This window comes from Rhizobium sp. BR 249, from assembly GCF_047445895.1.
GTDB lineage: Bacteria > Pseudomonadota > Alphaproteobacteria > Rhizobiales > Rhizobiaceae > Rhizobium.
Window position 1 is genome coordinate 1 of the sequence record NZ_JARWKX010000018.1, and the last position, 115,343, is coordinate 115,343.

General features: G+C 61.2%; 102 protein-coding genes, 2 tRNA genes and 1 pseudogene (1 of these 105 running past the window's edge). 35 read left to right on the forward strand and 70 right to left on the reverse strand.

Annotation, left to right across the window (positions count from 1 at the left end; genetic code table 11):
* Positions 1–302: 302 nt before the first annotated feature.
* The 3 genes from hisG to hisS form a co-directional block, all read right to left on the reverse strand.
* Complete coding sequence (gene hisG, locus QD408_RS17440; RefSeq protein WP_414140159.1) at positions 303–998, reverse strand: ATP phosphoribosyltransferase; 696 nt, start codon at positions 996–998, stop codon at positions 303–305.
* Positions 995–2,116, reverse strand: coding sequence for an ATP phosphoribosyltransferase regulatory subunit (locus QD408_RS17445; protein WP_088680584.1), 1,122 nt, complete (start codon positions 2,114–2,116; stop codon positions 995–997). The genes hisG and QD408_RS17445 overlap by 4 nt, the downstream gene beginning before the upstream one ends.
* A gap of 174 nt (positions 2,117–2,290) precedes the next feature.
* Complete coding sequence (gene hisS, locus QD408_RS17450) at positions 2,291–3,814, reverse strand: histidine--tRNA ligase (protein ID WP_414140160.1); 1,524 nt, start codon at positions 3,812–3,814, stop codon at positions 2,291–2,293.
* A 138-nt stretch (positions 3,815–3,952) separates the two neighbouring features.
* Between hisS and QD408_RS17455 the strand changes: the two genes are divergently transcribed.
* From QD408_RS17455 to QD408_RS17465, 3 genes are all read left to right on the forward strand, one after another.
* Entirely contained in the window at positions 3,953–4,708 is a 756-nt protein-coding gene (locus tag QD408_RS17455) for a hypothetical protein (RefSeq protein WP_414140161.1), read from the forward strand.
* Between the two features lie 80 nt (positions 4,709–4,788).
* Positions 4,789–5,172, forward strand: a complete 384-nt coding sequence (locus QD408_RS17460; protein ID WP_414140162.1) for a hypothetical protein — start codon at positions 4,789–4,791, stop codon at positions 5,170–5,172.
* Positions 5,173–5,247: 75 nt separating this feature from the next.
* Positions 5,248–5,607, forward strand: a complete 360-nt coding sequence (locus QD408_RS17465) for a DUF305 domain-containing protein (RefSeq protein WP_414140163.1) — start codon at positions 5,248–5,250, stop codon at positions 5,605–5,607.
* A gap of 257 nt (positions 5,608–5,864) precedes the next feature.
* On the opposite strand, the gene QD408_RS17470 is transcribed toward QD408_RS17465, so the two are convergent.
* Entirely contained in the window at positions 5,865–6,914 is a 1,050-nt protein-coding gene (locus tag QD408_RS17470; protein ID WP_414140164.1) for an aldo/keto reductase, read from the reverse strand.
* A 238-nt stretch (positions 6,915–7,152) separates the two neighbouring features.
* Between QD408_RS17470 and QD408_RS17475 the strand changes: the two genes are divergently transcribed.
* Positions 7,153–7,857, forward strand: a complete 705-nt coding sequence (locus tag QD408_RS17475; RefSeq protein ID WP_088680578.1) for an HAD family hydrolase — start codon at positions 7,153–7,155, stop codon at positions 7,855–7,857.
* Between the two features lie 121 nt (positions 7,858–7,978).
* On the opposite strand, the gene QD408_RS17480 is transcribed toward QD408_RS17475, so the two are convergent.
* A complete protein-coding gene (locus QD408_RS17480) occupies positions 7,979–8,482 on the reverse strand; it encodes a hypothetical protein (RefSeq protein ID WP_414140165.1) in 504 nt (167 codons plus the stop codon).
* Complete coding sequence (locus QD408_RS17485; RefSeq protein ID WP_414140166.1) at positions 8,479–9,108, reverse strand: DNA-3-methyladenine glycosylase I; 630 nt, start codon at positions 9,106–9,108, stop codon at positions 8,479–8,481. Before QD408_RS17485 ends, QD408_RS17480 begins: the two co-directional genes overlap by 4 nt.
* Before the next feature lie 228 nt (positions 9,109–9,336).
* Here QD408_RS17485 and QD408_RS17490 point away from each other — a divergent pair, with 228 nt between their 5' ends.
* The 3 genes from QD408_RS17490 to QD408_RS17500 all read left to right on the forward strand — a co-directional run bounded on the left by QD408_RS17490 (position 9,337) and on the right by QD408_RS17500 (position 11,708).
* Positions 9,337–10,083, forward strand: coding sequence for a L,D-transpeptidase (locus QD408_RS17490; protein WP_414140167.1), 747 nt, complete (start codon positions 9,337–9,339; stop codon positions 10,081–10,083).
* A 135-nt stretch (positions 10,084–10,218) separates the two neighbouring features.
* Entirely contained in the window at positions 10,219–10,911 is a 693-nt protein-coding gene (locus tag QD408_RS17495) for a L,D-transpeptidase (protein ID WP_414140168.1), read from the forward strand.
* Between the two features lie 122 nt (positions 10,912–11,033).
* The gene (locus tag QD408_RS17500; RefSeq protein WP_088680829.1) at positions 11,034–11,708 is read left to right on the forward strand and encodes an outer membrane protein; all 675 of its coding nucleotides are present in this window, start codon (positions 11,034–11,036) and stop codon (positions 11,706–11,708) included.
* A gap of 23 nt (positions 11,709–11,731) precedes the next feature.
* Here QD408_RS17500 and QD408_RS17505 read toward each other — a convergent pair whose 3' ends face one another.
* The 4 genes from QD408_RS17505 to QD408_RS17520 form a co-directional block, all read right to left on the reverse strand.
* Positions 11,732–12,172 carry a hypothetical protein gene (locus QD408_RS17505; protein WP_088680574.1) on the reverse strand — a complete coding sequence of 147 codons (441 nt, stop codon included), beginning with the start codon at positions 12,170–12,172 and terminating at the stop codon, positions 11,732–11,734.
* A 42-nt stretch (positions 12,173–12,214) separates the two neighbouring features.
* Complete coding sequence (gene glcF, locus QD408_RS17510; protein WP_414140169.1) at positions 12,215–13,525, reverse strand: glycolate oxidase subunit GlcF; 1,311 nt, start codon at positions 13,523–13,525, stop codon at positions 12,215–12,217.
* Positions 13,526–13,807: 282 nt separating this feature from the next.
* On the reverse strand, positions 13,808–15,010 hold the full coding sequence (gene glcE / locus QD408_RS17515; protein WP_414140170.1) for a glycolate oxidase subunit GlcE: 1,203 nt from the start codon (positions 15,008–15,010) through the stop codon (positions 13,808–13,810).
* A complete protein-coding gene (locus tag QD408_RS17520; protein WP_088680571.1) occupies positions 15,007–16,446 on the reverse strand; it encodes an FAD-linked oxidase C-terminal domain-containing protein in 1,440 nt (479 codons plus the stop codon). Before QD408_RS17520 ends, glcE begins: the two co-directional genes overlap by 4 nt.
* A 146-nt stretch (positions 16,447–16,592) precedes the next feature.
* On the opposite strand from QD408_RS17520, the gene QD408_RS17525 reads away from it, so the two are divergent.
* The 6 genes from QD408_RS17525 (at position 16,593) to QD408_RS17550 (ending at position 23,079) form a co-directional block, all read left to right on the forward strand.
* Positions 16,593–17,489, forward strand: a complete 897-nt coding sequence (locus QD408_RS17525) for a LysR family transcriptional regulator (RefSeq protein ID WP_088680570.1) — start codon at positions 16,593–16,595, stop codon at positions 17,487–17,489.
* Positions 17,490–17,757: 268 nt separating this feature from the next.
* Positions 17,758–18,285, forward strand: coding sequence for an NUDIX hydrolase (locus tag QD408_RS17530; protein WP_088680569.1), 528 nt, complete (start codon positions 17,758–17,760; stop codon positions 18,283–18,285).
* 62 nt (positions 18,286–18,347) lie between these two features.
* Positions 18,348–19,847, forward strand: coding sequence for an inorganic phosphate transporter (locus QD408_RS17535; protein ID WP_414140171.1), 1,500 nt, complete (start codon positions 18,348–18,350; stop codon positions 19,845–19,847).
* Between the two features lie 17 nt (positions 19,848–19,864).
* The gene (locus tag QD408_RS17540; protein ID WP_414140172.1) at positions 19,865–20,602 is read left to right on the forward strand and encodes a 16S rRNA (uracil(1498)-N(3))-methyltransferase; all 738 of its coding nucleotides are present in this window, start codon (positions 19,865–19,867) and stop codon (positions 20,600–20,602) included.
* Positions 20,603–20,747: 145 nt separating this feature from the next.
* Positions 20,748–22,121 (forward strand): glutamate--cysteine ligase, encoded by a 1,374-nt coding sequence (locus tag QD408_RS17545; protein ID WP_414140173.1) that lies wholly within the window; start codon positions 20,748–20,750, stop codon positions 22,119–22,121.
* 97 nt (positions 22,122–22,218) lie between these two features.
* The gene (locus QD408_RS17550; protein WP_414140174.1) at positions 22,219–23,079 is read left to right on the forward strand and encodes a DUF937 domain-containing protein; all 861 of its coding nucleotides are present in this window, start codon (positions 22,219–22,221) and stop codon (positions 23,077–23,079) included.
* 121 nt (positions 23,080–23,200) lie between these two features.
* On the opposite strand, the gene QD408_RS17555 is transcribed toward QD408_RS17550, so the two are convergent.
* Positions 23,201–23,503 carry a DUF1127 domain-containing protein gene (locus QD408_RS17555; protein WP_414140175.1) on the reverse strand — a complete coding sequence of 101 codons (303 nt, stop codon included), beginning with the start codon at positions 23,501–23,503 and terminating at the stop codon, positions 23,201–23,203.
* 256 nt (positions 23,504–23,759) lie between these two features.
* On the opposite strand from QD408_RS17555, the gene QD408_RS17560 reads away from it, so the two are divergent.
* The gene (locus QD408_RS17560; protein WP_088680563.1) at positions 23,760–24,713 is read left to right on the forward strand and encodes a LysR substrate-binding domain-containing protein; all 954 of its coding nucleotides are present in this window, start codon (positions 23,760–23,762) and stop codon (positions 24,711–24,713) included.
* A 7-nt stretch (positions 24,714–24,720) separates the two neighbouring features.
* Here QD408_RS17560 and QD408_RS17565 read toward each other — a convergent pair whose 3' ends face one another.
* From QD408_RS17565 to QD408_RS17590, 6 genes are all read right to left on the reverse strand, one after another.
* On the reverse strand, positions 24,721–25,362 hold the full coding sequence (locus tag QD408_RS17565) for a TetR family transcriptional regulator (protein WP_414140176.1): 642 nt from the start codon (positions 25,360–25,362) through the stop codon (positions 24,721–24,723).
* A gap of 323 nt (positions 25,363–25,685) precedes the next feature.
* Positions 25,686–28,748 (reverse strand): autotransporter domain-containing protein, encoded by a 3,063-nt coding sequence (locus QD408_RS17570; RefSeq protein ID WP_414140177.1) that lies wholly within the window; start codon positions 28,746–28,748, stop codon positions 25,686–25,688.
* A 523-nt stretch (positions 28,749–29,271) separates the two neighbouring features.
* A complete protein-coding gene (locus QD408_RS17575; RefSeq protein ID WP_414140178.1) occupies positions 29,272–29,688 on the reverse strand; it encodes an MAPEG family protein in 417 nt (138 codons plus the stop codon).
* 107 nt (positions 29,689–29,795) lie between these two features.
* The gene (locus QD408_RS17580; RefSeq protein ID WP_088680560.1) at positions 29,796–30,350 is read right to left on the reverse strand and encodes a hypothetical protein; all 555 of its coding nucleotides are present in this window, start codon (positions 30,348–30,350) and stop codon (positions 29,796–29,798) included.
* Between the two features lie 2 nt (positions 30,351–30,352).
* Positions 30,353–31,837 (reverse strand): IMP dehydrogenase, encoded by a 1,485-nt coding sequence (guaB, locus tag QD408_RS17585; protein WP_414140179.1) that lies wholly within the window; start codon positions 31,835–31,837, stop codon positions 30,353–30,355.
* A gap of 276 nt (positions 31,838–32,113) precedes the next feature.
* Entirely contained in the window at positions 32,114–33,106 is a 993-nt protein-coding gene (locus tag QD408_RS17590) for an MBL fold metallo-hydrolase (RefSeq protein WP_414140180.1), read from the reverse strand.
* A 234-nt stretch (positions 33,107–33,340) separates the two neighbouring features.
* On the opposite strand from QD408_RS17590, the gene QD408_RS17595 reads away from it, so the two are divergent.
* Entirely contained in the window at positions 33,341–34,765 is a 1,425-nt protein-coding gene (locus QD408_RS17595) for an MFS transporter (protein WP_414140181.1), read from the forward strand.
* Between the two features lie 3 nt (positions 34,766–34,768).
* Here QD408_RS17595 and QD408_RS17600 read toward each other — a convergent pair whose 3' ends face one another.
* From QD408_RS17600 to QD408_RS17610, 3 genes are read right to left on the reverse strand one after another with little or no spacing between them, the layout of a single operon-like run.
* On the reverse strand, positions 34,769–35,152 hold the full coding sequence (locus tag QD408_RS17600) for a VOC family protein (RefSeq protein ID WP_414140182.1): 384 nt from the start codon (positions 35,150–35,152) through the stop codon (positions 34,769–34,771).
* 48 nt (positions 35,153–35,200) lie between these two features.
* Positions 35,201–35,920 carry an RlmE family RNA methyltransferase gene (locus tag QD408_RS17605; RefSeq protein ID WP_414140183.1) on the reverse strand — a complete coding sequence of 240 codons (720 nt, stop codon included), beginning with the start codon at positions 35,918–35,920 and terminating at the stop codon, positions 35,201–35,203.
* A gap of 8 nt (positions 35,921–35,928) precedes the next feature.
* Positions 35,929–37,485, reverse strand: a complete 1,557-nt coding sequence (locus tag QD408_RS17610; protein ID WP_088680553.1) for a Ppx/GppA phosphatase family protein — start codon at positions 37,483–37,485, stop codon at positions 35,929–35,931.
* A gap of 244 nt (positions 37,486–37,729) precedes the next feature.
* On the opposite strand from QD408_RS17610, the gene QD408_RS17615 reads away from it, so the two are divergent.
* The 5 genes from QD408_RS17615 (at position 37,730) to QD408_RS17635 (ending at position 42,057) form a co-directional block, all read left to right on the forward strand.
* Positions 37,730–37,803 (forward strand) — tRNA-Gln (locus QD408_RS17615).
* Between the two features lie 464 nt (positions 37,804–38,267).
* Positions 38,268–39,422 carry an acyltransferase family protein gene (locus QD408_RS17620; RefSeq protein WP_414140184.1) on the forward strand — a complete coding sequence of 385 codons (1,155 nt, stop codon included), beginning with the start codon at positions 38,268–38,270 and terminating at the stop codon, positions 39,420–39,422.
* Entirely contained in the window at positions 39,419–40,519 is a 1,101-nt protein-coding gene (locus tag QD408_RS17625) for a hypothetical protein (RefSeq protein WP_414140185.1), read from the forward strand. Before QD408_RS17620 ends, QD408_RS17625 begins: the two co-directional genes overlap by 4 nt.
* Before the next feature lie 5 nt (positions 40,520–40,524).
* Positions 40,525–40,899, forward strand: a complete 375-nt coding sequence (locus QD408_RS17630) for a hypothetical protein (protein WP_414140186.1) — start codon at positions 40,525–40,527, stop codon at positions 40,897–40,899.
* A 51-nt stretch (positions 40,900–40,950) separates the two neighbouring features.
* The gene (locus tag QD408_RS17635; protein ID WP_414140187.1) at positions 40,951–42,057 is read left to right on the forward strand and encodes a glycosyltransferase family 4 protein; all 1,107 of its coding nucleotides are present in this window, start codon (positions 40,951–40,953) and stop codon (positions 42,055–42,057) included.
* A 41-nt stretch (positions 42,058–42,098) separates the two neighbouring features.
* Here the strand turns inward: QD408_RS17635 and QD408_RS17640 are convergent, their stop codons facing one another.
* The 21 genes from QD408_RS17640 to QD408_RS17740 form a co-directional block, all read right to left on the reverse strand.
* A complete protein-coding gene (locus tag QD408_RS17640) occupies positions 42,099–42,830 on the reverse strand; it encodes a glycosyltransferase (protein WP_414140235.1) in 732 nt (243 codons plus the stop codon).
* A gap of 18 nt (positions 42,831–42,848) precedes the next feature.
* Positions 42,849–43,781, reverse strand: a complete 933-nt coding sequence (locus QD408_RS17645) for a GDP-L-fucose synthase family protein (RefSeq protein ID WP_414140188.1) — start codon at positions 43,779–43,781, stop codon at positions 42,849–42,851.
* Positions 43,782–43,785: 4 nt separating this feature from the next.
* A complete protein-coding gene (gene gmd / locus QD408_RS17650; protein ID WP_414140189.1) occupies positions 43,786–44,868 on the reverse strand; it encodes a GDP-mannose 4,6-dehydratase in 1,083 nt (360 codons plus the stop codon).
* 3 nt (positions 44,869–44,871) lie between these two features.
* On the reverse strand, positions 44,872–45,747 hold the full coding sequence (locus QD408_RS17655; protein WP_414140190.1) for a glycosyltransferase family 2 protein: 876 nt from the start codon (positions 45,745–45,747) through the stop codon (positions 44,872–44,874).
* Between the two features lie 44 nt (positions 45,748–45,791).
* A complete protein-coding gene (locus QD408_RS17660; RefSeq protein WP_414140191.1) occupies positions 45,792–46,715 on the reverse strand; it encodes an NAD-dependent epimerase/dehydratase family protein in 924 nt (307 codons plus the stop codon).
* A gap of 100 nt (positions 46,716–46,815) precedes the next feature.
* Positions 46,816–48,654, reverse strand: a complete 1,839-nt coding sequence (asnB, locus tag QD408_RS17665) for an asparagine synthase (glutamine-hydrolyzing) (RefSeq protein WP_414140192.1) — start codon at positions 48,652–48,654, stop codon at positions 46,816–46,818.
* An 18-nt stretch (positions 48,655–48,672) separates the two neighbouring features.
* The gene (locus QD408_RS17670) at positions 48,673–49,863 is read right to left on the reverse strand and encodes a glycosyltransferase (protein ID WP_414140193.1); all 1,191 of its coding nucleotides are present in this window, start codon (positions 49,861–49,863) and stop codon (positions 48,673–48,675) included.
* A gap of 7 nt (positions 49,864–49,870) precedes the next feature.
* Positions 49,871–51,043, reverse strand: a complete 1,173-nt coding sequence (locus QD408_RS17675; protein ID WP_414140194.1) for a glycosyltransferase — start codon at positions 51,041–51,043, stop codon at positions 49,871–49,873.
* Positions 51,001–52,335, reverse strand: coding sequence for a glycosyltransferase family 2 protein (locus QD408_RS17680; protein WP_414140195.1), 1,335 nt, complete (start codon positions 52,333–52,335; stop codon positions 51,001–51,003). Before QD408_RS17680 ends, QD408_RS17675 begins: the two co-directional genes overlap by 43 nt.
* 2 nt (positions 52,336–52,337) lie before the next feature.
* Positions 52,338–53,222 carry a class I SAM-dependent methyltransferase gene (locus QD408_RS17685; RefSeq protein WP_414140196.1) on the reverse strand — a complete coding sequence of 295 codons (885 nt, stop codon included), beginning with the start codon at positions 53,220–53,222 and terminating at the stop codon, positions 52,338–52,340.
* Positions 53,222–54,088: a class I SAM-dependent methyltransferase gene (locus tag QD408_RS17690; protein WP_414140197.1), complete on the reverse strand. Its 867-nt coding sequence runs from the start codon at positions 54,086–54,088 to the stop codon at positions 53,222–53,224. The genes QD408_RS17685 and QD408_RS17690 overlap by 1 nt, the downstream gene beginning before the upstream one ends.
* Positions 54,089–54,096: 8 nt before the next feature.
* Entirely contained in the window at positions 54,097–55,164 is a 1,068-nt protein-coding gene (locus QD408_RS17695; protein ID WP_414140198.1) for a radical SAM protein, read from the reverse strand.
* Entirely contained in the window at positions 55,161–56,477 is a 1,317-nt protein-coding gene (locus QD408_RS17700) for an ABC transporter ATP-binding protein (RefSeq protein ID WP_414140199.1), read from the reverse strand. The genes QD408_RS17695 and QD408_RS17700 overlap by 4 nt, the downstream gene beginning before the upstream one ends.
* Positions 56,474–57,343, reverse strand: coding sequence for an ABC transporter permease (locus tag QD408_RS17705; protein ID WP_414140200.1), 870 nt, complete (start codon positions 57,341–57,343; stop codon positions 56,474–56,476). Before QD408_RS17705 ends, QD408_RS17700 begins: the two co-directional genes overlap by 4 nt.
* Positions 57,340–58,212 (reverse strand): class I SAM-dependent methyltransferase, encoded by an 873-nt coding sequence (locus tag QD408_RS17710; protein ID WP_414140201.1) that lies wholly within the window; start codon positions 58,210–58,212, stop codon positions 57,340–57,342. The genes QD408_RS17705 and QD408_RS17710 overlap by 4 nt, the downstream gene beginning before the upstream one ends.
* A gap of 24 nt (positions 58,213–58,236) precedes the next feature.
* Entirely contained in the window at positions 58,237–59,208 is a 972-nt protein-coding gene (locus tag QD408_RS17715) for a hypothetical protein (protein ID WP_414140202.1), read from the reverse strand.
* Between the two features lies 1 nt (position 59,209).
* Entirely contained in the window at positions 59,210–59,881 is a 672-nt protein-coding gene (locus QD408_RS17720; RefSeq protein WP_414140203.1) for an acyltransferase, read from the reverse strand.
* The gene (locus QD408_RS17725) at positions 59,868–60,842 is read right to left on the reverse strand and encodes a hemolysin activation protein (protein WP_414140204.1); all 975 of its coding nucleotides are present in this window, start codon (positions 60,840–60,842) and stop codon (positions 59,868–59,870) included. Before QD408_RS17725 ends, QD408_RS17720 begins: the two co-directional genes overlap by 14 nt.
* Before the next feature lie 694 nt (positions 60,843–61,536).
* Positions 61,537–62,346, reverse strand: a complete 810-nt coding sequence (locus QD408_RS17730) for an anti-sigma factor family protein (protein WP_414140205.1) — start codon at positions 62,344–62,346, stop codon at positions 61,537–61,539.
* Positions 62,343–62,948, reverse strand: coding sequence for an RNA polymerase sigma factor (locus QD408_RS17735; RefSeq protein ID WP_414140206.1), 606 nt, complete (start codon positions 62,946–62,948; stop codon positions 62,343–62,345). The genes QD408_RS17730 and QD408_RS17735 overlap by 4 nt, the downstream gene beginning before the upstream one ends.
* 32 nt (positions 62,949–62,980) lie before the next feature.
* Positions 62,981–63,517 carry a tetratricopeptide repeat protein gene (locus QD408_RS17740; protein ID WP_414140207.1) on the reverse strand — a complete coding sequence of 179 codons (537 nt, stop codon included), beginning with the start codon at positions 63,515–63,517 and terminating at the stop codon, positions 62,981–62,983.
* A gap of 173 nt (positions 63,518–63,690) precedes the next feature.
* On the opposite strand from QD408_RS17740, the gene QD408_RS17745 reads away from it, so the two are divergent.
* From QD408_RS17745 to QD408_RS17755, 3 genes are all read left to right on the forward strand, one after another.
* A complete protein-coding gene (locus QD408_RS17745) occupies positions 63,691–64,743 on the forward strand; it encodes a type III polyketide synthase (RefSeq protein WP_414140208.1) in 1,053 nt (350 codons plus the stop codon).
* The gene (locus tag QD408_RS17750; protein ID WP_414140209.1) at positions 64,740–65,243 is read left to right on the forward strand and encodes an isoprenylcysteine carboxyl methyltransferase family protein; all 504 of its coding nucleotides are present in this window, start codon (positions 64,740–64,742) and stop codon (positions 65,241–65,243) included. The genes QD408_RS17745 and QD408_RS17750 overlap by 4 nt, the downstream gene beginning before the upstream one ends.
* A gap of 73 nt (positions 65,244–65,316) precedes the next feature.
* Positions 65,317–66,564, forward strand: coding sequence for an NAD(P)/FAD-dependent oxidoreductase (locus tag QD408_RS17755; RefSeq protein ID WP_414140210.1), 1,248 nt, complete (start codon positions 65,317–65,319; stop codon positions 66,562–66,564).
* On the opposite strand, the gene QD408_RS17760 is transcribed toward QD408_RS17755, so the two are convergent.
* The 8 genes from QD408_RS17760 to QD408_RS17795 all read right to left on the reverse strand — a co-directional run bounded on the left by QD408_RS17760 (position 66,554) and on the right by QD408_RS17795 (position 75,216).
* A complete protein-coding gene (locus tag QD408_RS17760) occupies positions 66,554–67,093 on the reverse strand; it encodes a gluconokinase (RefSeq protein ID WP_088680502.1) in 540 nt (179 codons plus the stop codon). The genes QD408_RS17755 and QD408_RS17760 overlap by 11 nt on opposite strands.
* Before the next feature lie 42 nt (positions 67,094–67,135).
* Positions 67,136–68,089 carry a peptide ABC transporter ATP-binding protein gene (locus tag QD408_RS17765; RefSeq protein ID WP_414140211.1) on the reverse strand — a complete coding sequence of 318 codons (954 nt, stop codon included), beginning with the start codon at positions 68,087–68,089 and terminating at the stop codon, positions 67,136–67,138.
* Positions 68,086–69,102, reverse strand: coding sequence for an ABC transporter ATP-binding protein (locus tag QD408_RS17770; RefSeq protein ID WP_088680500.1), 1,017 nt, complete (start codon positions 69,100–69,102; stop codon positions 68,086–68,088). Before QD408_RS17770 ends, QD408_RS17765 begins: the two co-directional genes overlap by 4 nt.
* Entirely contained in the window at positions 69,102–69,992 is an 891-nt protein-coding gene (locus tag QD408_RS17775; protein ID WP_414140212.1) for an ABC transporter permease subunit, read from the reverse strand. Before QD408_RS17775 ends, QD408_RS17770 begins: the two co-directional genes overlap by 1 nt.
* A gap of 9 nt (positions 69,993–70,001) precedes the next feature.
* A complete protein-coding gene (locus tag QD408_RS17780; protein ID WP_414140213.1) occupies positions 70,002–71,006 on the reverse strand; it encodes an ABC transporter permease subunit in 1,005 nt (334 codons plus the stop codon).
* Positions 71,007–71,093: 87 nt separating this feature from the next.
* The gene (locus tag QD408_RS17785) at positions 71,094–72,689 is read right to left on the reverse strand and encodes an ABC transporter substrate-binding protein (RefSeq protein ID WP_088680498.1); all 1,596 of its coding nucleotides are present in this window, start codon (positions 72,687–72,689) and stop codon (positions 71,094–71,096) included.
* A gap of 330 nt (positions 72,690–73,019) precedes the next feature.
* Positions 73,020–73,502: an iron-responsive transcriptional regulator RirA gene (gene rirA, locus QD408_RS17790; RefSeq protein ID WP_088680497.1), complete on the reverse strand. Its 483-nt coding sequence runs from the start codon at positions 73,500–73,502 to the stop codon at positions 73,020–73,022.
* A gap of 217 nt (positions 73,503–73,719) precedes the next feature.
* Complete coding sequence (locus tag QD408_RS17795; RefSeq protein ID WP_414140214.1) at positions 73,720–75,216, reverse strand: CoA-acylating methylmalonate-semialdehyde dehydrogenase; 1,497 nt, start codon at positions 75,214–75,216, stop codon at positions 73,720–73,722.
* A 178-nt stretch (positions 75,217–75,394) separates the two neighbouring features.
* Between QD408_RS17795 and QD408_RS17800 the strand changes: the two genes are divergently transcribed.
* Both QD408_RS17800 and QD408_RS17805 read left to right on the forward strand, forming a co-directional pair.
* Positions 75,395–75,709 carry a putative quinol monooxygenase gene (locus QD408_RS17800; protein ID WP_088680495.1) on the forward strand — a complete coding sequence of 105 codons (315 nt, stop codon included), beginning with the start codon at positions 75,395–75,397 and terminating at the stop codon, positions 75,707–75,709.
* Positions 75,706–76,587 carry a LysR family transcriptional regulator gene (locus QD408_RS17805; protein WP_414140215.1) on the forward strand — a complete coding sequence of 294 codons (882 nt, stop codon included), beginning with the start codon at positions 75,706–75,708 and terminating at the stop codon, positions 76,585–76,587. Before QD408_RS17800 ends, QD408_RS17805 begins: the two co-directional genes overlap by 4 nt.
* Here the strand turns inward: QD408_RS17805 and QD408_RS17810 are convergent.
* The 4 genes from QD408_RS17810 to QD408_RS17825 all read right to left on the reverse strand — a co-directional run bounded on the left by QD408_RS17810 (position 76,559) and on the right by QD408_RS17825 (position 77,986).
* Positions 76,559–76,750 carry a hypothetical protein gene (locus tag QD408_RS17810; RefSeq protein WP_414140216.1) on the reverse strand — a complete coding sequence of 64 codons (192 nt, stop codon included), beginning with the start codon at positions 76,748–76,750 and terminating at the stop codon, positions 76,559–76,561. The genes QD408_RS17805 and QD408_RS17810 overlap by 29 nt on opposite strands.
* Positions 76,751–76,799: 49 nt before the next feature.
* Positions 76,800–77,237 carry a DUF4174 domain-containing protein gene (locus tag QD408_RS17815; RefSeq protein ID WP_414140217.1) on the reverse strand — a complete coding sequence of 146 codons (438 nt, stop codon included), beginning with the start codon at positions 77,235–77,237 and terminating at the stop codon, positions 76,800–76,802.
* 93 nt (positions 77,238–77,330) lie between these two features.
* Positions 77,331–77,407, reverse strand: a tRNA-His gene (locus tag QD408_RS17820).
* Positions 77,408–77,536: 129 nt separating this feature from the next.
* Positions 77,537–77,986 carry a phasin gene (locus QD408_RS17825; RefSeq protein WP_088680491.1) on the reverse strand — a complete coding sequence of 150 codons (450 nt, stop codon included), beginning with the start codon at positions 77,984–77,986 and terminating at the stop codon, positions 77,537–77,539.
* Positions 77,987–78,198: 212 nt separating this feature from the next.
* On the opposite strand from QD408_RS17825, the gene QD408_RS17830 reads away from it, so the two are divergent.
* Positions 78,199–81,945: an ATP-binding protein gene (locus QD408_RS17830; protein WP_414140218.1), complete on the forward strand. Its 3,747-nt coding sequence runs from the start codon at positions 78,199–78,201 to the stop codon at positions 81,943–81,945.
* Positions 81,946–82,204: 259 nt separating this feature from the next.
* On the opposite strand, the gene QD408_RS17835 is transcribed toward QD408_RS17830, so the two are convergent.
* Positions 82,205–84,157 carry an acetoacetate--CoA ligase gene (locus tag QD408_RS17835; protein WP_414140219.1) on the reverse strand — a complete coding sequence of 651 codons (1,953 nt, stop codon included), beginning with the start codon at positions 84,155–84,157 and terminating at the stop codon, positions 82,205–82,207.
* Between the two features lie 172 nt (positions 84,158–84,329).
* Here QD408_RS17835 and QD408_RS17840 point away from each other — a divergent pair, with 172 nt between their 5' ends.
* Positions 84,330–86,222, forward strand: a complete 1,893-nt coding sequence (locus tag QD408_RS17840; RefSeq protein WP_414140220.1) for an AsmA-like C-terminal region-containing protein — start codon at positions 84,330–84,332, stop codon at positions 86,220–86,222.
* A gap of 29 nt (positions 86,223–86,251) precedes the next feature.
* Here QD408_RS17840 and QD408_RS17845 read toward each other — a convergent pair whose 3' ends face one another.
* The 5 genes from QD408_RS17845 to QD408_RS17865 form a co-directional block, all read right to left on the reverse strand.
* Positions 86,252–87,070, reverse strand: coding sequence for an ABC transporter permease (locus QD408_RS17845; RefSeq protein ID WP_414140221.1), 819 nt, complete (start codon positions 87,068–87,070; stop codon positions 86,252–86,254).
* Between the two features lie 3 nt (positions 87,071–87,073).
* A complete protein-coding gene (locus QD408_RS17850) occupies positions 87,074–87,985 on the reverse strand; it encodes an ABC transporter permease subunit (RefSeq protein ID WP_414140222.1) in 912 nt (303 codons plus the stop codon).
* Between the two features lie 4 nt (positions 87,986–87,989).
* Complete coding sequence (locus QD408_RS17855) at positions 87,990–89,132, reverse strand: ABC transporter ATP-binding protein (RefSeq protein ID WP_088680485.1); 1,143 nt, start codon at positions 89,130–89,132, stop codon at positions 87,990–87,992.
* 90 nt (positions 89,133–89,222) lie between these two features.
* The gene (locus QD408_RS17860; protein WP_088680484.1) at positions 89,223–90,320 is read right to left on the reverse strand and encodes a polyamine ABC transporter substrate-binding protein; all 1,098 of its coding nucleotides are present in this window, start codon (positions 90,318–90,320) and stop codon (positions 89,223–89,225) included.
* Positions 90,321–90,446: 126 nt separating this feature from the next.
* Positions 90,447–91,856 (reverse strand): helix-turn-helix domain-containing protein, encoded by a 1,410-nt coding sequence (locus tag QD408_RS17865; RefSeq protein WP_414140223.1) that lies wholly within the window; start codon positions 91,854–91,856, stop codon positions 90,447–90,449.
* A 191-nt stretch (positions 91,857–92,047) separates the two neighbouring features.
* Here QD408_RS17865 and aceA point away from each other — a divergent pair, with 191 nt between their 5' ends.
* Both aceA and QD408_RS17875 read left to right on the forward strand, forming a co-directional pair.
* Entirely contained in the window at positions 92,048–93,337 is a 1,290-nt protein-coding gene (gene aceA, locus QD408_RS17870; protein ID WP_414140224.1) for an isocitrate lyase, read from the forward strand.
* A 21-nt stretch (positions 93,338–93,358) separates the two neighbouring features.
* Complete coding sequence (locus QD408_RS17875) at positions 93,359–93,595, forward strand: hypothetical protein (protein ID WP_088680481.1); 237 nt, start codon at positions 93,359–93,361, stop codon at positions 93,593–93,595.
* Positions 93,596–93,703: 108 nt separating this feature from the next.
* On the opposite strand, the gene QD408_RS17880 is transcribed toward QD408_RS17875, so the two are convergent.
* Positions 93,704–94,573 (reverse strand): LysR family transcriptional regulator, encoded by an 870-nt coding sequence (locus QD408_RS17880; protein ID WP_088680480.1) that lies wholly within the window; start codon positions 94,571–94,573, stop codon positions 93,704–93,706.
* Between the two features lie 90 nt (positions 94,574–94,663).
* Here QD408_RS17880 and QD408_RS17885 point away from each other — a divergent pair, with 90 nt between their 5' ends.
* Positions 94,664–94,891, forward strand: a complete 228-nt coding sequence (locus QD408_RS17885; protein ID WP_088680479.1) for a hypothetical protein — start codon at positions 94,664–94,666, stop codon at positions 94,889–94,891.
* On the opposite strand, the gene QD408_RS17890 is transcribed toward QD408_RS17885, so the two are convergent.
* The 4 genes and pseudogenes from QD408_RS17890 to QD408_RS17905 all read right to left on the reverse strand — a co-directional run bounded on the left by QD408_RS17890 (position 94,864) and on the right by QD408_RS17905 (position 101,354).
* Complete coding sequence (locus QD408_RS17890; RefSeq protein WP_414140225.1) at positions 94,864–96,711, reverse strand: methyl-accepting chemotaxis protein; 1,848 nt, start codon at positions 96,709–96,711, stop codon at positions 94,864–94,866. The two genes, QD408_RS17885 and QD408_RS17890, sit on opposite strands and share 28 nt — an antisense overlap.
* Before the next feature lie 256 nt (positions 96,712–96,967).
* Positions 96,968–99,499 (reverse strand): methyl-accepting chemotaxis protein, encoded by a 2,532-nt coding sequence (locus tag QD408_RS17895; RefSeq protein ID WP_088680477.1) that lies wholly within the window; start codon positions 99,497–99,499, stop codon positions 96,968–96,970.
* Between the two features lie 312 nt (positions 99,500–99,811).
* The gene (locus QD408_RS17900; protein WP_190237361.1) at positions 99,812–99,955 is read right to left on the reverse strand and encodes a hypothetical protein; all 144 of its coding nucleotides are present in this window, start codon (positions 99,953–99,955) and stop codon (positions 99,812–99,814) included.
* A gap of 177 nt (positions 99,956–100,132) precedes the next feature.
* Positions 100,133–101,354, reverse strand: a pseudogene (locus QD408_RS17905) (NAD(P)/FAD-dependent oxidoreductase).
* 87 nt (positions 101,355–101,441) lie between these two features.
* Here QD408_RS17905 and QD408_RS17910 point away from each other — a divergent pair.
* The 5 genes from QD408_RS17910 (at position 101,442) to edd (ending at position 108,396) form a co-directional block, all read left to right on the forward strand.
* Complete coding sequence (locus tag QD408_RS17910; protein ID WP_088680475.1) at positions 101,442–102,878, forward strand: glutamine synthetase family protein; 1,437 nt, start codon at positions 101,442–101,444, stop codon at positions 102,876–102,878.
* Positions 102,879–102,888: 10 nt separating this feature from the next.
* Entirely contained in the window at positions 102,889–104,187 is a 1,299-nt protein-coding gene (locus tag QD408_RS17915) for an NAD(P)/FAD-dependent oxidoreductase (protein ID WP_414140226.1), read from the forward strand.
* Between the two features lie 135 nt (positions 104,188–104,322).
* Entirely contained in the window at positions 104,323–105,798 is a 1,476-nt protein-coding gene (zwf, locus tag QD408_RS17920) for a glucose-6-phosphate dehydrogenase (RefSeq protein ID WP_088680473.1), read from the forward strand.
* 10 nt (positions 105,799–105,808) lie between these two features.
* Complete coding sequence (pgl, locus tag QD408_RS17925) at positions 105,809–106,507, forward strand: 6-phosphogluconolactonase (protein ID WP_414140227.1); 699 nt, start codon at positions 105,809–105,811, stop codon at positions 106,505–106,507.
* 68 nt (positions 106,508–106,575) lie between these two features.
* Positions 106,576–108,396 (forward strand): phosphogluconate dehydratase, encoded by a 1,821-nt coding sequence (edd, locus tag QD408_RS17930; protein WP_088680471.1) that lies wholly within the window; start codon positions 106,576–106,578, stop codon positions 108,394–108,396.
* A gap of 84 nt (positions 108,397–108,480) precedes the next feature.
* Here edd and QD408_RS17935 read toward each other — a convergent pair whose 3' ends face one another.
* The 6 genes from QD408_RS17935 to QD408_RS17960 all read right to left on the reverse strand — a co-directional run.
* Positions 108,481–108,834: a hypothetical protein gene (locus tag QD408_RS17935; RefSeq protein ID WP_020920408.1), complete on the reverse strand. Its 354-nt coding sequence runs from the start codon at positions 108,832–108,834 to the stop codon at positions 108,481–108,483.
* A gap of 176 nt (positions 108,835–109,010) precedes the next feature.
* Positions 109,011–110,099 carry an ABC transporter ATP-binding protein gene (locus QD408_RS17940; protein WP_088680470.1) on the reverse strand — a complete coding sequence of 363 codons (1,089 nt, stop codon included), beginning with the start codon at positions 110,097–110,099 and terminating at the stop codon, positions 109,011–109,013.
* Between the two features lie 21 nt (positions 110,100–110,120).
* Complete coding sequence (locus QD408_RS17945; protein WP_414140228.1) at positions 110,121–111,773, reverse strand: alpha-glucosidase; 1,653 nt, start codon at positions 111,771–111,773, stop codon at positions 110,121–110,123.
* A 34-nt stretch (positions 111,774–111,807) separates the two neighbouring features.
* Positions 111,808–112,971: a carbohydrate ABC transporter permease gene (locus QD408_RS17950; protein ID WP_414140229.1), complete on the reverse strand. Its 1,164-nt coding sequence runs from the start codon at positions 112,969–112,971 to the stop codon at positions 111,808–111,810.
* Position 112,972: 1 nt separating this feature from the next.
* On the reverse strand, positions 112,973–113,986 hold the full coding sequence (locus QD408_RS17955) for a carbohydrate ABC transporter permease (RefSeq protein WP_088680467.1): 1,014 nt from the start codon (positions 113,984–113,986) through the stop codon (positions 112,973–112,975).
* Between the two features lie 187 nt (positions 113,987–114,173).
* Positions 114,174–115,343: the 3' portion of an ABC transporter substrate-binding protein gene (locus QD408_RS17960; protein WP_088680466.1), read on the reverse strand. 192 nt of this gene lie beyond the right edge of the window; the window shows 1,170 of its 1,362 coding nt (coding positions 193–1,362); the start codon falls outside the window, past its right edge — the gene reads right to left on this strand; the stop codon is at positions 114,174–114,176.

Below are 115,343 nucleotides of genomic sequence, written 5' to 3' on the forward strand. Positions count from 1 at the left end.
ACATAGGAAGGTCCTGCCTGCGAAGACCCATCATGCGGCGGCCGTGTGCCGACCGCGCAGACAACCCTGCTCCCGGCGCTGGACAGCTTTGAAGACAACATCGCCCAACCAATCGAATCCACCGCGCTACGCCGTCCCCAAAAGCGGCGCCGATGCCTAATGACAAAACAGCCTTGACTAAGGCAATGCGATTAGACAACCGCTGCACACTTTTGCTGGAATTGCTCTAGCAGACATCCTCCCGCAAATACGAAACCCGCCGTCATCCGACGGCGGGTTTTTCTATGCCTCGATGATTGAGATCAGAGGACGGCGCGCACCGCGTCGATGATCGCCTGCACCGCCGGCTCATCCGCATGGCTTTCCCGGCGGGCGCGCACGAGGCAGGCCTGTGAATGCAGGATGACGCCGTCCTGGAGCACCTTCAGGTGGTTGGCGCGCAGCGTCGAGCCGGTGGAGGTGATATCGACGATGATATCCGCCGAACCGGACGCGGGCGCCCCTTCGGTCGCGCCGAGGCTTTCGACGATGCGGTAAAGCTGGATGCCGTGCTGGCTCGAAAAGAACTGCTGGGTCAGCCGCCAGTATTTGGTGGCGATGGCAAGGCGCCTGGAGTGGCGGGCGCGGAAATCGGCAGCAACATCGCCGAGATCGGCCATGGTCTCGACGTCGAGCCAGATCTCAGGCACGGCAACGACGACATCGGCATGGCCGAAGCCAAGGCGGGCGCAGAATTCGACGCGCTTGTCGACCTCTGCAAAACCTTCCCGCATCAGATCCTCACCGGTGACGCCGAAATCGACGGTGCCGTTGCCGAGCTCACGGGAAATTTCGGAAGCCGAGAGGAAGGCGACCTCGACATCGTCCCGGCCTTCGACGCGGCCGCGATAGGAGCGGTCGTTGCCGACGGCCGTGATCCGCAAGCCGGCACGTTCGAAGATCGCCGAAGCGTCGTCCTTCATCCGGCCCTTGGAGGGAAGCGCGATGGTGATGGTCATGCGGCTGCCCTTTCGGTTTCGATGCGGTCGAGCCAGAAGGAGAAGCCGACGGCCGGAATGCGGTCCGTCGCACCGAGGAACGTCAGGAGCTTGTCGAAGCGGCCGCCGCCGGCCAGAACCGCGGCCGAACCCTCCGCCTTCACCTCGAAGACGAGGCCGGTGTAATAGTCGAGCGGCCGCCCGAAGGCGGCGCGGTAGCCAAGACTGGAGAGATCGACGCCGGCATTGGCAAGGGCCGCGACCCGTCCGTTGAAACGGGAGAGCGCGTTGCCGAGTTTCAGGCCGGCCGCGTCGGCGAAACCGGCAAGGGCCGCGGACGCGTTGACGAGCGGCACGTCGAGCGACAGGAATTCTTCCAGCACGTGGAAGGCCGCGTCGTCGAGACGTGTTTCGGAGAGGATCAACTTTTCCCTCAGCCTGCGGGCGATTTCCAGCGGCGAGCGGCTGGCATTGGTCGAGTAACCCGTCGCCTGCATTTCGTGCTCGATATGGGCGATCAGCGCCTGTTCGTCGCCTGCTGCGACAAGCCTGGCGATATCGTCGTCAAGTCCGGTGACGAATTGCGGGCTGACGAGGCTGGCGAGCAGCGCCTCCAGCTGCGTCATGTTGCCGAAGGCATGGATCAGGCGCTTCTGCCAGCCGAGCGGCAGGCCAAGCGCCTGCACGACCGCCTCGAACACCGCCTGATCGCCAAGTGTCACCGACAGGCGCCGGCCCGGCAGCAGACGGGCGAGAATGCCGGTGGCGTCGCCGATGGCGCGGGCATCGGCGCTGGCAAGATTGATATCGCCCAGATCCTCGATGCCGGCCTGATAGAATTCGTTGGCGCCGTCGCGGCGCTGGCGGAAAACCTCGCCGAGATAGGCATAACGTTTCGGCGTGCCGGTCGCGGTTTCGATATGGCGCAGACAGACGGGAATGGTGAATTCGGGCCGCAGGCAGAGGCTGGCGCCGGTTTCGCTCTCGGTCATGAAGATGCGGCGGCGAAGGTCTTCGCCGGCGATGTCGAGGAAGGGTTCGGCCGGCTGGATGACAGGCGTGTCGATGCGCTCGGCGTTACGCGTGGTAAATTCGGCCAGCAGGTCGGCGGCGAATTCGGGGAGGTTGATCAGGGGCATTGGATCGCTCCCGGGAGAAGACCCCTCCCCAACCCCTCCCCACAAGGGGGAGGGACTAACTCGCGGCAACCGTCGAAACGAATCGAGAGCGCCGTGGGCGAAGCGAACGTCGAGTTGGGCACAACGGCGCCGCGTGAAGCCCCTCCCCCTTGTGGGGAGGGGTTGGGGAGGGGTCTACTGCGCATTCGTCGCCCTCTTCCGATCCTCCGCCTGCGCGGCAAGGATCTCCTTCACCTTGGCGACGAGATCGGCTTCAGCAACCGTCTCCTGCGCCACGCGGGCTTCGCGCCAGCTGGCATTGTCCTCGATCTCGCCGGAGAGCCGCTTGCCCTCGATCAGATCCTTGATCTGCACGACGCCCTCGGCGCGTTCGTCGCCGCCCTGGATGATGGCGACGGGGCAGCCGCGGCGGTCGGCATATTTCAGCTGGTTGCCGAATTTCTTCCAGTTGCCCTGGAACATCTCGGCCCGGATGCCGGCGGCGCGCAGTTGCTGCGTCATCTTCTGGTAGCGGCCCATCGCCTCGACGTCGCCGTCCATGACAGTCACCAGCACCGGCTCGATGACCGCGCTCGCACCGAGCTTGCCGAGGTTCTTCAGCGCCGTCATCAGGCGCGAGACGCCGATCGAAAAGCCTGTCGCCGGAACCGGCTGGCCCATGAAGCGGGAGACGAGGCCGTCATACCGGCCACCGCCGCCGACGGAGCCGAAGACGACCTTCTCGCCCTTCTCGTTGGTGACGTCGAACAGAAGCTCGGCTTCGTAGACCGGGCCGGTATAATATTCGAGGCCGCGAACGACCGAAGGGTCGATCTTGATGCGGTCGGAGCCGTAACCGGCGCTCGTGACGAGCGCGCCGATGAAATTCAGCTCCTCGACGCCTTCGACACCCTTGGAGGTTCCGGCGACGAGTTCGGCAAGGCTTGCTGCGCTTTCGGCATAATCCTTGATGCCGACGAAGAACAGCACCTTGTCGATCTGCTCCTGATTGAGGCCGGCGCCCTTGGTGAAGTCGCCGGATTCATCCTTGCGGCCGGGACCGAGCAGCAGCGCCACACCTTCCGGCCCGAACTTGTCGAGCTTGTCGATGGCGCGCAGCACGTTGAGCCGCTGGCCGGCCTTGTCGTCGCCGCCGAGACCGATCGCCTCCAGCACGCCGTCCAGAACCTTGCGGTTGTTGACGCGGATGACGTAGTCGCCGCGCTTGATGCCGAGAGCTTCCAGCGTATCGGCCATCATCATGCACATTTCGGCATCGGCCTGAACACCAGGCGCGCCGACCGTATCGGCGTCGAACTGCATGAACTGGCGGAAGCGGCCCGGGCCTGGCTTCTCGTTGCGGAAGACATAACCGGCGCGATAAGTGCGGTAGGGAAGCTGGATCTCGTTGAAATTTTCCGCGACATGACGGGCGAGCGGCGCCGTCAGGTCGTAACGCAGCGACATCCATTGCTCGTCGTCGTCCTGCAGCGAGAAGACGCCCTCGTTCGGCCGGTCGCTGTCGGGCAGGAACTTGCCCAGCGCATCGGTATATTCGAACAGCGGCGTTTCCACAGGATCGAAACCATAATGCTCATAGACTTCCCGGATCTTTGCCGTCATCTCGTTGACGGCGCGGATATCGTCGGCCGCACGGTCGACGAAGCCGCGCGGCAGGCGGGCCTTGAGCTTTTGCGGTTTCTTCTGCTTGTCGTTCATTTCCGGGAGTTCCGCTGACTGTGACAGTGGCGGTTTCCTAACCGATCGGGCGGGGAGCGGCAAGGGCGAAGGGTCTTGATGTGGCTGCGAGAATCGATTGAACGAAGGGGCATCCATCAGCAATGCGGGATATGCATCATGATCGCTGAAGCGCTTCTCTATGCCGCGACCTTGCCGCTTACCGGCAAGCCGCACCGAAAGTTCATCCGCTATTCCGTCAATCTCTGGTCCCGCGCCGGCCGCTGCGCCAAGGATTGGGCTGGGCATGAAGAGATGAGCCGCGATGCGATCCGGGCGGCGGCGGCCGGTCTCAGGCAGAAGCGCACCGCCGTGGTGCTCGGTTCCGGCCTGTTGCGGGACGTGCCGATCGAGGAACTGGCAAGGAGCTTCGACACCGTCGTCCTCATCGATCTCGTTCATCTCGCCTCGGTGCGCCTGTGGCTTACGGCCAAAGGCTATCGCAATATCAGGCTGATCGAGCGCGATCTTTCCGGCTATGACGAGCTTGCGGCCGGAGGCGAGCCGGAACCGCTCGGCTTCCTGCGCTCCGTGCCCTATCTCGATTTCGTGGTTTCCGCCAATCTGCTGTCGCAGATCGGCCGCGGCGTGAAACGGCGGCACGAGGCCGACGCCGGTCGAATGCCTGAAGATACCGTGGAAAGGCTGATCGGCGCGCATCTTGACGGGCTCTCGGGGCTTGCCTGCCGCCATTGCCTGGTGACCGATATTTCCTATGCCGTCATCGACCGCAACGGCAAAACGCATGAGGAGGCCGACCTGCTGCACGGCGTCTCGCCGCCACCGGCAAAAGCAGCCTGGACATGGCCGGTCGCGCCGCTCGGCGAGGAAAGCAGGGATTACCGCATCGAGCACAGGGTCGTCGCCGCCTGGTAAAAAGCGGGGCGGCGACCGCGATCGATCGAGATTCACGCTCCGGACTTGGTTTAAGCCGGCATGTGCCTACATAGAAGACCATGCGCACGCTCGCTCTGATAACGATGATACTCGGCTGGCTGGTCTACAGTGCCATGTCCGCATGGGCGGGGTGTCCGACATGCGCATCAATGAACGGGCCGGCGACGGCGAAGTCCGCCTCCGTGGACCAGGGCACCATGGACCACGCGATGGCGGGGATGGATATGCCCGAAGCGGCGGGCCAGGCAAAAGCTTTGCAAGATCCCTGCGCTACCGGCAGGGCGGCGCATATGCCGCTTTGCGCAGCCTGTCTGCTGCTGCCGCCGGCGGCTATGGCGACCGCTGGCGCAAAGCCGGTTTTCGCCTATCCCGCTCCGGCGCTTGCCCGCGTTCTCTATGACAACCGCCCTGCTCCGCTGGCGCCCCCTCCCCGACTGGCCTGACCTCGCATTCATTCATGCAGAATGGCAGCGATGGCTGCCCGGGAAATCTATCGTCAGACAGAGGAAGGAACTCTCATGTCTTTGAAAATCATCGCCCTCACCGCAATGTTCGCCACCCTTGCCGTCCCCGCCCTTGCCGAAGACATGCCGATGGACATGAGCAAGCCGATGGCCGGCCACGATGCCTCCAGCCAGGCGTTCAAGATGGCGAACGACAAGATGCATAAGGATATGATGATGAAATATAGCGGCGACGCCGATACGGATTTCGTCCGCGGAATGATCCCCCATCATCAAGGCGCGATCGATATGGCCAAGATCGAGCTGCAATACGGCAAGGATCCTGAGATCCGCAAGCTCGCCGAAGCCGTGATCAAGGCGCAGGAAGCCGAGATCGCCGAGATGAATGCCTGGCTCAAGGCCCACGGCAAGTAACATGATTAAGGGAAGGGAGCGCCTGTTTCAGGCGTTCCCAGAGGCTGCTGACAAACCGCGGCAACACCCACGACGTCATCCTCGGCCTTGTGCCTGGATCTACGCAGCTCCAATTAAGCATCTGAACATAAATGTTTCCTGTCAAACAATTGCGGGGGTTAGATGCTCGGCACAAGGCCGAGCATGACGGAGGAGACTTTGTCAACAAACTGGGGAACGCCTGATATCAGGCGTTTCCCAGCAGTTCAGCCGCGCTGTCAGCCCTTCGGTTCGAAATCGGCCGGGCGGCGGCCAGCGCCCTGTCGCGCCAGCATCCAGGCGGGATATTCGGGCGCAAGGGCGCTCACCTCGTCGAGCCTCTTCATATCCCCCTCATCAAGCTTCAGCTTGACCGCCGCCAGGTTCTGGTCGAGCTGGTCGACACGCTTGGCGCCGATGATGACAGAGGTGACGAAAGGCTTGGCGAGGATATAGGCGAGCGCCACGGTGGCGACGCTGACGCCGTGCTTTTCGGCGATTTCGCGCATGACAGCGACGCAGGCCCAGGCCTTGTCCTTGTCGACCGGCGGGAAATCGAAATTGGCGCGGCGGCCCTCGCCGTTGCCGGGCGCGCCGGGACCGTATTTGCCCGAGAGCAGGCCGCCGGCAAGCGGCGACCAGACCATCAGGCCGAGCTTCTCCTCCTGCATCATCGGCACGATATCGCGTTCGAGATCACGGCCGGCGATGGAATAATAGGCCTGCACGCTCTCAAAACGGGCAAAGCCGCGGCGTTCGGAGAGGCCGAGCGCCTTGGAAATGCGCCAAGCCTGCCAGTTGGAGACGCCGATATAACGCACGAGGCCGCGGGAGACGAGATCGTCGAAGGCCCGCAGCGTCTCCTCGATCGGCGTGACCGTATCGGTCGCGTGGATCTGGTAGAGGTCGATATGATCGGTCTGCAGGCGCTTCAGGCTCGCCTCGACGGAATCCATGATGTGGCCGCGCGAGGCGCCGCGGTCGTTCGGCTTGTCGCCCATGACGCCATAGACCTTGGTGGCGATGACGACGTCCTTGCGGGGCACGTCGAGGTTCTTCAGCGCCTGGCCGAGCAGCCTTTCGGACTCGCCGAAAGAATAGACGTCGGCCGTATCGATGAAATTGACACCCGATGCCAGCGAGCGCTCGACGATCCGGTCGGCGGCATTCTGGTCGACGTCGGCGATGGCGCCCCAGGCGCTGCCTTGCTTGGCTTCGCCGAAAGTCATGGTGCCCAAACAAATTTCCGAGACGAAAAGTCCCGTATTTCCGAGCTGATTGTAACGCATGGTCGAAAATTCCCTTGTGTCTGCCGCAAGAGGGGCTTGCGAACTGGCGAACTTCATTTTTTGATTATTGGCCTGCGCGTGACAGGCACAGCCGTAGCTGGCTGCAGGGTGAGGCAACCTCGATGTAGTGCGGCGGCGGCGCTTTTCAACGCCGCGACTTGCCGCAGCTTGAGGTAATCGCCCTTGTCTCGACACAGGCGGCCGATAGATTGCCGGCCCTATTTCAAGAGGTGCGCATATGGCGACGCGTCCACTGACCACGATCGGCTTCGATGCCGACGACACGCTCTGGCAGAACGAACAATATTACCGGCTGACGGAAGAGCATTTCACGAAATTGCTTGCGGATTTCGCCGAAGGACCGAAGATTTCCGAACGGCTGCTGGAGGCGGAAAAACGCAACCTTCGCCATTACGGCTTCGGCATCAAGGGCTTCACGCTGTCGATGGTCGAGACGGCGATCGAAATCACCGAGGGCAAGGTCCCCGCAAGCGTCATCGCCAAGATCCTCGATACCGGCCGCGATCTGCTCAACCATCCGGTCGAGACCATGCCGCATGTGCGCGACACGCTGGAGGCGCTTGCCGGCAAATATCTGCTCGTCATGATCACCAAGGGCGATCTCTTCGACCAGGAGCGCAAGCTTGCCCAATCCGGGCTCGGCGACTTCTTCGACGCCATCGAAATCGTCTCCGACAAGACGGCCGTCACCTACCGCCGCATCTTCGCCAAGGTGGGCGACGGGCCGGAGCGGGCGATGATGGTCGGCAATTCGCTGAAATCGGACATCGTGCCGGCCATCGCCGCCGGCAGCTACGGCGTCTTCGTGCCGCATGAGCTGACCTGGGTGCTGGAACATGTCGACGAGCCGACGGAGGCGCCACGCTTTCGCAAGATCGGCCATCTCGGTGAATTGCGCGACCTGATCGACCGGCTGGCCTAAAGCGCCTCGCGATCTTTCAGATTCGCTCCCCGCGCTTTAGGTCTTTGTTTTTACGCATGTCGTTATCCGCAAAACCGCTGCACACTTTTGCGCGACATGCTCTAAGCCCGGATCGAAGCGCTTATTGCCTGGGGGGCGCCTTCGGAAAGAGCGATGGGCGCTCCGGCTCGGCCGCCGGCTGCGGCTGCTGCGGGGCGGCCGCCAAAGGCTCGATCAGGACGCTGAAGGGAGCGCCGAGGCCGCGGCGCGGCGAGACCTTGGAATAATAAGGCCGCAGCAGCCAGGTCGCGTTTTCCTTGACCGTCGTCTCGAAGTTCATGCCGTCTTCGTCGGTGCCGAAGAAAGCCTCGTCATCGGGTTTCGACAGGTCGAAAATCGCCAGAAAGGCATATTTGCTCTTCGTGGCAAAGCTGACCTTCACATGCTGGCCTGCGCGCACCGGCAGCGTATAGACGTGGCTGTTGCCGAACTTCGTCCAGCCCTTCAGCTGCATGGCGACCGCAGGGAATTGCAGCTTCTCCAGCTTCTCGCCCGGTTCGAGCTGCGGCGCCTGCGCCATGGCTGGGGCCGTCAGCAGAAACAGCGTAGCGGCGGCGATCATGGTTCTCATCAATGCATCTCTCATGGGCGCACCAGAGCGCTGCGCATCGCCTCCACCTCGGGCCGGCAATAACAGCCCTCCAGATGATCGTTGACGAGACCCATCGCCTGCATGAAGGCATAAACTGTGGTCGGGCCGACAAAGGTCCAGCCGCGTTTCTTCAGATCTTTCGAAATGACCGCCGACGTCGGCGTCGTCGGATTGGCGACGATGTGGTCCCGGTCGACCACAGCCGGCCGCTCGTTATGGCCGGGCTCGTAACGCCAGAAATAATGGGCGAGCGAGCCGAATTCGTCGCGGAGCTCGATGGCGCGCCTGGCATTGTTGATCGTGGAGACGATCTTGCCGCGATGACGGATGATGCCGGCATCGGCAAGGCAGCGCGCCACATCCCCCTCGCCGAAGAGGGCGACCTTCTCGAAATCGAAACCGGCGAAGGCGGCGCGAAAATTCTCCCGCTTGCGCAGGATGGTCAGCCAGGAAAGGCCGGATTGGAAGCCTTCGAGGCAGATCTTCTCGAAGAGGCGGATGTCGTCGGTGACGGGGCGGCCCCATTCCTCATCGTGATACCTGAGATAGTCCGGCAGGTTGGCGTGCCAGTGGCAGCGGCTCCTGCCGTCCTCGCCGATGATGATGCCAGTCGTGCTCATGTCCGCTTCGTTCTCCGGGGTCGGCCCCGTTCTCCGGTTCTGATTCCGGCTTTACCATTTGCAAACCGTCTTTCCAAACCGATCGATAACCCTGACGAAAAGTTTATCCGGTCGGTCGGCTTTTCATGATTCGATCTTTACCATTCGCTGGCGGATAGGGTGGCAGCGTCTCAGCGGGCGGCGATGTCCCGCCAGCGCATTTTCGGTCATTTGTAGAGAGTTCGTCCGATGATGAAACACCTTGTTCTCGCCGCAGCCCTTGCCGGCATCTTCTCCACGGCCGCCCTTGCAGACGACCGCTACGCCACCCGCCCGCCCGTCGTGCTCAGCCCCGACCTGACCGCACCATGGATCAATCAGCTCGGCGGCACGGTTCGCCCCGTCGTCTATCAGCGACCGGTCGTCCAGCGGCAGCAGCGCGGCCTCTTCCAGCGCCGCGCCCTGCGTCAGGCGCCGCAGGCGGCACCTCAGACCGTTTCGGCGATCAAGCCCGGCATACCGTCGATCCGCAATCCGATCGAGCCGCAATTCCTGCCGCAGATGGTCGACTACGACACCAAAGAAAACCCCGGCACGATCGTCATCGATACCAACAACCGCTTTCTCTACCTGGTGATGGAAGGCGGCAAGGCGCGGCGCTACGGCGTCGGCGTCGGCAAGCCGGGCTTCGAATGGGCGGGTGTCCACAAGATCACCCGCAAGACGGAATGGCCGGACTGGACGCCGCCTTCCGAGATGATCAGCCGCGAAGCCGCCAAGGGCCACTATTTGCCGGCACGCATGGACGGCGGCCCGGAAAACCCGCTCGGCGCACGCGCCATGTATCTCGGCTCGACGCTCTACCGCATCCACGGCACCAATGCGCCCTGGTCGATCGGCAGCGCCGTTTCTTCCGGCTGTATCCGCCTGCGCAACGAGGACGTCGTCGATCTCTACGACCGCGTCAACGTCGGAACCCGCGTCATCGTCATGTAACGGCGCCTGCAATAGCTTGGGGGCGGCAAGAACAAGCGGCCCCACTCGCCAAAATTGCTTTATCCGGCCATACCGATCTTGAATCGGGCAAAAGATCATGTAGCTTCGAGCGGATTTGCTTGAGGGGAACCAAATATGATCAAATTGATGCCGGGACTGGCCGCGGCCGGACTTGTCCTGTCCTTGATGTCTACGTCAGCCTTGGCCGCGCCTGCCGGCCCGGCTTCCGACGGCGCACAGCGGCCGGCGCAGATCGTGCGCGTGGCGCAGATGCCGAAATATGTGAAGCCGCAGTTCAAGCGCAAGAAAGTGCGCCTGGTGACGACGGAAGCGGTCGGCACCGTCATCGTCGATACCAACAACAAGTATCTCTACCTCATCGAGGGCAACAACCGCGCCACCCGCTACGGCATCGGCGTCGGCCGCGACGGCTTCGGCTGGTCGGGCATCGTCAAGATCGGCCGCAAGGCCGAATGGCCGAGCTGGACGCCGCCGGCCGAGATGCGCCGCCGCGAGGCCGCCAAGGGCCACATCATTCCCGCTTTCCAGGAAGGCGGCGAGGACAATCCGCTCGGCGCCCGCGCCATGTATCTCTACCAGGGCGGCCGCGACACCATCTTCCGCATCCACGGCACCAACCAGCCCTGGACGATCGGCCTCAACATGTCTTCCGGCTGCATCCGCATGATGAACACCGACGTAATGCATCTCTACGATCGCGCCCCCGTCGGCACCAAGGTGATCGTCGTCGGCCCCGGCAACCGCCAGGGCAAGGTGGCGTTCGAGGACAGGGGTATCGACGTGCTGCGCACGATGTTCGGCGGCTGAGCAACACTTTCGAAAAAACGAAAGGCGCGGTTTGACGCGCCTTTTCTTTTCCTTAGACTTTACGGCGGAAAGCTGGCACACGTGCCTAAGAGTCGACATATTTGCAATATCGGGGCTATTCAATGACATATGCGCTGCGTTCCTCCGCTTCCCTGCTTGCGGGCATCGCGCTTTTCACCATCTGTTCAGCAGCCTCCGCCTCGGCGGAAGATCTGGAATTCTCCATTTACGGCGGCTATCAGACAGCGCCGCACAGCGGCGTCGACGTCTCGGACGGCACGCATTTCACCGCCGGCTGGGAAGGCAAGTCCTTCGGCAGCCCGCCTTACTACGGCGGCCGCGTTACCTGGTGGCTCGAGAACTTCAACAAGCCGAACTGGGGTATTTCGCTCGATTACACCCATGACAAGGTCTATGCCGACGACGACACACTCGCCAAAGCGGGCTGGTCGCATTTCGAATTCACCGACGGCCTGAACCTGCTCACGGTGAACGGTCTCTATCGCTTCCAGGATCCGACCCGCCGCTGGACGCCCTATCTCGGCGCCGGTGTCGGCGTGAACATTCCGCATGTCGAAGTGATTCGCCCCGAGGGCAAGACCTGGGCTTACGAATTCGGCGGCGTGACGCTGCAGGCTCAGGCCGGCGTCGACTTCAAGGTGACCGAGCGCTGGTCGACCTTCGTCGAATACAAGGGCACCTATTCGCGCGTCGACGTTCCGATCGACAGCGGCGACCGGCTGAAGACCAACATCTTCACCAATGCCGTCAACGTCGGCGTATCGTTCCACTGGTAATGAATTGAAGTTCGGCTGCGGCGCTATTTCGTGCCGCAGCTGACCTTGCCCACGACGGCATAGGGCGCGCTGCCGCCTGCAATCGTCAGGGAATAGGTGCCGCCGAAATTTGCCGCGGCCTTGCCGCGCTCGCCGGCCACCACCACCAGATCCAGCGTTGCCCCGCCGGTATCGTCATCACCCCCGTCGAAGACTTCCAGGAGCAGATCGCCGTCATGGGACCAATGATTGGTCAGATGCTGCGATTCAAAAACACGCTTTCCGAATGCGGTCGCCTGGGCCGGATCCTTGACGACGATCGCGCCGCGGAAATGGTTGAGCCGATGGCCGGCATCGCTTTCGAAGCCGCTTTCGAGCGTGAAACGGGCCTGCTTGTCATCGGCCGAGCAGAAAAAGCGGCTGTCGGCGTGGGCCATGCCCGCCTGCCCGAGCAAACCCGCAAAAACAATCATTCCGCGCCACATCGCCTAACCTCCCGAGAACGGCCAGGCGGGCCGTCAGAGGTTTCAGCCTAAGGGCAAACCCGTTAATTTTTCAGGCACAGCGCCGCCATAGGCCCAATCGAGAAGCTCAACCGTATGCAGGATCGGAATGTTGGTTCCGGTGGCGATCTGGGTGATGCAGCCGATATTGCCGGTGGCGATGATATCGGCCTTGGTGGCCTCGATGTTCTTCACTTTGCGCGCTTTCAGCGCCGCCGAAATGTCAGGCTGCATGATATTGTAGGTGCCGGCGGAACCGCAGCAGAGATGGCCTTCGGCGGGATCACGCACCGTAAAGCCCGCCGCTTTCAGCAATTGCTTCGGCACAAGGGTGATGCGCTGGCCGTGCTGCATGGAGCAGGCGGAATGATAGGCGACCGTGAGGCCCCTCGGCATATGCGCAGGCAGGTCGAGGGTCGCGAGATATTCGGTGACGTCCTTGGCGAGCGCCGAAACCCTCGCCGCCTTTGCGGCATAGGCGGGGTCGAGGCGCAGCATGTGGCCGTAATCCTTGATCGTCGTGCCGCAGCCCGAGGCGGTGATGATGATCGCGTCGAGCCCCTGCCCTTCGATCTCGCGCGTCCAGATATCGACATTGGCCCGTGCGCTGGCGAGCGCCTGCTCGGCGCGGCCCATGTGATGGACGAGCGAGCCGCAGCAGACTTCGCCTTCCGGCACCACGACCTCGATGCCGAGCCGCGTGAGCAGCCGGATCGCCGCCTCGTTGATCCCGGGGTCGAGCACCGGCTGGGCGCAACCGGTCAGGATGGCTACCCGGCCGCGCCGCTGCGCCTCAGGCTCATGCGTGCCGGGCTTTGCGAAGGCCGAAGCGGCGGGCACGCGGCGCGGCGCAAGCGCCAGCATGGCGGCGAAGGGCTTCAGCGTATTACCGCGCATCAGACCGGCAAAGGGTCGCCCCAGGCGAGCGAGGTTGAGCGCTAGGCGAAACCGGTCGGGATATGGCAGTACGGCAGCCAGGATGGCGCGTGTCAGCCGGTTCATGAACGGGCGCTTGTAGGTCTTTTCAATATGGGCGCGGGCGTGATCGACCAGATGCATGTAGTCGACGCCCGAGGGACAGGTGGTGACACACGCCAAGCAAGAGAGGCAGCGGTCGATATGAGTAACGACCTCGGCATCGGCGGCACGGCCGTTTTCCAGCATGTCCTTGATCAGATAGATGCGGCCACGCGGGCTGTCGAGCTCGTTGCCGAGCGTCACATAGGTGGGACAGGTGGCTGTGCAGAAACCGCAATGGACGCATTTGCGCAGGATCTGCTCGGATTCGGCGACATCGGGGTCGAGGAGCTGGGCGGGGGTGAAGTTGGTTTGCATCACGCAGTCTCCAGGCGAGTTTCATTGCACTGGAGCGGCGCGGTAGTCACTTGCTCCCTCTTCTCCCCTGCGGGGAGAAGTGCCGAGCAAAGCGAGGCGATGAGGGGGCGAGCGACGAAAGGAGCGAGCATCTGAGCGGCAAGCGAAGATGACATCTGCCGTACCGCCCCCCTCATCCGACCCTTCGGGCCACCTTCTCCGCGCTGGGGAGAAGAGGGAGCAAGTCCAGCCTTAGTACCATCTCTCAACGCCGATATTCCCAGATAGCTCGAAAACAACATCTCAGCCACCCATCTTCCCCGGATTGAAAATCCCCGCCGGATCGAACTTCTCCTTGACCCGCCGCGACAGCATCGACACTGCCTCGGGCTCCGGATGAAAGGCCGCCGTTGCCGCCCTCGCCGCAGCCGACGCGCGGATGAGCGTCGCATGGCCGCCGCCGAGCGCCTTGATGTAACGGCGCACCAGTTCCGCTTCGGGGCCTGCTTCCATCCTCATCCAGACGAGGCCGCCCTGCCAGTCGTAGAAGGCGTCGACGCCAGCCTCCAAACGAAGGGCGGCGACGAGCTGATGACCGGTGCCGGGGGCGACCGAGACTCGCCAGACCGGTCGCGTGGTGCCGTCAGCATAGGGCAGCACGTCGCGGATTTCCTGCCAGAGCCTGCGGCTCTCCGGCTGCTCCAGTCTGGTAACGGTTGCAAACGCAGACATGGCCGCCGCAAGCTTTTCGACGCGCACGTCGACCGAGCCCGGCAGTCCCTCGATACGCAGCACCGTCGCCTCGCCTTCCGGCAGCTTGCCGGCGAGGAATTTCCACGTCACCGTCAGGGGCAGATGGGCCGCGCCCGAAACCTCGACCGGCAGCGCCATCGCCGCCGCCATGGCATTGGCCGCTTCGGCATCGTTGAGGCCGGACAAGACCACCGTCCGCTCGGTCTTCGGAGACGGCGGCACGCGGAAGGTGACTTCGGTGATAAAACCCAGCGTGCCATGCGAGCCGGCGATCAGCTTGACGAGATCGAGGCCGGTGACATTCTTCATCACCCGGCCGCCGGCCTTGATGATCTCGCCCCTGCCATTGACGAAGCGCACGCCGAGCAGGCTGTCGCGAGCAGCGCCAGCAATGAGGCGGCGCGGGCCGGAAACATTGGCGGCGAAGACGCCGCCGATCGTCGGCTCGCCCGACCTCGCCATGACCGGGCGATGATCCATCGGCTCGAAGGCGAGCATCTGGCCGCTTTCGGCAAGCGCCGCCTCGACCTCGGCAAGCGGCGTGCCCGAGCGGACGGTCATGACCATCTCGCCGGGATTGTAGGCGACGATGCCGGAAAGCCTGATCGAGCGCAGCCGGTCTTCCGATGCAACGGCATTGCCGAAACCCGAGCGCGTATCGCCGCCGCAGATGGCGAGCGGCCGGTTCGTTTCCGCATGGGCGGCGACGATCGCCGCCGCCTGTTCCTCGCTGGTCGGCATCAGATCGATCATGCGGCAGGGCGCCCTTCGAGCGGGAAGACTTTCGACGGGTTGAGGATCCAGCCGGGATCGAAGGCGGCGCGCACCGCCATCTGCTGGGCGAGATCGGCCTCGGAATATTGATGCCGCATCAGGTCGCGCTTCTCGATGCCGACGCCGTGCTCGCCGGTCAAGCAGCCGCCGGCATCGACGCAGAGCTTCAGAATGTCGTTGCCGGCCGCTTCCGCCCGGGCGGCATCCTCCGGGTCATTGGCGTTGAAGAGGATCAGCGGGTGCATGTTGCCGTCGCCGGCATGGAAGACGTTGGCGACGCGCAGTCCGTAGTGGTCGACGATCTCGGCGGTCCTCTTCAGCACATGGGAAAGCTGGCTGAGCGGCACGGTGCCGTCCATGCAGATATAGTCGGCGATACGGCCGGTGGCGCCGAAGGCGGATTTGCGGCCTTTCCAAATCAAGGCCGCTTCCGTCGCCGACTGGCATTCACGCACGGTCTTCACGCCATGCCGGCGGGCGATCTCCACGATCTCCTTCAGCGTGGCGTCCATCTCGGCTTCCGAACCCTCGACCTCGACGATCAGCAGCGCCCCGACATCGAGGGGATAGCCGGCATGGGCGAAGGCCTCGCAGATCTCGATCGCCGGCTTGTCCATGAATTCGATCGCAACCGGGATGATGCCGGCGGCGATGACATCGGCAACACAGGCGCCGGCCTCTTCCGAGGTTTCGAAGCCGAAGAGCACGGGGCGCGCGCCTTCCGGCTTGGCGATCAGCCGCACCGTCGCCTCGGTGACGATGCCGAGCTGGCCTTCATGACCGCAGACCAAGCCGAGCAGATCGTAACCCGCCGCATCCAGCGCCTTACCGCCGAGTTCGATCACCGTACCGTCGACCAGCACCATTCTGACGCCGAGCAGATTGTTGGTGGTGACGCCGTATTTCAGACAGTGGGCGCCGCCGGAATTCATGCCGATATTGCCGCCGATCGTGCAGGCAAGCTGTGAACTCGGATCGGGCGCATAGAAAAAGCCGTCGGCGGAGACAGCTTCGGAGATATTGAGGTTGGTAACACCAGCCTGCACCACGGCGACGCGATTCGGCAGATCGATTTCGAGAATGCTGTTCATCTTCGACAGGCCGAGCACGACGGCATCCTCCTGCGGGATGGCGCCGCCGGAGAGCGAGGTGCCGGCGCCGCGCGGCACCACGGGAATCCCATAGCGATGGCAATAGCGCATGACGGCCGCCACCTCGGCCGTGGTGCGCGGCAACGCGACGGCGAGCGGCAGGCGACGGTAGGAAACGAAGGCATCGGTTTCGAACGGCACCAGCTCGCGCGCCTCGTGGACCAGGCATTCCGGCGGCAGCAGGTCGCTCAGATCGGCGACGATCTGAGCGCGCCGCGCCAGAACATCAGCGCGCGGGGCGAGAAACGGAATGGCGTCGGACATGGCGTTCTCCCTGGCCCTGACGACGGAAAATGACGGCGGAAAGAGGCCCGCAAATCTGCCTGCCGCCGATCATCGGCTTAGCACTTTCCCGAAAGCGGCGCAAATGCTAAGCACTTATGTCAAAAGGGGAAAAAGTCGTAAACCTCATGACCAATCTGGGTGATCTCGAAATCTTTGCCAAGGTCGTCGCAACGGGAAGCATGTCGCTCGCCGGGCGCGCGCTCGGCTTTTCCCCGGCCGTCGTCTCCAAGCGGATCAAAAGGCTGGAGGATCGGCTCGGCACCCGGCTTCTGCAGCGCACGACGCGGCAGATCTCGCTGACCGAAGCCGGCCAGGGTTTCTATGATCGCGTCCTCGGCATTCTCGCCGGGCTGGAGGAGGCCGAGTTCTACATTTCCGGCCGCTCGGCGCAGATGCACGGCACGCTGAAGATTTCGGCGCCGACCTCCTTCGGGCGCATGCATATCGCGCCGCATCTGAAGCAGTTCATGGAGGCGCATCCGGAGCTTGCGATCAACCTGGTGCTGACCGACGAATTCTCCGACATCGTCGGCGGCGGCTTCGATCTGGCGATCCGTATCGCCGAGCTCACCGATTCCAGCCTCGTCGCCCGCCGGCTGGCGCCGGTGCGCCGGCTGCTCTGTGCTTCGCCGGATTACCTTGCCGCGCATGGCGAGCCCGGAACCATCGACGATCTGAAACACCACCGCTGCCTGCCGGCGCACAACAACGACACCTGGCGGCTGAACGGGCCGGAGGGCCCGCTGAGCTTACGCCCGGAGGGCATGCTCATCACCAATTCCAGCGAAGTGATCCGCGAGGCGGTGATCGCCGGCCTCGGGATCGCGCTACGCTCCACCTGGGATATCGGCAATGAACTCCGGAGCGGCCGTTTGGTGCAGGTGCTGCCGGCCTATGAGAGCTCGCAGAATGTCGCGCTGTCGGCCGTCTATCCCAGCCGGCAGTTCCTGCCGGCCAAGGTGCGGCTGTTCATCGACTATCTCGCCGAGCTTTACGGACCCGTTCCCTATTGGGAGCGATAGACGCATAGTTACCACACTCGCAAAATTATCGTGGAACAATTGCTCCCGCCATTGATTAGGAGTCCGGACGAAGCCATATTGTACACCTGTGCAATTGGCGCATTCGAGACATGTCGTGACGGATTTCTGAGCCTGCCCCAGCTCGATTTCCCCTATGAACGGCGATAAAATCATGTTTCGGATCGCCTGCGGCTTTGGATTGTGTCAGCGTTCCGTGATACACGTATATGAGTGATTCCTAACAACCACTGTGAAGGTGACCCGACAATTGACTCTTCTCGCCCGATTGGCATCCGATGTGCAGCTTATGTTCCGGCGCCCGCCGCGACAGCAATATGGTGCGCTCTGCTACCGGGTAAAGAAGAAGGGCGGTGAGGTCGAGGCGCTCCTGATGACGAGCCGCGACACCGGCCGCTGGGTCATTCCCAAGGGCTGGCCGATGAACGGCAAGTGCGCGCATGAGGTTGCCATGCAGGAAGCCTTGGAGGAAGCCGGCGTCCGCGGCTCCGTCGAGGCGGAAACGCTCGGTTCCTACACCTATCCGAAAGTGCTGCGCGACGGGGTGCAGGTGGTCTGCAGGGTGCAGGTCTATGCACTCGAAGTCACCGACATGGCGAAGAACTTCAAGGAAAAGGGCGAGCGCACCATCGAATGGGTTTCGCTCGATGAAGCCGCCGGGCGCGTGCGCGAACCGGAGCTTCGCCACCTTTTCCTCGCCTTCAAGCAAAAGATGGCCGACAGACTTGCGGCCCGCCAAGCGAAACGGGTTCAGGCGAAGCAGATTCCGGCGGAATGAATCCTGCCATCTTGCGCTGCTAGAAAAGCGGTGTCAAAGCAGGTTCATCCTCAGGAAGTAGAATGCCGCCACGTCCCGCAGTTCTCACGAAACGCACGCTCGACAAAGATCTTGACAAGATCAGCCATGCCGAGGACGTGACGAAACATGTTGTGCGACTGCTGGTGGCGCCCGGTCTTGGGCTGATTTTCGTCGGCCTCGTCATGCTCTTTGCAGGCGTTTACGTCTTCGACCGGCCGGGAGCCGTGCTCGTCGTGGCGGCGGCGGCCCTTGCCGGCTACATGGCGATGAATATCGGCGCCAACGACGTGACCAACAATGTCGGCGCGGCCGTCGGTGCACGCGCCATGACGATGGGCCAGGCGCTCGTCATCGCCGCGATCTTCGAGGTCCTGGGCGCCACGATCGCCGGCGGCGAAGTGGTCAGGACGATTTCCTCCGACATCGTCGATGCCGGCCAGGTGCCGCCGGCGGTGCTCGGCTGGATCATGATGGCGGCGCTGACCGCGGCGGCCCTCTGGATCAACCTCGCCACCTGGATGAATGCGCCGGTTTCCACCACCCATGCGATCGTCGGCGCGGTGATCGGCGCCGGCATCGCCGCCGTCGGGCCGGAGCCGGTGAACTGGCGGGTGATGCTGGAGATCACCTCGAGCTGGATCACCTCACCGCTGATCGGCGGGCTGATCGCGGCCGGCCTGCTCTATCTCGTCAAGACCCTCATCATCTATCGCGAAGACAAGATCGCGGCGGCCCGGCGCTGGGTGCCGGTCCTGGTCGCGGTGATGGCCGGCGGCTTCATGGCCTATATGGTGCTGCAGCTGTCGCCTGCCGGCCGGTTTCCTTCTTTGACGATCATCCTCATCGGGATCGGCATCGGGCTGGTGAGCTGGCTTGGCGCCCGGCCGCCCGTCCTCGCCCAAGCGCAGAATCTCGAAAACCGCAACAGCTCGCTGCGGGTGCTGTTCCGGCTGCCGCTGATCGGCTCCGCGGCGCTGCTTTCCTTCGCGCATGGCGCAAACGACGTTTCGAACGCGGTCGGGCCGCTTTCGGCGATCGTCCATTCGGCCGGTGTCGGCGGTGATGGCGGCGCCGGGCATCCGCCGCTCTGGGTGATGCTGATCGGCGCCGTCGGCATCTCCGTCGGCCTGCTGCTCTTCGGGCCGCGCCTCATCCGTCTCGTCGGCGAAGAGATCACCAAGCTCAATCCGATGCGCGCCTATTGCGTGGCGCTGTCGACCGCTTTCACCGTCATCGTCGCCTCCTGGCTCGGCCTGCCGGTCAGCACCACCCATATCGCCGTCGGCGCCGTCTTCGGCGTCGGTTTCTTCCGCGAATGGTACACCCGCCATTCCAAGCGGCGCATCGCCTATATCAGGCGCAAGACCGAGAGCTTTGATATCGACGAGCCGGAAGAGCCCAATATCCACGAGTCGCGGCGGCGCTATCTGGTGCGCCGCTCGCATTTCATGACGATCATCGCTGCCTGGATCATCACCGTGCCGGTGTCGGCAGTGCTTGCGGCGATGATTTATTGGGTTATGTTCGCGCTCTTTGTCTGAGACCCCAGGTTTTTCGAATGCGCGCCAATTTCCGCATGCAACGGCTTTTCGTCGATGCGCCGCTTTCCAGCGGCGGCGTCGTGGAGGCGAATGCCGATCAGTTCAACTATCTCGCCAATGTGCTGAGGATGGAGGACGCTGCGGAGATCCTGCTCTTCAACGGCCGTGACGGCGAGTGGAAGGCCTCCCTCTCCTTCCCCACGCGCAAGCGCATCCAGCTGACGGCCACCGAGCAGACGCGGCCGCAGCCGGCCCCTTGCGACCTGCATTATCTCTTCGCGCCGCTCAAGGTCGGGCGCATGGATTATCTCGTGCAGAAGGCGGTCGAAATGGGCGCGGGCCTGCTGCAGCCCGTCATGACCCAGCACGTGCAGGGCAAGATCACCAATCTCGACAAGCTGCGCGCCAATGTCGTGGAAGCCGCCGAGCAATGCGGCGTTCTCGGCATCCCTGAGGTGGCCGAGCCGGTGAGGCTTTCCGACCTGCTCGACCGCTGGCCGAGCGAGCGGCGCATCATCTATTGCGACGAGGGCGATGCCGGGCAAAACCCGCTGCCGGTGCTGGCAGGCATCCGGGAAAGACATCTCGCTCTGCTCGTCGGGCCGGAAGGCGGCTTTTCGGAAGAAGAGCGGGCGCGGCTTCGAAGCCTCGATTTCGTTACTGCCATTCCACTCGGGCCGCGCATCCTCAGGGCAGATACGGCGGCCGTTGCAGCGCTGGCGGTGGTCCAGGCGGCGATCGGCGACTGGACGTGACTGCGAAAACGGGTTGACGCGGAAATCACTGCTGTTTTTTTGATGCCTCGTTGAAAGAATTTCACTTGCAACATACGTGGCTTGGGTCCTAATCACCTTCCAATTGCCCGGCCCCCTGGGCGCTTTTCGAATACAGGTACCCCGCATGGCCCGCGACACTACCGACCAGACGCCGCTCTCTTCGGTCCAGGAATTGACCGACTATCTCGCCGCGGGCAACAAGCCGCGGGAGCGCTTCCGGATCGGCACCGAACACGAGAAGTTCGCCTTCTTCCGCGCCGATAACAGCCCGGTTCCCTATTTCGGCGATGCCAGCATCTCCGCCCTGCTCACCGGCCTGCAGAAAAAGAGCGGCTGGGAGCCGATCTTGGACGGCAGCAACATCATCGGCCTTGCCGAAGAGAACGGCATGGGCGCGATCTCGATCGAGCCCGGCGGCCAGTTCGAATTGTCGGGTGCGCCGCTGGAGACGATCCATCAGACCTGCAAGGAATCGAACCAGCATCTGGCGACGCTGCGCGAGATTGCCGAGCCGATGGGCATCCGTTTCCTCGGCATCGGCGGCAGTCCGAAATGGACCTATGCGCAAACCCCGCAAATGCCGAAATCTCGCTACGAGATCATGACCCGCTATATGCCGAAGGTCGGCACCAAGGGTCTCGACATGATGTATCGCACCTGCACGATCCAGGTGAACCTCGATTTTTCCTCGGAAGCCGACATGCGCAAGAAGATGCGCGTCTCGATGAAGCTGCAATCGCTGGCGACGGCGCTGTTTGCCTCCTCGCCGTTTACCGAGGGCGAGCCGAACGGGCTGCTTTCCTGGCGCGGCGATATCTGGCGCGATGTCGACAACCGGCGCTCCGGCCTGCTCGATTTCACCTTCCGCGACGATTTCGGCTTCCACGACTATGCCGAGTGGGCGCTCGACGTGCCGATGTATTTCATCGTCCGGGACGGGCGTTATCACGACTGTACGCACGTCACCTTCCGCCAGTTCATGAACGGCGCCTTGAAGGGCGAGGTCGCCGATCCCTCGCCGACGATGGGCGACTGGACCAACCATCTTTCGACACTCTTCCCCGACGTGCGGCTGAAACGCTTCCTCGAAATGCGGGGCGCGGACGGCGGCCCCTGGCGGCGCATCTGCGCCTTGCCGGCCTTCTGGGTCGGCCTGCTCTATGACGACGCGGCACTCGACGCGGCCGACGAACTGACCAAGGATTGGAGCTTTGCCGAGGTGAGCGCCCTGCGCAACGCCGTTCCCGCCGAAGGATTGAAAGCAGAGTTTCGCGGGCATGCGCTCTTCGACATGGCGCGCGAAGTGGTCGGCATTTCAAGGGCCGGCCTCAAGGCGCGCGGCAAGCTCAATGGGGAAGGCCAGGACGAGAGCATCTTCCTGGCGCCGCTCGACGAAGTGCTCGCCAAGAAGGCGACGCTCGCCGAGGATCTGCTGTCGCTCTACAACGGCCGCTGGCAAGGTTCCGTCGAGCCGGTCTTCGAGGACTATCAGTACTGAGACCGTCCTAAGCGCCTCTGGCAAAAAGCCGTTTGCGCATTACCATTTCCGGATATAGTGACGTTACACGCGTCACGACTCGGGGAAAGGGACCTCCATGCTGCCACTCTTCGACATGATGATGCAGGCGCAGAACGGCGCGGCGATGGAGGCGGTCGCCCGGCAGTTCAATCTGGCGCAGGAACAGGCGACGAAGGCGATGGCCGCCCTGATGCCGGCTTTTTCCGCCGGGCTGAAGCGCAGCACCAGCAACCCTTATGATTTCGTCGGGCTGATGCAGGCGGTCGCCTCCGGCAACTACGCCCGCTATTTCGAGGATATGAGCCGGGCCTTCACGCCGGAGGGCATTTCCGACGGCAACAACATCCTTGCCCAGCTTTTCGGCTCGAAGGAAGTTTCGCGCGCGGTCGCCGCCCAGGCCGCGCAGATGACCGGCATCGGCCAGGACATTTACAAGCAGATGCTGCCGGTGCTGGCCGACACGCTGATGGGCGGGCTGTTCAAGCAGACGACCGGCCAGATGGCGTCGCCCGTCAATCCCTTCGTCAACACGGCGATGGGCGAGAGCATCCAGAAATGGCTCGAGAGCACCGGCTTCGCACCGAAGCCGAAGGCTGCTCCGGAACCCAACATCTTCGACAATCCGTTCACGCAGGCGATGCAGCTGATGTTTTCGGTGCCGAAGCCGGAGCCGGCGCCGCAACCGAACCCTTTCCTCGACAATCCCTTCACCAAAGCCTTCCAGGAAATGATGGGACTTGGCCAGCAGCCGGCCGCTCAGCAGCCTGCTCCCAAGGCTCCTGAGGCACCGAAGGAAGAGGCGAAGGCCAATGCCGAAAGCTATGCGGCGATGCTGAACGCGATGTTCGACAGCGGCCTCGAAGTGCAGAAGAGCTATCAGAAGAACCTGGAAGCGATCTTCGAAACCTATCGGCCCAAGCCTTCCTCGGAAACCTGAGACGGGTCAAACCGGTTCATGCGGCGCGCATAAAAAAACCCGGAGATGGCTTGGGAAAAGCCGATCACCGGGTCAAGCGGCAGGGCTATTGGCTATCACCCTGCGGGGAAACTCGACGCTCCTACTCTTCGCAGGAGCGCAGAAATGACGACAGGCGCCAGCGATTGCGGGCCGAGCGCGTCAGATGTTCCGACGGGTCCTCGAAGAAGGTCGACGCCAGGAACGCGGAGGTGAGGTCGGCCCGTGTGAGGCCGATATCCCTCAGCTGAGTATCGCTCAGATCATGCAGCCTGTTGATCTCCATACGATTGCGGAACCCGCGAAAGAGAGAGCCCAACGGTGCGAGACCCGCCGCCAGACGCTGGGAAAACGTCGGGGTCGGCTTGCCGCAGTCGAGTTCGAGTGTCTGGTCTGTCATGCGCATTGAACTCTCCTTTCTGTACAGCGCCGCGCGTCTTTTCAGACGTACGAAGGGCGCTGTAACGTTTTAGATCGGCGCGCAACGCAACTCACCCCTCCCGCGAGGTCGTGCGGGAAGGAGCAAGCTGAATTCCGCTTGGACAGGCAGGGTGTCTGTCCTTCACTTTGCTTGATTTGCATCCCGAAGATGCCAAAGACCTATTGATCAGTCCAACGAATGTTTCTAATGATTATCATCAGCTATCTTTATGGGTGAAGCCATGTCCGCGCCTCTTGATCTCGACCAGTTGCAGACTTTCATCGCCATCGTCGATTCCGGCAGTTTCACCAAGGCCGCCGATAAGGTGTACAAGACCCAGTCGGCCGTCTCCATGCAGATGCGCCGTCTCGAAGAACGCATCGGCAAGCAGCTCTTCATCAAGGACGGCCGCGGCAACCGGCTGACGCTCGAGGGCGAGAAGCTGCTCAACTACGCCCGGCGCATCATCCGCCTCAACAACGAGGCGATCGCCGCCTTCGACGACAACAGGCTGGAAGGAACGCTGCGCATCGGCACGCCGGACGATTATGCCGACCGCTATATGCCGGAGATCATCGGCCGTTTTGCCAAGACGCATCCGAACGTCGAGCTTTATATCGTCTGCGAGCCCTCGGTGGATCTTGCCGAGCGCATGCATAAGGGCGAGCTCGATATCGCGCTCGTCACCCATAACCCGCGCGAGCGTATGTCGGATGTGGTCAGAACCGAGCCGCTCTGCTGGGTCGGATCGGCCAACCATCCGATCCGCGACGACGCGCCGGTGCCGCTTGCGGTCGGGCGGCGCGACTGCCAGTGGCGCCAGCTTGCCTGTTCGGCGCTCGATGCGGTCGGCCGCGAACACCAGATCCTGTTCACCAGTTGGTCCTGCACCGTCGTTGCCGCGGCCGTGCTTGCCGGCATGGCGGTTTCGGTGATGCCGGAATCGGCGTTGCGAACGGGTATGAAGGTGCTGAGCCAGGCGGACGGCTTCCCCGCGCTGCCACCGGTGCAGATCGGCATCATGAAGCGGCCGGGTGTTTCGATCTCGCTGATGAACGCGATCACCGCCCACATCACCGCCTGCCTCGACAACATCACGCCTGCCGTCATCGACGACAATCTCGAGGCGGACGTCAAATCCGCCCAGGGGCGTTATCCCAGGCTGAAGGCCGCCAATATGGTGCCGAGCTGGTAGCAGCCGCTCAGGCGGCGGTCTGGACGTTCGCAGTGAAAAGGGAGGCGCGGATGACGCGTTTCCACTCGTCGAGCATGCGCCGCGCCAAGGCCTCCTCGCTGACGGCGGCGAGCCGGATGACGGCTCCGATCAGGTGGCTGAACAGATAAGTGCGCGCGTACATCTCCTCGTCGCACAGGTCGGGCGCCAGCCGTCCTACCGCGGCGTGGAAGATGCCGGCGACGCGGCCGCTATGCTCGATGTTCAGCTGCAACAGATCCTGATCGGTCTCCGTGCCCATCCAGACGCCGAGATAGACGGGATCGTCGCGATAGGATTCGTAATACCAATCGATGGTGGCGCAGACGAGGTCGAGCGCTTGGTCTAGCGACTGCACATCGGTGAACATCGCCGCCGTCTTTGCCTGGATCGCCGAAGCGTGCTGATCGAACAGCGCTTTGACGATCGCCGCTTTTTCCGGAAAGTATTGATAGACCGAGCCGATCGGCACCTTGGCGGCGACGGCAAGCTCCGTCATCCGCATGGCGCTGACGCCTTTTTTCGCGATGATCTTGGCGGCGGCGGCAAGAATGAGGTCCAGCCTCTGAATGCTGCGCTCCTGCTTCGGCTTTCTGCGCAGGCCGATGCGATCCATGCTTTCCGCGCCCATGTCGTTCCCATTCTTATCGTTTTTCGCGGCGGAAGCGATCTGCCACCGGCGCATCGAGCCGATATGACATGCAGGTGTTCATCGGCCGTAAACGGAAACGCTCGTATTTTAACGACCGGTAAAAGCCTATTAAAATCGGGACTCTAGCTCTGCTCGACTGAGTTGCGCCGCCATGGAAAAGCTTGAAATGGTTGCGGATTCCACGATGGAAGCAGGGTTGGAGGGCGCGATAGTGCAGCGTTCGGTCGGCAGCCCTCTCCTTCGCCGCCAAGGCGACGATTCAGTGATTTGAACGCCCTCGGTCGCATGAACCGCGGTGCGCCTCAAAACTCGACCGACAGCGTCGCTTTGACCCCGTGCTGCTGTGCATTGCCCGCAATCTGGCCGGAGTAGGCAATGCCGAAAGTAGAGTTTGCATTGAGGTCGAAATCGAGCCCGGCATCGAGAACGAAGGCGTTGCGCGCCACCGGCACACCGGCGACGGTGAAGTCGTCGCCGCCGGCAAAAGCGTGCGTCGACAGCGGAACGATGTCGCCGGCGGCGTGCCGCCAACCCGACATGCCGCGCAGGGTCGCATTCGTCTCACCCAGGCGGATATCCATTTCGGCATGCAGGCCCAGCGTGGCGATCGTGGTGTTTGTCGTGCGGCTGGCGCTGTCGAGTGCCGCCGCCCCGCCCTCTTCGGTAAAGCCCGCCGTCCGAATGCCCACGTGAGCAAGATTGACGAAGGGCTCGAAAGAAGCCGCCGCCGTATCGAACCGGTAGCCCAGCTCTGCAAAGGCCTGCAGCGTTCCGGCGCCGTAGCTCGCTTCCAGCCTGTCATCGAAACTTCCGATGACGACCCGGCGGCTGGTGTCGATCTCGTGCCAGCTATGGGCAAGGCCGGAGCGAAAAGCGAGATAGCCCCATTGCGTGCCGGCATAGAGGCCGAGGTGATAGTCGTTGCTCGATCCCGACGAGGCGCGGTGCCGCGGGTCGAACCGAGAGTTGCTGTAGCCTGCCATCACGCCGAACCTGAAGTCGTCGAAGGTGGTGTCGACGCCGGCGAGAAAGCCGCCGGTCTGGTGGCGGAGCGTGGCGGCATTGCCGTCCGCGGATGTTTCGCTGAGGCCACCAAAGGCCGTGCTCCAGAAAACCGGGCTGTCTGAGGTGTCGGCGGCAATCAGCTCCGGTCCGCCCGGCCAGAAGGCCTGTATCGGAACCATCGTCGCGCCCGGATCGCCGAAAGCGAACCGCAGCCGTTCGTTGGCGGCCTGACGGACAAACAGGCTTTGCGAGATCAGCGCCGTTTTGATCGAGGCATGGATTTCGCCGGAAAGCGCGTCGTAGCTCGCCTGGACCTCTGTTTCGTCATTGGGCAATGTGACGATGGCATCGTAGATGTCGTTGCCGGTTCCGAGATTTTCTGCGGCTTGCGCGGCGGCCATCTGGTTGCGCGTCGCTGCCATGTCGGCGAAGCTGACGTCATTGCGCGCGATCTCCATATAGACGTTGTTCAGGTCATAGGAGAGGTCGGCTGCCAGGAAGGCGTAATTGGACGTGACCGTCCCGAACGTTCCGTTGATCCCCCCGGTAGCGGTCAGGATCGTATAGGTGGAGAAAGGCTTGTAGTCGCCGTTCATCCCGACATGGGTAACGCTGGCGCCATTGAGGAACGCGATCCCCGTGACCGAGATGAGATCGCTGGCGGTGCCGACGGGATCGACCTCGACTTCGTAGGTGGAGTTGGGATCGAAAGTGAGGTTGCCGCCGATGGTCAGTGTTCCGATGGAGTTGCCGGGCGCGATAGTAACGCCCGCGCCGGCAGTCACCGCACCGATATGACCCGATCCGGCCAGCCTGCCGCCCGTCATCATCAGGATGCCGCCAAGGCTGCCATTGACGATCAGCCGGCCGTTCGAAACCGTGGTGGTGCCGGCAAAGCCCGAGCTGTTGCCGGTCAGGCGCAAGGTGCCGCTGCCGAGCATCGTGAAATCGCCGGTGCCGGAGAGTATGCCGGCATAGGTGCTGTCGCTCGCCTGATCGAGCGTGAGGTCGGCGCTGCCGATCGCGATCTCGCCGCCGCTACCGGAAAGCTGCGTCATGGTCAGGTCGAAGCCGCCGAGATCAAGGATGCCGCCGTTGACCGCATAGGCGCCGTTCTGCACGAAAGCGCCGGCGCTGCCCGCCAGCAGCGTGCCGGCCTCAACCGTCGTCACGCCGGTGTAGCTGTTGGTGCCGGAAAGCGTCAGCGTGCCCGTGCCCTGCTTGGTAAGACCGCCGGCGCCTTGCAGATCCGTGGCGATGCCGACGGCAAAGCCGTTCGTATCGATAAAGGCGCCGCCGGTGTCGAACGTTACCTCTCCGGCGTTGAAACCGCCCAGGAAATTCGCCTCATTGCCGGTTGCGCGCAAAATGCCACCGTCAAAAACGAGGTTCGCGTCGCCGGCGCCTCCATCGATATAACCAGTCTCCAGAACGCCGCGTCCGCTGCCAGCGCTGCCGACGAGTTCTATAGTTCCGGCAGCGCCCGAATCGTCGGCGATGAGGACCCCGGAGGCGGAAACCAAGCCGCCATTTTCGACAGTCACACTGCCTGTCCCGAATTCGCCCACATAGAGCGCGCCGGAATTGACCCAGCTCGACCCCGCGCCGGTCACGCTGACCACGCCATTGCCATCTGTGCTGAAGCCGACATAGCCTTCGCTAGCGGTGACCGAGCCGCCATCCGAAATGGTCAGCGTTCCCAATCCCGCCTCGCCGACCGAGAGATCGGCGGAATTGCTCCAGAGCGAGCCTGCGCCTGTTACCATGACCTCGCCGTAGCCGCTGGAATCATTGCTGATATAGCCGAATGCGCTGCTGACCGTTCCAGCATTGGAGATGATCAGAGTGCCGGCGCCGCTATAGCCGATGGTGAGATCCTGTGAATTCGTCCAGCTCGAGCCGCTACCTGTGACCGTCACCATGCCGCTGGCGGCGCCGGAGAAATAGCCGACATAGCCGTCAATATTATCGACGGCGCCTCCATCATCGATGCTGAGCATTCCGGTGCCATCAAAACCGACGTACAGGTCGTCGGAATTGCTCCAGGTCGAGCCTGTTCCCGTGACCGTCACCGTGCCACTGGCGCCGAGGTCGATACCGAGCCCGCCGGTATCATTGCTCACAACGCCGCCGTTGCGAATGATCAGGGCTGCATCGTCGCCGTTCTGGCTGCCGATGAGGAGGTCGGCATTGTTCGTCCATGGGCTCGGTTGTGTGCCCGGGCCGGTGCCGCTAGCATCACTGCCATCGACAATCTCCGTGTCGTTGCCGCCGATGACCTGCTGCGCCCATACCGGCTCCACGGCCAGAATCAGCGGCAGCGCTGTACTCGCCCATCTCGTCAGTCGTAGCACTGCCATCCCATGGATTGCCGCCACATCTCGCCGTTTGCCCATGCCCCGCTCGCAAATCGTACCGCTCGAAGCAGAAATAAGAGCAATCGATTTAAGATTTAGTAACGATGCCACCAAAAATATTTAGGGCTAGAATAACCCCTGCGGAGGTTGCATTTTCAACGACATCCCTGTCGTTTTTCAGGGTAAGCGGCCGACTGCAACGAGACATTCTCCTGTCGAAATCATGTTGTGCTTCATCGACCGACCTCTCAGCGGATTTGAAATAGCTGCCACAGAAAAACGATTACAGACGTCATCGATCTTGCGATGACATCTGTAACTTCGAAGGGTCCGATTCTGGAGTAACAACTTGAATTTAAAGGAGACAATCTTAGCCGAGAGGATAGATCGACAGGACAGTAGCGGCACCCGCCCTTTGTCAAAACAGATGTTGCCGCGAACAACGACGTCGCCCAACTAGAAGCCGCATTCGTTTCGATCAGCTGTCGAATGTGAGTGACGCGCAGAACACGCGGCGCGGGCAGCCTCACGCCATCGCCATCCAAGCGGCGAGCCAGATCCACATGGCGGCGAGCACCAGATAACCGGCGGCAAAGATCGGGCTGCGGTAGCGGAGATCGTTGCTGGTGACGTGAATGGCCGCATGAGCATAACGCAGGGCGACGAAGACCCAGGCGAGGCAGACGGAGACGAGATTATCGGCCTCGGTGACATAGAGAAGCACGCAGCAGGCATAGAAGAGCACAGGCAGTTCGAACTGGTTGGCAAGGCAATTCTTGACGACCAGGCTTTCGGCGGGCTCGTCGCGATTTTCGCGATAATCCGATTTTCCGATCTTGCCGGCACGGACCATTCTCCCGCGACGCATACCCAGAAGCGCATAAAGACCATAGACCAGGGCCACATGGGCAAGGAGTGGCCAGAAGATTTGATAGCCGGTCATATCAGCCTGAAGTCCTTTCCGCTTTTGCAGTCTTTCGAGCAATAGCCGAAAGCGGAACAGGATACCACGCGGCCTTAAATCGCAGAGACAGGCGGAGCAAGCGCCCTTCAGTCTTCGCCCGGAGAGAGCCAGCGGGCAATGACAAGCCGGGCGGCGACGATGAAGCAGACGGCGAGGCTTGCGAATTTCAGCCGCGTCATCCACGGCAACAGGTATGTCGCAAGACCTGTAGATGCGCCGTTACCGAAGGCAATGAGGCTCGAAATATTCTCGCCGTAGTCGGCAATGCCGTAGATGAACGGCAGCAGATAGATCGCCTTGGCGACGAGCGGATGAAGCGACCGGCCGAACCATGAGCCGACAGGGCCAAGCTTGACGAAGACGAGGAACAGCAGCGCCGTCAGCAAGGCCGGAAAGATCAGTTCCGGCCCGAAATACATGGCGCGCAACAGCCTCGTCGCCGTCTCGTTCTCATCGAGCAGCTTCTGCATGTGGAAGACGGCAGATTCGTCGTAACCGGCGAAATAGGTGTCCAGCACCGCCTGCCCGGTTTCGTGCTTGAACGGGACGACGAAGCCGAAGGTCGTCCAGGCGAGCACGGCAAGGCAGAGGGCTGCGAGCAGCGCGACGACCCAGAGGGGAATTGCGCTGCCCGCTTTCATGATCAGAGGCCGGCGCCCGGATAGTTCGGGCTCTCGCGGGTGATCGTCACGTCATGGGCGTGGCTCTCGCGAAGGCCGGCGCCGGAGATGCGCACGAAGGTGGCCCGCTCCTGGAAATCCTTCAGGTCCTTGCCGCCGACATAGCCCATGGCCGCCTTGAGGCCGCCGGCGAGCTGGTGGACGACGGCCGAGACCGGTCCCTTGTACGGCACCTGGCCCTCGATGCCTTCCGGCACGAGCTTCAGCGTGTCGCGCACTTCAGCCTGGAAATAACGGTCTGCCGAGCCGCGGGCCATGGCGCCGACGGAGCCCATGCCGCGATAGGCCTTGAAGGAGCGGCCCTGGTAGAGATAGACCTCGCCCGGGCTCTCATCGGTGCCGGCAAGCAGCGAGCCGATCATGACGGCGGAAGCGCCGGCGGCGATCGCCTTGGCAAGGTCGCCGGAGAATTTGATGCCGCCGTCAGCGATGACGGGCACGCCCTGATCCTGCGCAGCCTGAACGGCCGACATGATGGCGGCGAGCTGAGGAACGCCGACGCCGGCGACGATGCGCGTCGTGCAGATCGAACCAGGACCGATGCCGACCTTGACCGCATCCGCACCGGCATCGATCAGCGCTCTCGTGCCGTCATAGGTGGCGACGTTGCCGGCCATGATGCGCACCGAGTTGGAGAGCTTCTTGACGCGGGTGACGGCATCGAGGACGCGCTGCGAATGGCCATGGGCCGTGTCGACGACCAGAAGGTCGACGCCGGCCTCGATCAGGCGCTCGGCACGCTCGAAGCCGTCATCGCCGACGCTGATGGCGGCGGCGGCACGAAGCCTGCCCTGCGCATCCTTGGACGCGTTCGGGTTCAGCTGTGACTTCTCGATATCCTTGACGGTGATGAGACCGACGCAACGGCCTTCGGTGTCGACCACCAGGAGCTTTTCGATCCGGTGCGAATGCAAGAGGCGCTTGGCTTCCTGCTGCTCGACGTTCTCCTTGACCGTGACCAGATTGTCCTTGGTCATCAGCTCGTGGATCTTCTGCTCCGGGTCGGAAGCGAAGCGGACGTCACGATTGGTCAGGATGCCGACGAGGCGGCCCGACTTCTCGACGACGGGAATGCCCGAAATGCCGTGCGACTTCATCAGGGAGAGCGCTTCGGCGAGTTTCGCCTCCGGGCCGATGGTGACGGGATTGACGACCATGCCGCTTTCGAACTTCTTCACCTGGCGAACCTCTTCGGCCTGCTCGACCGGCGTCAGGTTGCGGTGGATGACGCCGAGGCCGCCGGCCTGCGCCATGGCGATCGCCAGCCGGCTTTCGGTGACGGTATCCATGGCCGAAGAGAGGATCGGGATGTTGAGGTCGAAGTCGCGCGCGATGCGGGTCGCGATGTTCGTCTGGCCGGGCATGACCTCGGAGTGCCCCGGCTGCAGCAACACGTCGTCGAAGGTAAGCGCGTCCGCGCCGGTTGCCGTTTCAATGATGCGTGCCATGGCCAAATTCCTTCATTTTAGAAAAATGCAATCCCTGCCCGGAAACGAATCGTCCGCCCCGGCGGTGTGCATGAGTTGCTTGGAAGTTGGCGAGGGCTGGTAACACGTCTATGACAGGAAGGAAATAGCAAAAAGCCCGGCATATCAGCCGGGCTCGTCATGGGTGCCATGCACGGAGAGCAATTCCCAGGTAAAGCCAGAAGCAATTTTACCAGAAATTGCACCGAACAGAAGGTCGAGCGGTTCCGGCTTCGGCGAAAAGCTGAACCGTTCGGATCAAATATCGAACTGATAGGTCTTCGGCACGAAGCGATAACCTCCATCCTGCCTCTCGGCGAAGCCGACCGCCGGGAACGGCATGTGGTAGCCGAGGAAGGCGATCTTGTCGGTTGCGATCATGTCGAAAACCTTGCGGCGGCTGGCCGCCGCCTGCGCCTTGTCCATATCGAAGCGCACTTCCCAATCCGGGCGCAGCAGCGACAGGATATAGTGGTTGGCTGTATCGCCGATCACGACGAGGCGTTTGCCCTCGGATTCCAGATGGAACACCATATGCCCCGGGCTGTGACCGGCGGCCAGCATTGCCGTCATGCCGGGCGCGACGCTGTCGCCGTCCTTGATGAAGGTGGCTTTTTCGACGAGCGGCGCGACATTGGCGAGCACGGTCTTATGGCCGCCTTCGGCGGGCGTGCCTTCACGCGCCTTGTTCGACCAGAAATCATATTCGGCCTGGCCGATGACATAGCGGGCATTTTTGAAGGCAGGAGCGCCATTTTCCATCAGGCCGCCGATATGATCGCCGTGCAGATGGGTGAGAGCCACCACAGTGATATCGTCGGCCGAATATCCCGCGGCTTTCAGGCCTTCGGCAAGCTGGCCGGCCCCGCGCGCCCGCCCGGCCGCACCGAAGCCGGTATCGACGAGAATGACATCCGAACCGGTATCGATGAGAGCGGGCGAATATCCGTTGAGAAATTTATCTTCCGGCAAGAAATTTGCGGTCAGCAATGCCTTGACGGTTTCCGGGTCCTGATTGGTGCCGAAGGTTTCATAGGGCTTTTCGGAGATGTTGATGCCGTCGCGCACGACGGTGAATTTATAGGAACCAAGCTTGAATTGATTGATTTCGGGCAAAGGCGCTGCATTCATATTGCTGCTTTCTCCAGTCGCGGCCGCTTCGGCCTTCTCTCTTAAAATCATCGGCGCCGCCAGCAGTCCGAGGCCTGCGGCAAAAAGCGTGCGCCGCTTTATTCTCGTTGAAATTGCCATATCCCATCCCCTTCGATGCGCGGTGTGCTCCACGCCGTCCGGACGATATGTCCACCGGATTTGCCCCGGCGAAGCAAACATATGTCAATCTTGACACAAGAGGTTGTCGGGCAAGCCATCTCACGCAGACGTGAACCAAACGTGTCGTCGACGCCGATTGAAGGATTGGCAGGCCGGGGAAGTGGGACTACACAGCAAAGGCCTCCGATCCGCAGCCTATCAAGGCTCCCGCCTATGAACCGCATCGTCCCGCTGATCCTCGCCGTCGCTCTCTTCATGGAGCAGATGGACTCCACCGTGATTTCGACGGCGCTGCCGGCAATCGCCAGGGATCTCAATGTTGGACCGATCACGCTGAAGCTCGCTTTGACCTCCTACATGGTGGCGCTGGCGGTGTTCATTCCGGTCAGCGGCTGGATGGCCGACAGGTTCGGCGCCAAGAAGATCTTCCGCCTCGCCATCTCAGTCTTCGTCATCGGCTCGATCTTCTGCGCCGCCTCCTCCAATCTCGTCGAATTCGTATTTGCCCGCTTTCTGCAGGGCATGGGCGGCGCGATGATGACGCCGGTCGGCCGTCTCGTGCTGGTGCGCACCACGCAGCGCAGCGACCTCGTCTCGGCAATGGCCCTGCTCACTATCCCTGCGCTCGTCGGCCCGTTGACCGGCCCGCCGCTCGGCGGCTTCATCACCACCTATTTCAGCTGGCATTGGATCTTCCTGATCAACGTGCCGGTTGGCATCGTCGGCATCTGGCTTGCGACGATTTTCCTGCCGGAGGTGGAAGCGACGGCGCCGCCGAAGCTCGATGTCATCGGCTTCATACTCACCTCGCTGTCGGCTGCGGGCGTCGTTTTCGGCCTGTCGGTGGTCAGCCTCCCGGCCCTGCCCCCGATCATCGGCATCACCGCCACCTTGATCGGCCTTGCCTGCGGCTTCCTCTATGTCAGCCATGCCAAGCGCCATCCGGCGCCGATCCTCAACCTCAACCTGTTCAAGAATCCGACGTTCCGGGCCTCGACCACCGGGGGCAACCTCTTTCGTATCTGCGTCGGCGCCATGCCGTTCCTCACGCCGCTGATGCTGCAGCTCGGCTTCGGGCTGACGCCGTTCCAATCCGGCCTCATCACCTTTGCCGGAGCGATCGGGGCAATCACCACGAAATTCATGGCCAAGCGCGTTTTCGCCGCCACCGGCTTCCGCACGACGCTTCTCGGCGCCGCCATGGTGACGACGCTCGTGACCGTCATCACCGGCTTCTTCACGCCGGCAACGCCGCACCTCGTCATCATCGGCGTGCTGCTTCTCGGCGGCTTCTCCCGCTCCTTCATGTTCACCGGCGTCAATGCGCTTGCCTTTGCCGAGATCGATGATGCGGAAGCGAGCCAGGCGACATCGATGAGTTCGGTGATGCAGCAGATCAGCCTGGCGCTCGGCGTCGCGGTCGCCGCCGCGATACTGGAAACCTCGATCTATTTCCGTGGCGAGGCCCTGCAGGTCGCCGATTTCCACCTCGCCTTCTACGTCATCGCCGGACTGACCGTCATTGCGACCATTCCCTTCATCAGGATGGACCGTAATGCCGGGGCCGTCGTTTCCGGCCACCGTGCGAGACACATGAAGCCGTCGACTATGGAAGCGGAACAGCCGGCGGTGAAATAGGTCCTATATGGGACTCTCGCAGACCGCGCTGAGCTTGTTGCCGTCGAGATCGCGCACATAGGCGGCATAGAAATGGGCGTGGTAGGAACGCAGGCCCGGCCCGCCTTCATCCATTCCGCCAGCCGCTATCGCCGCCGCATGGAAGGCATCGACAGCCGCCCGCGTTTCGGCCGCGAACGCGACCATGGCGCCGTTGCCTGACGTCGCCCGGCGGCGATTGAAAGGCGTCACCACCCAGAAACGGCAGCGCGTATCGCCGTCGGCGGAATAGCCGATTTCCTCCTGCGAATAATGCTGGCGCCGATAGCCGAGCGGAAGCAACGCAGCATCGTAAAAATGGCCTGCGCGATGAAGGTCGTTGGTTCCGAGCGTGACGTAAAGAAGCATGGGATCAGATCCTGGTATAGCCATCATCGGCCAGGACAGGCCCGAAGATCAAGCTTCCTCTGCTTCGCCTTCCGCCTTACGCCCCTTGAAGCCCTTGGCGAGCAGGAACATCTCGACCGATTCGGCGCGCGAGGAGTTCGGCTTGACGTGGACGACCTGCCGGAAATTCTGCTTCAGCATGGCGAGCAGGTCGCGCTCGGTGCCGCCCTGGAAGGTCTTGGTCAGGAAATGCCCGCCTTCCCCCAGGACTTCGATCGCGAAATGGGCCGCCACCTCGCAGAGATGCATGGTGCGCAGATGGTCGGTGCGGTGGTGGCCGGTGGTCGGGGCCGCCATGTCCGATATGACGAGATCGGGCGTGCCGCCGACGGCTTCCATCAGCTTTTCCGGCGCGCTGGGATCGAGGAAATCGAGCTGCAGGATCTTGACGCCCGGCAATTGGGCCATTTCGAGGAAGTCGATCGCGGCAACGCGGATATCCTCATCCGTCGAGCCGGTAACTTTGGCGGCGATCTGCGACCAGCTGCCGGGAGCAGCGCCGAGATCGATGATGCGCTTGGCGCCGCGTAGGATATGGTATTTCTCGTCGATCTCCAGGAGCTTGAAGGCGGCACGGGCGCGATAGCCCTCAAGCTGGGCGCGCTGCACATAGGGATCGTTGATATGGCGCTGCAGCCACTGGCGCGAGGACGCCTTCATCTTCTTGTTCTTGACGCGCTGGCCGAGCTTGCGGCCGGTGCGGTTTCCCGCGATCGGTGCCTTGGTCATGCCTTCTCCTATTTCGCGCGCTGGCCGCGGCGGTTGCGGTGACGCCGCCATACGCCGTCATCGGCCATCATGTCGGTCAGCAGCCCTTCCCTCAAGCCGCGATCGGCAACGCGCATGCGCGGGCTCGGCCAGCGGCGGCGGATCGCCTCGAGGATGGCGCAGCCGGCGAGCACCAGATCGGCGCGATCCGGCCCGATGCAGGGATTGGCGGCGCGGCTTTCAAAATCCCAGGAGAGCAGCTTCGCCTGCATGGCGGAGACCTCGCCGTCGGACAGCCAGATGCCGTCGACCTTGCGCCGGTCGTAACGCGGCAGGTCGAGATGGACGCCGGCAAGCGTCGTCACCGTGCCCGACGTGCCGATCAGGTGGAAGTCGCCGGTCTGGGCGATCTCGATCTCGGGGCAATCGAAACGCCCGAGCATGCCTTCGACCTCACGCACCATGCCTTCGAAGCTCTCGGGCGTGACATCGCGCCCGCCGTGACGCTCCGACAGCGTCACGACGCCGACAGGCAACGAGGTCCAGTGGGTGATGTGATTGGCCAGCCGGCTGAAGCGATTGTCGCCGATGCGGATGACCGCGATCTCCGACGAGCCGCCGCCGATATCGAAGAGCACGACGGAGCGCGTCTCGCGCCCGACCAGCGACGAGCAGCCGGAGACCGCAAGCCGCGCTTCTGTCTCGCGATCGATGATTTCGAGCGCGAGGCCGGTTTCGGCAACGACCCGGCTCAAGAATTCCTCACCATTGACTGCCTGGCGGCAGGCCTCGGTGGCGATCAGCCGCATGCGGCGGATTTCACGATTCCTGAGCTTGGAAGCGCAGATCCTCAGCGCCTCGATCGCCCGGTCCATCGCCTCGTCCGACAGACGGCCGCTTGCCGCGAGCCCTTCGCCGAGGCGCACGATGCGGGAAAAGGCATCGACGACGCGGAACTGACCCGGACGGGTCGGCTGGGCGATCAGGAGACGGCAATTGTTCGTGCCGAGATCGAGGGCGGCATAGAGCTCTTCCGGCCATGCATGCTCGCCGGCCTGGCGATCCCCGTCGCGACCGGGATGGGCGTCGCCATCCCTGCCCTTGCGGCTCGACGCTGCGCCATTCTGCGCTTCACGCGGCTCGACACTGCGCGGCGTCTGTTCCACGCGGCTCTCATGCTGCAGAGAAGGCTTTGCCGACGTCAGCGGCCGGCCCTGCAGACCGCGCTTGCCGCGATGTTTGCGGCGGTTGCGCCGGCTCGGAGCCGAATCGCCATCGGCCCGGCCGGCTTGGCCTGCCGCTGCCGCCTGTTCCATGGCATGGGGGTGAGGTGAACCGTCCTGCGCAGCACCCTGGCCGCCACGACGGCGACGCTTTCGCTTGCGGGCCGGATTCCCGGCTGCATCCTCTATCGGGCGCGCAGGCTGTCCAGCACCGCCGGAAAGCTCATGCGAAGCGGAATGAGCGGCGTTGCGGGATTGCCCGCCACGCTTGCCCTTGCGGCGCCTGGACTTCTTGCCGTCCCTGCGCCCTGCCGCCGACGCCCCGTCAAATTGCGGCTTCGCGCCGCCTTCGGGGTCTTCCACGTTCTTTTTCCATCGCGCCGCGCAACTCCTTAAGGCATGCAGCAGGCGCTCATTCGATTTTTGCGTTGCCGCAAAGATATCAGCGCCCACCGAAATCGCCAAATTCTTTTTTGGACAGGCGATTTGCCGGTGCTTTCACCTGTTCCCAACATGACCGGATTTTTTTCAAAACAGGTATTTGCATTCCCCCGGCTTTTGTTTATAAGCGCCGCACACCAGCCGAACCGCCCACCGGTTCGCCTGCTGGGGAATAGTTCAATGGTAGAACAGCGGACTCTGACTCCGTCGATCTTGGTTCGAATCCAGGTTCCCCAGCCAACATCTATTTCACCTGAAAGATCAGCGGTTAGGCCCTCAACCGAGAAGTCAACCGGAACAGTTTTCCGGCGCATGTTTCCGGATCGTCCTTGATCTATTGTGCACTTGAGGTCGGCGCCCTGGAAAACTAGCTTTTGCCTCAAATCGACCGGAGCCCTCCCATGCGATCAACCTCAGACGGAGGGATGCCCGCCCCTCTCTACCATTGGCCCCACAAGACCGGCAAGCTGGCAGAGGAAATCGTTCTGAGGTCATGCTTTTTGAGATCGGCGCGATACCCCCGCGCGATAGGAAAGGAAGAGCTAGGCGTGAAGGTTTTCGAGAAAGTTGGGAGCGATCCTCAAGGCGCTGTCCCGTGTTATGACGGCATAATGCTCCAGCGTTAAGGTCGGTAGCCTTCAGAAACAGCTTGATCGCGTTCTATAGCGACATATACAGTTTTCCGCGAATGCGGGAGACTTTGAATGCAAGTGAAAAAACTCGAAAATCATCAGGTTAGCACAAATATTCCACACATTGGCGCTTTAGACGATCTTCGCGGGATTGCAGCACTCATGGTCTTTTTTGCTCATGTCGTGCATAATTTGACGAGAGGCATTGACGCCAGCATGGGCGCGTGGCTGAGGCCAAGTAATCCGTTGTTTGCCATCTTAGCCGAGGGGCATGCAGGCGTTTCGCTTTTTATGGTTCTGAGCGGTTTTTTGTTCGCCTACGGCGCACACGGTAGTGAGGTCCGCTATTGGCGCTTTGTTTGCAATCGCATACTTCGGATCTACCCGATGTATCTTTTGCTTTTGTTCTTTGCAGCCTATTCCAGCCCTTCTCAGTTCAGCTTTGAAGGCTTTATTGCTAGTGCCGTTCTTTTCTCCAATACAGGTGACGCGCTTAAAGATATTGGCTTCACCGCACTCCTCTGGACTATTTCCGTTGAATTTCTTTTCTATCTTATATTTCCGTTCCTCAATCGCTTTAAAAACGCATTTGGAGTCGAATACCTCTTCCGCCTCCTCGTGTTGCTGATAGTACTTCGCTATCTCGCGATCGGCCTAGGCGCTAGCGCGCGTGACATATCTTATTTCACCATCGTTGGCCGGATCGATCAGTTTCTGATTGGTATGATTGTAGCGTCCCTCTATCGGGAAGGCCATTTCAAGCTGAAGCATCCGCGACTTTATCTTGCCGGCAGTATTGTTTTGGTATTGCTATCACAGTTTGCATTGAACCGAATGGGAGGCTGGATCCAGGATACGGAATGGAAAGGGATATGGCATACATATGAAGCAATGATTTTTTCGGCCTTAATTGTCACTTATCTTTTCAGCTATTCTGCACTCAACGCTCTCTATAAGTCGCTCATGGCAAGAATAGGATTGGTGAGCTACTCGATGTACCTCCTACATATGCCCGTGTTGCTGCTGCTGCAGAGAAAACATTGGTACGCAAAGGTGACTGGTAACCTCTATTGGGATGCGCTGATCACCGCCTGCTACCTCTTCCCTGTCGTATTCTTTCTTTCAAACGCAACGTACGAACTGATTGAGAAACCATTCATGGATTTCCGAACACGATATTTGTCCCCACTAAGCACCAAGGAAGTTGGTATTAGGAGTCCAGCATGACCGTGCTGGCTAACTATTCGTTCCGCTGCCTTGGAGCCCTTGCTGTAGGTGCGATCATTTCGATCTGTGCCGCAACTCCCGGTTACGCTTTCGATTGGGACTATTCTCACGTCAAATATGACCTGACGACAGACGCCGTGCTGGGCTCTGCGCAGGACTTTCAAGCCTGGACGTCGGAGCCCCGCAAATATCTGAAGGAGAAGTTCGAGGCAGCAATCACGATTGAGCCGCAAGTGGTAGCTGTCGGAAAGCCGAGGGCCATGGTCGGCTATACGCTGACCGATGTCGACCTGCTTTTCCCGGCTGTGGAAAAGAACGGCAGCGATCTCCACATGGTCTTGCTACTTGCTCGGCCCAATCGTCCAAAAGACGGTCCAGCTATCGTCGCCATGAATGGCCATGGAGAGGTCGGCGGAGAAGGACACGGCCAGGCTCCGGAAGGATTGTTCAAACCCGGTGCTCAAGGCGACAAGCTGGCGCGTGACGGATTTACGGTCATCGGCATTCCGGACGCCATTCACGAGCCGTTCTCGGAGCTGGCGAAAACCGTTGACTATCCAGTAATCTGGGCCCGGTTGGCTGACAGATCGCTGGACAAGATCAAGCCGATGTTACCGGAAGGTCAGAAGTTCATTGCGCTTGGGAATGCAGTTGGCGGCTTGTCGTCACTGGTGCTTACGGCCATGCGCGACGATGTGATCGCGTTGGCGAACAACGGCGCCTTCTTCTCGCTCGAGCAGACGAGGCGGGAATACCGAATCTACACCCATCCGTTCTGCCATGACTTCAGGGCGTTCTTCACCTATACCGCAGTATATGCGCTCATTGCACCGAAGCCTCTGCTGATTGAGGAAGGGAAGACTGACGCTCTATGGCTCGGCGCACCACAACAGCTGAAGCCGAATGACTGGTTCAGCGGGACGAAACGCGGCCCCATAAGCGATGAGATCATCGGCGCCTATTTGCAGCTCAAGCAGATATGGTCGAAGTTCGATGCGCCGATAGCCCTCGATATCCATGATGGAGGACACGAGGATTTCGACATCCCCGCTTTCAAGTCTTTCGTGGGGCAACTACAAGCAACGCACATCCAGTGAAGTATATGTTGAATAATAAACAGAAGTCGATTGCCTGGGCTTTGGTGGGGATGATTGTGGGAGCTGCCGCGACCGTTGGGACGGGGTTCACCAAAGGCGGATGGGTGACGCATCGCGGTCTCCGGAAAGCGCTGGATGTGCAGGACGCACGATTAAGCGATAAGATATTGGTGGCAACCGCCGCAGCCCTATTGCCCTATTGCATCGAGAAGTCGCTTAGTGATCCCAACCGCTATCAAGTCATCCTCGATCTGCGCGCAGCGAAAGTCGAAGACCGTGAAAGCGTCATAGAAAGGTCGGGATGGGCGACCCCCCTGGGCAGCGACAAACCGGATCGCGAGCTAGGTAAAGTGTGCTTGGTAAAACTCAATCTGTTTTAGCTACCGATTTGAAGCTATCCAACCAGCGCGACGATAAGCAGGGCTTCCCATATGCGTGTCCTTCACTTCTTCAAGACTTACTGGCCAGACACCTTCGGGGGCATCGAGCGCACGATTCACGCTCTAGCCAAGGGCGGCAATGCTCATGGCATTCAGACCGATGTGTTGTCCCTTAGCCTCGATCCGCTAATCAATACTGTCGAGTTCGATGGCCACATGGCTTACAAGGCGAAACAGAATCTCGAGCTAGCCTCAACCGGTTTCTCGCTGGACGTTTTTAGAAAGTTTCGCGAACTGAGCGCGCAGGCCGATATTGTACATTACCATTTTCCATGGCCTTTTATGGACTTGGTTCACTTCGCGACCCCACCTCGCAAGCCATCGATTGTGACCTATCATTCGGATATCGTGAAGCAGAAGACGCTCGGCCGGATATATAGGCCGCTGATGTTGCACTTCCTATCGTCCGCGGATCAGATCGTTGCGACGTCGCCAAATTATCTAGGATCCAGCGAGGTACTTCAGCGGTTTAAGAACAAGACCGTAGTCATCCCGTTAGGCCTCGACGACGCAGATTCCGCCATTGCGGATGAAGCCGAAAAAAAGCAGTGGAAAGCCAGATTTCCAAAACCGTTCTTTCTCTTCGTCGGCGTTCTTCGCTACTACAAGGGCATTCACATCCTTCTTGAGGCTGCGAAGGAAGCGACTGCGGACGTTGTGATCGTCGGCGGCGGTCCGATGGAAGTCGAGCTCAAGGCGCGCGCGGCCGACCTCGGTCTGCAAAATCTGCATTTCGTAGGTGTGGTTTCCGACAACGCAAAGGCGGCGCTACTCGAACTGTGCATCGCGTTGGTTTTTCCCTCGCACCTCCGATCGGAGGCTTTCGGTCTGTCTCTGGTAGAGGCGGAAAGGTTCGGAAAGCCAATGATCAGCTGCGAGATCGGAACTGGAACGAGTTACGTTAATCTAGATGGTGTCACTGGAATCGTCGTTGCGCCGAATGACGCCTGGCAGCTGGCGAAGGCGATGAACGATTTGGCCGACGATATCGAACTCACGCAGCGCTATGGCGCTGCAGCGTTCCGCCGCTATGTGGAAAACTTCACGGCGGCGCGCATGGTTGCAAAATACGTCGATCTTTACAAGTCCCTGGGCTGACGCTGACCCAGGATGACGGTTAACAGCGCCGAGGATCGGCTCTAACCCATGAGGGCCTTGTACCAAACGGCGTAGGGCTGCATCAGCCACCACTTGATTGGCACGCTGCCGTGATGTTTCCGGACTGTGCGGATCGCCTCGCTGTAATGCTGGCGGCGCAGGGTGTTGGTCTTAGTCGTTTCGTGCTCGCGGTTAACGGCGACATCCTCGTGCACGAAGTGAAGCGGGCCGCTTGCTTTGAAAAGGCGCCACCAGAGATCGTAATCCATGACCATGTGCAGGTCCGGATCGGCGCCGCCAACGGCTTCCCAGGCCGAGCGACGGATGAGCGTAGCAGGCTGAGAGATGATGCAGCGCAGTGCCAGCCTGCGCTCGCTGAATGGCTCCACCCACACCGGATAACGTCGTCCGGTCCTCTCGACGACATTTAACGCCAGGCCATACGCCGCCGGTGCATCCGGCGCCTCGTCGGCAAGCGCGCGGCAAAGATGCTCCAGTCCGCCTTTCAGATACCAATCGTCACTGTTCAGCCAGGCCACGTACGGTGCGCTACCGCACGCAATACCCTCATTGATGGCAGCGGCCTGTCCATTATCGCTATGGCTTCTCCATCCAGCCAGCCGGTGCTCCCACTGACGGATGACTTCGATCGAACAATCCGTCGAGCCTGCATCCATGACGAACACCTCGACCGGCACATCCTGCTGGAAGATGGACTCCAGCGCCTGGTTGAGATACCGCCCCTGATTGAACGACGGGACAGCGATCGTCACCAAGGGTGCACTCATAGATTAATCCGCCGGCCGGTTTTGAAAGTCAGCATAGGCCTTGGCGATACCTTCGACGAGAGGTGTGCTTGCCTGCCAGCCAAGTTTCTTCATTCTATCGACATTTAGGAGTTTACGAGGCGTACCATCCGGCTTTGTCTGGTCGAACACAATATCGCCTTCAAAACCCACAACCTTCATTACCGTCTCCGCCAGTTCGCGGATGGTTACATCCGTCCCGGTGCCAATATTGTAGAGCCCCTCGGCGACGCCGCTCTCCATCAGGAACACGCTGGCGTCGGCCATATCATCGACATAGAGAAACTCGCGCATCGGCCTACCAGATCCCCAAACAACCATTTCGCGATCGCCCCGAACCTTCGCCTCATGCGCCTTTCGGATCAACGCAGGTAGCACATGGCTGTTGTTCAAATCGTAGTTGTCATTCGGGCCATAAAGATTGGTCGGCATGGCGGAGACATACCTTGTGCCATGCTGGCGATTATAGTTCTCGCATAACTTGATGCCGGCAATTTTGGCAATCGCGTAGGGTTCGTTGGTCTGCTCCAGTGGCCCCGTCAGCAAGTAGTCCTCACGGATCGGCTGGGGGCAATCCCGAGGATAGATGCAACTAGAACCCAGGAACAGCATGCGGTGCACGCCCGCCTGCCAGGCGGCGTTAGTTATATTGGCTTCGATAAGTAGGTTGGTGTATAAAAAGTCAGCACGGAATGTATTGTTAGCATGGATGCCTCCGACCTTGGCGGCAGCCATGAAGATGAAGTCAGGACTTTCTTTACCGAGGAACGCGGTGACGGCCTGCTGGTTCGCCAGGTCAAGCTCCTCGTGTGTGCGAGTTACGATATTGTCGTATCCACCGTCCAGCAAGCGCCTCACGATCGCCGATCCGACCATGCCGCGGTGCCCTGCAACATAGATTTTCGCTTGCCTATCCATTGGCTCACTCGTGATAGTCATAGGCGGAAAAGCCATGGCGCTTGACCAGTTCGTCACGCTCGGCGGCCTTCAGGTCCTCTCGCATCATTTCCCGCACAAGTTGCTCGAAAGTAATCTTAGGCGTCCATCCGAGTTTTTCCTTCGCTTTCGTAGCGTCACCGAGAAGGGTTTCGACTTCGGTGGGGCGGAAATAGCGCGGGTCGACAGCGACGATGCATTTGCCTGACGGATCATAGCCTTTCTCGTCGATGCCTTCGCCCTTCCAAGAAATTTCTATGCCCACTTCACTTGCAGCTGCATCGACAAACTCCCGGACGCTGAATTGCACTCCGGTCGCAATAACAAAATCTTCGGGCGTCTCCTGCTGCATCATCAACCACTGCATTTCGACATAGTCCTTGGCGTGACCCCAATCGCGCTTGGCATCCATGTTTCCAAGGAACAGGCAATCCTGCAAGCCGAGCTTGATGCGGGCGATCGCGCGCGTGATCTTGCGCGTTACGAAGGTCTCGCCGCGCACCGGGCTTTCGTGGTTGAACAGGATGCCATTGCACGCATACATGCCGTAGGCTTCGCGGTAATTGACGGTAATCCAATAGGCGTAAAGCTTGGCCACGGCATAGGGCGAGCGCGGATAAAACGGTGTGGTTTCCCGCTGCGGAATCTCCTGCACCAGTCCGTAGAGCTCGGACGTCGAGGCCTGATAGAAGCGGCAGGTCTTTTCGAGACCTAGAATACGCATCGCCTCGAGAATGCGCAGGGCTCCTAGAGCGTCGGAATTGGCGGTATACTCCGGCTCCTCGAAGGAGACCGCTACATGTGACTGGGCGGCGAGATTGTATATTTCATCCGGCTGAACCTGCTGGATGATGCGGATCAGGCTGGAGGAATCCGTCATGTCACCGTAGTGGAGAATGAAACGGCGGCCGGTTTCGTGCGGATCCTGATACAGATGGTCGATACGATCGGTGTTGAACAGCGACGCGCGCCGTTTCAGGCCGTGAACCTCGTAACCCTTCTCCAGAAGGAGTTCGGCCAGATAAGAGCCGTCTTGCCCCGTTACACCTGTGATCAGCGCCTTTTTCATGTGCTATCCATTCTTCCGTAAAGCGACCTGTAAAGCAGCATCGGCACGCTTGTGTTTCAAGAGATACGCGATATGGCGCATGATACGCTGCGCCATATTCATCCTGCCATTAGCGTGGGCATGACGGAGTACCGCCATTTCCCGCGCCCCCCGCTCACGAAAATCCTTTTGGGATTTCTGATTGCCGTGAACGCGGAACAATCCGAACAGCTCGGGCACATGGTTGAACACTGCCCCGGACTGCATGAAACGCAGGATCAGATCCCAGTCCATGGCGAAGTGAAATCGCTCGTCGAAGCCGGATCCCGCCCTCTCCCATAGACCGCGCCGCCAGAACATGGTTTCCTGTGGTACGTAGTCGACGAACCGCAAGATCTCCTCGTCGTGCCCCGGTAATATCCAGCGACCGATCTCGCTTCCCTGTTCGTCGATAACAAAGCGGTTTCCGTAAATCACTTCGACCGAAGGGTTATCGCGAAAATAGCGACCGACTAGATGAAGCGTTCCGGGTAGCAGCATATCGTCGGAATTCAGATAGGCCATGATCTCGCCGCTGCTGCGGGCAAAACCACGGTTCAGTGCATTTGTCTGTCCCTTATCGGCTTCCACAATGATGTCAACACCACGGTCGCGATAATTCGCGAGTATCGCTTGCGAGCCGTCGGAAGATACCGCGTCCTGCACGATGTACTGCAAATCGGGGTAATGCTGTGCCAGGACGCTGTCGAGCGTCATGCCAACGAATCTGGTCTGATTAAAGGACGGCGTAACAAGACTAATTCGCGGTAGATTCTGGTCATCGCCGGACCGTCCGATTGTAGCGATGCTAAGCGGACGCGGGGGATATTGCTCAAACAGGCCAAGCCGAAGGCCAGCCATGCGCCTTACCGTTGTGCCAACGCCGATCTCAGATAAGGTAGCCCTCATGCCAGGCCGCATTCCTTGCGGAACCAGGCGGCATAGCGCGACAAGCCGGCCCGCCAGTCAATCGAGGGCTGCCAGCCCCAGACCATCGCGCGGGATATGTCAGCCTGGTAGTCGCGCGGATCGCCATGCCGCTCGGTGCCGCAAAACACGGGGCGGTCATTCTTGCCCATAAGATAGAAGAGTTCGCCGACGACATCGGCGACGGTGACGGCAACACCGGAGCCGCCATTTACCACCGGGCAATGTGGGCCGGCATTATCCGCTGCACAGATCATGAGTTCCGCCGCGTCGGAAACATGCAGCCAATCGCGGGTCTCCAGCCCAGTCCCGAAAAACTCGGTCTCGTCGTCACTGATGCGGCGACAGGCATCCCAGAGGAGCTGTTTGCGGAAGCCTTCGCCGTAAATCGAGAACAGGCGGACGACTGCTGTGTTGAGATTGAATAACCGAGCATGGTCGCAAACCAGCTCTTCGGCCAGACGCTTATGTGCACCATAAGGTGATGCAGGACGAAGGGGAGCATCCTCCCGTATCGGAAACTGCCCGGCGATCCCATAGACCGCGGCGCTCGACGGATAGACCAGAGTCGCCTGCGGGCAATCGCTACGCACGAACTCTAGCAGATCAGCCGTGGCCGATACAGTCCTGCGGAAATCCAAATAGGGGTCGCTGATCGAGGCCCCCACGGAACCGCTTCCTGCACAATGAACGACGATGTCCGGACGAGTATTGAGAGAGCGTAGCGCTGCAAGAGAGACATCGCTTTCAACCCAGCGCTCAATGCCCCAAGAGCGCTGTTCCTCGATGCCCCAACTGCCGTGACCGATGCCGTGAACGGTCCAACCCTTATGCGAAAGGGCAATAGCCACATGCCGGCCGATCGAGCCGTTGGCACCCGTTACCAACGCAATATCAGTCACTCTGCGCACCCAACGATCCTTCCGGGGCCGTCCACGACGGCCGATATTACATTCTTGCGCTGCTCGCCGCGAAAGGCGGACGCGACCCTCCCAGTCAAATTCAAGCGGCCTTGCGACTCAACTCGCCTAACGGTTTTCCTTCTATGTGCAAACGCGTCCAGCATTCAAGCAGGACGAGCTTGTAGAGGAAAGGCAGGTTGTAGGCGGATAGGTCCCGAGACTTCTCAGGCTCGATCAGGCCTTGGCGCACTAGGGCGCCATTTTCGACAAGCGGCAGGAAGTGACTGACGATGCCGTGCATCCAATCGCGCACGGGCGGCGTGAAACCCTGTTTCTTGCGAGATAGGACATCGGCCGGCAAAGCGTCCTGCAGAGCTTCGACCAAGAGCCACTTGTGCGGCTTGTGCCAGTCGACGAGGCCGCTGTTACGCATACCCGTAACCCGGTCTACTAGCTCGACATCCAGAAGCGGCAACCGGCCCTCGACCGAATGGGCCATGCTCATGCGATCGAATAGGGCCAGGCAGTTCGACCGAAGCCAAGTGCGGTTCAAAAGGTTCGAGATCGCCAGATGCAGGGGGCCGGAGACGTCGAGCGCAGCCTCTTTCAGCCAGTAGCCCTCCGGCAGATGATCGAGTGCCTTTTCCGGCATGAGCTTCCGCGACCAAGCGTCGCCGTTGCGCAGATCGGGGTGAACCCCGAAGAAATCCGTCTTTTCCGGCGGCTTCTGCCCCACAAGCCGTTTCCACCAGGGCAGTTTCACCTTCTTGCCGGCCAGCAGGGTCTCGTTGCGCGACATGGCTTCGCGCACCCATTCGTACCCCCAGAAGAATTCGTCGCCGCCCATGCCAGACATCAAGACGGGATAGCCGGCCTCGCGGGAGGCCTTGGCAACGGAGTAGTAGCCGAAAGCCGCGATATCGCCAATTGGCGTATCCATGACGTCGACCAGTGCCGGGAAGCCGTCAATCACCTGGTCCGTGTCCAGCTCCACTTCAGTGAAGCCGATGCCGAGATCCTTCGCAAGGGTCTTGGCAAAACCACGCTCATCCGACTCAGGGCGGCCTTTGTAGCCTATCGTGAACGCATGCAACTGGCCCGGAAAATGCCGCGCCGTCAGCGCTGCGACTAGGCTTGAATCGATACCACCAGACAGTGCGACGGCGACTGGAACATCCGCCGTGCCCATAAGACGGCAGGCATTGTCGAGAATTTCCTCGGTAACCGCCACCGGCTTGCTGGCATCTTCTCGAACGTCGGAAAGATCCCAGTAGGATTGTGGCGCCACATCGAGCGCGCCCGGCTTCAGCAGCAGATAGTGGCCAGCCGGCAACAGTTCGAGACCCTGGAGTGGAGTCAGCGGCTCCGGAACGTACTGGAACGTCAGGAACATGTTGAAGGCCTCTGGCGTCAGCTTCAGCGGCTTGGGCATTACCGAGGTAATACTTCGGATTTCGCTGGAGAACCAGATCTGCCCGGCATCGCCGCGATGCAGATAGAGGGGTTTTTCTCCCATCCTGTCGCGGGCCAGGAGCAGTGTCTGGTTACGCTTGTCCCAGAGCGCAAAGGCGAACATACCGCGCAGCTTGGCGAGGCAATCGACACCGTATTCCTCGTAGGCGTGGATGATTGTCTCGACATCGCTCAGGCAGGAGAACTGGTGCCCAAGCGCGCGCAGTTCCTCGCGCAGGGCATCGTGATTATAGATCTCGCCATTGCAAATGATGACGATGTCGCCAGTCTCGTTGAAAAGCGGCTGACGTCCGCCGGCGAGATCGATGATCGACAGGCGACGCATAGCGAGCATTACATTTGTGTCGTCGAACATCCCCTCCGAATCGGGACCGCGATGCTCCAGCAGCGCGTTCATGCGGCCGACGCCGGTTATGTCCGCCTTTGACAAAGCCGAGTTTGAAATCATCCCGCTAATGCCGCACATACTCGCCTTCCTGTTCCTCTATCCGGCTTTCGGCGCACGGCCGGCCGCTTCGTTCGCAATCGCGACAAACGCATGCGCGGATGCCACCCGCGCAGCATCGCGCCGATCGGCTGCCGCGCGTTCCGTCTCGACACAAGGCCCAGCCGTCAATCCCGGCAGTACCTGCTCGATACGTTCAGCCATATCGTTCGCATCCGCCGCCCTGAACAGATGAGACCGCTCAACATCATTCAACTGTTCCTTGTGAACCGCGATATCGGATGCCAGGATGGGTCTACCAAGGGCCTTAGCATCTTCTATCACCGTGCTCCACCCCTCAAACAGAGAGGGCTGAAGAACGAGGCTTGCTGCACGGAAAAGTTCGATCTGATGGTTCCGAGGTACGAGGCCGAGGATCGTCACCTGATCGGCGATTCCCCAGTCGCTGAGGCTCCGGACCAGCCTGTCGTAATAGCCGGGATCGCGGCGATCCGATTGCAGGCCGGTGCAGACCATTCTCACGATCACTTTGCGATCCTTCAGGATTTTCAGTGCCCTGAAGGCCGTCTCGTGATCCTTGTGCCTCCAGAAATGGTTGGCAACGTAGACGAAGTGTTCCGGCACCCCGTAGGATCCGAGTATCTGCTCGCCGGCGCCCATCTCGTTGGCCGCTATGCTGCTGCAGAACGACCAGACACGCGGCACAACCGTCGCATTAGGAAAGAAGAAACGGAAATCGGCGAGCGCGGCATGGCTCGACAGGAGTAAGACACCCTGTGTGGCCGCGATCTCGCCGATGCTGCGGGTGCGGGTCGCCAGTTCTTCCGCCGAAAAAAGCTCAGGGAAATGAAATATTTGGAAGTCCGGCACCCAGTATAGATTGGTGCGCCAGCGCTGCGAGGCATCGAAGGCCGGGAAATAAACGGTGTCACGCGCGGCAGGCCAGAATGCGCCGAGGGCAGGCACCCGGCGAAGGACAGCCCGGTGAAGGCGCCGCGCGTGGGCCATCAATCCGGCTGCCCGGCGTCCGGTTGCCTGACGCGCCAGCACCGGATAGCGAAGCATGCGCCGAGCGAGCTCTGTTTCGCCCGATGACAGGAATACGAGTCGCGCTTCAGGCCGATCGGCGGCAGGTATCGAGGACAGGGCGGCCAGGAGATTGTCGATATAGATCGATCCGCCAAGCCACTGCGCGTCCTCTAGAAATTCTATCCTCAGCTTCAACCTCATGCACGGCCTATCTCATCGCCTGTCGGGCGATATCAAGGAAAACCCGGCCGGCATCCAGGATGCGGCCTTCCATCTCGTGCAGCGCCTTCTGTTCCGATACTCGGTCGGGCCCGGATGCGAGCCCGGCCCAGGCGACGGCGAGCTTCGCAGCCAAATCGGAGGGCTCGTGAGGATCGAAGTAGATGCAGCGGGCGGGATCTTGCTCACGATGAACCGGAAGATCCGACAGAAAGATCGGGCGGCCTATTGCGCGTGTATCCTCCACAACCGTGCTCCAGCCCTCGAACAGCGATGGCTGGACGATCGCCGCGGCGCGCCGGAAGATTTCCACCTGGGTAACACGGTCGATGAGGCCCAGAAGCTTGACCTGATCCTGAAGGCCTTTCTCCTCGATAAAGGCGAGAAGGCCGGCAAAATGGCTTTCGTTGCGTCTGTCGGACTGCGCCCCCGTGCACACAAGTGGGATGGTAAGACCATAATCTTGCTTAAGGATTGTGAGAGCCTTCAGTACCGCAATATGGTTCTTGTGCGCCCAGAACTGGTTGGGCAGATAAAGGAATTTCGACGGGAGTCCGAATTTTAAGACTATCGAATCATCAGCTGCCCCTCGAGTCTGCAGCAGCGAGCAGAAATGCCAAACGCGTGGCGTCGCCGGCTGGCCGGGATAAAAGGAGCGAAAGTCGGCAGCGGCAATCTCGCTGCTGAGGACGATCACACCGGGCTTCGCCGCCAATTCCGCAATAGAACGGTCGCGCGCGGCGATCTCGTCTGCCGAGAAGAGATGGGGAAGATAACGGTGCTGAAAATCTGGGATCCAGCGTAAGGTCACCGCGCCTTCTACCTCTCGCCCGAAGCCCGGATAGACAATATCGATGGGGGCCTGGGCAATCTTCAGACCGATCTTTCGCGCGATACGCTTCAGCAGGCCTTTCTTGCGGCCCCAGGCGTCCGCCAGATGATTTTCGGCAAGGAACTTGCCGACTACATCCGGCGCGCCGAGGAGTTCGACATGCGGACGCTCGTTGGCCGGCAACCGTGAAAGGCAGATGGCAAGATTTTGTAGATACAGCACCCCGCCCATCCAGGTCGGATCACTGATCAGCTCTATCCCAATGCGAAGTGTGCGTTCTGGTCCGTTCACGATGTGTGCGGCTCCCGCATAGACCGGCGCCAGGCCCATTTCCTGCCTATCTTCGGTATCGGGTTCCAGGCGAGCCGGCGCAGGCGCTCCAGCTGAGGGCGGTCGGGGAGGTTAGAAAAATCGAGCGTCGTCAGCCCGAACCACCTCTCACTTTGCAGCGTACGCAGAAGACCGCGCTGCCGCAGGGTTGCAACATCCAGGCCGACAGATTGCACGTCCGCTTCCTGTACCGGCCCCGTGGCTGCCACCAAGAACAACGGCAGGCGGATTACGCCTGGAAATATCTCCGGACGGCAAAGCACGTCGGCTCCATCGGTTGCGATCGCCTTCCTGAACTCCCGGAACATCCGACGCTGATTGTGGATATACGAAATGATGCGCCCCGGCAGAGAAGCGAGCCAGTAGATAGGAAGAAAGAGGGGCCTTAACGCTGTACGCAAGGTCAGATCGATAACGACGCGCTTGATGAGGCGCATCCGGTTGCGATTGCGATAGACAGCCGGCGCGTGACGGCCGATGAAGCGCCAATGGTCACGCACGTTGCTCATCGACCGGCGAGAAAACAACTCGTTCCAGATGGAGCGAACAGTGCTCCGCCCCTGCGTCGGCACGATTCCCGTTTCCTCGATGTGCGCCATGATGCGGGACTCATAGGTCACGCCTAGTTTGAAGCCATGGCTTTTCAACCGGCAGAAGAACTCGTAGTCGGCGAGGTAATGCGGCAGCATCTCGGCATCGACATTTCCCGCGGCTCGGATCATCCGCAGCGGGATGATGCTGCCCCGCCCCGGAAGCACATCCACGTCGTCGCGATAGATCTCGCCAGAGTCGACATGCTGCCTTACCGAGAAAGTATAGCCTTCCCAGTCGATATATTCGCCGGCATCGAGAACCTGGTCATGGTCCCTGCTGTCGACAATCAACCCGCCGACCGCTGCGTCATGCTGAAGTGCAGCCTTGACCAGCGTTTCGACATAATCGGAATCCAGAATCGTGTCGTTGTTCATCATCAGGACCAAATCGTCCGGTCGGCCGCCGAGTGAGAGCACATGGTCTATGCCCAGCGCCATGGATCCGGACCACCATAACTCCTTGTCCGTTGTCAACACCGTGACATCGGGAAATTCGGCGCGAATGGCTGCGACACTTCCATCGGTTGAGCCACCGTCTGAAACGATGATGTTGACCGCCCTCCATGTCTGGGCCCGTAGGTAAGCGATACAGGCACGAGTAAAATGCAGCCTGTTGAAGACCGGTATGATTACATGCACGGTCGGTAGACCGGAATCGGCCACCCCTGTCGCAGCGCCAAATTCCGCCTCGGTATTCATCGTCAGTTGCCGATACCGGAAGAGGAATCGAGAATCTCTCCGTTTTTGCCGATCACGAGGAAGTCGATCTGGCGCTCCCAGTGGAAGGAGGTGAAGAACAGGTCGCGGTTGCGCTCGAAGAAATCCTGGAACGGGTTAGTATAAGCGCTTTGAAGCGCTTCGAAGAACTCGTTTCCAAGTTCACGGCGCTCGCTTTCGTTCCATTCTATCAGGCAGAGCGTGTTTCCAAGCCTAATGCTGTGCCAGCGATGATGATCCTGCAGCCGGGTGAAATTAAACATCACATCCGAAAGACGCGTGGGCACTTCCAGATAGCCCCGCTTGCCGACGCGCGACAGTTCGCGCATCGCCTGGCCTGGATTGTCGAGGTGCTCCATCACGTGAGAGCAAAATACGAAGTCGTAGGCACCGTCTTCGAAGGGCAGCCTCTCGATATCGACCTCGAAAAACGTACGACCATCGAGAACCATGGGTTCAACCCGATGCGTCGTTTCCTCGGGGAACTTATCGGCGAGATGATTGGCGCGCTGGAAAGGATATCCTCCGGATCCGACATCCAGCACAAGATCGGTTTCGGCGATGTCCCACTTCATCACCTCGTTCTGATAGGTCCAAGTGCTGCGTACTGGTTCGGCGCGTTTTTTAAGTCCCGGAGCCAACATCCAGGCCTCTTTTGGCAACTGAGTCAACAGTAGCTCCTGCGCCGAGTGACGCAGTTCCGCATTATCTTCTATCCCACTCGACCTCACCAGTTCCTTGACAATGGGAAGCAGCCATTGCACGTCGTCAGCGCCGGCGGTCTTGGAGGACTGCGAGCGCGCCTTCATCCAAGCTTCGAACTTCTCGCGCCTGCGGCGCTCGAGACGGTTGACTATGCGTGTCAGCATCACTGTGTCCCAGTTTCGTGTGGGCGGGATATGACCGCCATCAATTCTTTCGTGACAGGCAGCGTCGAGACCCTGGCACCAAACTCGGCAAGCATGGCGGCGAAGCTCTCCTCGCTCCAAAACCAGTTGTGGCCCAGGAACTGGTCCCCCGTCCCGTCAGGCACCACGATCGCCACCGTGCCACCGGGACGGCAGATGCGTACGAGTTCGGCAGCGACCCCCTTCGGATACTCCAGATGCTCGAGCACATCCGTGCACAGGACCAGATCAAAGGATGCCGTCTCGTAAGGTAGGGTCTGGTGGATCACGAACTGCTGGAACTTACCGTCAGGCACCGCTCGAGCCGCGCCTTCGACCGCCTTTCCCGAAAAATCGAGGCCGGAAACGGCGAGGGTCGGACGACGCCGAAGCACTTCGCGAAGCAGATCTCCGACGCCGCAGCCAACGTCGCAGACGCTTCCGCTATTCGGGAGATGCACCTCGATAAGGTCGACGATCTCCGTCGTCAGCTTGTCGCGTGCATGGCCAGCTTCGGCCTTGAATGCAGCGAGATTGGAGCTGTCACCCCACAAGAGGTCGTAACCCTCTGCAGAGTTGTCCTCCGTCAACCAGCCGACCCCTAGGTCGGCGCTACGCGTCTGGTCGGGGAGCAGCACCGCGCGATATCTGTTCTTCGGGACCAACAGGAACCGGTCAACAGGACCGTAGACATAGGTACCCTTCGGCACGTAGTCGTATTGACCTTGCGGGATATGATCCCAGCCGTCGGCCGAATAGGGTGCGTTGCCGTGGATATCCCTTGCGCTGAGCGCAGGATAGACGAGTTCAGCCGCGCAGCGAAGGGCTGACGCAATACGTTGACGCATACGATCGCTCACCCCGTCAGTCCCTTGAGAAGCTTTCGAAACCTGTTGATCGTCGCGTGGTGATCATCTGTGCCGACGGGATAGGCGACCTCCTTTTCGCCTTCCGGTATCTCGCCTATCAGGCTGCGATAGACCTGGTCGCGCGCTGTGATTTCTTCGCGGGTTCCCTCACCGTCCGCTTCAGAACACGTGTCGCAAGGGCTTTCCTTTGGGCCGAAGCGCAGCATCGACTTTCGCCATCCCGCCATGGCTTGTGAGGCATAGGCCTCGTAGATGTTCGAGTAGCTCGCGAGGTTGCCAACAGAGTATTTCTTCTTGTGCATCGGATTATCGACAAACATCTGGCAGCAGGGGAATAGGGTTCCCTCGTATGATATCGTGAAATCGTGGAACGGCCGGTCGCACGGCGCCTTGCGGGCCGGAGTCCGGGCTGTGATGTCGGTCATAGCTCCGGCGCGATCCGAACCATAGATCGCGTAATTCGTCGAAAAGACGTGGATCTTGATGCCGAAGAGCGAGATCGTGCCATAAATGTTCTGATTCATCGCAACCGAGGTCACCTTGATCGCCTTGCCTAGGCGAGCCGACAATTCGGAGATTCGGCCGATGACATAGGCGTCGTCATACGGTTTTCCCTTCGGGGCATGCAGCGTAACGTAAAGTTCGCTCAGGCCGGCATCGACCGCCGCCTTCAGGTATTCGCGGCTAAGATAATCACCATTAGTGCTAAAATAGATGCGGCATTTCGGCAAACGCTGGCGCAGCAGAGAGATCCGGCTGAGCAGCAGCTCGCGATCCGACATCGGTTCATTGTAGAGATTAAGGCAGACGCTTTCCGCATAATCGATGCGCTCGAGGTCGTCGACGAGCTTGTTAAATATCTCGTCGGGCAGGAGCCTGTTTGAACTCGAACGATCGACCTGCGAAATCGGGCAATAGGTACAGTGACGATTGCAGAACGAGGAAATTTCAACCACGACATTGGAGACGGAGTTGCGAAACAGCTCTTTCTGCTCTTCGTAATTGGCAGGCGCGGAAAAATGATCCTTCGTAAAGTATTCTGCAGCTAAGCTCATCCGATCGCCTCCAGTGTTTCATGGGAAAACGCCGCGTCGAAATGCATCACGGCATTTGGATCCGAATATAGAAAACGTTCATGAGGGCTTAAAATAACAATGTGTCCGCACTTGAGCCAGAGGAACAGATGGGCACCGATGTGCCGGCTGATAATAGCGAGGTTGAAAGCGTAGGCACCAGGTCGGAAATTCTGCTGTTCGACCCTAATGCGGAATATATAGGTGCCGGGAGCGAGGAGGTCTACGGGCGCTCCCTGCTCGTAATTGTCCAGCGAGACTATGTTGCGATAGTGAACCGCATCGGCGACGACGCGAATGATGAAGTTCTCTATCGGCTTGTTGACCTTGACAGTAACTTCGATGGTGAAAGGATCTTCGAATTTCAGCTCGCGAACCGCTTCCCCATGGTCGGAAAGCACCTTGAAATCGTTGCATATCACATCACCCGTTCCGCTTTTTTCGAAGCTTTCGATGGGTTCCGCTTTGCTGGCGGAAACGGCGGAGTGGCTGTTGGATGCATGGGCAAACTGGACGTCTGCGGCAAGCGCATTGCGCGAATTCTGGTCGTCGTACTCCCGGATGACCTGCTCGATCGGACCGTCTACAAGCGCTGCACCCTTGTTCATGAATAGCCCACGATCGCACACAGCCCAGATCGCGCCCGGCGAGTGCGACACGAGGATGATTGCCGTCCCGCCCCGCTTCAGCTGCAGGATATGGTCATAGCACTTCTTTTGAAAGTTCAGGTCGCCGACAGCCAGCACTTCGTCCATCAGCAGGACGTCGGGACGGCTGAGGGCCGCGATGGCAAAGCCGAGCCGAACATACATGCCGCTGGAATAGTTGCGAACGGGTAGATCGATGAAATGATCCAGTTCAGAAAAGGCGATGATCTCATCCATCAGACCATCGATCTCCCGGGTCGATAGACCGAGCAGAGCACCGTTAACGTAGACGTTTTCACGTCCTGTCAGCATCGGCGCGAAGCCCGCACCGGCAGCGATCAGCGCGCCGACGCGACCGCGGATTTGGACGCGCCCCTTGTCGGGCGCATAGACGCCGTTCAGGATGCGCAGGAGTGTGGTCTTGCCGCAGCCGTTTACACCCATGATACCGAGGGCTTCGCCACCATTAAGCTGGAAGCTGACATCGTTGACGGCCCAGAACTCGCCTTCTCGGAGGACATCCGTCGTGCTCGAACGACCCGCGAGCTTGCGGACGGAATCGCGAAGTCCATATTTCATAGATTGCCGCAGTGTGAGCCCGAACTTCTTCGAGACCCCTTGAGCGCGGATCGCCCAGTTATCACTCATAGCCGCTCGGTTACCTTGTCCTTGATCAGATAGAAAGCGTGGACCCCAATCCACAGCACGATGCCCGAAAACAGCGTGGCAGCAAGATAGCCAGGCCAGTAGGACGCAGCGCCGAGCACGATGATAGTGCGCGGTGTGTCAATCAGATAGGTTAACGGATTCCAGAAGACGACTTGCTGGAGAGCTGGATTGGCAAACTGGGCCGTGTATACGACCGGAGTCACATACATGACTAAGTTGATCAATGTCACGAACATGCCGGTCACATCGCGCGCCACGGCGCCAACAACCGAGAGCATCAGACCGATACCCACGCCGAGCGCTATGATAGGCAGAACGGTCAGGGGATATAGAACGACCCAGATCGACGGCAATCGACCGAAGACGAACAGCAGCAGAATAAGCACGATGACATTGACGAAGAGATTGTAGCAAAGCGATGCGAGGCCAGTGACGGCAAGGCCGATTTTCGGGATATTGGTGCGCATGACAAGATCGCTGTTGGCGATCAGTCCGTTCGCGACGACAGACAGCGCCGTGACAAAGATGCCCCAGACCGTCGTACCGACATAGACGAAGATCGGATAGGGAATTTCTGTGTCGCCAGGGTTCAGGATGCCTGTGAGCTGCATAAAGACGAAGCTGGCAATGCCGAGCAGCGGCACGAGCACGATCCAGAGATAGCCGAGCAACTTCTGACGGAAGCCGGCGACGAAATCGCGCTTGAAAAGGTGCCACAGAACGTGCCGCGACCATGAAAGCTCCCGAGCGGCCAAAACGACGGAACCGATCGGCCCCAAGACATCGCCGGCGGCTTCATAGGTTCGCACAATCTTAGCTGACTTGGTTACGGGCCCCCCTGTCATTGGCGCTCGCTTGCAACGGCGGGCTTAACTGCCAAGAAGGAGTAGAGACGCCCCGGCGTCTGATCGCGCGCATTCAAGGCTGCGACCAGACGCTTCAGCAGCATCCGGCCGAGGAGATGCTTGCGGCTGAAGATGATGTCGGTCAGCGACCGACCAATGATGGCGGCAACGGGCCGGGTACAATGGACGAAACACTGGTCCGGCGTCATCGGGAAATAGTTAATTGGCGAATCCAGCGGCGCGAGTACCTTGTCGAGATGTAATCCGGCCCCGGTCATTGCCAACAGATATTCCTGAAGCAAGAAGGCGTTTTCGCCGCCATAGAACTTGTGGAGCGTGTGTGCATCGAGGAAGGCCTGCAGATCCTCGCGGCGGCTGAGCACATGCTCGCGCGTTGCAATCATTACGCCGCCCGGCTTCAGGACACGGAAGACCTCGCGGCAGGTCTGCGGCAGATCACGCGCATGGTGCAGCACCTGGCGGGCATTGACTACATCGAAGGTGTTGTCGGCAAAGGGCAGCTTCTCGGAATAGTCGCCTGCGACTTTGATCGTCAGTCCGCTGCTTGCCGACAGGGCATGGATGGCACCGGCACCGACCAGCGCGCTGGGGTCGGGTTCGAGAGCCGTGACGTCCCAACCGTCGCGCGCCATGGCATAGCTGCTGATGCCGCGGCCCGCGCCAAGATCGAGCGCCGTCCCGCCAGGTGCCGGAAGAAGAGCTGCGATCGCCTTCCATTCCGCACTTTCCCAGAATCGCTCGGCTGCGTCCTGCAGTGGATCGTCGAAGTAGCAAGCACGCACCAGGGGCTGCTGATCCTTTTGATCGCGCAGCCATTGTACCGAATCTTCCCAGCTCATCAGTGCCATTCTATCGCTCCCGATCTTCGATCATTACTTACCGTCGGCGTCCAGCGCTCGCAGCGTGGTTTTTGAGCCGGTCATGACGTCCACAACCGGCACGTCGAGAATCTCCACCCGCCGCTTTTCGCCGCCCAGAAAATTCAGCTTTCCAGATTCATCGCGCGAATCTCGGAACCGCGACTCGATATAGGCTTCAGCCGCCGTCAACGCGTTGAGGCGGCCGAGACGGTCTCTGCGCACGAAGAACAAGTTGTTAGCGGCAGTATTGGAGCCGACCAGTGCATAGCCCTTCTTTGAAGCGAGATGTTCGAACGCCCTTATCGAGGCGCCCCAGAACAGGTTCGAGTAATGCGACTTCTCGCGCTGGAAAGCACGATCGTAGGGAACGGAAATTGCATAATCGGGGCCGAACACGCTGTTCCACTCGACAATGACAATGACCGGATTGCAGATGTCGATTTTTTCCCAGACCCAGTAATCGTTTCCATCGATATCGACGCTGAGAATGCCGACATCGCCATCAAATCCCGCATCGCCTATGAGCTCGTTAATGTTGTCCCGGTCGATCCAGGCATCCACTGCCGTCAGGTCATGACGCCAGTAAAGGTCCTGATTTCGGACGAAATCCATATATTCCTTGCTTCCGTCGATGATCAGACCGCGCCAGTGATCGTTCATCAGCAGGAAGCGTGTGCTGGATTCGGAGTAGTTCTGGACGCCGAACTCGATGAAGCTTGTCTCTCTGCGCGTGATTCCGGTCTCTCGGATCAGGTACTGAAGGATTCCGTCCTCACCGAACTGAGAAAACACTTTAAATTCCGCATCCTGAAGCCGCGCGAGGGGCGCCCGTTCGGAATTTTGCAACGACAGCGCCCTGCCCTGGAGGATCATCAGATCGTCGATCTGCTGCCGGGTATTCGACAGACCGCGCGCGACCACGCCCTCTATATGCTGGGATACGGGCGTGGCAATCATGCGGGTGAGCTTATTCAGAAGAGACACGTTATTCCTCTTTGCCTTGGGTGGTCAGGGCAGACATCTTATCTGTTATCGAACCGCCCGCCAGCGGTTCGATAACAGGGATCACCTTATTGCGATAGACCATATCCGGGGGGACGTCGCTGGTAACGATGGAGCCGGCCGCAATGACGCTGCCGCGCCCAATGCGCACGCCGCGCAGGATCGTCACGCCGAAACTGATCCATACATCGTCCTCGATGATTACAGGTGCCGAGAAGACGCCAGGTATGTCCGCGGCGGTTACAGGATGACCCTTCTCGATGATGTGGCGAAAGTGGGCGTGGCGCTCGTCCATATCGGTGGAATGTGCCGTGCCGTCGTGAATGTTCACGTCATGGGCGATTAGCACACGGTTGCCGATAATAACCCGCTCCATCGACCAGATCTCGGTCCTGATGCCGATATAGCACCAATCGCCGATGCTGATCTCACCCCCGTGACCATAGGTCAGGAGCCGACCACGCACGTAGGAGTTGCTTCCAATATTGATTTTCTCGGGGCCGCCCGAAAAATTGTTGACCTCCGATTCGGGCATCAAAGCCGAACCGGCAGCCAATACGCAGGCATCTGCGCCATGAACCCGCTTTCGCTCCCGATCGAGTTCATGCGCCAGCCAGGCGAACGCCCGGTATCTTAGTCTGTCAAGAAAACGCATTACGCAGCTTCTGGTTGGCCCTGCGGGCGAAAATCTTCAGCGAAGCGATCACCCCAGATCCCGGTGTGCCGGCCTGCGCCACCAGCGTCTGCCTCCCGCGAAAGAAATCCTTGAGTTGCGCGAAATGATCTTCATTCACGACCGTCTGCGTCGGAAAAGAGACCTGCTCAGGCAGTGGAGAGCCAATGTAAAGCGTCGCATCATTCTGCTTTAGGAAATCGTCGCTGCCGCAATGTACACCAGTTCCGTCGAAACCGCCGTTCCAGACCAGGCTTTTCGACGGATAGACGACAAGACCCCTCTTGCGCGATGCGGCATACCACCAAAGAATTCCCCAGGAATCGTTTCGCCCGGCAATTCGCTCTTCCAGCATCGAGGTATACGCGGAGCTACCGTCGAAATTGAAGAGGCTCATCCAGTCGCGATCCTGGCGCGCGACGTCCAGATCGGGAACGTCGAGATTGAAATCCTTCCAGGCCCGCTGCCATGTCGCCCAACCCCACGTCGTTGTTACAGGCAGAAGGAATGCATCCTCGAGTGGAGCTTTCGGCGGACTAATCGTGAAACCGCCCACCTGAACCACCGCCGGCTCGTTTTCATAACGATCAAGTGATGCCATCATAAAGTGCAGAAAATCCGAGCTGACAACCAGATCATCCTCGACGACGACCGCGCGGCCGTAGCGTGAACACAGTTCGCTAACACCGGCTGAAATCGAACGCGCAAGACCGATATTCGCCTCACGTTCAAGCACCGTCGCGTTTAGCGTCCGTGCCCAGCGGCTCAGAATTTCACGGGTTGCAGCCACCTTCGCGCTCGCGCTCTCGGTCTTGGCTGCATCAGAGAAAAAATAGAAATCGCATTCGTGAAGGCGTCGTGATTTCGAAAGAGCAAGCAGCGCCCGCTCCGTATGTTCCGGGCGATTATACGCGAAAAAAGCGACGGGTGTCTTGCCAGTCATCCGTTGCCACCCCACAAAACCTTCGCTGCGACCACTCCCGTCAAAATCCGATCCATCAATTCCGCTACCTCGCTTTTGCCTAAGCAAACACCTCCTGTCGCGATATATAGCACACTCCAGGATCGCTTCAGCCTTAAAAGCGCCGGCATAATATTTCGGAACTCGATTCCGACGCGACGCGTACATCCCATGTACCACCCGGAAGCGATCGCATATCGTTCCGCGCACCCAGTTCGAGAGAAGCCATAATTCGCAAAAAGTGGCTTTGCAAGCGAATTGCTCTACATCCACAACCATGAGACAAAGCGACAATTGCGCTTGCCGCGGGGGACTCTGCTCAGAGATTTCTCTGATTTCACCGCCGGCGTGCCCTATTGGGTTAAGTTCAATCTGCCAGGCCTCCGTGCCCAAGACCATTGTCCACGTGATCTGCAACTTAGCATCTCCTCCAGAATGGATTAGAGCCCCGTCCATTAGGACGGACGAATGAAGGAAAGTCACGAGAGCCGGCTTGCGTGGCGGGTGGCATAGTATTCCACGTCGCCGAAATATCCGGCCACTACGTCTTGAAGAAATGGAGAACTCTCATCCCGGGCTTCGACCGTCAATTGGTCGATTTTCAAAACGCCGTTAGCCGATTACGAGCGCTACGCCAACAGGATACCTATGTCCAGGTGCTTCTGGCGATCAAAACTCACACCGCCACCCTCCCCCGCATCTCATCCGCAATCGCCGTCATCCTGTCCGCCGGCGCATGCCCGATCAACATGAAGGCGTGCGTCGCATTCGACCAGTAGACGACATTCATACCCTTGCGGTTTTCGACGTCCGGCGCCTTCGGCCCCGCGTCTGACCTGACGATGCAGAGCGCCATCGGCCCGGTTTCGGGATCGAGATAGGCGATCTGGGCGAGCGGTTTGCCGTCATATTGCAGCAGCAGGGCGCGTTTGAAATCGATGCCCGGGAGCAAGACGGTTTCGGGGGAGAGCGACAGGCCGAGTTTTTCGTCAAGGCTGGCGAGCTGGGCGGTCTGGTCCTCTCTCGCAGGGACGGGGCCGGCGAGCGTTTCAGGGGTGTAGAGGGAAATATACTCGGCGACGACGGCGCGCCATTCGCTGTTTTCGTCCTTTGCCGAAAAATTCCGTCCGATGCCGATGACGGCGCGGTCGATGGCGATGCCGGCCACGAGCGAGGCGGCGAGCGCGCCGAGGAAGCGACGGCGGGTGACGATTGGGGGAGCGGGCGTGGAGGCGGATTTTTCGCTCTCGCGCGCGGGAATCGCGGCGAGCATCGCCTGCAGTTTTTCGCGCGGGGCTTCGGCGAGAAGCGGGGTGAAAGCCTGCTTGAAGGGCAGGCTGGCGCGCGCCAGGAATTCCAGCCGCTCGGCGACGGCCTCGTCTTCATTCACCATGGTTTCGATGCGCGCGGCCTCGTCGGCCGGCAATTCGCCGTCGATATAGGCGGTGAGGTCCTCGTCGGAGGGAATGGTGTGTCTCGTGTTCATGGCCGTCCCCCTTCCGCTCCGGCGCCGGAGAGCTTGGCGCGGGCAGCCGCCAGCCGGCTCATCACGGTTCCGATCGGAATATCCAGTATGCCTGCTACCTCGCGATAGGAAAGTCCTTCCACATAGGCGAGGAAGACCACCGTCCTTTGCGCCTCGGGCAACGCATTTACCTGCTTCAGCACCTGCCCGGCCATCACATGCGTTTCGGTGTCGTGCGCACCGTCAAAGGTCAGCGTCTCCCCGGCATCGACGAAACCCTGGCCCTGGCGCACCCGGCGCGAGCGGATCTCGTTCAGCCAGATGGAATGCAGGATCGAAAACAGCCAACGGTCGAGCCGCGTACCGGGAATGAATTGCTCGGCGCGCTCCAGCGCGCGAAGGCAGGTCGCCTGCACCAGGTCGTCGGCCACATCCCGCTGATGCGAGAGAACGAGCCCATAGCGCCAGAGCCTGGCCAGATTTTCCGTCAGGCCGCTCCTGATGTCCGCTTCGCTCGCGATGGCCGCCTCCGCCGATCCTGCATCTTTCGGAACCGCCCGATGAACCGGCGATTCCACTCTCGTGCGACTATAGGCAGGAAATATGGGGCGCGCGACCGACATTCGGATATCCCTCTCCTGCCCTGGCCTGCCGATCAGATCTTCGACGGGTCGAGGATCGCGGCGTTCAGGTCCTGATATTCCTCGCAAGTCGTGCCGCAGATCGTCTTGATCGTGTTCAACTGATCCCTGGCGAGATCGAGCCGGCCCTTGATGACATAGGCTTCGCCGAGATATTCGCGGACCTTGGCATATTGCGGGTCCATCTTCACCGATTGCAGATAGTAGGAGATGCCTTCATCGGTGCGGCCGAGCTTGCGGGTGGCATAACCGCGATAATTCAGCACCTCGGCCGTGTTCTGGTCCTTGACCGTGTCGAGCATGGCAAGCGCCTCTTGATAGCGGCCGGCCTTGGCAAGCGAATAGGCATAGTCGGTGCGGTTTTCGTCCGACACATTGGCGCTCTGCTGCTTGACGCATTTCTTGGTCTTCTGGTCGTAGATCTCGCCCTTCTTGCAGGTCGGCATCGTGCTGTTGTCATCGCCGATCGCAAAGACCGGGGCGGAGAACAAGGCAGCGGCGAAGCAGCCGCCGAGAAGGATGGAAGCGGCGCGAATTGTCGTGGTCGTCATGGGAAAACTCCTCGAAAGTGACGTTGCGAGGAGAGAACACGGCTGCCTCGATATTTATTCGGCAGCGTCTCCCATTTTCTTCATCACTGCTTCGTGAAGCGATCACCGCCGAATAAATCATCGGAACCGCGTGTTTTCTCAGTCGTTGCGCCGGGAACGACAAGGAGAATTCCGTGACCAATAGCGTAAAACTCGTCAGCCTCGCCGTCGCCGCGCCCGAACATGTCATTTCCCAGAAGCAGGCGGCCGAAGCTTCGGCCCGGCTTTTTGGCGATCGTTTCGAGGATTTCCGCCATCTTGCCCGCGTTTTCGACAGCGCCGGCATCGACAAGCGCCATGCGGCACGGCCGCTTTCCTGGTTCGACGAGCGGCATGGTTGGCAGGATCGAATGGAGGCCTATGCGGAGGTGGCGGGTGCGCTCTTCGTCAAGACCGCCACCTCGGCGCTTCTTCAGGCAGGGCTTGAGGCCAGCGATGTCGATTGCGTCGTCACGGTTTCTTCCACCGGCTTTACGACGCCGAGCCTCGATGCGCAGCTTGCCCGCCGCGTGGGCTTCAGGGCCGATATCGAGCGCGTGCCGGTCTTCGGGCTCGGCTGCGCCGCCGGCGTCTCAGGTTTTGCGATGGCCTCGCGGCTGGCACGCAGCCGTCCGGGCGTTGTCGTGCTTTTCGTCTCGGTCGAACTCTGCACGCTTGCCTTCCGGCTGGACGAGCTGACGCGGCCGAACATCATCGCGACGGCGCTTTTCGGGGATGGTGCTGCCGCCTGCGTGCTGCGCTCGGGCGAAAATGGGCTGGCGGAGGTGGAATCGACCGGCGAGCATCTCTTTCCCGATACGCTCGATATCATGGGCTGGAAGATCGACGACGGCGGCTTCGGCATCGTGCTGGCGCAATCGCTGCCGCCTTTCGCCGAAAAAGAGCTCGGCCCGGCAGTGGATGGCATTCTGGCGCGAAACGGGCTGGAGCGGGAGGATATCGGCCGCTTCATCTGCCATCCCGGCGGCATGAAGGTGCTGGCCGCGATGGAGAGCGCGCTTTCGGTGACGCCCGGCTCGCTGGATCACGAACGCGCCGTGCTTGCCGAGTATGGCAACATGTCCTCGCCGACCGTGCTGTTCGTGCTCGAGCGGGCAATCCGCGCCGGGTTGCCGGAGCGCGCGGCGATGATTGCCATGGGACCGGGCTTTTCGGCGAGCTGCGTGACCCTTCGGAGGACGGCATGATGTGGCCGTCGATCGCGCTCCTGACCTTCGTGACGCTGCAGCGGCTGGGAGAGCTCGTGCTCGCCCAGCGCAACACCACCGCCCTTCTTGCAAGAGGCGCCAGGGAGGTGGCGCCGGAGCACTACCCCCTCATGGTGGCGCTGCATGCGGGCTGGATCATCGGTCTCTGGTTGCTTGCACCGGGCAGGCCGGTCGAGTTCCTCTGGTTTCTGATCTTCATGGGGCTGCAGGCGCTCAGGCTCTGGGTTCTGGCGACGCTCAAGGGCCGTTGGACGACGCGCATCATCGTCCTGCCGGGCGCGCCGCTGGTGAGATCGGGGCCATACCGCTTTCTCCGGCATCCGAACTATTTGGTCGTCATCGGCGAGATCGCCGCGCTTCCGCTTGCCTTCGGCCTGCCGCTTTACGCGGTGGTCTTTTCGCTTCTCAACGCCTTCGTCCTCCATATCAGGATGAAGGCCGAAAATGCCGCACTCAAAAGCGCAATGATTTTGAAATGAATGCGATTTTTCGTTTGCGCACCGGTGACGGCAGAGGCATTTTCACCTGATAACAAAGCGGAATTCAGGGGAAATGACGAAGAACGCAATCGTGCTCGGCGCCGGCATCGTCGGGGTTTCCACGGCCATCCATCTTCAGCGGCGCGGCCGGCAGGTGACGCTGATCGACCGCAAGGATCCGGGCCGGGAAACCTCCTTCGGCAATGCCGGGCTGATCCAGCGCGAAGGCGTCGTGCCCTACGGTTTTCCCCAGCAGCTCGGTCTCCTGCTGCGCTATGCTGTGAATAATCGGATCGACGCGCATTATCATCTGCGCACCTTGCCGAGCCAGATCGCCTTCCTTGCCCGCTACTGGTGGAACTCCAATGCGCGGCGCCACGCAGCCATCACCCGGGCCTATGCGCCGCTGATCGAGAATTCGATTGCCGAACACAAGGACCTGATCGAGGCCTCGCAGGCTGAAGAGCTGATCCGCAAGGACGGCTGGATGAAGATTTTCCGGACGGAGGCCAGGCGCGACGAGGCCTTTGAGGAGGCGGCACTCTGGCGGAACGAGTTCGGCGTGGAATATGACCGCCTGACTGCGGCCGATATCGCCCGCATGGAACCGGATATCAGCGGCGATTTCGTCGGCGGCCTTCGCTGGCGCGACCCATGGTCGGTGCTCGACCCGCATGCGCTGACATCGGCCTATCGCCGCTATTTCGAAAGCCTCGGCGGAAGGTTCCTCGCAGGCGATGCCGCCTCTCTCGGCCAGTTCGGCTCGGGATGGAAGATTATGACTGAGGAAGGTTCGCTCGAAGCCGATGATGCGGTGATCGCGCTCGGCCCGTGGGCGGCCGTCGCAACACGCCGGCTCGGCTATTCCTTTCCGCTCGGCGTCAAGCGCGGCTACCACATGCATTATGGCGTCGAGGGCAATGCCGTGCTCAACAACTGGACGCTCGATGCCGAGCGCGGCTATTTCCTCGCGCCGATGAGCCGTGGCATCCGCCTGACGACGGGAGCGGAGTTCGCAACGCTGGATGCGCCGAAGACGCCGGTTCAGCTCGACCGGGCCGAAGCCGTGGCCCGCACCATCTTTCCGCTCGGCGAAAGGCTCGATCCCGAACCCTGGATGGGCTCACGCCCCTGCACGCCCGATATGATGCCAATCATCGGCAAGGCGCCGCGCCATCAAGGCCTGTGGTTTGCCTTCGGCCACGCCCATCACGGGCTGACCCTCGGGCCGGTGACGGGCCGCGTGCTTGCCGAAGCCATCACCGGCGAGACGCCGTTCATCGATATCGCGGCCTATTCGCCGCAGCGTTTCAAGCCGTGACGCCGAGACCGGCGAGGTCCCTGAGGGCCGTCGCCGTGATGCCTTCGATCGTGTCGTCTATGTCGACGGTGACGACACCGGGTTCGCCCATCGGCGCCTCGAGCGTCGCCAGCTGACTTTCGAGCAGCGAAACCGGCATGAAATGCCCCTTGCGCTCGCCCATGCGTTTCGTCAGCAGCGCCCTGGAGCCTTCGAGATAGACGAAGAAGAGGTTGCCGCCGGCAGCCGTCCGCAGCCTGTCTCGATAGATGCGCTTCAGCGCCGAACAGGAGACGATGATGCCCTCTCCCTTTTCGAACGAAGCCTTCATTCGCTCGCCGATCAAGTCGAGCCAGGGCATTCTGTCTTCATCGCTCAGCGGAATGCCCTTCGACATCTTCTCGACATTGGCGGCGGGATGAAGCGCATCGCCTTCGACAAAGACCAATTTCAGGGCATGGGCGAGCTTCTCGCCGACCGAGGATTTGCCGCAGCCGCTGACTCCCATGACGATGATCGCATGGGGCCTATTCATCCGCGTATCCCGCATGCTTCCTCCCCGCATCTAACCTTTTGTCCACGCAATTCCCGCTCAGTCGAGCGGGAAGTGACAGGCATATTGTTGTGCGCCCTCTCCACTGAGTTCGGGAGAAACCTGGCGGCAATAGTCCTGCGCCTTCCAGCAGCGCGGATTGAAGTGACAGCCGGATGGCGGCTTCAGCGGCGAAGGCAGCTCGCCCTGCAGGCGGATACGGTTCTTCGCGCGTTCGGGATCGGCGATCGGCGTGGCCGAGAGCAAGGCTGCGGTATAGGGGTGGCGCGGCCGGGCGAAGACTTCGGCGGCAGGACCGGTTTCGATCGGGCGGCCGAGATACATCACCATCACCTCGTCGGCGATGTGATGGACGACCGAGAGGCCGTGCGAGATGAAGAGATAGGCCAGCCCCATCTCCTTCTGCAGGTCCATCAGCAGGTTCAGGACCTGGGCCTGGATCGACAGGTCGAGCGCCGAAACCGGTTCGTCGAGCACCAGCACCTTCGGCCGCAGCATCAGGGCGCGGGCGATGGCGATACGCTGGCGCTGGCCGCCGGAGAACATGTGGGGATAGCGGCCGTGATGTTCCGGACGCAGGCCGACGCGGGCCATCATCTCCTCCACCTTGCGGCGGCGGGCGCTGGCATCGAGATCGGTGTTGATCTTCAGCGGCTCCTCGAGGATGGCGCCGACCTTCTGGCGCGGATTGAGCGAGCCGTAGGGATTCTGGAAGACGATCTGCACCTGGCTGCGCAGGCTGCGGTCGCCGACACGGGCAGGCTTGCCGTCGATCAGCAATTCGCCGGCCGTCGGGTCCTCGATCAGCGTGACCAGGCGGGCGAGCGTCGACTTGCCGCAGCCGGATTCGCCGACGACGGCGAGCGTCTTGCCGGAATGAAGGCTGAAGCTGACGCCGTTCAGCGCCTTGACGGTCGCGTCGGCTTTGAACAGGCCGCGATTGACGGTGTAGAAACGGGCGAGATCCCTGCCCTCGAGAACAGCGCCCGTCATACCAGGTCTCCTGCAGTTTGAACGGCGATGACACCGGGATGCCCGAGCGGCTTGCCGTCCTTCAAGGGATAGTTGCAGAGCGCCCGGCCAAGCTCCGGCCCCTGACGGACAACGCCGCGATCGCATTCGACCGTGGCGTAGCCGCAGCGCGGCGCGAAAAGACAGCCCGTCGGGCGGCCATGCTGGCCGGGAACGACGCCGGCGATCGAGGGAAGACGCTGGCCGACCTGGGCGCGTTCCGGCAGCGCGGCAAGCAATGCCGCCGTATAGGGGTGATGCGGATCGCGGAACAGCGCCTTCACCGGCTGCTCCTCGACCTTCTGGCCGGCATATTGAACCTGCACGCGCTCGGCGGTTTCGGCGACGACACCCATGTCATGAGTGATCAGCACCAGCGCCATGCCCTGTTCTTTCTGCAGGCGGACCAGCAGATCGAGGATCTGCGCCTGGATAGTCACGTCAAGCGCCGTCGTCGGCTCGTCGGCAATCAGAAGCTTCGGATTGCAGGCGAGCGCCATGGCGATCATGACGCGCTGGCTCATGCCGCCCGACATCTGGTGCGGGAAGTTCGACAGGCGGTCTTCGGGTGCGGGAATGCCGACGAGGTTCAGGAGCTCGATCGAGCGCTCCCTTCGTTCCTTCCGGTTGAGGCCCATATGGACGCGCAGCGTCTCGCCGAGCTGGAAGCCGACCGTGAAGCACGGGTTGAGGCTCGACATCGGCTCCTGGAAGATCATCGCCATGTCCTTGCCGACGATCTTGCGGCGCTGGCGGGCGGAGATGCCGCGCAGGTCCTGGCCGTCGAACTGCATGCGGTCGGCGGTGATCCTCGCCGTCCACGGCAGGAGCCCCATCAGCGCCAGCATGGCGACGGATTTGCCCGAGCCGGATTCACCGACGACCGAGAGGATTTCCCCCTTGTCGCAGGTGAGCGAGACGCCGTCGACGGCGCGGAACAGACCGGATGACGTCTGGAATTCGACGGTCAGATTTTCGATTTCGAGAAGTGGCATCACGACCTCTTCAGCTTGGGGTCAAGCGCATCGCGCAGGCCGTCGCCCATCAGATTGATGGCAAGAACGGTGATCAGGATGGCGAGACCCGGAAATGTCACGACCCACCAGGCGCGCGAGATGAATTCGCGGGATTCGGCGAGCATCGTGCCCCATTCGGGTGTCGGCGCCTGGGCGCCCTGGCCCAAGAAGCCGAGCGCGGCGGCATCGAGGATCGCCGCCGAGAAGGCGAGTGTCGCCTGGACGATCAGGGGCCCCAGACAGTTCGGCAGGATCGTCTTGAACATCAGGCGCAGCTTGCCCGCGCCGGCGACCCGCGAGGCAATGACATATTCTCTCTCTCGTTCCGACATGACCGAAGCGCGCGTCAACCGCACGAAATGCGGCAAGTTGACAATGGAGATTGCTATCATTGCGTTGGTGAGACCAGGCCCAAGGATAGCAACCAGCACGAGGGCAAGCAGCAGCGACGGGAACGCCATTACAATATCCATCATACGCATGACCACGATGTCGATGTAACCGCGAAAAAAACCGGCTGCGAGACCGACCAATACACCCGATACCACTGAGAGCGAGACGACGATGACGCCAATAAACAGCGAGAAGCGCGCGCCATAGATTAGGCGCGAGAGAATGTCCCGGCCGACAGGGTCCGTTCCAAGCGGAAACGTCAGGCTGCCGCCGGTCATCCAAGACGGCGGCGCCAACATGAGTTGGCGATTTTGCTCATCAGGCAAGTGCGGCGACACCAACGGCGCGAAAATCGCCAACAACAGAACGACTGCGAAGACAACGAGGCCGATGACGGCGCCCTTGTTGCGGGAAAAATAGTGCCAGAACTCCGCAAGAGCGGATGGCTGGCCGGTTTTGACGGTGACCGTGCTCATGGACCGCTCCTAGTGACGAATTCGTGGATTGATGAAGCCGTAGAGAACATCAACGATCAGATTGACCAGCATGATGACGCCGGCGATCAGGAGAAGGCCACCCTGGACCACAGCGTAGTCGCGCTTGAACACGGCGTCGATCATCCACTTACCGATGCCCGGCCAGGAAAAGATGGATTCCGTGAGAATGGCGCCGGCCAACAGGACGCCCATTTGCAGGCCAATCGTCGTGACAACCGGTATCATCGCATTTCGCAATGCGTGCACAGCAACCACTCGCAGCGGCTTCAAGCCCTTCGAGCGGGCCGTGCGAACATAATCTTCTCCGAGAACTTCAAGCATCGCCGAACGAGTCTGGCGAGCTATGACGGCGAGCGGGATGGTCGCAAGCACGATGGTCGGCAGAATGAGATAGCTGACGGCCGATGCGAAGGCGCCTTTCTGGCCTGACAGCAGGCTGTCGATGAGCATGAATCCGGTGACCGGCTTGAAGAAATACATCAGCGAGATGCGGCCGGAAACCGGCGTCCAGCCGAGATAGCCGGAGAAGAAGATGATCAGCATAATGCCCCACCAGAAAATCGGCATGGAATAGCCGATCAGGGCAACACCCATCACGCTCTGGTCGAACCACGTGCCTCGCTTGACGGCCGCAAAGACGCCGGCGGGCACGCCAAGACAGACGGCGAGGATGATGGCGCAGAAGGAAAGCTCCAGCGTTGCTGGAAACAGCGTCAGGAATTCGCCGAGAACGGGCCGCTTGGTGACGATCGAGGTGCCGAGATCGCCTTGCAGCACTTTTCCGAGATAATCGAAATACTGCACGTACATGGGCCGGTCGAAACCGAGATCGTGCATGATCTGGGCGTGCCGCTCCGGCGCCATGACACGTTCACCCGACAGGAGCATGACGGGATCGCCGGGAAGCAGGCGGATGAACGAGAAGGCAATGAGGGAAACGCCGAGGAATGTCGGTATCAGCACCGCGAGGCGGCCGATGAAAAAACGCAACATGGCAGATGTCCAATAGTTTCCGGCGGTCAGGGGGTGCCTGACCGCCGGTTGCGCCCAGCTCTGCCGGGCATTCTTACATTATTCTTGTTATTCGGATACGTCGACGCCATCGAAACGGTGAATGCCGAGCGGGTCCATATGGAAGCCCGAGACCTTCTTGCTCATCGGAACGAAGACGAGCGAGTGGTCGAGAGTCGCCCAGGGCGCTTCCTTCTTGAAGATCAGCTGAGCCTGCTCATAGGCCTTGGTGCGCTCGCCGACATCGGCGGTGAGCTTGGCCTTGGTCATAAGGTCGTCGTATTCCTTGTTGCACCACTGGGCGCGGTTGTTGCCGCCAACGGCATCGCAGCCGAGCAGCGTATCCATGAAGTTGTCAGGATCACCGTTGTCGCCGGTCCAGCCGAGGATGACTGCGCCGTCGCGCTTCACGTCGGAGGAGAGCTTCAGGTACTCGGCCCATTCATGCGTGACGATCTCGACCTTGACGCCCACCTTGGCAAAGTCGGCCTGCATCAGTTCGGCGGCGCGGCGCGCGTTCAGCATGTAGGGGCGCGATACCGGCATCGCCCAGACCTTCATGCTGAGATCCTTGACGCCGGCATCGGCAAGAGCCTTCTTGGCGGCGTCCGGATCGTACTTTTCGTCCTGAACGGCGTCGTTATAAGACCACATGGTCGGCGGGATGGGGTTCTTTGCAACGGTAGCCGCACCCTGGAAGACGGCATCGACGATCGCCTGCTTGTTGATCGCCATGTTGAGCGCACGGCGAACCTCCGGCTTGTCGAAGGGAGCCATCTGCGTGTTGTAGGCGAGGTAGCTGACGTTGAGGCCGGCCTGCTCCTGAACGACCAGGTTCCCGTCCTTCTTCAGTTCGGGAACGTCGGCAGCATTCGGATACGGGATCAGGTGGCATTCGCCGGCCTTCAGCTTCTGGGCGCGGACGGCGGCGTCAGAGGTGATGGCGAAAACCAGATCGTCGATCTTTTCCTTGCCCTTGAAATAACTTTCGTTCGCCTTGTAGCGGATGACGGCATCCGGCTGGTAGGCGACGAAGGTGAAGGGGCCGGTGCCGAGCGGCTGCTGGTTCAGCTGCGCCATCTTGCCGTCAGCGGCGAGCTTGTCGGCATATTCCTTGGAAACGATCGAGGCGAAGTCCATGGCGAGGTCGGCAAGGAACGGCGCTTCCGGATGGTTGAGCGTGAACTTGACGGTGAGGTCATCGACCTTCTCGACCGACTTGATCAGTTCCGGGAAGCCCATGCCGGCGGCGTATTCATAAGAGCCGCCCTCGACATACTTGTTCCACGGATTGTCGGACTTCAGCTGGCGCTCGAAGGAGAATACCACGTCGTCGGCGTTGAAATCGCGCGTCGGGGTGAAGAAGTCGGTGGTCTGGAACTTGACGCCGGGATGAAGCTTGAAGGTGTATTCCTTGCCGTCGTCCGAAACGCTCCAGCTGTCGGCCAGACCGGGTTCGATCTCGGTGCCGCCATGCTTGAATTCGACGAGGCGGCTGTAGACCGTGCGCGACGACGCGTCGAAGGTCGTGCCTGCCGTATAGAGGCTCGGGTCGAAGCCTTCCGGCGAGCCCTCGGAGCAATAGACAAGGGTCTTGGACCAGGCCGACGTTGCCATGACCGAAATCAGGGCCGTCGCTGCCAGCATGACAGAGATCTTTTTCATAGTATTGTTTCCCGGTTGTTCTTTTTTGATGTCTGGAGACCGCAGATAGGCATCCCGATCGACGGTCGATGGAACGACATTTATCTACTGAAAGCAACGGGCTACGGAGAAAATTTTTCCAGTTGGACAATTTTAGAAATTTTCGGCCAAAAATCAGTCTTATTTGGAAATATTCGCACAAAAATAGCCGGATTTTTGTCGCATTTGGTATAATTACGCCTCCACAACGACATGCCGCCGTCATTCCCCCGCCCGGGGAGGTTGAGCAAAAGCAAAAACCGCGATCGCCTGGGCAATCGCGGTTTCACAAGGTTCGTGCTGCTGTTTTGATCAGGCGGCGGGGGCGACGACCGCGGGCTTGCGGTATTCCTGCTCGCCGGTGAGCCCGAGAAGGAAATTGATCTGCGGGCGCGCCTTGACGAGATCGTCGATGGTATATTCCGAAAGCACGCCGAAGAAAGCGTTCAGCGCCTTGCGCAGCGCCGAGTTCAGGCCACAGCTGTCGACCAGCGGGCATTCGACCATGCCGTCGTCTTCGAAGCATTCAGCCATGGCGAAACTGTCTTCCGTCACCCGCACGACATCGAAGAGGGTGATTTCAGCCGCGGGCTTGCCCAAACGCACGCCGCCGTTACGGCCGCGCACGGTTTCGACCAGACCTGCCTTGTTCAACGGCTGAAGGATCTTGAAAAGAAAGAGTTCGGAAACCCCATAAGCCTTGGCGATCTCAGGAATCCGGCTCAACTGCCCTTCATTGGCAGCACAATACATCAACATGCGAACCGCATAGTTGGTCTGCTTCGTCAACCGCATGCCGATCTCCTGACTCGTGCCTGTTCAGACCTATATAGGCGGTTTGCTAGTTTTGAACAATTCCAAAATATGAAATTCGCATTCAGCTTATGAGGCCATTTGCCGCTGCGTCAATCCCGTTCCACGATCTTCTGGTTGTAATCCAAAGTGGTCTGCTAGCGCCAAATAAAACGGGGGCCGAAAGGCCCCCGAATTGTAGATCGATCTGTCGTAGAGATTACTTCATCGTCGGCATGACGAATTCGGCGCCGCTCTTGATGCCGGAAGGCCAGCGAGCGGTGACGGTCTTGGTCTTCGTCCAGAACTTGATCGAGTCCGTGCCATGCTGGTTGAGGTCGCCGAAGCTCGATGCCTTCCAGCCGCCGAAGGAGTGATAGGCGAGCGGAACCGGGATCGGAACATTGATGCCGATCATGCCGATATTGATGCGCGAGGCGAAGTCGCGGGCGGCGTCGCCGTCGCGGGTATAGATCGCAACGCCGTTGCCGTATTCGTGCTTCATCGGCAGCGACAGCGCTTCCTCGTAGTTCTGGGCGCGAACGACGGAGAGGACAGGTCCGAAAATCTCGGTCTTGTAGATATCCATCTCGGGCGTGACATGGTCGAACAGGCAGCCGCCGACGAAATAGCCGTCTTCATAGCCCTGGAGCTTGAAATCGCGGCCGTCGACGACCAGCTTGGCGCCTTCCTCGACGCCACGGTCGATCAAGCCGCGAACGCGGGTATAGGCTTCCTTGGTGACGAGCGGACCCATATCGGCCTTGTCGTCGGTGTAGGGGCCGATGCGCAGCGATTCGATCTTCGGCGTCAGCTTCTCGACGAGACGGTTGGCGGTTTCTTCGCCGACCGGAACGGCAACCGAGATCGCCATGCAGCGCTCACCGGCCGAACCGTAGCCTGCGCCCATCAGCGCGTTGACGGCCTGGTCCATATCGGCATCGGGCATGATGATCATGTGGTTCTTGGCGCCGCCGAAGCACTGGGCGCGCTTGCCGTTCATCGCCGCCGTGCCGTAGACGTAGCGGGCGATCGGCGTGGAGCCGACGAAGGAAACGGCGCCGATATCCGGATCGGTGAGGATCGCGTCGACCGCACCCTTGTCGCCGTTGACGACGTTGAGGATGCCGGCAGGAAGACCGGCTTCGATCATCAGTTCGCCGAGGCGGATCGGCAGGGAGGGATCACGCTCGGACGGCTTCAGGATGAAGGCGTTGCCGCAGGCGATCGCCGGCGCAAACATCCACATCGGGATCATGCCGGGGAAGTTGAAGGGCGTGATGCCCGCGCCGATGCCGACCGGCTGGCGGATCGAATACATGTCGATCGCAGGACCCGCGCCCTCGGTGAATTCACCCTTGGCGAGATGCGGAATGCCGCAGACGAATTCGCAGACTTCGAGGCCGCGGATGACGTCGCCCTTGGCGTCTTCGATCGTCTTGCCATGTTCCTTGGAAATCAGTTCGGCAAGCTCGTCCATGTGCGTGTTCAGGAGTTCGACGAACTTGAAGAAGACACGGGCGCGGCGCTGCGGATTGGTGGCAGCCCATTTCGGCTGCGCGGCCTTGGCGTTTTCGACTGCGGCGCGCAATTCCTCGACGCTTGCGAGCGCCACCGTCGCCTGTACTTCGCCGGTCGCCGGATTGTAGACGTTGCTCACGCGGCCGCTGGTGCCGGCAACATGCTTGCCGCCGATGAAATGACCGATCTCGCGCATGGTATGCTCCTCCTGTTTTTGGGATGGCCTACAATCGCACTTCAATTTGCACAAATCAATGCGCTGATATAAGTAACTGTTGTGCGCAAATTATAGTCCTGGCATTGCATCAGGCCTGCTGTTTCCAAACTTGGAACGGCACGTGGACAAGTCAAATCCAACGAGAGAGGTCAAACCCATGAGCCGGAAACCCATTGTCAGAATGGCGGAGCTGGAGATCGATCCGGACATGCTCGAAACCTATCGCGCTTTGCTCACCGAAGAAATCGAGGCATCCGTCGCCTTGGAAGAGGGTGTTCTTTCCCTCAGCGCCGTTTCCATCAGGGACCATCCAAACCGCATTCGTATTCTTGAGGTCTATGCCGACCAGAAGGCATACGAGGCCCATCTGCAGGCGCCGCATTTCCTTAAGTACAAGAACCAGACGGCGGGCATGGTGACATCGCTGGCGCTTATCGAGGTCGATCCGATCGCAATGTGTGCCAAGCCATGAACTGGGACGATGTTCGTATTTTCCTTGCCGTCGCGCGCACCGGGCAGATCCTTGCCGCCTCGAAGCGGCTGGGGCTCAATCATGCCACGCTGTCGCGCCGGCTGACGTCGCTGGAAGAGGCGCTGAAGACGCGGCTTTTCATCCGCCGCACGAATGGCTGCGAGCTGACGGCCGAAGGCGAAGTGTTCCTGGCATCCGCGGAGCGGATGGAAACGGAAATGTTGGCGGTGCAGGCCAGCCTCGGCCACACCGATACGGCCATTGCCGGAACCGTGCGCGTCGGAGCGCCCGATGGCTTCGGCGTTTCCTTTCTGGCGCCGCGCATGGGCAGGTTGATCGAGCGCCATCCGGAACTGAAGATCCAACTCGTCCCGGTGCCGCGCTCGTTTTCGCTGTCGCAGCGCGAGGCCGATATCGCCATCACGCTGGAGCGGCCCGAGCAAGGCCGGCTCGTCTCCTCCAAGCTTACCGACTACACGCTCGGCCTCTATGCCTCACGCGACTATCTCGCCTTGCAGGGCACGCCCGGCGATATCGAGGCGCTGAAGGCGCATCCGCGCATCGGTTATGTCGAGGACCTCATATTCACCGCGTCGCTCAATTTCTCCGGCGAAGTGATGCGCAGCTGGGACGCAAGCTTCGAGATCTCGACCTCGATCGGCCAGACGGAGGCGGTACGATCAGGCGCCGGCATCGGCATCCTGCACGACTATATCGCCCGGCAATATCCCGAACTGCAGCGCATCCTGCCGGAGGTTTCGATCCGGCGCGCCTATTGGACGACCTATCATGAAACCGCCCGCGACCTGCTGCGCGTCCGAAGCGTTGCCGACTTCCTCCAAGAACTCGTCAGCGCCGAACGGCATATCTTTCTTTAAGTCTCGAAGTGTGTTTTGCCGGCTCGTCGTTCTCGTCGGGATTGGGAACGGGCGCCTCGTCGGGCAGCCGATCCGGCTCCGGCTCCTTGATCGGAGGCACCGGCTTCCAGCCGGGCGCCGGCATCGGCGGCTGATCGGGAATGGGTTCGTTCGGCAGGGACATGACTGCCCTTCCTTTCATGATATTCGTCGCAAACGAGGTTCGGTCGGGATTATTTGTCCGGCTTCAGCGCTTCGGCGGCGCGCATCGGCATGCTGTCGACGATGGCGAAGAGTTCGCCTGTGGCAATCGGCTCGCTGACCTTGAGCTTGACCGTGCCGTCCTTGCCGACAAGGAAGGCAGCGAATTCACCCGGTTCGGGCGCCTCCAGATCACTGCGGATCGCTTGCCCGTTCAAACCTTCAGCCGCGCCGAAGAGCGGCCGCACGCTATCGCCCGACACCTTCAACACCACCATATCCCGCTCGTCGAGCGCGCTTCGATCGGCAAGCAGCTGATTTTCCTGGCGGGCGGCGCGGGCATTCTCCTTGTCGGCGAAAAGGATGAAGACGCGGTTCTTCCATTGGAAGGCGGCGAGGCTTTCGGCCGGCGCATAGGCGCTGTTCGTCTCGTCGATCTTGGTTGCGCCGTAGAGAAGCGTTTTCGACATGCGTATTCTCCCGTTAACAGAGAAAACGGGCCTGCACGGCATGGGTTCCATCGAAATGGGCGGAACCTGGTTCATTGCTGACATGGGGAGAAATGGTACGGTTGGGGGGTCTCGAACCTCCGACCTCAGGTGCCACAAACCTGCGCTCTAACCAACTGAGCTACAACCGCATATGTCACGCTTGGCGCGACGGGGGTCACATACGAGGACTTGGCGATGAATTCAAGCCCCATTCCTCGTCAATATACAAAAAGGCTGGACACGAGGTCCAGCCCTTTGTCGCTGAATGGTAAAACCGATCAGGCCTTCTTGAAGGAAGCCATGGCCTTTTCGGCGGCGTCCTTGGAGGGCTTTGCCAGCTTTTCGGCAACCTGCTTGGTGGTTTCCTGAATCGACTTCGCCTGTTCGACGGCGAGTTCGGCCTGCTTGCGCAGGAAAGTGGTCTGCAGCTCGAAGAATTCAGCCGGGGACTTGACGCCGAGCAGCGCTTCCAGGTGCGAGAGCGAGCTCTCGGCATTGACGCGCAGAACGTCGATCGCCTTCAGGCCGAGTTCGACGCTGCCTGCCTGTGCCGTCTGGACGGTGGCTTCGAGCGTCTTGCCGGCTTCCTCGCCAGCGGTCTTCAGCTTGGCATAGGCGTCCTTCGACTGCTGGGCGCCCTTTTCAGCGAATTCACGGAAGGATTCCGCGAGCTTGGACGGGTCGAAAGAAGCGATTGAAAAAACGTCATCGGTCTTTATGGTAGCCATGTCGCATTCCTTTGGGTTGAAGGCATTCCCTGCCTGTGATCATCGAATGACGTCTATATAGGATAGTTTATTGTGCATTGCAACATTTTTTGTGCGACGCACAAGTCGTTAACCCTATGGGCCGAAAGCACCCCGCTGTTCTGGACCGGCATGCCGCCTGCAGTTATTAATAAGCCGTTAATTTAAGAGGCCGACAGCGACAAGGTTCGATCATGCCCGCAGTCCAATACCCGTTCATCGACATCGCTGTGCATGCACGGGTGCGGGAACGCTTTTCACGCGGCGAGGCGATGGTGCTGTTTTCGGCCGATCTCGCCCGGCTGCTCTGGGCGAACGGCGCGGGTGCGGAGCTCTTCGGCCATTCGGCGGTCTATGACCTGCTCGACCAGGGCGCCGACCGCGGCGACATTACCTTCCGCCAGTTGGAAACGGCCGCGCGCCAGCTTGCCGATATCGGCGACTACAGAAACCTGATGATCCGCGTCGCCAAAGGCTTCCAGCGCGTGCAGGTGCAGGCCGCGGCCGAGTTGATCCGGCTTTCATCCGGCGAAAAGGCCATCCTGTTTTCGGTGCCGGTCTCGGCACGGCCGCTGACGTCAGGCGCTGCGGCCGCCCAGATGCTGCAGGGCCTTGATGACCCCGATACGCATATGGCCGTCATCGGCGCCAATGGCGAGGTCATCGCCGCCTCGCCGGGCTTTGCCTCGCTCGCCATCTCCGGTGAGACCGCAAAAACCCTGATCAACCTTGCCGGCGCCCATCCCGACCGCCTGGTGAAGCGCCCGGTCGCCACCGGCAGGGGCTATCTCCCGGCCGCGGTCGGCAAGCTCAGCGACGAACCGGCACTCAATCTGCTCTTTGCCGTGGAGACCGTGCTCGGCCATCTCGACCCCATCGATCCGCCCGCGCAGGAAGCCATCGATACGCACGTGCCGCAGGCCGCCGATACGCCTGCGTGGGAAGAAAATCCGGCGCCGGCCGAAGCGCTTCAGGACGAAGCCGCCGCTGCGACTGAGTTCACCGACATCATCGATGCCGTCTCGGGGATCGAAGAGGTCGACGAGACGCTGGAAGAGATCGCCGGCGAAACCGAGCCGCCGGCCGAGACGGCTGTCGCATCTCGAGACGAGACGGTCGCGGAGTTTCAACCTGCCGCGCACGAGGAACCGGAAGGCGGCAGCGGCGTGACCGAAAGCCCCGCGGATGAAGCCGACGAGCCTGCCGCGATCATCGAGGACGACGCGACCGCCACCGCGGAAACGGCCGAGACGGTGGAGCCGCCCGCCGAAGCCAGTGACACGCATATCGACGAAGCGCCTGAAGCAGCCTTCGAAGAACCCCCGGCCGCAGCGCCTGAAATTTCCGACATGCCCGCTGCCCCAAAGCTTGCGGCCGAACCCGGCTTCGTCTTCAGGCCGAACAGCCGCGCCACGCGCTTCGTCTGGAAGATCGATGCCGAGGGCCGGTTCAACGAGGTCAGCCACGAATTTGCCGAGGCCGTCGGCCCGCATGCCTCAGATATCATCGGTTCGGCTTTCAGCGATATCGCCGCCCTCTTCAACCTCGATCCGGACGGCAAGCTCTCCGAGGCGCTCGCCCGCCGCGACACATGGTCGGGAAAGACGATCTTCTGGCCGGTCGAAGGCACCAGCCTTGTCGTTCCTGTCGATCTCGCCGCACTGCCGACCTATACCCGCAACCGCGACTTCGATGGTTTCCGTGGCTTCGGCGTCGTCCGGCTTTCCGATGCGCAGGAAGACCCGCTGGCGCTTGGCCTGACGCTCGGCCCCGACGGGGTCGGCCATGATGCGGCGAGCCTCGGCCCTGTGCCCGAGCCCGTTTCCGAAGAGGAAGCCGCGCCCGAAGAGATTCCGGCCGAAGCCACAGTGACGGAAGACACAGTTGCGGCAGCCGAGCCGGAGCGCCAGGAGACGGCACCGGAAGGGATTGCTGCCGAAGAGGCTGCCTTTGAAAGTGTCGCAGAGGAACCGGAGGACAGTGCCGAAGCCGCCACCGAGCCGACCGCCCCCATGGAAGAGCCGCCGGCGCTGCGCATTTCCGATACGCCGAATCGCCGTTTCACGGATAAGGTCGTTCAGATTCACAGCACCGGCGCTGCATTGACGGCCGCCGAACAAGCGAATTTCCGCGAGATCGCCAAGCGTCTCGAGGCTTTCGGCGCGCGCAAGGATGAGCCCACCGTTCCGGAAGCGGTGGAACCCGCCGCCACCGAAACGGCCGGCTTCGAGGAAGCGCCGGCAGTTGAGGAGGCCGAAGCATCCTTCGCCGAGGAGACGGCGCCGCAGGAAGCGATCTTCGAGAATGCGGCCGATGCCGAGCGCGACGACGACGAGCCGGCCACCATATCCGAAGACGAGGCGACGGAAGGGCTCGAGGAGACGGTCAGCCAGATCGAGGTTCTCACCAGCTTCATTCCGCCGCGCGTGAAGATGACGGACGGGCTGTCGGCCGGAACGGTCGACCAGTTGCCCGTCGCCGTACTCATTCATGTCGGCGATGCGCTCCTTCATGCCAATCCCGAATTCATGCGGCTGACGGGCTACGCTTCGCTCGATGAGCTGCGCGAGGTGGGCGGCATCGAAGCCCTGCTGCAGCGCCGCGATCTCGATGAAAAGGCGGCGGGCTCCGGCACCATGATGCTCGTCAAGGCCGACGACCGGCTGGTCCCGGTGACCGCGCGGCTGCAATCGGTACGCTGGGAAGACGCCAATGCCCTGATGCTGGCGCTGATGCCCGTGGAAGGCAAGGACGAAAGCCGTAGCGACAGCAGCCGGTCCGAAGCGCGGCCCGAGCGGATGGTCGAGAAAGTCGCCAAGCTGCAGGTCGAAGTGGAGGAATTGCGCTCGATCCTGGAAACGGCGACCGATGGCGTCGTCGTCATCGGCACGGAAGGCGACATCCGCTCGATGAACCGCTCGGCGAGCGCGCTTTTCAATTACGACGAGCAGGAGACGCGCGGCAAACCCTTCGTCATGCTGTTTGCCCATGAGAGCCAGAAGGCGGTGCTCGACTATCTGAACGGCCTCTCCGGCCATGGCGTGGCGAGCGTGCTGAACGACGGGCGCGAAGTGATCGGCCGCGAGGCCGCCGGCGGCTTCGTGCCGCTGTTCATGACGATGGGCCAGCTCACCTCCTCCAACGGCTATTGCGCCGTCATCCGCGACATCACACAATGGAAGCGCACCGAGGACGAATTGCGCAACGCCAAGGGTGCTGCCGAAACCGCCAACGCCCACAAGACCGATTTCCTCGCCCGCGTCAGCCACGAAATCCGCACGCCGCTCAACGCCATCATCGGCTTTTCCGACATGATGGCGGGTGAGCGCTTCGGGCCGATCGGCCATCCCCGCTATATCGAATATGCCAACGATATCGGCCGCTCCGGCCGGCACGTCCTCGACATCGTCAACGACCTGCTCGACATTTCGAAGATCGAGGCGGGCGAGATGGATCTCGATTTTGCCGCCGTCGGCCTCAACGAGGCGGTCTCGGAAGCCGTGGCGCTGGTGCAGCCGCAGGCGAACGGCCAGCGCGTCATCATCCGCACGGCATTGTCGCATTCGGTACCCGACGTCGTGGCGGATCTGCGCTCGATCAAGCAGATCGCCCTGAATATCCTGTCGAACGCCATCCGCTTCACCCCATCGGGCGGACAGATCGTCGTTTCCACCTCTTATGAGGGGAATGGCAGCGTCGTGTTGAGGGTCCGCGATACCGGCGTCGGCATGACACGCAGCGAACTCGACCAGGCGATGAAGCCGTTCCGGCAGGTTTCATCGACGCAATCACGCCATCGCGGCGACGGCACCGGGCTCGGCCTGCCGCTGACCAAAGCGATGGTGGATGCCAACCGGGCGATCTTCTCGATCAATTCGGCGCCGAACGAGGGCACGCTCGTCGAGATCACCTTCCCGTCGCAGCGTGTGCTCGCCGGCTGAGGCTGCGGTCCGAAATCGTAAGCGCTGCAGGCCTCTTTTGCACGTCGGCGATAAAAAAAGGCAGCCAGAGGCTGCCTTGAATTTGTGCTGTTCAACAAGAGCTCAGTCGATCAACGTCATGTTTCGGAAGCCCGAAGACTCCAGGCCGCCTCGTTCATGTGCGACCCCCAAGTTGCTTCACCTTTGACCAACCTTTCTTAACGAAAGGTTTCCATGACACCGAATTGATGAATGGTAAAAATTAGCAGTCCCGCGCACGTCAATCCTTCAGCTCGCTCAGGCCCGCAAAGAGCCGCAGCGCCTCGGGATTGGCAAGCGCTTCCAGGTTTTTCACCGGCCTGTTGTGAACGACCTCGCGCACGGCAAGCTCGACGATCTTGCCGGATTTGGTGCGGGGAATATCGGCAACGGCGATGATCTTCGCCGGCACATGCCGCGGCGAGGCGCCGGTGCGGATACGCGTCTTGATCGCCTTGACGAGATCCTCTGTCAGCGTGACGCCGGATGCAAGGCGGACGAAGAGGATGACGCGCACATCGTCGTCCCACTCCTGGCCGATGCAGAGCGCTTCGGCCACCTCCTCCATCTGCTCGACCTGATTATAGATCTCCGCCGTGCCGATGCGCACGCCGCCGGGATTGAGCGTCGCATCCGAACGGCCGTGGATGATCAGACCACCATGCTCCGTCCATTCGGCGAAATCGCCGTGGCACCAGACATTGTCGAACCGGTCGAAATAGGCGGCGCGATATTTGGCGCCATCGGGGTCGTTCCAGAACATGACCGGCATCGAGGGGAAGGCCTTGGTGCAGACGAGCTCACCCTTCTCTCCCCGCACCGGCTTGCCGTCATCGTCCCACACGTCGACGGCAAGGCCGAGGCCCGGCCCCTGGATCTCACCGCGCCAGACCGGCTGCAGCGGATTGCCGAGCACGAAGCAGGAGACGATATCGGTGCCGCCCGAAATCGAGGCGAGCTGCACGTCTTGCTTGATGCCCTCATAGACGAAGGTGAAGCCTTCGGGCGACAGCGGCGAGCCGGTGGAGGTCATCAGCCGGAGGCTGGAGAGATCATGGCTCACGCGCGGCGTCAGGCCGCTCTTGCGCACCGCATCGATATATTTCGCCGAGGTGCCGAAGATCGCGAATTTCTCAGCCTCGGCATAGTCGAACAATACGTTGCCGTCAGGTGCAAAAGGCGAGCCGTCGAACAGGCAGAGCGTGGCGCCGCTCGCCAATCCGCTGACCAGCCAGTTCCACATCATCCAGCCGCAGGTGGTGAAATAGAAGAGCTTTTCGCCGGCCTCCAGGCCGCAATGCAGCCGCTGCTCCTTGAGGTGCTGCAGCAGCGTGCCGCCGGCCGAATGCACGATGCATTTCGGCACCCCCGTCGTGCCTGACGAAAAGAGGATGTAGAGCGGATGCGAGAAGCCAAGGCGCGTGAACTCGACCTCCGCTGACTCATAGGGCGCGACGAAGGCTTCCAACGTCGACGCATCGGGAGTGTTGCGCGCCACGGCCTCGGCATCGCCGGCATAGTGAACGACGACGACAGGCACGCCCAGGCTTCTTGCGACCGCGGCGACCTTGGGGCCGACATCCTGCAGCTTGCCGGAATACCAATAGGCATCGCAGGCGATGAAAAGCCTGGGGCCGATCTGGCCGAAGCGGTCGAGCACGCCCTGCTCGCCGAAATCGGGGGAGCAGGACGACCATATGGCGCCGATCGAGGCGGCGGCGAGCATGGCGGCGACGGTCTCCGGCATGTTCGGCATCATGGCGGCAATGCGGTCGCCTTCAGAGATGCCTTGCGCCTTGAAGGCCTGCTGCAGCTTCGAGACGAGCGCGCGCAGCCGGTCCCAAGACCAGCGATCCCGGGCCTTGTCCTCGCCGCGGAAGATGATGGCATCGGCCTCGCCGCGGCCCGACAGCAGGTTTTCGGCAAAGTTCAGCGTCGCGTCGGGAAAGAAGCGCGCGCCCAGCATGCGGTCGTCGTCGACCAGGACCCTTGCGCCGCGCTCCCCTTTCACGCCGCAGAAATCCCAGACCGCCGACCAGAAATTCTCCCGCTCGGCCACCGACCATGCGTGCAGATCCTGAAAGCCAGAAAGAGAAAGGCCGAATTCGGCGTTGCAACGCTCCATGAAGGCATGGATCGGGCTTTTTGCGACGGCGTCTTCCGAAGGCGCCCAAAGTGGTCTGTTATCCTGCATTCAATCCTCCTCCCCAATCCGGTCTTTATATCATGCTGCATTGCATTATAAAGTGCGGAACCGCGTCATCGGGCGCCTGGACGCCGGAGGGGATTTGCATACGCCCGGCATTTCATATATCCGGCGAAATCAGCGCATAACGGGGTAACCGGCTGAATTACCGGCGGAGATCATGAGCACGTCAAGACATCGCAGGTGGCGCAGGAAGATCGGACCCGTTTCGCGGTGGCTCCCGGCCTTTGCCCGTCTTTCGACGCTGTTCCTCCTGATCGCACTTGGGCTTTTCGTGGCTCTCAGGGTCGCGGCGCCCTATCTGATCACGACCGGCTTCGTACGCTCCGGCATCGAGGACGCGCTGTCGAAATGGACGGGCTATCATGCCGAGATCAAGGGCAACCCGGTTCTGGAATTCTGGCCGACGCCACGCATCACGCTGAACCAGGTCACCATCCGCCAGCCGCGCGAAAGCGGCGACAAGCTGCTCGGCAGCATTGAAAGCCTGTCGGCCGATTTCAGCCTCATCGATGCGCTGAGAGGCCGGACCAGCTTCCACGAATTCCACCTGCTGCGCCCGAACCTGGCGCTGACGCGTGATGAGAAAGGGCTGATCGACTGGAGTTATGCCGGCCTGCTTGCGCGCGCGATTGCCGGCGTTCGCTACGAAAATGGCGCGGAGGTGCTCGACACCGATCTCGACGCCGAAATCGGTGCGGTGACCGTCGAGGACGGCACGCTCGTCGTCACCGACGTCAAGAGCAGCAAGATCTACCGCTTCGACAGCGTCACGGCCGACATTGCCTGGCCGAGGCTTTCAGGCGCCATCTCGGCAGTCGTCATCGCCCGCATCAACGGCGAGGACCTGAAGGTCGACTACGCCTCGCGCCAGCCGCTGCTCGCCTTTGCCGGCAGGAATGCCGAGGCCAGGACGTCGCTCACGTCGAACCTGATGACAGCGCGCTTCCAGGGTGTCGCCAGCATCGCCAGCCTTTCTTCCCTTTCCGGCAACATCGCCATCAGCATTCCCGACATGCCGGCGCTTCTCACATGGTCTGGCAAATCGATCCCCGGCATCGGCACGCTGAAGAGCGCCTCGCTGGAATCCGACATCATGTCGTCAGGCAACGGGCTGCGCTTCAACGATCTCAGCCTATCGCTGAACGAAGCGAGCGCCACCGGCGTGATGGATCTATCTACGGCGCCGGGCAAGCGGCCAAAGATCGGCGGTACGCTCGCCTTCGACCAAATGAACCTCAAGCCATTCCTCGACGCCTTCGCGCTGCGGCTCGCCGCCGGCGAGGCGGAAGAGATCTCGGCCGACATGCGAGAGCCGCTGAAGGTGCTCGATGTCGATGTCAGGCTTTCGGCCCGCCGTGCGCAGATGGGTCTCTTCGAGCTTTCCGATCTCGGCGCCAGCATGATCGTGACGGGCGGCGAGGCGAAATTCGATATTGGCGACAGCCAGTTCGAAGGTGGTGAATTGACGGCGCATCTGGAAGCGACGCAGCGCGATTTCGATGGCGGCGGAAAGCTGCAGCTGTCGATCCGGAATGCCGACTTCGCAGCCCTTGCCGAACGACTGCAGCTCAAGGGGCCGCTGCCGCTTGCCACAGGATCGCTCGACCTCGACCTGCAGTCGTCGAAGGCGATCTGGACGTCCGGCCTTGGCGACGTCACCGGCAAGCTGCATTTCTGGACGAGGCAAGGCACGATTCCCGGCATCGACGCCGGAGCGCTCAGGATACAGGCAGCCCAGAAGCCATTCTTCCCGCTGAGTGCAGCAGCAGACGGTGCCTTCGCCTTCAATCAGTTGGACCTTCAAGCCGATTTCGCCAACGGCTCGGCCGAAATCCATGACGCCCGTGTCGCCGGGCCGGAGCAGACGCTGACGCTTTCCGGCGTAATCACCTATCAATCGAACGGGCTGGCGCTTTCCGGGTCGCTGGAGGCGACCGATCCGGCCAAGGCGGCAGAGTTGCCGCTTCTGCCGTTTTTCGTCGGCGGCTCATGGCCAAACCCGGTGATCTCGCCGGTTCCACTTCTCAACAACGCGCCCCACGCGCAGTAGAGTGCCCACCTCCGGATAGGACGAGCCGGTCAGGCGCCGGCAGCAGCCGCCCGCTCATCGCGCTCGCGCTGCACTTCGCGCCGCTTGGTGACGATGGATGCGCAGATGACGCCGACCGCCACGATGGCGATCAGGATCGTGCAAATCGCATTGATCTCAGGCGTCACGCCGAGGCGCACCTGGCTGTAGATCTTCATCGGCAGCGTGGTTGCACCGGGGCCGGAGGTGAAGCTTGCGATCACGAGGTCATCCAGCGACAGGGTGAAAGCCAGGATCCAGCCCGAAAACACCGCCGGCGAGATGATCGGCAGCGTGATCTCGAAGAAGGTCCGCACCGGCGGCGCACCCAGATCCTGAGCCGCCTCCTCGATCGACTGGTCGAAGCTTAAGAGGCGCGACTGCACGACGACGGCGACGAAGCACATGGTCAGCGTCGTATGCGCCAGCGTGATGGTCCAGAAGCCACGGTCCAGGCCGATCGCCACGAAGAGCAGCAGCAGCGACAGGCCGGTGATGACCTCCGGCATGACGAGCGGCGCATAGACCATGCCTGAGAAGAGCATGCGGCCGCGGAAGCGCGTGTAGCGCACCAGCGTCAGCGCCGCCATCGTGCCGAGGACGGTTGCGAAGGTGGCCGACAGCACACCGACACGGATCGTCACCCAGGCTGCATCGAGTAGGGCCTGGTTCGAGAGCAGCGAGACATACCACTTGGTAGAGAAGCCGCCCCAGACGGTGACGAGCTTCGACTCGTTGAAGGAGAAAACCACCAGAAGCACGATCGGCAGGTAGAGGAAGGCAAAACCGAGCACGACGGAGATGATGTTGAAACGGGTCCATCTCAGCATGGCTTATTTCCCCCGCTCTTCGGCCTTGGCCTGTGCATTCTGGAAGAAGACGATCGGGATCACCAGGATCAGCAACAGGATCGTAGCGACTGCCGAGGAGACCGGCCAGTCTCTGTTGGCGTTGAATTCGTTCCACAGTGTCTTGCCGATCATCAGTGTCTGCGAACCGCCGAGAAGATCCGGGATGACGAATTCACCGACGGCCGGGATGAAGACCAGCATGCAGCCAGCCACCACGCCGGGGATCGACAGCGGAAAGGTGACGCGCCAGAAGGCCTGGGTCGGGGTGCAGCCGAGATCCTGGGCCGCCTCGATCAGCGTGCCGTCCATCTTTTCGAGCGCCGAATAGAGCGGCAGCACCATGAAGGGCAGGTAGGAATAGACGATGCCGATGTAGACGGCCGTCGTGGTGTTGAGGATGATCAAGGGGCTGTCGATGATATGCAGTGACAGGAGAAGCTGGTTCAGCAACCCCTCCGGCTTCAGGATGGCGATCCAGGCATAGACGCGGATCAGGAAGCTCGTCCAGAACGGCAGGATGACGAGCATCAAGAGCGTCGGGCGGATGCGGCGCGGGGCCTGCGCCATCCCGTAGGCGATCGGATAGGCGATCAGCAGCATCAGGAAGGTCGAAATACCAGCGATGATGACGCTCGACAGATAGGCGTTGAAATAGAGCGGATCGTCTATGAGGTAGCTGTAATTGTCGAAGGAGAAAGTCGCGACCTTGCTCCAGAAACCAGCCCAGCCGTCGGCAAATGAGAAGACGGGCTCATAAGGCGGTATGGCGATGGCCGTCGTCGACAGCGAGATGCGGAAGACGATGAAGAACGGCGCCAGAAAGAAAAGCAGCAGCCAGGCATAGGGAATGATGATGACGAGGCGGCTGTAGAAGCGTGAGGCAAGGGTTCCCATGATCTCAATCCTTCAGCAGCACGCCGCCATTCTCATCGAAGGAGACCCAGACGTCCTGATCATAGCTGAAAGGGTCTTCGACGGAACGCTGCGCGTTGAGGGAAGAGGCTCTGACGAACTTGCCGCTCGGCAGCTTGATGTGGAAAACGGTCATGTCGCCGAGGTAGGCGATATCCCAGATCTCGCCCTTGGCGGTATTGACCGAGGCGTTCGCGGGTGCTGCGCGCGTCACGCGGATCTTTTCCGGGCGGATGGCAAAGCCCACGGTATTGCCGATGGCCGGCGTCTCCGCCGCGGCACTGCGGATCGTGAAGCCGCTTTCGACCGCGATCTCGACAGCTCCGTTTCCTGACGTCGTCACCTTGCCGTCGAAGATATTCACGTCGCCGATGAAGTCCGCGACGAAGCGCGAATTCGGCGCCTCGTAGATTTCGGCTGGCGTTGCCACCTGCACCACCTTGCCATGGCTCATGACGGCGATGCGGTCTGCCATGGTCATCGCCTCTTCCTGGTCGTGCGTGACGACGACGAAGGTGAGGCCGAGGTTCTGCTGCAGGTCCATCAGCTCGAACTGGGTTTCCTCGCGCAGTTTCTTGTCGAGCGCGCCGAGCGGCTCGTCGAGCAGCAGCACTTTCGGGCGCTTGGCGAGCGAACGAGCGAGCGCCACGCGCTGGCGCTGGCCGCCGGAGAGCTGGTTCGGCTTGCGCGAGGCGAATTGCTCGAGCTTTACGAGCTTCAGCATCTGGGCGACGCGCTCGGCCATTTCGTCTTTCGGCATGCCATCCTGCTTCAGGCCGAAGGCGATGTTCTTCTCGACCGTCATGTGCGGGAAAAGCGCGTAGGACTGGAACATCATATTGACCGGCCGCTTGTAGGGCGGCGTACCCGCGAGATTGGTGCCGTCGAGAACGATTTCGCCCGACGTCGGCTGCTCGAAGCCGGCGAGCATGCGCAGAAGCGTCGACTTTCCGCAGCCGGACGCGCCGAGCAGCGCGAAGAACTCGCGGTGATAGATATCAAGCGACAGATTATCGACGGCGGTGAAATCGCCGAAGCGCTTGGTGACATTCTTGAAGGCAATGAAAGGTTTTGCGGACGGATCGGTCCAGGGTGCGAAAGCGCGGCGGATATTGCCCAAAGATTTCATATTATTCCCCGAAAATACAGATTCAGCCGGCCCCCTCACCCTGGCCGGTAATGGAAAGGCCCGGACGTTTCCGTCCGGGCCTGGCATCACTTACTGGCCGGTGACGACCTTCGTCCAGATTCTCGTCGCCGTGCGCTGGGTCTTCGGGTCCCACGGCTTGACGGTGAAGAGGTTCTTCATCACCTCCTCCGTCGGGTAGACGGCCGGATCTTCCAGCACTTCCTTGCTGACGAACTGCTGCGAGGCCTTGTTGCCGTTCGCATAGAAGGTGTGGTCGCTCGCCTTGGCGATGACCTCGGGCTTCATCATGTAGTTCAGGAATTCATGCGCTTCGGCCACATGCTTGGCATCGGCGGGGATCGCCATCATGTCGAACCACATCTGGGCGCCCTGCACCGGGATCGAGTAGTTGACCTCGACGCCGTTCTTGGCTTCGGCGGCACGGTCGCGGGCCTGCAGCATGTCGCCGGAATAGCCGAAGGCGATGCAGATATCACCATTGGCAAGGGCGTTGATGTATTCGGACGAATGGAACTTGCGGATATAGGGGCGCACCGCCGTCAGCAGTTCCTCGACCTTCTTGAAATCCTCGGCCTTGGTGGAGTTCGGATCGAGGCCCAAATACCGCAAAGCCGTGGTCATGACGTCCTTCGGGGTATCGAGCACGTAGATGCCGCAATCCTTGAACTTCTCAGCGACCTTCGGATCGAAGATCACTTCGAGGCCGGGCTTGGCATCCGGCCCGAGGATTTCGGCGACCTTCTTGACGTTGTAGCCGATGCCGTCGGTGCCCCACATGTAGTCGACCGCATATTCGTTGCCCGGATCATAGGACGCGGTGCGCTGCAGGATTACGTCCCACATGTTGGAGAGGTTCGGCAGTTTGGACTTGTCGAGCTTCTGGAAAACCCCTGCCTGGATCTGGCGCTGCAGGAAGTCGGCCGTGGGGACGACGACGTCATAACCCGTGCCGCCGGCAAGCAGCTTGGTTTCCACGGTCTCGTTCGAATCGAACGTATCGTAGACGACCTTGATGCCGGTCTCCTTGGTGAAGTCGGTCAGGATGCTGTCGTCGATGTAATCCGACCAGTTGTAGACGTTGACCACGCGCTCCTGCGCAAGGGCCGGAGCGGCAGCAAGGAGTGCGGCAACGGCGGCGGCCGTCACGGTTAGGATGGTTGACCTCATGACTTCTCCTGTTTGTTCAAAGATTCCGCATCCCCGGACATCTTTTCCCTCTGGTTTTGCCCGCAGACTAAGAAGGAATTCCGGAGCCCACAAGCGCAAAATCCTGTGTCTTCAACGATTTCACAATCACTGGAAGTCGAAGGCGCTCAGCCCCGCCACCATCTCATCGAGCCCGAGCGGTCTCGTCACCGGTGGCTCGGCACGGGAAAGGCAGCCGCGCCGCTCGCAGAGGCGACAGGCCGGACCGATCGCGACCGGATCGAGCGCCGTCGCCTGCCCGTAAACCAGCCCCTCGCCGAGGGCGGCATCGCAGCCGATCAGGATCGCGGTGCGCCTCACCCTTTCGCCGAATTCGACGCTCGGTCCCTCCAGCGTGCGGGCGATCGTCAGGAAGGATGTGCCATCCGGCATGACGACCGTTTCGGCAAGGATCTGCCCGGGCTGCAGAAAAGCGGCGTGAATGTTGAGCTTTGGACAGCCTCCGCCGAAGCCGGCCTGCGGAAAGCCTTGGGCGCCTGCCCTGCGCAGGCGGTGGCCGGCAGCATCGATCTCGATCACGAAGAAGGGGATCGCGGCAGCGCCGGGGCGCTGCAGCATGGCAAGACGTGCGGCGGCATGGCCGAAGGAGACCCCGAAACGGGCACGCAGGATATCGATGTCGTAGCGCGTCGATTTCGCCGCTGACAGGAAGGCCTCGTAAGGCATTGCGAGCGCCAGGGCGGCGATGCGGGCAAGCTCGAAACGAGCGATGCGGCGCGCCTCGGCCGAGGAGAGCGAGAGGTCGTCGAGCTCGGCCTCGATCGCCGGCAACAACGCGAGCGTCACCGCTTCAATGGCTATCTCATGCGCGCGGTCGGCCTGCGACAGCCGTTCGGAGATGAAGAGCCGCATCGAATGGCGATCGAAACGGCGGCGCAGATCCGGCATGACATGCACCGGCAGCACACGCACCGCGATGCCGCGCTCCGAACGCAGCCAGTCCTTCAGCCCGGCGCCGAGATCGGCTCCGCCGGGAAGCGTTGCGGCAAAGGCTTCCGCCGCCGCCTCGATCCGCGCGAAATAGGCGGACCTGCGCTCCAGCGTCTCGCGCACCTCATCCAGCGGCAACCGGCCGGCGGCGATAGGCGCATGGCCTTCGGCGGCCATCAGCGCCGTCAGGTCGGACAATCTTGCCGCCTGCTCGCGATAGGCGCGATAGAGCTTGATCATACCGCTGGCGGCATTGGGAGCCGCCTCGGCAACCTCCACCAGTTCCTGATCGCCCGGCAGCTCGCCGGATAGCAGCGGGTCGGCAAAGATCTCCTTGAGCTGACCGAGACTGCCGCCGGTCTGGCCCCGCAGCTCCTCCAGGTCGACCCTGTAGACGGCCGCAAGCTTGAGAAGGAGCTGCACCGTCAGCGGCCGCTGGTTGCGCTCGATGAGGTTCAGATAGGAAGGCGAGATCTCCAGCGCCTCGGCCATGGCGGTCTGCGTCAGCGCCAGCGCATTGCGGATGCGCCGCACTTTCGCGCCTGCGAATATCTTGCGTTCCGCCATGTCAAACCTTTTGACAACACAGGGAGGAGATTATTTACAATTTGTTACAAATTCACAGCTTCCGTCTGTCAATCCTCGTCATCTTAACCTCTTTCCAAGCCAGAAATCAAAGGTTTTCCTGGTCATTTCGGACATTATTGTCAATCTTGTCATGCATCCACTTTGCATAGGATTTCAGCGAGGAGAACAGCGTGACCGATTTTTACAAACTCGTCCCAAATACAACGACAACCCGCTTCGACGGCATCGAGAGGCCCTACTCGGCCGATGACGTACAGCGGCTCAGGGGCTCGGTGACACTGCGCCATACGCTGGCGGAAATGGGGGCGGACCGGTTGTGGCGGCTCCTGCACCAGGAAGATTTCGTCAATGCGCTCGGCGCGCTTTCCGGCAACCAGGCCATGCAGATGGTGCGCGCCGGACTAAAGGCGATCTATCTCTCCGGCTGGCAGGTTGCGGCCGACGCCAATACGGCCTCCGCCATGTATCCCGATCAGTCTCTCTATCCGGCCAATGCCGGGCCGGAGCTTGCCAAGCGCATCAACCGCACGCTGCAGCGCGCCGATCAGATCGAGACTTCGGAAGGCCAGGGCCTTTCCGTTGACACCTGGTTCGCGCCGATCGTCGCCGACGCGGAGGCAGGCTTCGGCGGGCCGCTCAATGCCTTCGAGATCATGAAGGCCTATATCGAGGCGGGCGCCGCCGGCGTTCATTTCGAAGACCAGTTGGCCTCGGAGAAGAAATGCGGCCATCTCGGCGGCAAGGTGCTGATCCCGACCGCCGCCCATATCCGCAATCTTGACGCCGCCCGGCTTGCCGCCGACGTCATGGGCGTTGCCACACTCGTCATCGCCCGCACCGATGCGGAAGCGGCGAAACTCCTGACGTCCGATATCGACGAGCGCGACCAGCCCTTCGTGGACTATGATGCCGGGCGCACGGTCGAAGGCTTCTACCAGGTCAGGAACGGCATCGAGCCATGCATCGCGCGGGCCGTCGCCTATGCGCCGCATTGCGATCTGATCTGGTGCGAAACGTCGAAGCCGGATCTCGAGCAGGCGCGGCGTTTTGCCGAAGGCGTGCACAAGGTCTATCCGGGCAAGCTGCTCGCTTACAATTGTTCGCCTTCGTTCAACTGGAAGAAAAACCTCGACGAGGCGACGATCGCGAAATTCCAGCGCGAGCTCGGCGCGATGGGCTACAAGTTCCAGTTCATCACGCTCGCCGGCTTCCACCAGCTGAATTTCGGCATGTACGAACTGGCGCGCGGCTACCGGCAGCGGCAGATGTCGGCCTATTCGGAGCTGCAGCAGGCGGAATTCGACGCCGAGGTCAACGGCTATACCGCCACCAAGCATCAGCGCGAGGTCGGCACCGGCTATTTCGACGCGGTATCGCTCGCCATCACCGGCGGCCGGTCTTCGACCACGGCAATGCACGATTCAACCGAACATGCGCAGTTCAAACCGGCTGCGGAATAACCCGAAGAGGAGGAGAAGACCATGGCATCCATCGCACGCGTCCGGGAACGGGCCGAAGAGCAGGCATCGAGCATGAGCGACGATCAGCAGACGACGATCCGCATGCTTGCCAACGACCTGCACCGGCTGAACCAATCGGTCATGAAAGCCGTCGAAGCCGGCGTCTCGGTCGAGCTGGTGCGCTCGGCCCGTCACCACGGCGGCGACGGCAACTGGGGCGATCTCTTGATCCCCGTCGTCGTCACCAACCGGCACTGAGGAAAACGCCGGCGGGCCTGACCATATTGGTCCAAGCCATCAACTCAGAGCGCCCGCGCGTCCACGAGATGCGCGGGCGTCATCGTCTGGAACCTATGCCCTTGAGCATCAACCGCGGCTCGGTCGTTTTCCGGCGAAGAGGTCTGCATAACTTCTGATCAGCTTCGTCATGCGGTCGGCGACCGTTCGGATCTCCGGGCGATGACGGTCCTCGGCATTCATGACGATCCATTGCCGGTGGCGCAGTTCCGGCAGCTCGCCGCCCTGCCGCTGCAATTCGGGATGAAGATCGCCGACGAAACAGGGAAGCACCGCCTTGCCGGCGCCGGCGCGCACCATATCCGGCAGCGAACGCGGCCGGTTGACGGTGGCGACGATGCCGGCCGCGGCATTGGCGTGCGGCCAGCGCAGATAGGCCGATATCGCCTCCTCCTCGGCGACCGCGATCCAGCGGTCATCCGTTTCAGCGGCATTGCGCCTGATATAAACGGCATAGGCCACCTCGCCGAGCAGACGTGCGGCAAGGTTGGCCTCTGCCGGTTCGAAGGCGCGAATGCCGATATCGCTTTCGCGATAGGCAAGGCTCGCGCGCGCCTCACCGATGGTCAGCGAGATTGCGAAGCTATCGCCCGGCATGCGGATGGCAGCGAAATTCTCCGTCAGAAGCCAGGCGACCCAGGTGCCGGCTGCAATCCTGACCGTCGTGCCGCCCTCACCGGATTGCCGCCACGCTTCCACCTTGCGGGCGGCGGCTTCCATTTCCTGAAGATGATCGAGCAGCGCCTGGCCGTCCTGCGTCAGGCGATATCCCGTCTGGCTGCGCGAAAACAGTCCGCGGCCGATCTCCTGTTCGAGATCAAGCATGCGCCGGCCGATGGTCGCGGGGCTGAGCCCGCTTGCGGTGCTTGCCCCGGTCAGGCCGCCGAGCCGGGCGACTTGCAGGAATAGTTGGTAGGAGTCCCAGTTTGCGTTTTTCATCGATGAAAAACATAGCCGGGTTTCTGCTATTTATGAAGAGAAATTCGACGCTTAAATCATGGGGTGTCTGGCAATGGAAAGGACACTCCCATGATCGACATGATCGCAATCGCAGGCATCCGCGATGTTCAACATTCCCTGGGATATCATCCGAAACAGAGCGAGGATGAATTCTACGCCGAATTCGGAGATAGCCCCCTCGTCCGGTTCGCCACCTGGCTGACATCAAGAGACCTCAGATGGCGAAAAGACCGCACGGCGCCGGCCCGAACCGACGCCGGCTGCGGGGCTCAGGCGACTTTCCTGGCCGTAAGGTGAGCGGGTGCGGATTCCGCCACGATACGAAACCGCTCGATCAGCGCCATCAGCGTATCGGCCTCGCCTGCGAGCAGGCGGCTTGCCTGCGTCGTCTCGGCAACCATCGAGGCGTTCTTCTGGGTCATCTGGTCCATGGCGTTGACCGAGCCGTTGACCTCCTGCAATGCGGCCGACTGATCGCGGCTTGCGGTGGCGATGGTCTCGACATGGCCGCTGATCGCAATGATCTCGTGGCTGATCGAGGCAAGCACGCTGCCGGTCTTCTGGACCAGCTCGGAGCCTGCCGTCACTTCCCGGCTCGAGGTCTCGATCAGCGACTTGATCTCGCGTGCCGCATCGGCCGAACGCTGGGCGAGTTCGCGGACCTCCTGGGCAACGACGGCAAAACCTTTGCCCGCCTCGCCGGCGCGCGCCGCCTCGATGCCGGCGTTCAGCGCCAGAAGATTGGTCTGGAAGGCGATGTCGTCGATCACCTCGATGATCTGCTCGATACGCTGCGAGGCCTGCTCGATACGCTCCATGGCGGCGACGGCATCGCCGACCACAGCGCCGGAATTGTCGGCCGTCCGCTTGGTGGCAGCCACCACATTGTTCGCCTCACGGGCACGCTCGGCGGAAGAGCGGACCGTCACGGTGATCTCCTCCACAGCGGCCGCCGTCTCTTCGAGGCTTGCCGCCTGCGCCTCGGTACGCTTGGAAAGCTCGTCGGCGGAGGCGGAGACTGCGCCGCTGTTGCGCTGGATCGTCGAGGCGCTGTCGCGGATACCCGATAACGTATCCTGGAGCCGCAGGAGCGAAGCGTTGAAATCGACGCGCAACTGTTCCAGCCGGCCGACGAACGGCGTGCCGATCGTCTGCGAGACGTCACCCTGCGACAGGCGCCCGAGGCCGGCCGCCAGCTGGTTGACGGCAAAGTCGATCTGGCCGTCGAGCGAGCGCTTGTCCGCATCGTTCCTGGCGCGTTCGGCATCGCTCAGCGCGCGCTGCTCGGCCGCCTGCGTTTCCAGATCGCGTTTGGCGCGGGCGCTGTCGCGGAAGAGCGCCAAGGCCCGGCCGATCTCGCCGAACTCGTTCTTCTTCTCGGTGCAGGGGATCGCTCCATCGAGATTGCCCGAGGAGATCGAATGGACGCTCGCGGTCAGCGCCTGCATAGGCTGCACCGACAGGCGGATCGTATAATAGGCGAGAACACCGACGAGCAGCATGACGATGGTGCCGGCGCCGAGAACCAGCATCTGCAGTTCGTTCAAACGCTCATAGTAGACTTCCATCGGAATGCCGATGAAGAGAAGGCCGACATTGGCGTTCGATGCGCTCTTGATGGGGAAATAACCGGTCATGAACTTTCGGCCGAAAAGCTGCGCCTGGCCATAATAGGCCTCGCCCTTGGCGAGAACCGGCTGGGCGGGATGATCGGCGGCGAGCTTGGTGCCGACGGCGCGGTCGCCGTTTTCCTTCTTGACGTTCGTGGATATGCGGACGTAGTCGCCGCCTTGTTTCTGGAAGATCGTGGCAACGCCTGCGATCGATTGCGCCGTCCGGTCGACCAGCGAATGATCGGCAAGGGCCGGAATGGCGTCTTCCGTGACGGCCGTAAGCTGATTGTCCTTCAGCTCGATCTTTGCCGCCTGATCGGCCGCGCCGTAGAGGACGGCCATCGCGCGGGTGGCGTCCCTGGCGTCAGCGACGGCCCCGTCCATGACATGGCCACTCAGATTGTAATAGGTCGCGCCGACGATGGCAGCCGTGCTGACGGCCAGCAGAAACAGCGTGATCGCAACGATCTGACGCACGATCGACGTAGAGAAAAGGCGCAGCATCAAAACCCCCGGCAGAAGAACCAGTGTTAAATTAGACGAAAAGCGTTAAGGAAAATTTTCCGTAAATCAGTGCTGCCGAAGGTATTATTCGCCTGTTTTCAGATATTTGCGCCTATTCACGCGAAAGACCGTCCCTGGCTCTCCACCTATTCTTTCACCGTTCAGATCTTTTCAATCACAGCGCGACTTCCGCACAATAAAATAGAGCGGCCCCGGAGGTCCGAGGCCGCTCGAAAGGGACAGGATCGATCGATGATCAGGCGGCGCGGTAGATCGGCGCTTCGGCCGCACCGCCGTCGATCTTGAACTGCTGGATGAGACGGCGCAGCGAGTCCGCCTCGTCGGCGAGTTCCCGGCTTGCGGCGGTGGTCTCTTCCACCATCGCGGCATTCTGCTGCGTCATCTGGTCCATCTGGTTGACCGTCGCATTGACGCTCTGCAGCGCGTTGGACTGGTCGTGGCTGGCGCGGGCGATCATCTCGACATGCTGGCTGATCGTGACGATCTGGGCGCTGATCTTGGCAAGCACCGTCCCGGTCTCCTGCACGAATTGCGAGCCGGAACTGACCTCGTTGGTCGACTTGTTGATCAGGCCCTTGATCTCCTGCGCCGCGGCTGCGGAGCGCTGGGCAAGTTCGCGCACTTCCATGGCGACGACGGCAAAGCCCTTGCCCGCCTCGCCGGCGCGCGCCGCCTCGATGCCGGCGTTGAGCGCCAGCAGGTTGGTCTGGAAGGCGATCTCGTCGATGACGCCGATGATCTGCTCGATCTGGCGCGAGGCCTCTTCGATGCGGCTCATCGCATCGATTGCGTTGCTGACGACGACAGCGGAATCATCAGCGCTGCGCTTGGCCTGGCGGACGATCTGGTCTGCATCCTTGGCGCGTTCGGCCGACGAGCGCACGGTGACGGTGATCTCGTCGACGGCGGCCGCGGTCTCTTCGAGCGAGGCGGCCTGCTGCTCGGTGCGCTTGGAGAGGTCCTCGGCCGACTGGGCCATCTGATTGCCGTTGCCCTGGATCAGTTCGACATTGTCGCGGATCTGGCTCATCGTCGCCTGCAGGCGCATCATCGAACCGTTGAAATCCTGGCGCAGCTGTTCGAGACGGCCGATGAAGGGCGTTTCGATCGTCGTCGAAATGTCGCCTTGCGACATGCGCTCGAGGCCGGCGGCGAGCTGGTTGACGGCGAATTCGATCTGGCGATCCATTTCGCGTTTTTCCGCGTCGTTGCGCTGGCGCTCGTGTTCGGCGGCGGCGCGTTCCTCGTCGCTCTGCTCCTCGATGCGGATCTTCGAGATGGCGTTTTCCTTGAAGATGCCGAGCGCGCGGGCCATGTCGCCGATTTCGTCGTAGCGCTTCTCGCCGGAGATGCTGGTGTCCAGCGCCCCTTCCGCGATGCGGCGCATGGCGGCGGTGATCTGGCTGATCGGGCGCTGCAGCGTCAGCACCAAAGCGATGCCGCCGAGGATCGACAGGAGGATGCCGAGGCCGGTGGTCATGACGGAGATGCTGTTTGCCTGGGTGCGCTCGGTTCCGGCCGTCTGCTTCTGCAGCTCGGCGAAATCGGTGAGCTTCTTCCAGATATCATCGAGTTCCTGGCGGGCCGCAGCATAGGCGGTGACGCGCTCACCGATCGTCTCGACGATCTTCGAGCCGCCGCCGGAGATGGCGTCGAGCGCCGGCTGGATCGCGCCGGAGATGCCCTCGGCAAAGCCCATGCCCTTGGCGCTGGTGGTCAGCACCTGCATGTCCTTGCCGAGCGTGCCGGCCTGCTGCTGCAGACGCACGAGGTTCTCCTTGCTCGAGTTGGCGAGGAAATCGGAAAGAACGATCTGCAGCGAATAGACGGAATTTTCGAGGCGCCGCGTGTCCTGAAGGACGGAATTGGTCTGGGCGATGCGGCCTTCGAGCTCGGCGAAGCGCTGTGTCGCCTCGCGCATCTTCTGCGTCGCGGTCAGCTGCGTATAGGTCGAGGTCTGGCGGAAGCGCGAAACGAGACGGCCGAGTTCGGTAATGTTCTCTTCGGTCGGGCTGGGCATCTCGGCGATCGTCTTGATGCTGTCGATGGTCGCAGCCAGCGAGTCGATGACGTTCTTCTGGTTGGTGGGGACCGAGATGGCGATCAGCCGCTGGGACTTCATGATCTCAGGCAGCTGTTGCTTGATGTAGGCGATCTTGTCCTCAGGCGTCTGTGGCTTGCTGTAGCCGCTGGCGACGCTGCCGAGGAAATCGCCGCCCTTCAGCAGGCGGTCGGCCGTGCGAAGGGTGATGGTGGCGGCGCCCTCGTCGCGCTGCAGCGCGGTCTGCAGTTCATCGGCCTGGTAGGTGACCGTGAAGCGGGTGCTAATCAGGCTCTTCTGCGCCGCGTCGATCGACTCGTGTAATGCCTGTTCCTGCTCATGCAGCGCCCAGAGCTTGTCGACGACGCCCGAGATGTCCTTGGTGCGGCGCGAAGCTTCCGCAAGGCTGTCGCGGCCGGCGGCCTCTTCGCCCACCTGGTCCAGCGTCGCGTCGAGCACGCCCTGCTGGGTCTTCAGGTCGGTGAGCAGCTTGTCGCGCGCCTGCTGGCTGGTGATGCGCAGGAAATCGTCCATCGAACCGTAGAGGTCCTTGAAGCCGCTCAGCGACTGCAGCACGCTGTTGGATATTTCCATGCGCCCCTGCAGAAGTCCGGAAGCGTAAAGGCCCGTGAGGCCCACGGCCGAAATGGTGACCACGAAGGGCAGAACGAAGATCAGAACCTTCGTCTTGATCCTGAAACGGGAAAGAATCTTATCAATCAACATGGCGTTCCGGGCCTTTCATACACCACTCCTCCGGCAGGCGGCCACATGGCGCCGCCGGGTGCACATCGAGCTGTTCTAAAAATTTACACTGGGAAACCCGGAAGCCAGGCGGCAGTCATTGCCAATTCATTTCCAACAACTTGGAGATGCCCAAATATTCGCGGGCAATTGTGTCAGATTAGATCTTAATTTTCGGATAAGCGGTTATGGCGGGTTAAGCCAAGGCGGTGAAATAGTTGCAAATTGTGGACCGTCATGCCGCAAGCTCGACAATCGCGATGCCGAGGCCTTCGTAGAGCCCTGACGACAGGATCAGATGACGTGTGAGAGCAACAGTGCGAGGCTGGCGGCGGTGGCGCCGGCTGCGAGCATGAGGCAATGCAGGGCGACCATCCGGGCGTTCGGCTTTGCCTCGGCAATTGCGATGGCGCGGGCGCGTCGTGCGTTTCTGGTCATGCTCGAAACCTCACTTCTCATGTGACACAACAATCCAACAAATCGGCTTGTCCGTAAAGCTTAATTTAGGAAGAGCTCTGCAAACCGCCAATTGAGACAGGATGGCGCACCTCTATTAAGAAGTCTTGAATCGATATTGCTAATATATGCAGGAGTGACGTGCAGAAAAACAGAGCTTCAGGCGTATTCGCCCGCGGCAAAACCGGAGGCCCAGGCCCACTGGAAATTATAGCCGCCGAGCCAGCCGGTGACGTCGACGCATTCGCCGATGAAATAAAGGCCGGGCACGGCCTTCGCCTCCATGCTGCGGGAATCGAGTCCTGCCGTGTCGATGCCACCGAGCGTCACTTCGGCGGTACGGTAACCTTCCGAGCCGGAAGGCTTGACCGGCCAGTTCTGAGCGCTGGCGGCAAGGCGCAGCAGCGCCTTGTCAGGCAAGTCCGCCATGTTGCCGGAGATTTTTTCGCGCTCCGCGAGAAACTGCGCCAGCCGTTTCGGCAGGATCTCACCGAGCGCCGTCTGCGGCGACTGGCGTCCATTGCGCTGCTTTGCCGTCTTCAGATGCGCCGCGATGTCGATATCCGGTTCGATCGCGACGACGATCTCGTCGCCTTCGCGCCAGTAGGAGGAAATTTGTAGGATGGCGGGGCCGCTGAGCCCGCGATGGGTGAAGAGCAGCGCTTCCCGGAAAGCCGTCTTCCCGTGCCGGATCTCGGCGGGAGCGGAAATGCCGGCGAGCGGCGCGATGCTTTCGAGCAGGCCGGGATCAAGCGTCAGCGGCACGAGGCCGGGACGGGTTTCGAGCACGGCCAGGCCGAATTGTTCGGCAAGACGATAGGCAAGGCCGGTCGCGCCCATCTTCGGGATCGATTTGCCGCCGGTCGCAACGATGAGCGCCGACGCTTCATAAGCACCCCCACCGGTTAAGACGCGGAAGCCCTCGCCTATCTTTTCAACACCCGCAATCTCGGTGCCGAGATGCAGCGCAGTGCCGGCTGCGCGCATCTCGTCCAACAGCATGCGGATGATGTCCTTGGCGCTATCGTCGCAAAAGAGCTGACCCAAGGTCTTTTCATGCCAGGCAATGCCGTGCCGGTCGACCATGGCGATGAAATCGGCGGGCGTGAAGCGGGCGAGCGCGGACTTGCAGAAATGCGGATTGGCGGAGAGGAAATTCTTCGGACCGGCATGGATATTGGTGAAATTGCAGCGGCCGCCGCCTGATATGCGGATCTTCTCGCCGGGCGCCCTCGCATGGTCGAGGACCACGACGGAGCGGCCGCGCTTTCCCGCGCGGATGGCCGCCATCATGCCCGCCGCCCCGGCGCCGATGACGATGACGTCGCTTTTGCGCTGCAAACCCGTTTCCCCAATCGAAAGTCGCGTCTTCTTTTTCCATCAAAGGGCGAAAGTCAACGTTTGCGCCCCCTCGCCAATTGGCAAAGTCCGGTTATGATGGCGCCACGATCAACCAAACCGGTGTGTCATGTCCCCAAAAAAGACGACGCTGAAGCCTGCCAGAAACGTATCCGCCTCGACGAAAACACCTCCGGACCCCGGATCTCTGCGCGGCGTTGCGAACTGGAAGGAAGCAGCACAGTGGCTGCGGGCCAGGGGCATCGAAGACATCGAATGCATCACGCCGGACCTTGCCGGCGTTCCGCGCGGCAAGATGATGCCGAGCTCGAAATTCACCTCGAACACCTCGCTTGCGCTGCCTTCGGCGATCTATCGGCATACGATTTCGGGCGAGTATCCCGAGGAGACGGAGAGTTTCCGATATGAGCCGCGCGACAGCGACCTGAAGCTGATGCCCGACCTTTCGACGCTTTCTGTCGTGCCCTGGGAGACCGACCCGACGGCGCAGGTGATCTGCGACATCGTCGATTCGGACGGCGGGGAAGTGCCGTATACGCCGCGCAACGTGCTGAAGCGGATCATGAGCCTCTATCATGAGCGCGGCTGGAAGCCGATCGTAGCACCCGAGATCGAATTCTACCTAGTCGCCAAGAATGACGACCCCGACTATCCGCTGCATCCGCCCAAAGGCCGCTCGGGCCGCTCGATCCTCGGCGGCCAGGGCTACTCGATCGCCGGCATCAACGAGTTCGACGAACTGATCGACGATATCTACCATTTCTCGGAGAAGCAGGGCCTGGAAATCGATACGCTGATCCACGAGGAAGGACCGGCGCAGCTGGAGATCAACCTGCGCCACGGCAATCCGATCGAGCTCGCGGACCAGGTGTTCCTGTTCAAGCGCACGATCCGCGAGGCGGCGCTGAAACACGACATTTATGCGACCTTCATGGCCAAGCCGATGCAGGGCCAGCCGGGTTCGGCGATGCATATCCACCAGTCGGTGGTCAATATCGAGACGGGCAAGAACGTCTTCTCCAATCCGGATGGATCGGCCTCGAAGGAATTCTTCCATTTCATCGGCGGCATGCAGAAATTCGTGCCGAGCGCGATGGCGATGCTGGCGCCCTATGTGAATTCCTACCGCCGCCTGCAGCCCGACATGTCCTGCCCCGTCAACAATGCCTGGGGCTACGACAACCGGACGACCGCTTTCCGTGTCCCGGTCTCCGATCCGCAGGCCCGGCGCGTGGAAAACCGGCTGCCGAGCTCGGACGCCAATCCGTATCTGGCGCTCGCCGCCTCGCTCGCCGCCGGCCTGCTCGGCATCATGAAGCAGATCGAGCCGACGGCGCCGACCGAGGATTCGGCCAATGAGGGCTCGATCGACCTGCCGCGCGGCCTGCTGGAAGCGGTGGCGCTGCTGGAAGACGAACCGGCCTTCGAGGAGGTGTTCGGCTCGCAGTTCATCGGCCTTTATGCCGGCGTCAAGCGCGGCGAATTCGAAACCTTCATGCAGGTGATCAGCCCCTGGGAGCGGGAATTCCTTCTGCTCAACGTGTGAGGGGACTGTCATGGCATCGCAAGAGATGTGGCAGAGCCCGATCGCGCCGGGATTGTCCTGGTATCAGGCAACCGTCGGCGAGCGGCCCACCTATCCCGCTCTCGACGGCTCCAGAACAACAGACGTCGCCATCATCGGCGGCGGCTATACCGGCCTGCAGGCCGCCTACCATCTTGCCAAATCGGGCGTTTCGGTGGTGCTGATCGAGGCCTGCCGTTTCGGAGACGGAGCGTCCGGGCGCAATGGCGGCCAACTCGGCACCGGCCAGCGATGGTGGCCGGAAGAACTCGAGGAAAAGATCGGCTACGAACGCTCCAAGGCGCTGTTCGATCTTGCCGAGGACGCAAAGCGCCATCTCATCGATTTCGCCCGTGAGCATCAGATCGAGATCGACTATGCCCCCGGCCAACTCAACGTCGCCCACAAGGCGAGCTACAAGCGCGATTATTATGAAAATGCCGAGATCGCCGCGCAACGCTACGGCTATCCGCATCTCAGCTTCATGGACGAGAAGGAAACGCAGGAAAGGCTCGGTTCGAAACGTTTCCATTGCGGCGTGCGCGATGTCGGCACCGGGCACATCCATCCGCTGAAGCTGCTGGTCGGGCTTGCCCGTGTCGTCGCCAATGCCGGTGCTGCCATCTACGAGATGACCAAGGCAACGGCGGTGCGCCAGGGCGGCGGCAAGGTCACGATCGAAACCGAAAGGGGGACGATCACCGCCGACCGCGCGCTGATCGCCTGCAACGGTTACATCGGCAACCTCGAGCCGGTGACGGCAAGCCATGTCATGCCGATCCGCTCCTTCATCGGCGCCACGGTCCCGCTCGACGGGCATCCCGATGTGCTGCCGGGCGGCGAAGCCGTGGCCGATTCGCGCTTCGTCGTGCGCTACTTCCGCAAATTCGGGGACGGCCGCCTGCTGTTTGGCGGACGCGAGGCCTATACGTCGGACAATCCGAAAGATATCTCGCAGCATATCCGCCGGCAGATCGCCGAGATCTATCCCGCGCTGAAAGATATCGAAATCACCCATTCCTGGGGCGGCAGCGTCGGCATCACCATGCCGCGCCAGCTTTTCGTGCGCGAGGTGATGCCCGGCGTCACCTCGATCGGCGGTTATTCCGGCCATGGCGTCATGCTGTCAAACTATTGTGGCAAGCTCTACGCGGAAGCGGTGCTTGGAAAATCCAGCGATCTCGACCTGTTCAAATCGCTCGATATTCCGGCCTTTCCCGGCGGAGCCCGAATGCGGGCGCCGTTGCTTTTCCTCGCCTTGTCGTGGTTTGCCCTTCGCGACAAGTTTTAGTCCATTTGCGGATTTCCTCTTCGCGGAATTCGCTCTAAAACCGGTGCCTGACAGATTCATTGCACTGCACACTGGCTTTTTTAAATCGATTAGATTAAAAGGGCCGTCAACCAGCCTGATTGAGAGACAAAGCTCATGAGCAGCCAGATCATTCCCGTTGAGCCTTTTGATTATGTCGTCTTCGGCGGCAGCGGCGACCTTGCCGAACGCAAGTTGCTGCCCGCCCTCTATCATCGCCAGATCGAAGGCCAGTTTGGCGAACCGACCCGCGTGATCGGCGCATCCCGCAGCCCGCTGACCCACGAGGAATACCGCAAATTCGCTCGCGATGCGCTCAAGGAACATCTGAAGAAGGGCGAATATGACGACGCGGAAGTGGAGAAGTTTTGCGCCCGCCTCTATTACGTCTCGGTCGATGCCCGCGCCGACAGCGGCTGGGATCAGCTGAAGAAGCTGCTCGACGAGGGCAAGGACCGCGTGCGCGCTTTCTATCTCGCCGTCGCGCCCGGGATTTTCGGCGATATCTCGCAGAAGATTCACGACCATAAGCTCATCACCAAGTCGACCCGCATCGTCGTCGAGAAGCCGATCGGCCGCGATCTCGCCTCAGCCTTGCAGCTCAACGACAATATCGGCCGCGTCTTCAAGGAAGAGCAGATCTTCCGCATCGACCACTATCTCGGCAAGGAGACTGTGCAGAACCTGATGGCGCTGCGTTTCGCCAACGCGCTCTATGAGCCGCTCTGGAATGCCAACTACATCGACCACGTGCAGATCACCGTCGCCGAAGCCGTCGGCCTCGAAGGCCGCGCGGGCTATTACGATACCGCCGGGGCGCTGCGCGACATGGTGCAGAACCACATTCTGCAGCTGCTCTGCCTGACGGCGATGGAAGTCCCCTCCTCGATGGATTCGGAAGCCGTGCGCGACGAGAAGCTCAAGGTGCTGCGTGCCCTGAAGCCGATCAACGCCTCCAATGTCGAGCAGGCGACCGTTCGCGGCCAGTACCGCGCCGGCGCGTCCGGCAACGGCCCGGTCAAGGGCTATCTGGAAGAGCTGGAAGGCGGCGTCTCGAACACCGAGACCTTCGTCGCCATCAAAGCCGAGATCAACAACTGGCGCTGGGCGGGCGTTCCCTTCTACATCAGAACCGGCAAGCGCCTTGCCGGCCGTATGTCCGAGATCGTCATCACCTTCAAGTCGATCCCGCATGCGATCTTCGACCAGGCCGCCGGCCGCATCAGCCAGAACCAGCTGATCATCCGCCTGCAGCCGGACGAAGGCGTCAAACAGTCGCTGATGATCAAGGATCCGGGTCCGGGCGGCATGCGCCTTCGCAACGTTTCGCTCGACATGAGTTTCGCCCAGGCCTTCAACGTCCGCAATCCCGACGCCTACGAGCGCCTGCTGATGGACGTGGTGCGCTCCAACCAGACCCTGTTCATGCGCCGCGACGAAGTGGAGGCCGCATGGCAGTGGGTCGACCCGATCCTGAAAGGTTGGGAAACGACCGGCCAGCAGGTGCAGGGCTATACCGCCGGCACCTGGGGCCCGAGCCAAGCCATCGCGCTGATCGAGCGCGACGGCCGCACCTGGCATGACGATATCTAGGACAACACCGATGGCATCGACCCTGCATTCTTTCACCAGCGCCGCAGACCTCGCCGACAGCCTTGCCGACAAGGTCGCCAACACGCTTTCGGCAGCGATCGCTGCCCGAGGAGCGGCGTCCATCGCCGTTTCCGGCGGCTCCACGCCGAAAGTCTTCTTCCAGGTGCTGTCGACGCGCGACATCGCCTGGGACAAGGTGACGATCACCCTCGTCGACGAACGTTTCGTGCCGGCCGACAATGCGCGCTCGAACCATCTGCTGGTCGATGCCAATCTCTTGCAGAACAAGGCGAAGTCGGCGCGTTTCGTGCCGCTTTACCAGCCGGCGGCTTCCGTCGAGGAGGCCGCGCGGCTTGCGACGGCAAAGAGCGCCGAGATCGGCATCCCCTTCGACGTCGTCATCCTCGGCATGGGCGGTGATGGCCACACCGCCTCGTTCTTTCCCAACGGCAGCAATCTTGCTGAGGCGCTCGATACATCGACGCCGCGCGGCATCATCACCATGGAGGCGGAAGGGGCCGGCGAGCCGCGCCTGACCTTCACCTTCTCCAGTCTTCAGGATGCCGCACTCCTGGTTCTCCATATCGAGGGCGAAGGCAAAAAAGACGTTCTCGCCAAGGCGGAAGGCAGCGGTGACGAGGCAGAAATGCCGATCCGCGCCGTTCTGCGCCGGGCCACTTCCCCGGTCGAGATCTACTGGGCTCCCTGACACGGCCTGACAGGCCGCCGGAACCCGCGAACAGACAGAGACGAACCAGAACAAGGCAGGGATTTTCCATGTCCGCTCACGCACGCATTGCTGCGATCACGAACCGTATTGTCGAACGCTCGAAGCCGACCCGCGAGCGCTACCTGGAACGCCTGCGCGCCGCCGCTTCCAAGGGCGTGCAGCGTTCGGTGCTCGGTTGCGCCAACCTCGCCCATGGCTTCGCCGTCTGTTCCCCCGCCGAGAAGGATGCGCTCGCCGGCGACCGCATCCCCAATCTCGGCATCATCACCGCCTATAACGACATGCTCTCGGCCCACCAGCCGTTCGAGACCTATCCCGCGATCATTCGCGAGGCGGCCGCCCAAGCGGGCGGCGTGGCGCAAGTGGCGGGCGGCGTGCCCGCCATGTGCGATGGCGTCACCCAGGGACAGCCTGGCATGGAACTCTCGCTCTTCTCGCGCGACCTGATCGCCATGGCAGCCGGTGTGGGCCTGTCGCACAACATGTTCGATGCCGCCCTCTTCCTCGGCGTCTGCGACAAGATCGTGCCAGGCCTTGTCATCGCCGCCCTCTCCTTCGGGCACCTGCCATCGATCTTCGTTCCGGCCGGTCCGATGACGACGGGCCTGCCGAACGACGAGAAGTCGCGCGTGCGCCAGCTCTTCGCCGAAGGCAAGGTCGGGCGCGCCGAGCTGCTGGAGGCGGAATCGAAATCCTATCACGGACCCGGCACCTGCACCTTCTACGGCACGGCCAACTCCAACCAGATGCTGATGGAGATCATGGGCTTCCATATGCCGGGCTCCTCCTTCATCAATCCCGGCACGCCGCTGCGCGAAGCGCTGACGCGCGAAGCCGCCAAGCGGGCCTTGGCGATCACCGCGCTCGGCAATGAATTCACCCCGGCCGGCGAGATGATCGACGAACGCTCGGTCGTCAACGGCGTCGTCGGCCTGCATGCGACGGGCGGCTCGACCAACCACACGCTGCACCTCGTCGCCATGGCGCGGGCAGCCGGCATCCAGCTCACCTGGCAGGACATTGCCGAGCTTTCGGAAATCGTGCCCCTGCTTGCCCGCGTCTATCCGAACGGGCTTGCCGACGTGAACCATTTCCAGGCGGCCGGCGGCATGGGCTTCCTCATCAAGGAACTCCTGAAGCACGGGCTCGTGCACGACGACGTGCGCACCGTCTTCGGCCAGGGTCTCGAAGCCTATACGGTCGATGCCCGTCTCGGCGAAAACGGCACAGTGCTGCGCGAGCCGTCGCCGGAGAAGAGCCACGACCCCAAGGTGCTCTCCAGCATCGAGACGCCCTTCCAGGCGAATGGCGGGCTGAAGATGCTGCGCGGCAATCTCGGCAAGGCGGTCATCAAGATCTCCGCCGTCAAACCGGAGCGTCATATCATCGAGGCGCCGGCGATCGTCTTCCACAGCCAGCAGGAACTGCAGGACGCCTTCAAGGAAGGCAAGCTCAACCGCGACTTCGTCGCCGTCGTGCGCTTCCAGGGACCGAAAGCGAACGGCATGCCGGAACTGCACAAGCTGACGCCGCCGCTCGGCGTGCTGCAGGACCGCGGCTTCCGCGTGGCGCTCCTGACCGACGGGCGCATGTCCGGCGCATCCGGCAAGGTGCCGGCGGCGATCCACGTCACGCCGGAAGCGGTCGACGGCGGCCCGATCGCCCGGATCAAGGATGGCGACATCATTCGCCTGGACGCGATCAAGGGCACGCTCGAACTGCTCGTCGATGCAGCCGACATGGCCGAGCGCGAGCCGGTGACCGTCGATCTCTCCGATAATGAATTCGGCATGGGCCGTGAGCTTTTCGCCCCGTTCCGCCGCGCCGTCGGCGCTTCGGACCAAGGCGCGAGCGTGCTCTTCCACTGAGCAGAAGGCTCGGCACAAAGAAAAACCCGCGTGGCGCAAGAAGCACCCCGCGGGTTTTTCATATCGTCAGCCCAGGACTATCCGTCAGGCGCGGATATCGAGAACGTAATCCTTGTGCGCCGGATGCGTGCTGTAAACGAAGATCTTGTTCAGCTCCTTCTGCGTCAGCAGACGCAGGAAGCGGACTTCGATCGTGTTGTTGGCATTCACCTTCATCAGCAGGCAGCCGACCTTGGTGATGCGGGCATCCGGAATATCCAGATAGAACTGCTTCGGCAGGCTGAACTGGGTCAGAATCGCGAGCGTCGCGCTGCTCATCGAGATCCGGACGATATCGCAACGGCGCGAGGCCGCGTGCATGACGCCCTTTTCCGTATATTCGATGCGCGCGGCATTCATTGTGTCCTCCATTTTGAACCGCGCCTCGCGGTCATACATGAAGGATTCTTCCTTGCTCAGGAAATGAGACCTTGGCTGTGACGGATTGGAAGCGGCCACTTGCTTATCCCCCTCATAAATTGACTAGGAAAAGGTAGCAGCTGATCTTTAACAGAAAGTGAGAATTCGCCCCGCCAAGTATAATTCCCCGGACTACTCCCCCAAAAATGGCCGCCTCATTTCCGGTAGGTGTGGCCGGTCGCGTCAAAGAGATGCAACTTCTGCCGGTCGGCGGCAAAGCGCATCCTCTGGCCCTTGTGGACATCATAGATGCCGGGCAGCTTGACGACGATCGGCTCGCCCGGAACAAGGCCTTCGATGTAAAGCAGCGTCACTTCGCCGAGCGCCTCGACGATCGAGACTTCGCCCTCGAAAACATAGTCGGCGCCATCGGCGATCCGCAGATCTTCCGGGCGAACGCCGAAGCTCGCCTGCTTGCCCTTCTCGGACGCGTCGGTCGCCACATCCAATGTCACCGACATGCCGCCGGTCAGCGTCACCGTCGTCTGGCTGCCGGTCGCCGTGATCGTGGCGGGGATGATGTTCATGGCAGGCGAGCCGATGAATTTCGCGACGAAGAGGTTGGCCGGGCGCTCGTAGAGCTCCAGCGGCGCGCCGACCTGCTCGATATTGCCGGCGGAGAGGACGACGATGCGGTCGGCAAGCGTCATCGCCTCGACCTGATCGTGGGTCACGTAGATCATCGTCGTATCGGCCATCTGCTCGTTGAGACGAGCGATCTCGATGCGGGTCGCGACACGCAGCGCGGCATCGAGGTTGGACAGCGGTTCGTCGAACAGGAAGACCTTGGGATCGCGGCAGATGGCGCGGCCGATCGCCACGCGCTGGCGCTGGCCGCCGGACAGCGCTTTCGGCAACCGTTCGAGATATTTGGTCAGTTGCAGGCTTTCGGCCGCCGCCCGGACACGGCGCTCGATCTCCTGCTTGCTTTCGCCGGCGATCTTCATGCCGAAGGCCATGTTGTCATAAACGGTCATGTGGGGATAGAGCGCATAGGACTGGAAGACCATGGCAATGCCGCGCTTGGATGGCGGCACGTCATTGACGAGCATGCCGTCGATATACATCTCGCCGCCGGTGATCGCCTCGAGACCGGCGATCATGCGCAGAAGCGTGGACTTGCCGCAGCCGGACGGACCGACGAAGACGATGAATTCGCCCTGCTTGATATCGAGGTCGATACCATGGAGAACATCCACGGAACCGTAGGATTTGCGGATGTCCTTCAGTGTCAGTCCAGTCATTTCTCTCTCCCCTCCTGATCCTTAGGCGAGACGGGCGAAATACGCCCCCCAGGCCGGAATATCGATCTTGTCGCCATAGTTGTTGCTGGTAAAGCCATGGCCCGTCAATGCCTGCCATTCTCCCGCAGGCAAAGTGACGCCGGTCTCGGCCGGGCTCATGTTGAAGATGCAGAGCAGCTTCTCATTGCCATATTCGCGGGTGAAGACCAGCGCTTCGTCCTGCTGCTCCTCGAATTCGATCTCGCCCTTGGCGAAAGCCGGGTACAGCTTGCGGAAAGCGATGAAGCGGCGGTAGTGCTCCAGCACGGAATTTTCGTCGCCCTGCTGGACGCTGACCGCCCGCAGAATATGCTCGACCGGCACCGGCAGCCAAGGCTTGACGCTGGAGAAACCGCCCTGGGCGACCTGACTGTCCCAGACCATCGGCGTGCGGCAGCCGTCACGGCCCTTGAATTCCGGCCAGAACTGGATGCCGTATGGGTCCTGCAGGTCCTGATAGGCGAGATCCGCCTCTGTGAGGCCGAGTTCCTCACCCTGATAGATGCAGACGGAGCCACGTAAAGCCAACAGCAACGAGGCATAGAGCTTGGCAAAAGCGTCGTGATCGGCGACCAGCCCACCCCAACGGCTGACATGGCGCACGACGTCGTGATTGGAGAAGGCCCAGCAGGCCCAGCCATCCGGTGCGGCGGCTTCGAAATCCTGCATCACCTCCTCGACACGCTCCGGCGTCAGCGGATCGGGCGCCAGGAATTCGAAGGCGTAACACATGTGCATCTTGTCATTGCCTGACGTGTATTCGCCGACGATCTCAAGGCCGCGCTGGCTGTCTCCCACCTCGCCGACCGCGGCAATCGCCGGATATTCCTCGAGAACGGCGCGGAAGCGCTTGAGGAAGGCGAGATTCTCCGGCCGGTTCTTGTCGTAGACATGCTCCTGGAAGTTATAGGGATTGACCGCCGGCGCGGTCGAGGCGTTGCGCCGCTCGGGAGCAAGTGCGGGATTGTCGCGCAGCAACGGGTCGTGGAAATAGAAATTGATGGTATCGAGGCGGAAGCCGTCGACGCCGCGATTGAGCCAGAAGCGCACGACATCGAGCAGACGGTCCTGCACCTCCGGGTTATGCAGGTTCATATCCGGCTGCGAGGTCAGGAAGTTGTGCAGGTAGTATTGCATGCGCGTCGGATCCCACGCCCATGCCGAGCCGCCGAAGATCGACAGCCAGTTGTTCGGCGGCGTGCCGTCGGGCTTGGCATCGGCCCAGACATACCAGTCGGCCTTGGCGTTGGTCTTGCTGGAGCGGCTCTGGACGAACCAGGGGTGCTGATCCGAGCTGTGGGAAATGACGAGATCGATCATCACCCGGATACCGAGGCGATGGGCTTCTGATATCAGCGTATCGAAATCGACCAGCGTGCCGAAGATCGAATCGACGTTCTCGTAATCGGAGACGTCATAGCCGAAATCGCGCATCGGCGATGTGAAGAAGGGCGAGATCCAGATGGCATCGGCGCCGAGGCTTGCCACATGCGGCAGGCGGGCGGTGATGCCCTTCAAGTCGCCGATGCCGTCACCGTTCGAATCCTGGTAGGAGCGCGGATAGATCTGGTAGATCACCGCGCCGCGCCACCAGTCCTTGTCGGCGGTCATGATCGATTGGGGAGCCACGTTCATGGGATATCCTGTCTGAAGTCACGTTCGGAAATGGTCAGCCTCCCTTGACCGACCCGGCCAGCAGACCGCGCACCAGATAGCGCTGCAGCCCAAAGAAGACGAGCAGCGGCACGATGATGGTGACGAAGGCTGACGCCGTCAAAATCTCCCAATTGCCGCCGCGCGAGCCGAGCAGCGCGTTCAGGCTGCCGGTCAGCACGAGATGATCCTTGTCGGTGCCGAGGAAGACCATGGCGACGAGCAGGTCGTTCCACACCCACAGGAACTGGAAGATGGCGAAGGAGGCGAGCGCCGGGAAGGATAAAGGCAAAACAATGCGGGTGAAGATCTCGAAATCGCTCGCGCCGTCGACGCGGGCGGATTCGATGATCTCCTTCGGCAGGCCGGCGATATAGGCCCGCAGGAGAAAGATGGCGAGCGGCATGCCGAAGGCGGTATGGGCGAGCCAGATACCGGGATACGTTTTCGACGGCTGACCGAGCATAGTGCCGACCTCGTTATAGAGGCGCAGCAGCGGGATCAGCGACATCTGCAGCGGCACGACGATGAGGCCGACGACGAGCGCAATCAGCAGCGCCCGGCCGGGAAATTCCATCCAGCTCAGCGCATAGGCGGCGAAAGCGGCGATCAGGATCGGGATGATCGTCGCTGGGATCGTCACCGTCAGCGAATTGATGAAGGACTGGCCGATGCCTTCGCCAGTGAGAACCGTGTTGTAGTTCTGCATGGTGAATTCCGGCGGCGCGGAAACGGACACGTAGATGCGACGCGGTCGCTCGTCGGGCGAAAAGGTCGCGTTCTTCATGTAGCGATAGCTGCCGTCGCTGTTGATCTGCAGCGTTTCGCCGTCGCCGAGATCGGCGGTCGCGCCCGCCTCGAAAGCGGCCGGCTGCTGCACGCGGTTGCCGAAGGCCTTTACCGAGCGGCCTTCCTGTCCTTCCAGCACATTGCCTGAAATGACGTAGTTGGCGCCTTCCTGCTTTTGCTGGTCTGACGTGCCCAGGCGGACGGCGACGGTCTGCGTCGAGCCGATGAAGGACGTCCACCAGCCGGAAACGACGATCTGGTCCTTGTCGCGCAAGGCGCTGACGAAGATGCCGAGCGTCGGGATGAGCCAGATGATGACGATCAGCAGAACGGCAAGGTGAACGAAGAGGCGGGCGGGGCCGATCTTGAAGTAGCTTCCGACAGCGGTCATCTCAATGGCCCTTCAATTCGCGATTGGCGCGGCGCACGTTCCAAACCATGATCGGCGTGACGGCGAGCATGATGATGATGGCGATGACGGCGCTTCGGCCGGAGTCGCCGCCGCCGCGGAACATCCAGTCGAACATCAGGTTCGCCAGAACCATGGTCTGCCACTGGCCGTTGGTCATGGTCAGCACGATGTCGAAGACCTTGAGGACGAGGATGGTGATCGTCGTCCAGACCACGGCGATGGTGCCCCAGACCTGCGGCACCATGATGCGCCAGAAGATCTGCCAGCCATTGGCGCCGTCGATGACGGCGGCTTCGATCGTCTCCTCGGGAATGCCGCGCAGCGCTGCCGAGAGAATGACCATGGCAAAACCGGTCTGGATCCAGATCAGGATGACCATCAGGAAGAAATTGTTCCAGAAGGGCACGGAGATCCACACTTCGGGCGTGCCGCCGAACAGCTGGACGATGGCGTTCAGGAGGCCGATCTGGACGTCGTTGCCGCCGCGATACTCATAGATGAACTTCCAGATGACGGACGCGCCGACGAAGGAGATCGCCATCGGCATGAAGACGATGCTCTTGGCGATATTGCCCCACCAGATGCGGTCGGTCATCACGGCGATGACGAGGCCGAAAAAGGTGCAGGCGGCCGGCACGACGGCGAGCCAGAGGATGTTGTTGAAGATCGACTGGCGGAATTCGCGGTCGCCGATCGCCCATTTGTAGTTGGCGACGCCGACGAATTGCTGGCCGGTGCGGTCGTAGAAGGAGAGGATGAAGGTGGCGACAACCGGATAGACGAGATAGACGAAGAGCAGGAAGAGCGCCGGGCCGATGAACAGCCACGGCCGGATCAGTGCGCGGCGGTTGAGGTTGCGCGATGCGGCGCGGATGTCGCCATCGCCGACCGGTAGGGCCAGATCCAGAATCTTGTTCGAAAAATAGAAATAGGCCGAGCACGCGAAAACGGCGACGACCACGACGCCCAAAGCGGACACTATCTGCAACAGCATTACGTCCCTCCCCTGCTTCCCCTGATCTTATTCAGACCGGCTTTTCTTCTGACGGATCGAGGCCGGTCATCGTCAACCCGTTTGCATTGCCCAATCGCAACATATCCCGCGATGGCCGGGCTCTTTGCGAACCCGGCCAGTCATGCAGGCCATGCCGCCGGCAAACCGGCGGCATCGTTTTGGAAGATTACTTGATGCCGTCCCAGGCGCTCTGGATTTCGCCAGCGGCCTCTTCGGCAGACTTGCCGCCGACGAAATCGACCATGCCCGTCCAGAAGGCGCCGGCACCGATCTTGCCCGGCATCAGGTCGGAACCGTCGAAGCGGAATGTGGTGGCCGAGGTCAGGATCTCGCCTTCCTTCTTCATCTGCGGATTGGCATAGGCCTCGGTGCTAACGCCCTTGTAGGGGGTCAGGAAGCTCGACTGCGCCATCCAGACTTCATGCGCGATCGGGGTCTTCAGGAAGTCGATGAAGGCACGGGCGGCCTTCGAATCCTTGGTGATCGAGACGAGCGTGCCTGCGCCGAGAACCGGCTTGCCGAGTTCCGGATGCGAGGCATAGGTCGGCATGTAGAAGAAGTCGGCGTCCTGGCCGAGCTTCGTGCCTTCAGGGAAGAAGGACGGGATGAACGAGGCCTGATGGTGCATGTAGCACTTCGGCGGAACGGCGAAGAGGCCCTTCGGGCTGTCGCGGAAGTCGGTCGAGGCCACGGCCGCGACACCACCATCGACATATTTCTCGTTCTTGGCGAACTTGCCGAATTCATCGATCGCGGCAACGACGGCCGGATCGGTGAACTTCAGCTCGTTGGTCGTCCACTTGTCGTAGGCTTCCGGCGGCTGGGTGCGCAGCATGATGTCCTCGACCCAGTCGGTCGCCGGCCAGCCGGTCGCGCCGCCGGAACCGAGACCGATGCACCAGGGAACGCCGCCATCCTTGACGATCTGATCGGTCAGGGCATGCAGTTCTTCCATGGTCGTCGGAATCTTGTAGCCGGCTTCCTCGAAATTCTCCGGCACGTACCAGACGAGCGACTTGACGTCGGCCTTATAGGGGAAGGCGTAGAAGGCTTCCTTGCCGTCCTTGCCCTTGTAGGTGCCGTAACCGACCCAGCTGTCGCCGGCGCCGTAATTGTCCTTGATCCACTTGGAATTGTCGTCGCCGAGCGGCGTCAGGAAGCCCTTACCGGCGAGATCGGCCAGAAGGCCCGGCTGCGGCAGAACGGCGATGTTCGGCGGCGAGCCCGCCTGCGTATCGATGACGATCTGCTGTTCGTAGTTTTCCGAAGAGGAGTATTTGGCTTCGACGCCGGTCGCTTCGGTGAAATAAGCGAGAACGCTCATGAAGAAGGCTTC

Coding starts and splice junctions, on each gene's coding strand:
- hisG (WP_414140159.1), bottom strand. CDS start 998: ATGACCATCACCATCGCGCTTCCCTCCAAGGGCCGGATGAAGGACGAC.
- QD408_RS17445 (WP_088680584.1), bottom strand. CDS start 2,116: ATGCCCCTGATCAACCTCCCCGAATTCGCCGCCGACCTGCTGGCCGAA.
- hisS (WP_414140160.1), bottom strand. CDS start 3,814: ATGAACGACAAGCAGAAGAAACCGCAAAAGCTCAAGGCCCGCCTGCCG.
- QD408_RS17455 (WP_414140161.1), top strand. CDS start 3,953: ATGATCGCTGAAGCGCTTCTCTATGCCGCGACCTTGCCGCTTACCGGC.
- QD408_RS17460 (WP_414140162.1), top strand. CDS start 4,789: ATGCGCACGCTCGCTCTGATAACGATGATACTCGGCTGGCTGGTCTAC.
- QD408_RS17465 (WP_414140163.1), top strand. CDS start 5,248: ATGTCTTTGAAAATCATCGCCCTCACCGCAATGTTCGCCACCCTTGCC.
- QD408_RS17470 (WP_414140164.1), bottom strand. CDS start 6,914: ATGCGTTACAATCAGCTCGGAAATACGGGACTTTTCGTCTCGGAAATT.
- QD408_RS17475 (WP_088680578.1), top strand. CDS start 7,153: ATGGCGACGCGTCCACTGACCACGATCGGCTTCGATGCCGACGACACG.
- QD408_RS17480 (WP_414140165.1), bottom strand. CDS start 8,482: ATGAGAGATGCATTGATGAGAACCATGATCGCCGCCGCTACGCTGTTT.
- QD408_RS17485 (WP_414140166.1), bottom strand. CDS start 9,108: ATGAGCACGACTGGCATCATCATCGGCGAGGACGGCAGGAGCCGCTGC.
- QD408_RS17490 (WP_414140167.1), top strand. CDS start 9,337: ATGATGAAACACCTTGTTCTCGCCGCAGCCCTTGCCGGCATCTTCTCC.
- QD408_RS17495 (WP_414140168.1), top strand. CDS start 10,219: ATGATCAAATTGATGCCGGGACTGGCCGCGGCCGGACTTGTCCTGTCC.
- QD408_RS17500 (WP_088680829.1), top strand. CDS start 11,034: ATGACATATGCGCTGCGTTCCTCCGCTTCCCTGCTTGCGGGCATCGCG.
- QD408_RS17505 (WP_088680574.1), bottom strand. CDS start 12,172: ATGTGGCGCGGAATGATTGTTTTTGCGGGTTTGCTCGGGCAGGCGGGC.
- glcF (WP_414140169.1), bottom strand. CDS start 13,525: ATGCAAACCAACTTCACCCCCGCCCAGCTCCTCGACCCCGATGTCGCC.
- glcE (WP_414140170.1), bottom strand. CDS start 15,010: ATGATCGATCTGATGCCGACCAGCGAGGAACAGGCGGCGGCGATCGTC.
- QD408_RS17520 (WP_088680571.1), bottom strand. CDS start 16,446: ATGTCCGACGCCATTCCGTTTCTCGCCCCGCGCGCTGATGTTCTGGCG.
- QD408_RS17525 (WP_088680570.1), top strand. CDS start 16,593: ATGACCAATCTGGGTGATCTCGAAATCTTTGCCAAGGTCGTCGCAACG.
- QD408_RS17535 (WP_414140171.1), top strand. CDS start 18,348: ATGCCGCCACGTCCCGCAGTTCTCACGAAACGCACGCTCGACAAAGAT.
- QD408_RS17540 (WP_414140172.1), top strand. CDS start 19,865: ATGCGCGCCAATTTCCGCATGCAACGGCTTTTCGTCGATGCGCCGCTT.
- QD408_RS17545 (WP_414140173.1), top strand. CDS start 20,748: ATGGCCCGCGACACTACCGACCAGACGCCGCTCTCTTCGGTCCAGGAA.
- QD408_RS17550 (WP_414140174.1), top strand. CDS start 22,219: ATGCTGCCACTCTTCGACATGATGATGCAGGCGCAGAACGGCGCGGCG.
- QD408_RS17555 (WP_414140175.1), bottom strand. CDS start 23,503: ATGCGCATGACAGACCAGACACTCGAACTCGACTGCGGCAAGCCGACC.
- QD408_RS17560 (WP_088680563.1), top strand. CDS start 23,760: ATGTCCGCGCCTCTTGATCTCGACCAGTTGCAGACTTTCATCGCCATC.
- QD408_RS17565 (WP_414140176.1), bottom strand. CDS start 25,362: ATGGGCGCGGAAAGCATGGATCGCATCGGCCTGCGCAGAAAGCCGAAG.
- QD408_RS17570 (WP_414140177.1), bottom strand. CDS start 28,748: ATGGCAGTGCTACGACTGACGAGATGGGCGAGTACAGCGCTGCCGCTG.
- QD408_RS17575 (WP_414140178.1), bottom strand. CDS start 29,688: ATGACCGGCTATCAAATCTTCTGGCCACTCCTTGCCCATGTGGCCCTG.
- QD408_RS17580 (WP_088680560.1), bottom strand. CDS start 30,350: ATGAAAGCGGGCAGCGCAATTCCCCTCTGGGTCGTCGCGCTGCTCGCA.
- guaB (WP_414140179.1), bottom strand. CDS start 31,837: ATGGCACGCATCATTGAAACGGCAACCGGCGCGGACGCGCTTACCTTC.
- QD408_RS17590 (WP_414140180.1), bottom strand. CDS start 33,106: ATGGCAATTTCAACGAGAATAAAGCGGCGCACGCTTTTTGCCGCAGGC.
- QD408_RS17595 (WP_414140181.1), top strand. CDS start 33,341: ATGAACCGCATCGTCCCGCTGATCCTCGCCGTCGCTCTCTTCATGGAG.
- QD408_RS17600 (WP_414140182.1), bottom strand. CDS start 35,152: ATGCTTCTTTACGTCACGCTCGGAACCAACGACCTTCATCGCGCAGGC.
- QD408_RS17605 (WP_414140183.1), bottom strand. CDS start 35,920: ATGACCAAGGCACCGATCGCGGGAAACCGCACCGGCCGCAAGCTCGGC.
- QD408_RS17620 (WP_414140184.1), top strand. CDS start 38,268: ATGCAAGTGAAAAAACTCGAAAATCATCAGGTTAGCACAAATATTCCA.
- QD408_RS17625 (WP_414140185.1), top strand. CDS start 39,419: ATGACCGTGCTGGCTAACTATTCGTTCCGCTGCCTTGGAGCCCTTGCT.
- QD408_RS17630 (WP_414140186.1), top strand. CDS start 40,525: ATGTTGAATAATAAACAGAAGTCGATTGCCTGGGCTTTGGTGGGGATG.
- QD408_RS17635 (WP_414140187.1), top strand. CDS start 40,951: ATGCGTGTCCTTCACTTCTTCAAGACTTACTGGCCAGACACCTTCGGG.
- QD408_RS17645 (WP_414140188.1), bottom strand. CDS start 43,781: ATGGATAGGCAAGCGAAAATCTATGTTGCAGGGCACCGCGGCATGGTC.
- gmd (WP_414140189.1), bottom strand. CDS start 44,868: ATGAAAAAGGCGCTGATCACAGGTGTAACGGGGCAAGACGGCTCTTAT.
- QD408_RS17655 (WP_414140190.1), bottom strand. CDS start 45,747: ATGGCTGGCCTTCGGCTTGGCCTGTTTGAGCAATATCCCCCGCGTCCG.
- asnB (WP_414140192.1), bottom strand. CDS start 48,654: ATGTGCGGCATTAGCGGGATGATTTCAAACTCGGCTTTGTCAAAGGCG.
- QD408_RS17670 (WP_414140193.1), bottom strand. CDS start 49,863: ATGAGGTTGAAGCTGAGGATAGAATTTCTAGAGGACGCGCAGTGGCTT.
- QD408_RS17675 (WP_414140194.1), bottom strand. CDS start 51,043: ATGGGCCTGGCGCCGGTCTATGCGGGAGCCGCACACATCGTGAACGGA.
- QD408_RS17680 (WP_414140195.1), bottom strand. CDS start 52,335: ATGAATACCGAGGCGGAATTTGGCGCTGCGACAGGGGTGGCCGATTCC.
- QD408_RS17685 (WP_414140196.1), bottom strand. CDS start 53,222: ATGCTGACACGCATAGTCAACCGTCTCGAGCGCCGCAGGCGCGAGAAG.
- QD408_RS17690 (WP_414140197.1), bottom strand. CDS start 54,088: ATGCGTCAACGTATTGCGTCAGCCCTTCGCTGCGCGGCTGAACTCGTC.
- QD408_RS17695 (WP_414140198.1), bottom strand. CDS start 55,164: ATGAGCTTAGCTGCAGAATACTTTACGAAGGATCATTTTTCCGCGCCT.
- QD408_RS17700 (WP_414140199.1), bottom strand. CDS start 56,477: ATGAGTGATAACTGGGCGATCCGCGCTCAAGGGGTCTCGAAGAAGTTC.
- QD408_RS17705 (WP_414140200.1), bottom strand. CDS start 57,343: ATGACAGGGGGGCCCGTAACCAAGTCAGCTAAGATTGTGCGAACCTAT.
- QD408_RS17710 (WP_414140201.1), bottom strand. CDS start 58,212: ATGGCACTGATGAGCTGGGAAGATTCGGTACAATGGCTGCGCGATCAA.
- QD408_RS17720 (WP_414140203.1), bottom strand. CDS start 59,881: ATGCGTTTTCTTGACAGACTAAGATACCGGGCGTTCGCCTGGCTGGCG.
- QD408_RS17725 (WP_414140204.1), bottom strand. CDS start 60,842: ATGACTGGCAAGACACCCGTCGCTTTTTTCGCGTATAATCGCCCGGAA.
- QD408_RS17730 (WP_414140205.1), bottom strand. CDS start 62,346: ATGAACACGAGACACACCATTCCCTCCGACGAGGACCTCACCGCCTAT.
- QD408_RS17735 (WP_414140206.1), bottom strand. CDS start 62,948: ATGTCGGTCGCGCGCCCCATATTTCCTGCCTATAGTCGCACGAGAGTG.
- QD408_RS17740 (WP_414140207.1), bottom strand. CDS start 63,517: ATGACGACCACGACAATTCGCGCCGCTTCCATCCTTCTCGGCGGCTGC.
- QD408_RS17750 (WP_414140209.1), top strand. CDS start 64,740: ATGATGTGGCCGTCGATCGCGCTCCTGACCTTCGTGACGCTGCAGCGG.
- QD408_RS17755 (WP_414140210.1), top strand. CDS start 65,317: ATGACGAAGAACGCAATCGTGCTCGGCGCCGGCATCGTCGGGGTTTCC.
- QD408_RS17760 (WP_088680502.1), bottom strand. CDS start 67,093: ATGCGGGATACGCGGATGAATAGGCCCCATGCGATCATCGTCATGGGA.
- QD408_RS17765 (WP_414140211.1), bottom strand. CDS start 68,089: ATGACGGGCGCTGTTCTCGAGGGCAGGGATCTCGCCCGTTTCTACACC.
- QD408_RS17770 (WP_088680500.1), bottom strand. CDS start 69,102: ATGCCACTTCTCGAAATCGAAAATCTGACCGTCGAATTCCAGACGTCA.
- QD408_RS17775 (WP_414140212.1), bottom strand. CDS start 69,992: ATGAGCACGGTCACCGTCAAAACCGGCCAGCCATCCGCTCTTGCGGAG.
- QD408_RS17780 (WP_414140213.1), bottom strand. CDS start 71,006: ATGTTGCGTTTTTTCATCGGCCGCCTCGCGGTGCTGATACCGACATTC.
- QD408_RS17785 (WP_088680498.1), bottom strand. CDS start 72,689: ATGAAAAAGATCTCTGTCATGCTGGCAGCGACGGCCCTGATTTCGGTC.
- rirA (WP_088680497.1), bottom strand. CDS start 73,502: ATGCGGTTGACGAAGCAGACCAACTATGCGGTTCGCATGTTGATGTAT.
- QD408_RS17795 (WP_414140214.1), bottom strand. CDS start 75,216: ATGCGCGAGATCGGTCATTTCATCGGCGGCAAGCATGTTGCCGGCACC.
- QD408_RS17800 (WP_088680495.1), top strand. CDS start 75,395: ATGAGCCGGAAACCCATTGTCAGAATGGCGGAGCTGGAGATCGATCCG.
- QD408_RS17805 (WP_414140215.1), top strand. CDS start 75,706: ATGAACTGGGACGATGTTCGTATTTTCCTTGCCGTCGCGCGCACCGGG.
- QD408_RS17810 (WP_414140216.1), bottom strand. CDS start 76,750: ATGTCCCTGCCGAACGAACCCATTCCCGATCAGCCGCCGATGCCGGCG.
- QD408_RS17815 (WP_414140217.1), bottom strand. CDS start 77,237: ATGTCGAAAACGCTTCTCTACGGCGCAACCAAGATCGACGAGACGAAC.
- QD408_RS17825 (WP_088680491.1), bottom strand. CDS start 77,986: ATGGCTACCATAAAGACCGATGACGTTTTTTCAATCGCTTCTTTCGAC.
- QD408_RS17830 (WP_414140218.1), top strand. CDS start 78,199: ATGCCCGCAGTCCAATACCCGTTCATCGACATCGCTGTGCATGCACGG.
- QD408_RS17835 (WP_414140219.1), bottom strand. CDS start 84,157: ATGCAGGATAACAGACCACTTTGGGCGCCTTCGGAAGACGCCGTCGCA.
- QD408_RS17840 (WP_414140220.1), top strand. CDS start 84,330: ATGAGCACGTCAAGACATCGCAGGTGGCGCAGGAAGATCGGACCCGTT.
- QD408_RS17845 (WP_414140221.1), bottom strand. CDS start 87,070: ATGCTGAGATGGACCCGTTTCAACATCATCTCCGTCGTGCTCGGTTTT.
- QD408_RS17850 (WP_414140222.1), bottom strand. CDS start 87,985: ATGGGAACCCTTGCCTCACGCTTCTACAGCCGCCTCGTCATCATCATT.
- QD408_RS17855 (WP_088680485.1), bottom strand. CDS start 89,132: ATGAAATCTTTGGGCAATATCCGCCGCGCTTTCGCACCCTGGACCGAT.
- QD408_RS17860 (WP_088680484.1), bottom strand. CDS start 90,320: ATGAGGTCAACCATCCTAACCGTGACGGCCGCCGCCGTTGCCGCACTC.
- QD408_RS17865 (WP_414140223.1), bottom strand. CDS start 91,856: ATGGCGGAACGCAAGATATTCGCAGGCGCGAAAGTGCGGCGCATCCGC.
- QD408_RS17875 (WP_088680481.1), top strand. CDS start 93,359: ATGGCATCCATCGCACGCGTCCGGGAACGGGCCGAAGAGCAGGCATCG.
- QD408_RS17880 (WP_088680480.1), bottom strand. CDS start 94,573: ATGAAAAACGCAAACTGGGACTCCTACCAACTATTCCTGCAAGTCGCC.
- QD408_RS17885 (WP_088680479.1), top strand. CDS start 94,664: ATGATCGACATGATCGCAATCGCAGGCATCCGCGATGTTCAACATTCC.
- QD408_RS17890 (WP_414140225.1), bottom strand. CDS start 96,711: ATGCTGCGCCTTTTCTCTACGTCGATCGTGCGTCAGATCGTTGCGATC.
- QD408_RS17895 (WP_088680477.1), bottom strand. CDS start 99,499: ATGTTGATTGATAAGATTCTTTCCCGTTTCAGGATCAAGACGAAGGTT.
- QD408_RS17900 (WP_190237361.1), bottom strand. CDS start 99,955: ATGACCAGAAACGCACGACGCGCCCGCGCCATCGCAATTGCCGAGGCA.
- QD408_RS17910 (WP_088680475.1), top strand. CDS start 101,442: ATGTCCCCAAAAAAGACGACGCTGAAGCCTGCCAGAAACGTATCCGCC.
- QD408_RS17915 (WP_414140226.1), top strand. CDS start 102,889: ATGGCATCGCAAGAGATGTGGCAGAGCCCGATCGCGCCGGGATTGTCC.
- zwf (WP_088680473.1), top strand. CDS start 104,323: ATGAGCAGCCAGATCATTCCCGTTGAGCCTTTTGATTATGTCGTCTTC.
- pgl (WP_414140227.1), top strand. CDS start 105,809: ATGGCATCGACCCTGCATTCTTTCACCAGCGCCGCAGACCTCGCCGAC.
- edd (WP_088680471.1), top strand. CDS start 106,576: ATGTCCGCTCACGCACGCATTGCTGCGATCACGAACCGTATTGTCGAA.
- QD408_RS17935 (WP_020920408.1), bottom strand. CDS start 108,834: ATGTATGACCGCGAGGCGCGGTTCAAAATGGAGGACACAATGAATGCC.
- QD408_RS17940 (WP_088680470.1), bottom strand. CDS start 110,099: ATGACTGGACTGACACTGAAGGACATCCGCAAATCCTACGGTTCCGTG.
- QD408_RS17945 (WP_414140228.1), bottom strand. CDS start 111,773: ATGAACGTGGCTCCCCAATCGATCATGACCGCCGACAAGGACTGGTGG.
- QD408_RS17950 (WP_414140229.1), bottom strand. CDS start 112,971: ATGACCGCTGTCGGAAGCTACTTCAAGATCGGCCCCGCCCGCCTCTTC.
- QD408_RS17955 (WP_088680467.1), bottom strand. CDS start 113,986: ATGCTGTTGCAGATAGTGTCCGCTTTGGGCGTCGTGGTCGTCGCCGTT.